Annotated in this window: 102 protein-coding genes, 1 tRNA gene, 1 other RNA gene and 3 pseudogenes (2 of these 107 only partly in view); 62 read left to right on the top strand and 45 right to left on the bottom strand. The window is 60.8% G+C overall.

Going from position 1 to position 114,631, the window contains the following annotated elements:
* Positions 1-76: the beginning of an electron transfer flavoprotein-ubiquinone oxidoreductase gene (locus PSH66_RS22235; RefSeq protein ID WP_003175578.1), read on the bottom strand. The gene continues 1,589 nt to the left of window position 1, outside the view; 76 of the gene's 1,665 nt are visible here — the first part of the coding sequence; the start codon lies at positions 74-76; the stop codon falls past the left edge of the window.
* A gap of 506 nt (positions 77-582) precedes the next feature.
* Between PSH66_RS22235 and PSH66_RS22230 the strand changes: the two genes are divergently transcribed.
* The 14 genes from PSH66_RS22230 to PSH66_RS22165 all read left to right on the top strand — a co-directional run bounded on the left by PSH66_RS22230 (position 583) and on the right by PSH66_RS22165 (position 12,075).
* Positions 583-1,332 (top strand): electron transfer flavoprotein subunit beta/FixA family protein, encoded by a 750-nt coding sequence (locus tag PSH66_RS22230; protein WP_003175577.1) that lies wholly within the window; start codon positions 583-585, stop codon positions 1,330-1,332.
* 16 nt (positions 1,333-1,348) lie between these two features.
* Positions 1,349-2,278, top strand: a complete 930-nt coding sequence (locus tag PSH66_RS22225) for an electron transfer flavoprotein subunit alpha/FixB family protein (protein ID WP_141063507.1) — start codon at positions 1,349-1,351, stop codon at positions 2,276-2,278.
* An 84-nt stretch (positions 2,279-2,362) separates the two neighbouring features.
* Positions 2,363-3,178, top strand: a complete 816-nt coding sequence (locus PSH66_RS22220) for an ABC transporter substrate-binding protein (protein ID WP_141063508.1) — start codon at positions 2,363-2,365, stop codon at positions 3,176-3,178.
* Between the two features lie 9 nt (positions 3,179-3,187).
* On the top strand, positions 3,188-3,550 hold the full coding sequence (locus PSH66_RS22215) for a DUF4398 domain-containing protein (protein ID WP_003175574.1): 363 nt from the start codon (positions 3,188-3,190) through the stop codon (positions 3,548-3,550).
* Complete coding sequence (locus tag PSH66_RS22210) at positions 3,547-4,362, top strand: OmpA family protein (protein ID WP_003175573.1); 816 nt, start codon at positions 3,547-3,549, stop codon at positions 4,360-4,362. Before PSH66_RS22215 ends, PSH66_RS22210 begins: the two co-directional genes overlap by 4 nt.
* Positions 4,363-4,564: 202 nt before the next feature.
* On the top strand, positions 4,565-6,004 hold the full coding sequence (locus PSH66_RS22205; protein ID WP_003175571.1) for a PLP-dependent aminotransferase family protein: 1,440 nt from the start codon (positions 4,565-4,567) through the stop codon (positions 6,002-6,004).
* Between the two features lie 103 nt (positions 6,005-6,107).
* Positions 6,108-6,593 (top strand): hypothetical protein, encoded by a 486-nt coding sequence (locus PSH66_RS22200; RefSeq protein ID WP_003175570.1) that lies wholly within the window; start codon positions 6,108-6,110, stop codon positions 6,591-6,593.
* A 161-nt stretch (positions 6,594-6,754) separates the two neighbouring features.
* Entirely contained in the window at positions 6,755-7,009 is a 255-nt protein-coding gene (locus PSH66_RS22195) for a YkgJ family cysteine cluster protein (RefSeq protein WP_003175569.1), read from the top strand.
* A gap of 41 nt (positions 7,010-7,050) precedes the next feature.
* The gene (locus PSH66_RS22190; RefSeq protein WP_003175568.1) at positions 7,051-7,656 is read left to right on the top strand and encodes an START domain-containing protein; all 606 of its coding nucleotides are present in this window, start codon (positions 7,051-7,053) and stop codon (positions 7,654-7,656) included.
* A gap of 104 nt (positions 7,657-7,760) precedes the next feature.
* The gene (locus tag PSH66_RS22185; RefSeq protein ID WP_042945146.1) at positions 7,761-7,997 is read left to right on the top strand and encodes a hypothetical protein; all 237 of its coding nucleotides are present in this window, start codon (positions 7,761-7,763) and stop codon (positions 7,995-7,997) included.
* A 210-nt stretch (positions 7,998-8,207) separates the two neighbouring features.
* Positions 8,208-8,549 (top strand): ribonuclease E inhibitor RraB, encoded by a 342-nt coding sequence (locus tag PSH66_RS22180; RefSeq protein ID WP_003175566.1) that lies wholly within the window; start codon positions 8,208-8,210, stop codon positions 8,547-8,549.
* Positions 8,550-8,910: 361 nt separating this feature from the next.
* Complete coding sequence (locus tag PSH66_RS22175) at positions 8,911-10,320, top strand: circularly permuted type 2 ATP-grasp protein (protein ID WP_003175565.1); 1,410 nt, start codon at positions 8,911-8,913, stop codon at positions 10,318-10,320.
* Positions 10,321-10,324: 4 nt separating this feature from the next.
* Complete coding sequence (locus PSH66_RS22170; RefSeq protein WP_003175564.1) at positions 10,325-11,275, top strand: alpha-E domain-containing protein; 951 nt, start codon at positions 10,325-10,327, stop codon at positions 11,273-11,275.
* The gene (locus PSH66_RS22165; RefSeq protein ID WP_305427666.1) at positions 11,272-12,075 is read left to right on the top strand and encodes a transglutaminase family protein; all 804 of its coding nucleotides are present in this window, start codon (positions 11,272-11,274) and stop codon (positions 12,073-12,075) included. The genes PSH66_RS22170 and PSH66_RS22165 overlap by 4 nt, the downstream gene beginning before the upstream one ends.
* Positions 12,076-12,120: 45 nt before the next feature.
* Here the strand turns inward: PSH66_RS22165 and PSH66_RS22160 are convergent, their stop codons facing one another.
* Positions 12,121-12,927: a cytochrome c gene (locus PSH66_RS22160; protein WP_305427665.1), complete on the bottom strand. Its 807-nt coding sequence runs from the start codon at positions 12,925-12,927 to the stop codon at positions 12,121-12,123.
* A gap of 641 nt (positions 12,928-13,568) precedes the next feature.
* Here PSH66_RS22160 and PSH66_RS22155 point away from each other — a divergent pair.
* The 3 genes from PSH66_RS22155 to PSH66_RS22145 all read left to right on the top strand — a co-directional run bounded on the left by PSH66_RS22155 (position 13,569) and on the right by PSH66_RS22145 (position 17,798).
* Positions 13,569-14,774: an acetyl-CoA C-acetyltransferase gene (locus tag PSH66_RS22155; RefSeq protein ID WP_078734305.1), complete on the top strand. Its 1,206-nt coding sequence runs from the start codon at positions 13,569-13,571 to the stop codon at positions 14,772-14,774.
* A 16-nt stretch (positions 14,775-14,790) separates the two neighbouring features.
* Positions 14,791-16,938: a 3-hydroxyacyl-CoA dehydrogenase NAD-binding domain-containing protein gene (locus tag PSH66_RS22150; protein ID WP_305427664.1), complete on the top strand. Its 2,148-nt coding sequence runs from the start codon at positions 14,791-14,793 to the stop codon at positions 16,936-16,938.
* A 116-nt stretch (positions 16,939-17,054) separates the two neighbouring features.
* Positions 17,055-17,798 carry an amidotransferase gene (locus tag PSH66_RS22145; RefSeq protein ID WP_305427663.1) on the top strand — a complete coding sequence of 248 codons (744 nt, stop codon included), beginning with the start codon at positions 17,055-17,057 and terminating at the stop codon, positions 17,796-17,798.
* On the opposite strand, the gene PSH66_RS22140 is transcribed toward PSH66_RS22145, so the two are convergent.
* The 3 genes from PSH66_RS22140 to PSH66_RS22130 all read right to left on the bottom strand — a co-directional run bounded on the left by PSH66_RS22140 (position 17,776) and on the right by PSH66_RS22130 (position 20,440).
* Positions 17,776-18,747 (bottom strand): magnesium and cobalt transport protein CorA, encoded by a 972-nt coding sequence (locus tag PSH66_RS22140; RefSeq protein WP_003175558.1) that lies wholly within the window; start codon positions 18,745-18,747, stop codon positions 17,776-17,778. The two genes, PSH66_RS22145 and PSH66_RS22140, sit on opposite strands and share 23 nt — an antisense overlap.
* Before the next feature lie 42 nt (positions 18,748-18,789).
* A complete protein-coding gene (locus PSH66_RS22135) occupies positions 18,790-19,536 on the bottom strand; it encodes a 1-acyl-sn-glycerol-3-phosphate acyltransferase (protein ID WP_141063512.1) in 747 nt (248 codons plus the stop codon).
* Between the two features lie 211 nt (positions 19,537-19,747).
* Entirely contained in the window at positions 19,748-20,440 is a 693-nt protein-coding gene (locus tag PSH66_RS22130; protein WP_078734301.1) for a crotonase/enoyl-CoA hydratase family protein, read from the bottom strand.
* Between the two features lie 319 nt (positions 20,441-20,759).
* Between PSH66_RS22130 and PSH66_RS22125 the strand changes: the two genes are divergently transcribed.
* Positions 20,760-20,849 (top strand) — tRNA-Ser (locus PSH66_RS22125).
* Between the two features lie 190 nt (positions 20,850-21,039).
* Here PSH66_RS22125 and PSH66_RS22120 read toward each other — a convergent pair.
* Entirely contained in the window at positions 21,040-22,536 is a 1,497-nt protein-coding gene (locus tag PSH66_RS22120) for a serine protease (protein WP_305427662.1), read from the bottom strand.
* A gap of 175 nt (positions 22,537-22,711) precedes the next feature.
* Between PSH66_RS22120 and PSH66_RS22115 the strand changes: the two genes are divergently transcribed.
* Positions 22,712-24,271 carry a diguanylate cyclase gene (locus tag PSH66_RS22115; RefSeq protein WP_141063513.1) on the top strand — a complete coding sequence of 520 codons (1,560 nt, stop codon included), beginning with the start codon at positions 22,712-22,714 and terminating at the stop codon, positions 24,269-24,271.
* Positions 24,272-24,305: 34 nt separating this feature from the next.
* Here PSH66_RS22115 and PSH66_RS22110 read toward each other — a convergent pair whose 3' ends face one another.
* From PSH66_RS22110 to PSH66_RS22100, 3 genes are all read right to left on the bottom strand, one after another.
* The gene (locus tag PSH66_RS22110; RefSeq protein WP_305427661.1) at positions 24,306-25,346 is read right to left on the bottom strand and encodes a DMT family transporter; all 1,041 of its coding nucleotides are present in this window, start codon (positions 25,344-25,346) and stop codon (positions 24,306-24,308) included.
* Between the two features lie 112 nt (positions 25,347-25,458).
* Entirely contained in the window at positions 25,459-26,037 is a 579-nt protein-coding gene (locus PSH66_RS22105) for a DUF4337 domain-containing protein (RefSeq protein WP_003175552.1), read from the bottom strand.
* A gap of 54 nt (positions 26,038-26,091) precedes the next feature.
* Positions 26,092-26,457: a DUF2784 domain-containing protein gene (locus PSH66_RS22100; protein WP_305427660.1), complete on the bottom strand. Its 366-nt coding sequence runs from the start codon at positions 26,455-26,457 to the stop codon at positions 26,092-26,094.
* Positions 26,458-26,564: 107 nt separating this feature from the next.
* Between PSH66_RS22100 and PSH66_RS22095 the strand changes: the two genes are divergently transcribed.
* Positions 26,565-27,251 carry an HAD-IA family hydrolase gene (locus tag PSH66_RS22095; RefSeq protein WP_305427659.1) on the top strand — a complete coding sequence of 229 codons (687 nt, stop codon included), beginning with the start codon at positions 26,565-26,567 and terminating at the stop codon, positions 27,249-27,251.
* Between the two features lie 72 nt (positions 27,252-27,323).
* Here PSH66_RS22095 and PSH66_RS22090 read toward each other — a convergent pair whose 3' ends face one another.
* Positions 27,324-28,070 carry a 3-oxoacyl-ACP reductase family protein gene (locus tag PSH66_RS22090; RefSeq protein WP_003175549.1) on the bottom strand — a complete coding sequence of 249 codons (747 nt, stop codon included), beginning with the start codon at positions 28,068-28,070 and terminating at the stop codon, positions 27,324-27,326.
* A 125-nt stretch (positions 28,071-28,195) separates the two neighbouring features.
* Between PSH66_RS22090 and PSH66_RS22085 the strand changes: the two genes are divergently transcribed.
* The gene (locus tag PSH66_RS22085) at positions 28,196-29,119 is read left to right on the top strand and encodes a LysR family transcriptional regulator (protein ID WP_003175548.1); all 924 of its coding nucleotides are present in this window, start codon (positions 28,196-28,198) and stop codon (positions 29,117-29,119) included.
* A 19-nt stretch (positions 29,120-29,138) separates the two neighbouring features.
* Here PSH66_RS22085 and PSH66_RS22080 read toward each other — a convergent pair whose 3' ends face one another.
* From PSH66_RS22080 to PSH66_RS22070, 3 genes are all read right to left on the bottom strand, one after another.
* The gene (locus tag PSH66_RS22080; RefSeq protein ID WP_003175547.1) at positions 29,139-29,867 is read right to left on the bottom strand and encodes an aspartate/glutamate racemase family protein; all 729 of its coding nucleotides are present in this window, start codon (positions 29,865-29,867) and stop codon (positions 29,139-29,141) included.
* Between the two features lie 13 nt (positions 29,868-29,880).
* Positions 29,881-31,410: an NCS1 family nucleobase:cation symporter-1 gene (locus tag PSH66_RS22075; protein ID WP_003175546.1), complete on the bottom strand. Its 1,530-nt coding sequence runs from the start codon at positions 31,408-31,410 to the stop codon at positions 29,881-29,883.
* Between the two features lie 420 nt (positions 31,411-31,830).
* Complete coding sequence (locus tag PSH66_RS22070; protein ID WP_078825724.1) at positions 31,831-32,565, bottom strand: phosphoadenylyl-sulfate reductase; 735 nt, start codon at positions 32,563-32,565, stop codon at positions 31,831-31,833.
* Positions 32,566-32,717: 152 nt separating this feature from the next.
* Here PSH66_RS22070 and thrH point away from each other — a divergent pair, with 152 nt between their 5' ends.
* The gene (gene thrH / locus PSH66_RS22065) at positions 32,718-33,335 is read left to right on the top strand and encodes a bifunctional phosphoserine phosphatase/homoserine phosphotransferase ThrH (protein ID WP_003175544.1); all 618 of its coding nucleotides are present in this window, start codon (positions 32,718-32,720) and stop codon (positions 33,333-33,335) included.
* Positions 33,336-33,437: 102 nt separating this feature from the next.
* Here thrH and PSH66_RS22060 read toward each other — a convergent pair whose 3' ends face one another.
* The 6 genes and pseudogenes from PSH66_RS22060 to PSH66_RS22035 form a co-directional block, all read right to left on the bottom strand.
* Positions 33,438-33,794: a type II toxin-antitoxin system HigA family antitoxin gene (locus tag PSH66_RS22060; protein WP_003175543.1), complete on the bottom strand. Its 357-nt coding sequence runs from the start codon at positions 33,792-33,794 to the stop codon at positions 33,438-33,440.
* Positions 33,794-34,095, bottom strand: a pseudogene (locus tag PSH66_RS22055) (type II toxin-antitoxin system HigB family toxin). The gene PSH66_RS22060 and the pseudogene PSH66_RS22055 overlap by 1 nt, the downstream one beginning before the upstream one ends.
* A 221-nt stretch (positions 34,096-34,316) precedes the next feature.
* The gene (gene pabB, locus PSH66_RS22050; RefSeq protein ID WP_305427658.1) at positions 34,317-35,660 is read right to left on the bottom strand and encodes an aminodeoxychorismate synthase component I; all 1,344 of its coding nucleotides are present in this window, start codon (positions 35,658-35,660) and stop codon (positions 34,317-34,319) included.
* 97 nt (positions 35,661-35,757) lie between these two features.
* Positions 35,758-36,744 (bottom strand): alpha-L-glutamate ligase-like protein, encoded by a 987-nt coding sequence (locus PSH66_RS22045; RefSeq protein ID WP_003175541.1) that lies wholly within the window; start codon positions 36,742-36,744, stop codon positions 35,758-35,760.
* The gene (locus PSH66_RS22040) at positions 36,744-38,276 is read right to left on the bottom strand and encodes an inactive transglutaminase family protein (protein WP_003175540.1); all 1,533 of its coding nucleotides are present in this window, start codon (positions 38,274-38,276) and stop codon (positions 36,744-36,746) included. Before PSH66_RS22040 ends, PSH66_RS22045 begins: the two co-directional genes overlap by 1 nt.
* Before the next feature lie 5 nt (positions 38,277-38,281).
* Entirely contained in the window at positions 38,282-38,815 is a 534-nt protein-coding gene (locus tag PSH66_RS22035; RefSeq protein ID WP_003175539.1) for an ATP-dependent zinc protease, read from the bottom strand.
* Between the two features lie 273 nt (positions 38,816-39,088).
* Between PSH66_RS22035 and PSH66_RS22030 the strand changes: the two genes are divergently transcribed.
* From PSH66_RS22030 to prpD, 6 genes are all read left to right on the top strand, one after another.
* Positions 39,089-39,787 (top strand): GntR family transcriptional regulator, encoded by a 699-nt coding sequence (locus PSH66_RS22030; RefSeq protein WP_003175538.1) that lies wholly within the window; start codon positions 39,089-39,091, stop codon positions 39,785-39,787.
* Between the two features lie 13 nt (positions 39,788-39,800).
* The gene (gene prpB, locus PSH66_RS22025) at positions 39,801-40,694 is read left to right on the top strand and encodes a methylisocitrate lyase (RefSeq protein WP_003175537.1); all 894 of its coding nucleotides are present in this window, start codon (positions 39,801-39,803) and stop codon (positions 40,692-40,694) included.
* 39 nt (positions 40,695-40,733) lie between these two features.
* Entirely contained in the window at positions 40,734-41,861 is a 1,128-nt protein-coding gene (gene prpC, locus PSH66_RS22020) for a 2-methylcitrate synthase (protein ID WP_003175536.1), read from the top strand.
* A 127-nt stretch (positions 41,862-41,988) separates the two neighbouring features.
* Entirely contained in the window at positions 41,989-44,583 is a 2,595-nt protein-coding gene (acnD, locus tag PSH66_RS22015; protein ID WP_305427657.1) for a Fe/S-dependent 2-methylisocitrate dehydratase AcnD, read from the top strand.
* Positions 44,584-44,594: 11 nt separating this feature from the next.
* Positions 44,595-45,785 carry a 2-methylaconitate cis-trans isomerase PrpF gene (prpF, locus tag PSH66_RS22010; RefSeq protein WP_305427656.1) on the top strand — a complete coding sequence of 397 codons (1,191 nt, stop codon included), beginning with the start codon at positions 44,595-44,597 and terminating at the stop codon, positions 45,783-45,785.
* A gap of 135 nt (positions 45,786-45,920) precedes the next feature.
* Positions 45,921-47,405 (top strand): 2-methylcitrate dehydratase, encoded by a 1,485-nt coding sequence (gene prpD / locus PSH66_RS22005; RefSeq protein WP_305427655.1) that lies wholly within the window; start codon positions 45,921-45,923, stop codon positions 47,403-47,405.
* A 57-nt stretch (positions 47,406-47,462) separates the two neighbouring features.
* Here the strand turns inward: prpD and PSH66_RS22000 are convergent, their stop codons facing one another.
* From PSH66_RS22000 to PSH66_RS21980, 5 genes are read right to left on the bottom strand one after another with little or no spacing between them, the layout of a single operon-like run.
* Positions 47,463-48,191 carry an alanyl-tRNA editing protein gene (locus tag PSH66_RS22000; protein ID WP_305427654.1) on the bottom strand — a complete coding sequence of 243 codons (729 nt, stop codon included), beginning with the start codon at positions 48,189-48,191 and terminating at the stop codon, positions 47,463-47,465.
* A gap of 2 nt (positions 48,192-48,193) precedes the next feature.
* The gene (locus PSH66_RS21995) at positions 48,194-49,186 is read right to left on the bottom strand and encodes a serine O-acetyltransferase (protein ID WP_078734246.1); all 993 of its coding nucleotides are present in this window, start codon (positions 49,184-49,186) and stop codon (positions 48,194-48,196) included.
* Positions 49,187-49,223: 37 nt separating this feature from the next.
* Positions 49,224-50,138, bottom strand: a complete 915-nt coding sequence (locus PSH66_RS21990) for a PLP-dependent cysteine synthase family protein (protein ID WP_003175529.1) — start codon at positions 50,136-50,138, stop codon at positions 49,224-49,226.
* A gap of 15 nt (positions 50,139-50,153) precedes the next feature.
* Positions 50,154-52,034 (bottom strand): molybdopterin-synthase adenylyltransferase MoeB, encoded by a 1,881-nt coding sequence (gene moeB / locus PSH66_RS21985; protein WP_141063521.1) that lies wholly within the window; start codon positions 52,032-52,034, stop codon positions 50,154-50,156.
* A 23-nt stretch (positions 52,035-52,057) separates the two neighbouring features.
* The gene (locus tag PSH66_RS21980; protein ID WP_176156662.1) at positions 52,058-52,951 is read right to left on the bottom strand and encodes a DMT family transporter; all 894 of its coding nucleotides are present in this window, start codon (positions 52,949-52,951) and stop codon (positions 52,058-52,060) included.
* Positions 52,952-53,111: 160 nt separating this feature from the next.
* Between PSH66_RS21980 and PSH66_RS21975 the strand changes: the two genes are divergently transcribed.
* Entirely contained in the window at positions 53,112-54,536 is a 1,425-nt protein-coding gene (locus tag PSH66_RS21975; RefSeq protein ID WP_305427653.1) for a PLP-dependent aminotransferase family protein, read from the top strand.
* A 66-nt stretch (positions 54,537-54,602) separates the two neighbouring features.
* On the opposite strand, the gene PSH66_RS21970 is transcribed toward PSH66_RS21975, so the two are convergent.
* Complete coding sequence (locus PSH66_RS21970) at positions 54,603-55,421, bottom strand: pyruvate, water dikinase regulatory protein (RefSeq protein ID WP_003175525.1); 819 nt, start codon at positions 55,419-55,421, stop codon at positions 54,603-54,605.
* A 178-nt stretch (positions 55,422-55,599) separates the two neighbouring features.
* Here PSH66_RS21970 and ppsA point away from each other — a divergent pair, with 178 nt between their 5' ends.
* The 8 genes from ppsA to PSH66_RS21930 all read left to right on the top strand — a co-directional run bounded on the left by ppsA (position 55,600) and on the right by PSH66_RS21930 (position 63,697).
* Entirely contained in the window at positions 55,600-57,975 is a 2,376-nt protein-coding gene (ppsA, locus tag PSH66_RS21965) for a phosphoenolpyruvate synthase (RefSeq protein ID WP_305427652.1), read from the top strand.
* 107 nt (positions 57,976-58,082) lie between these two features.
* Entirely contained in the window at positions 58,083-59,072 is a 990-nt protein-coding gene (locus tag PSH66_RS21960) for an alpha/beta fold hydrolase (RefSeq protein WP_141063523.1), read from the top strand.
* A 187-nt stretch (positions 59,073-59,259) separates the two neighbouring features.
* Positions 59,260-59,751: a ribonuclease E activity regulator RraA gene (gene rraA, locus PSH66_RS21955; protein WP_003175522.1), complete on the top strand. Its 492-nt coding sequence runs from the start codon at positions 59,260-59,262 to the stop codon at positions 59,749-59,751.
* Positions 59,752-59,776: 25 nt separating this feature from the next.
* Positions 59,777-60,772 (top strand): zinc transporter ZntB, encoded by a 996-nt coding sequence (locus tag PSH66_RS21950; protein ID WP_003175521.1) that lies wholly within the window; start codon positions 59,777-59,779, stop codon positions 60,770-60,772.
* An 86-nt stretch (positions 60,773-60,858) separates the two neighbouring features.
* Positions 60,859-61,104 (top strand): hypothetical protein, encoded by a 246-nt coding sequence (locus tag PSH66_RS21945; RefSeq protein ID WP_003175520.1) that lies wholly within the window; start codon positions 60,859-60,861, stop codon positions 61,102-61,104.
* Between the two features lie 2 nt (positions 61,105-61,106).
* A complete protein-coding gene (locus PSH66_RS21940) occupies positions 61,107-61,931 on the top strand; it encodes a mechanosensitive ion channel domain-containing protein (RefSeq protein ID WP_003175519.1) in 825 nt (274 codons plus the stop codon).
* A gap of 87 nt (positions 61,932-62,018) precedes the next feature.
* The gene (gene sigX / locus PSH66_RS21935) at positions 62,019-62,609 is read left to right on the top strand and encodes an RNA polymerase sigma factor SigX (protein WP_003175518.1); all 591 of its coding nucleotides are present in this window, start codon (positions 62,019-62,021) and stop codon (positions 62,607-62,609) included.
* Positions 62,610-62,716: 107 nt separating this feature from the next.
* On the top strand, positions 62,717-63,697 hold the full coding sequence (locus PSH66_RS21930) for an OmpA family protein (protein WP_003175517.1): 981 nt from the start codon (positions 62,717-62,719) through the stop codon (positions 63,695-63,697).
* Positions 63,698-63,757: 60 nt separating this feature from the next.
* Here PSH66_RS21930 and cobA read toward each other — a convergent pair whose 3' ends face one another.
* The 5 genes from cobA to PSH66_RS21905 all read right to left on the bottom strand — a co-directional run bounded on the left by cobA (position 63,758) and on the right by PSH66_RS21905 (position 69,432).
* Positions 63,758-64,498 (bottom strand): uroporphyrinogen-III C-methyltransferase, encoded by a 741-nt coding sequence (cobA, locus tag PSH66_RS21925; protein WP_003175515.1) that lies wholly within the window; start codon positions 64,496-64,498, stop codon positions 63,758-63,760.
* 26 nt (positions 64,499-64,524) lie between these two features.
* The gene (locus PSH66_RS21920) at positions 64,525-66,195 is read right to left on the bottom strand and encodes a bifunctional protein-serine/threonine kinase/phosphatase (protein WP_003175513.1); all 1,671 of its coding nucleotides are present in this window, start codon (positions 66,193-66,195) and stop codon (positions 64,525-64,527) included.
* Entirely contained in the window at positions 66,195-67,406 is a 1,212-nt protein-coding gene (locus tag PSH66_RS21915) for a NarK/NasA family nitrate transporter (RefSeq protein WP_003175512.1), read from the bottom strand. Before PSH66_RS21915 ends, PSH66_RS21920 begins: the two co-directional genes overlap by 1 nt.
* Positions 67,407-67,616: 210 nt before the next feature.
* Positions 67,617-68,192, bottom strand: a complete 576-nt coding sequence (locus PSH66_RS21910; protein WP_003175511.1) for an ANTAR domain-containing response regulator — start codon at positions 68,190-68,192, stop codon at positions 67,617-67,619.
* Between the two features lie 13 nt (positions 68,193-68,205).
* Positions 68,206-69,432 (bottom strand): CmpA/NrtA family ABC transporter substrate-binding protein, encoded by a 1,227-nt coding sequence (locus PSH66_RS21905; RefSeq protein WP_003175510.1) that lies wholly within the window; start codon positions 69,430-69,432, stop codon positions 68,206-68,208.
* Between the two features lie 272 nt (positions 69,433-69,704).
* On the opposite strand from PSH66_RS21905, the pseudogene sctC reads away from it, so the two are divergent.
* The 5 genes and pseudogenes from sctC to PSH66_RS21880 all read left to right on the top strand — a co-directional run.
* Positions 69,705-71,141, top strand: a pseudogene (sctC, locus tag PSH66_RS21900) (type III secretion system outer membrane ring subunit SctC); the annotation flags it as partial.
* A gap of 18 nt (positions 71,142-71,159) precedes the next feature.
* Positions 71,160-71,378, top strand: a complete 219-nt coding sequence (locus tag PSH66_RS21895) for a FliM/FliN family flagellar motor switch protein (RefSeq protein ID WP_042945925.1) — start codon at positions 71,160-71,162, stop codon at positions 71,376-71,378.
* A gap of 153 nt (positions 71,379-71,531) precedes the next feature.
* Positions 71,532-71,927 (top strand): winged helix-turn-helix domain-containing protein, encoded by a 396-nt coding sequence (locus PSH66_RS21890; RefSeq protein ID WP_305427651.1) that lies wholly within the window; start codon positions 71,532-71,534, stop codon positions 71,925-71,927.
* The gene (locus PSH66_RS21885; RefSeq protein ID WP_003175506.1) at positions 71,920-72,381 is read left to right on the top strand and encodes a transglycosylase SLT domain-containing protein; all 462 of its coding nucleotides are present in this window, start codon (positions 71,920-71,922) and stop codon (positions 72,379-72,381) included. Before PSH66_RS21890 ends, PSH66_RS21885 begins: the two co-directional genes overlap by 8 nt.
* Before the next feature lie 86 nt (positions 72,382-72,467).
* Positions 72,468-73,496 (top strand): quinone-dependent dihydroorotate dehydrogenase, encoded by a 1,029-nt coding sequence (locus PSH66_RS21880; RefSeq protein ID WP_003175505.1) that lies wholly within the window; start codon positions 72,468-72,470, stop codon positions 73,494-73,496.
* Positions 73,497-73,620: 124 nt separating this feature from the next.
* On the opposite strand, the gene rmf is transcribed toward PSH66_RS21880, so the two are convergent.
* Positions 73,621-73,836, bottom strand: coding sequence for a ribosome modulation factor (gene rmf, locus PSH66_RS21875; RefSeq protein WP_002553055.1), 216 nt, complete (start codon positions 73,834-73,836; stop codon positions 73,621-73,623).
* Positions 73,837-74,367: 531 nt separating this feature from the next.
* On the opposite strand from rmf, the gene rlmKL reads away from it, so the two are divergent.
* From rlmKL to PSH66_RS30245, 3 genes and pseudogenes are all read left to right on the top strand, one after another.
* Positions 74,368-76,632: a bifunctional 23S rRNA (guanine(2069)-N(7))-methyltransferase RlmK/23S rRNA (guanine(2445)-N(2))-methyltransferase RlmL gene (rlmKL, locus tag PSH66_RS21870; protein WP_042945135.1), complete on the top strand. Its 2,265-nt coding sequence runs from the start codon at positions 74,368-74,370 to the stop codon at positions 76,630-76,632.
* A gap of 142 nt (positions 76,633-76,774) precedes the next feature.
* Entirely contained in the window at positions 76,775-79,162 is a 2,388-nt protein-coding gene (locus PSH66_RS21865) for a GGDEF domain-containing protein (RefSeq protein ID WP_305427650.1), read from the top strand.
* A 54-nt stretch (positions 79,163-79,216) separates the two neighbouring features.
* A pseudogene (locus PSH66_RS30245) lies at positions 79,217-79,327 on the top strand (N-acetyltransferase); the annotation flags it as partial.
* Between the two features lie 84 nt (positions 79,328-79,411).
* Here the strand turns inward: PSH66_RS30245 and dacB are convergent.
* The gene (gene dacB / locus PSH66_RS21860; protein WP_042945130.1) at positions 79,412-80,872 is read right to left on the bottom strand and encodes a D-alanyl-D-alanine carboxypeptidase/D-alanyl-D-alanine-endopeptidase; all 1,461 of its coding nucleotides are present in this window, start codon (positions 80,870-80,872) and stop codon (positions 79,412-79,414) included.
* Positions 80,873-81,109: 237 nt separating this feature from the next.
* Here dacB and PSH66_RS21855 point away from each other — a divergent pair, with 237 nt between their 5' ends.
* On the top strand, positions 81,110-81,454 hold the full coding sequence (locus tag PSH66_RS21855) for a YggL family protein (protein WP_003175501.1): 345 nt from the start codon (positions 81,110-81,112) through the stop codon (positions 81,452-81,454).
* A 37-nt stretch (positions 81,455-81,491) separates the two neighbouring features.
* On the opposite strand, the gene PSH66_RS21850 is transcribed toward PSH66_RS21855, so the two are convergent.
* The gene (locus tag PSH66_RS21850; RefSeq protein ID WP_003175500.1) at positions 81,492-82,682 is read right to left on the bottom strand and encodes a benzoate/H(+) symporter BenE family transporter; all 1,191 of its coding nucleotides are present in this window, start codon (positions 82,680-82,682) and stop codon (positions 81,492-81,494) included.
* A gap of 235 nt (positions 82,683-82,917) precedes the next feature.
* On the opposite strand from PSH66_RS21850, the gene PSH66_RS21845 reads away from it, so the two are divergent.
* A complete protein-coding gene (locus PSH66_RS21845) occupies positions 82,918-83,682 on the top strand; it encodes a GntR family transcriptional regulator (RefSeq protein ID WP_003175499.1) in 765 nt (254 codons plus the stop codon).
* Between the two features lie 45 nt (positions 83,683-83,727).
* Here PSH66_RS21845 and guaD read toward each other — a convergent pair whose 3' ends face one another.
* The 4 genes from guaD to xdhA form a co-directional block, all read right to left on the bottom strand.
* Positions 83,728-85,032 (bottom strand): guanine deaminase, encoded by a 1,305-nt coding sequence (gene guaD / locus PSH66_RS21840; protein WP_003175498.1) that lies wholly within the window; start codon positions 85,030-85,032, stop codon positions 83,728-83,730.
* A gap of 7 nt (positions 85,033-85,039) precedes the next feature.
* Complete coding sequence (gene xdhC, locus PSH66_RS21835) at positions 85,040-85,882, bottom strand: xanthine dehydrogenase accessory protein XdhC (protein WP_003175497.1); 843 nt, start codon at positions 85,880-85,882, stop codon at positions 85,040-85,042.
* Between the two features lie 110 nt (positions 85,883-85,992).
* The gene (gene xdhB, locus PSH66_RS21830; protein ID WP_305427649.1) at positions 85,993-88,392 is read right to left on the bottom strand and encodes a xanthine dehydrogenase molybdopterin binding subunit; all 2,400 of its coding nucleotides are present in this window, start codon (positions 88,390-88,392) and stop codon (positions 85,993-85,995) included.
* The gene (gene xdhA, locus PSH66_RS21825; RefSeq protein WP_141063529.1) at positions 88,385-89,833 is read right to left on the bottom strand and encodes a xanthine dehydrogenase small subunit; all 1,449 of its coding nucleotides are present in this window, start codon (positions 89,831-89,833) and stop codon (positions 88,385-88,387) included. The genes xdhB and xdhA overlap by 8 nt, the downstream gene beginning before the upstream one ends.
* A gap of 280 nt (positions 89,834-90,113) precedes the next feature.
* Here xdhA and PSH66_RS21820 point away from each other — a divergent pair, with 280 nt between their 5' ends.
* The 6 genes from PSH66_RS21820 (at position 90,114) to ffs (ending at position 99,371) form a co-directional block, all read left to right on the top strand.
* Positions 90,114-90,773 carry a GntR family transcriptional regulator gene (locus PSH66_RS21820; protein ID WP_003175494.1) on the top strand — a complete coding sequence of 220 codons (660 nt, stop codon included), beginning with the start codon at positions 90,114-90,116 and terminating at the stop codon, positions 90,771-90,773.
* Between the two features lie 2 nt (positions 90,774-90,775).
* Positions 90,776-94,264, top strand: coding sequence for a chromosome segregation protein SMC (gene smc / locus PSH66_RS21815; protein WP_305427648.1), 3,489 nt, complete (start codon positions 90,776-90,778; stop codon positions 94,262-94,264).
* Between the two features lie 258 nt (positions 94,265-94,522).
* Positions 94,523-95,392 carry a cell division protein ZipA gene (gene zipA / locus PSH66_RS21810; RefSeq protein WP_042945128.1) on the top strand — a complete coding sequence of 290 codons (870 nt, stop codon included), beginning with the start codon at positions 94,523-94,525 and terminating at the stop codon, positions 95,390-95,392.
* Positions 95,393-95,478: 86 nt separating this feature from the next.
* On the top strand, positions 95,479-97,848 hold the full coding sequence (gene ligA, locus PSH66_RS21805) for an NAD-dependent DNA ligase LigA (RefSeq protein WP_305427647.1): 2,370 nt from the start codon (positions 95,479-95,481) through the stop codon (positions 97,846-97,848).
* Positions 97,849-97,961: 113 nt separating this feature from the next.
* Entirely contained in the window at positions 97,962-99,125 is a 1,164-nt protein-coding gene (locus PSH66_RS21800; RefSeq protein ID WP_305427646.1) for a putative zinc-binding metallopeptidase, read from the top strand.
* 149 nt (positions 99,126-99,274) lie between these two features.
* Positions 99,275-99,371, top strand: an RNA gene (ffs, locus tag PSH66_RS21795) — signal recognition particle sRNA small type.
* 108 nt (positions 99,372-99,479) lie between these two features.
* On the opposite strand, the gene PSH66_RS21790 is transcribed toward ffs, so the two are convergent.
* Positions 99,480-100,043: a hypothetical protein gene (locus tag PSH66_RS21790; protein WP_003175489.1), complete on the bottom strand. Its 564-nt coding sequence runs from the start codon at positions 100,041-100,043 to the stop codon at positions 99,480-99,482.
* Positions 100,044-100,303: 260 nt separating this feature from the next.
* Between PSH66_RS21790 and PSH66_RS21785 the strand changes: the two genes are divergently transcribed.
* From PSH66_RS21785 to PSH66_RS21775, 3 genes are all read left to right on the top strand, one after another.
* The gene (locus tag PSH66_RS21785) at positions 100,304-101,350 is read left to right on the top strand and encodes an N-acetylmuramidase family protein (RefSeq protein ID WP_003175488.1); all 1,047 of its coding nucleotides are present in this window, start codon (positions 100,304-100,306) and stop codon (positions 101,348-101,350) included.
* 1 nt (position 101,351) lies between these two features.
* Positions 101,352-101,942 carry a hypothetical protein gene (locus PSH66_RS21780; protein WP_141063532.1) on the top strand — a complete coding sequence of 197 codons (591 nt, stop codon included), beginning with the start codon at positions 101,352-101,354 and terminating at the stop codon, positions 101,940-101,942.
* A gap of 89 nt (positions 101,943-102,031) precedes the next feature.
* Positions 102,032-102,649, top strand: coding sequence for a hypothetical protein (locus PSH66_RS21775; RefSeq protein WP_141063533.1), 618 nt, complete (start codon positions 102,032-102,034; stop codon positions 102,647-102,649).
* A 56-nt stretch (positions 102,650-102,705) separates the two neighbouring features.
* Here the strand turns inward: PSH66_RS21775 and PSH66_RS21770 are convergent, their stop codons facing one another.
* Together PSH66_RS21770 and PSH66_RS21765 are read right to left on the bottom strand one after the other, a co-directional pair.
* Positions 102,706-103,611, bottom strand: a complete 906-nt coding sequence (locus PSH66_RS21770; RefSeq protein ID WP_003175486.1) for a DUF2167 domain-containing protein — start codon at positions 103,609-103,611, stop codon at positions 102,706-102,708.
* A gap of 61 nt (positions 103,612-103,672) precedes the next feature.
* Positions 103,673-104,536 carry a LysR family transcriptional regulator gene (locus PSH66_RS21765; RefSeq protein ID WP_003175485.1) on the bottom strand — a complete coding sequence of 288 codons (864 nt, stop codon included), beginning with the start codon at positions 104,534-104,536 and terminating at the stop codon, positions 103,673-103,675.
* 101 nt (positions 104,537-104,637) lie between these two features.
* Here PSH66_RS21765 and PSH66_RS21760 point away from each other — a divergent pair, with 101 nt between their 5' ends.
* A complete protein-coding gene (locus PSH66_RS21760; protein WP_305427645.1) occupies positions 104,638-105,597 on the top strand; it encodes a DMT family transporter in 960 nt (319 codons plus the stop codon).
* Here the strand turns inward: PSH66_RS21760 and PSH66_RS21755 are convergent.
* A complete protein-coding gene (locus tag PSH66_RS21755) occupies positions 105,511-105,882 on the bottom strand; it encodes a VOC family protein (RefSeq protein WP_305427644.1) in 372 nt (123 codons plus the stop codon). The two genes, PSH66_RS21760 and PSH66_RS21755, sit on opposite strands and share 87 nt — an antisense overlap.
* A 54-nt stretch (positions 105,883-105,936) precedes the next feature.
* Positions 105,937-106,698: an ABC transporter substrate-binding protein gene (locus tag PSH66_RS21750; RefSeq protein ID WP_305427643.1), complete on the bottom strand. Its 762-nt coding sequence runs from the start codon at positions 106,696-106,698 to the stop codon at positions 105,937-105,939.
* Positions 106,699-106,831: 133 nt separating this feature from the next.
* Between PSH66_RS21750 and dnaX the strand changes: the two genes are divergently transcribed.
* The 4 genes from dnaX to recR all read left to right on the top strand — a co-directional run bounded on the left by dnaX (position 106,832) and on the right by recR (position 111,132).
* Positions 106,832-108,886, top strand: coding sequence for a DNA polymerase III subunit gamma/tau (gene dnaX, locus PSH66_RS21745; protein ID WP_141063537.1), 2,055 nt, complete (start codon positions 106,832-106,834; stop codon positions 108,884-108,886).
* Between the two features lie 43 nt (positions 108,887-108,929).
* Complete coding sequence (locus tag PSH66_RS21740) at positions 108,930-109,268, top strand: YbaB/EbfC family nucleoid-associated protein (protein WP_003175481.1); 339 nt, start codon at positions 108,930-108,932, stop codon at positions 109,266-109,268.
* Positions 109,269-109,428: 160 nt separating this feature from the next.
* On the top strand, positions 109,429-110,463 hold the full coding sequence (locus PSH66_RS21735; RefSeq protein ID WP_003175480.1) for an NADP-dependent oxidoreductase: 1,035 nt from the start codon (positions 109,429-109,431) through the stop codon (positions 110,461-110,463).
* Between the two features lie 66 nt (positions 110,464-110,529).
* Positions 110,530-111,132: a recombination mediator RecR gene (gene recR, locus PSH66_RS21730; protein ID WP_042945124.1), complete on the top strand. Its 603-nt coding sequence runs from the start codon at positions 110,530-110,532 to the stop codon at positions 111,130-111,132.
* Positions 111,133-111,325: 193 nt separating this feature from the next.
* Here the strand turns inward: recR and PSH66_RS21725 are convergent, their stop codons facing one another.
* Together PSH66_RS21725 and fnr are read right to left on the bottom strand one after the other, a co-directional pair.
* Positions 111,326-111,874, bottom strand: a complete 549-nt coding sequence (locus tag PSH66_RS21725) for an adenine phosphoribosyltransferase (RefSeq protein ID WP_003175478.1) — start codon at positions 111,872-111,874, stop codon at positions 111,326-111,328.
* Positions 111,875-111,953: 79 nt separating this feature from the next.
* Entirely contained in the window at positions 111,954-112,688 is a 735-nt protein-coding gene (gene fnr / locus PSH66_RS21720; RefSeq protein ID WP_305427642.1) for a fumarate/nitrate reduction transcriptional regulator Fnr, read from the bottom strand.
* Positions 112,689-112,842: 154 nt separating this feature from the next.
* Between fnr and PSH66_RS21715 the strand changes: the two genes are divergently transcribed.
* A complete protein-coding gene (locus tag PSH66_RS21715; protein WP_003175476.1) occupies positions 112,843-113,307 on the top strand; it encodes a hypothetical protein in 465 nt (154 codons plus the stop codon).
* Between the two features lie 3 nt (positions 113,308-113,310).
* Here PSH66_RS21715 and hemN read toward each other — a convergent pair whose 3' ends face one another.
* A protein-coding gene (gene hemN, locus PSH66_RS21710; RefSeq protein ID WP_003175475.1) for an oxygen-independent coproporphyrinogen III oxidase crosses the window boundary here: on the bottom strand, positions 113,311-114,631 show its 3' portion. It continues 62 nt past the right edge of the window; only the last 1,321 of its 1,383 coding nucleotides appear in the window; its start codon lies off the right edge, out of view; its stop codon occupies positions 113,311-113,313.

Genomic DNA, 114,631 nt, shown 5'->3' with positions numbered 1-114,631 from the left:
GTCGGCAGGCGGCGGACAGGCCCGCCGGGCCAGCGCCGACGATGACCACGTCGAATTCCATGTATTCGCGTTCCACAGGCTATCTCCTACTCAAGGCTCAACAGGCTTTTTTTCTAATGGGTGGAGGTTCGGTGTCGTCCTGCGGCAACGGCAAGACCCACCTTTCTCTCTAGGTGGCGCATTATATATAGACCACTGTCAGCGTCCAATACAAACGTTTGTTTGAATTGCCCGCAGGCTAGGTAAATCAAAGCAACGCGGCTTATGACTGGCCATTTTGCCGTATTGACCAGAATAGGCGTTCCGGTCAATATACGGTCGGTTTTGCGCTTACCGTAGGCAGACAGCAGGTTTCAAGAGCACGTCCAAAAGCGAGACAGGTGACGCACGCTGAAACGATGGCGCGCAGTTTACACGCCGCGATAAAGAATGACCTCTCAGTCACCACTGACGAACGGTCATCATTTCCCGTGAGCAAGGTCACTTGCCCAGGTTTTTGGAGGTGCCCTTGTGTGCCGATGAGCATCAACCGCCAGGTTCGCCTAGGCGACTTTCTTTTCACCGGAGAGTAACGAGGAATCCATGAAGGTTCTTGTAGCTGTCAAACGCGTTGTCGATTACAACGTGAAAGTTCGCGTCAAGGCGGACAATTCCGGCGTCGACCTTGCTAACGTCAAGATGTCGATGAACCCATTCTGTGAAATCGCCGTGGAAGAAGCCGTACGCCTGAAAGAAAAAGGCGTCGCGACTGAAATCGTGGTGGTGTCCATCGGCCCGACCACTGCTCAAGAGCAGCTGCGTACCGCCCTGGCGCTGGGTGCCGACCGTGCCATCCTCGTCGAATCCGCTGAAGAACTGACCTCCCTGGCGGTTGCCAAGCTGCTCAAGGCGGTTGTCGACAAGGAACAGCCTTCGCTGGTGATCCTCGGCAAACAGGCCATCGACAGCGATAACAACCAGACCGGCCAGATGCTGGCGGCGCTGACCGGTTACGGCCAGGGCACCTTCGCGTCCAAAGTGGAAGTGAGCGGCGACAGCGTTGCCGTGACCCGCGAAATCGACGGCGGTGCACAGACGGTTTCGCTGAAACTGCCGGCCATCGTCACCACCGACCTGCGTTTGAACGAGCCGCGCTATGCGTCGCTGCCAAACATCATGAAAGCCAAGAAGAAGCCTCTCGAAGTGCTGACTCCGGACGCTTTGGGCGTTTCCACCGCCTCCACCAACAAGACCGTCAAAGTCGAAGCGCCGGCTGCACGCAGCGCGGGCATCAAGGTCAAGTCGGTGGCTGAACTGGTCGAGAAACTGAAAAACGAAGCGAAGGTGCTTTGAATTGGAGAGCCGGATCATGACTATCCTCGTAATCGCCGAACACGACAACAAAGTGCTGGCCCCGGCCACGCTGAACACCGTGGCTGCTGCTGCCAAAATCGGCGGCGACATCCACGTTCTGGTTGCAGGCCAAGGCGCTGGCGCCGTGGCTGAAGCCGCTGCGAAGATTGCTGGTGTGAGCAAAGTCCTGAACGCTGACAACGCCGCTTACGCGCATCAGCTGCCGGAGAATGTTGCGCCATTGGTTGCAGAGCTCGGCGCCGGCTACAGCCACATCCTGGCCGCCGCCACCTCCAACGGCAAAAACATCCTGCCACGCGTTGCCGCGCAGCTGGACGTTGACCAGATCTCCGAGATCATCTCGGTCGAAAGCGCCGACACCTTCAAGCGCCCGATCTACGCCGGTAACGCCATTGCCACCGTGCAATCGACCGCTGCCATCAAAGTCATCACCGTGCGCGCTACCGGTTTCGACCCGGTTGCCGCCGAAGGTGGTTCGGCTGCCGTTGAAGCGGTTGCTGCTGCCCACGACGCCGGTACTTCGAGCTTCGTTGGCGAAGAGCTGGCCAAGTCGGATCGTCCTGAGCTGACCGCTGCCAAGATCGTCGTTTCCGGCGGGCGTGGCATGCAGAACGGTGACAACTTCAAGCACCTGTACGCCCTGGCCGACAAGCTGGGCGCGGCCGTCGGCGCTTCCCGCGCGGCTGTCGACGCAGGCTTCGTGCCCAACGACATGCAGGTCGGCCAGACCGGCAAGATCGTCGCGCCACAGCTGTACATCGCGGTCGGTATCTCCGGCGCGATCCAGCACCTGGCCGGTATGAAAGACTCCAAAGTGATCGTTGCGATCAACAAGGACGAAGAAGCGCCGATCTTCCAGGTAGCCGATTACGGCCTGGTGGCTGACTTGTTCGAAGCCGTACCCGAGTTGGAGAAGCTGGTCTAATCCAGCCGCTTCACTTATAAAGAGCCCGGTCTTGTGACCGGGTTTTTTTTATCCGGCCTTTTGTGAATATCGGAGAAAACCGCCATGGAACTGCGCCCCTGGGTAGTCTTGCTGGGCCTTTCGCTGCTGCCAAGCCTGGCGCTGGCCGCCGGTAGATGTGAGCGCCTGGTGATCACCGGCAGCCCGGACGCACCGCCCTTGCTCTGGCGTGACCCCCAGGACCCCACTCACCTGATCGGTGCCACTGCCGATGTGTTGCAGCAGGTAGCGAAAGACCTGGGTGTGAAAATTGACCTGCTCTACGGTGGCAAGCGTTCAATGGCCCTGGACGAAGTACGCAGTGGGCGCATGGACATTTTTGCCGATGCACCGCTCAATCATGCCGAGCTGGACAACTTCGACTACATCCACCCGGCTCTGGTGCAGAGCGACTATCTGGTGTGGACGCGCAAGGATTCGGCGCTTGCCTATGCCACGGCGACCGATCTGCACGGTTTCAAGGGTGCGGTATCGGAACGGGCCCGTTTGAGCCGTGAATTCGACACCCTCGCCGAGCAGCACCTCACCCTGCAACGATTCCCGACCTTGACCCCGGCATTCCAGAAACTGCTGTTGGGCGAGGTGGACTATGTGCTCGCCGGGCGCTATTCCGGCATGGCCATGGCCCAGACGCTGGGCATGAGCAATGACTTGATTGCCCGCGATATGCCCATCGATCAACCCGGCCTGTACCTGGCGATTTCCCACAACTCGGTCTGCAATGATCCGTGGTTGCGCGGACAGCTCGCCAAAAAGATGACAGAATTGCCCGGGTCTGGTGTGACGGAAGCCGCGTTGCAGCGCAATCTGGAGCGTTGGAAAGCACAATTGCAACAACCCGTCGGCACCCCAACACAGTAGGGATTTTCAGTGACTCTTCGACCTTTTTTCGCGGCCCTCGCCGTTGTTGCCCTGGCGGGATGTGCAGCCGATCCTGCGCCGAATGAACAGATTCGCCTCACCCGGCAGGCCTTGGAACAAGCCAATGCGGTTGGCGCCAGCGCCGATGAATCACCCGAATTGAAACTGGCCGAGGACAAATTCGCCCAGGCCAAGGCCGACATGGCCGACCAATCCTATAAGGACGCGCGCATGCAGGCCGAACAGGCCGAGCTGGACGCACGCCTCGCAGAAGCGCGGGTACTGACCGGCAAAAGCCAGGAACAACTCAACGTGCTCAATACCCGCATCACGCGCCTGCGCAAGCAATTGCAGTTGGGAGAAGCCCAATGAGCCCGATGATGCGTGGTGTGAGCTGTGCCGTGCTGCTGGGCAGTGCGGTGTTGGGTGGTTGCGCGAGCCACCCCAATGGCGAGCAGGCGTTGCAACAGGCCGGCAGTGATTTCCAGAAGGTCAAGGAAGACGCGAATGTGCTGCGCATCGCGCCCAAGGACGTGATTCGCGCCGGTGAATCGCTGGCACGCGCCGATCGCTTGTCCAGCTACTGGGGCAGCGGCGCGGACGTGGTGCACTATGCCTACTTGAGCCAGCGCTACAGCGCCATCGCCCGCGAACACACCGAGCAGGCGCTTAACGAAGAACGCGCCGCCAAGCTCGAACTGGAACGCCAGCGCCTGCAGTTGGCCTTGCGTGAAAGCAAGCTGATCAGCGTGCAGCAACAGGGCAAATGGCTTGAGGAGCAGATCGCCAGCCTGACCACCACCCAGACCGACCGTGGCCTGGTGATGACCCTGGGCGATGTGCTGTTCGACACGGGCGAAGCAGAGCTGAAAAACTCGGCCAACCGCACCGTGTTGAAGATCGTGCAGTTCCTGCAACTGAACCCCAAGCGCGTGGTGCGCATCGAGGGTTACGCCGACAATACCGGTGGCCAGCAGGAAAACCTCAAACTATCCCGCGACCGCGCGCAATCGGTGGCTGATGTGCTGGTGGATTTGGGGATCGACGAAAAGCGCATCCAGGTCGAAGGCTACGGCGACCAGTACCCGGTGGAGGCCAACGCGTCCGAACGGGGCAGGGCGCAGAATCGTCGGGTGGAGATTGTGTTCTCCGACGAGAAGGGCCAGCTCGGCGCCGCCCGCTGAAGTCTGGTGTGGATCAATGTGGGAGGGAGCAAGCCCCCTCCCACATTGTTCGATGTACCTCCGAGAATCCATGTGCCCCCATAGTTTTTACTGTCACTCCCGCCCGCGCTCGACTATTGTGGCAACTGTGCCCGTACACTTCTAAACTGTGCCGGTATGTTTCACACAAAAATAAAATACCCGTGAAATCGAGTGCTGCGTCATGACCAATCTGTTGCTTTATCAACGTATCGCCCAGCAACTGGCCGAGGACATCCGGCGCGGAGTCTATCAACCGGGCGAACGTGTGCCTTCGGTGCGCAAGATGAGCTCCCAGCTCAACGTGAGCCATGCCACGGTATTGCAGGCCTACGCCAACCTGGAAGACCAGGGCCTGATCCGGGCGCGGCCGCAGTCCGGCTATTACGTGCACCAGACGCCGGCGCTGACCGCGCCGACACCGGATATCGCACGGGTCGAACGTCCTGGGTTGGTCACCCGCAGCAGCATCATTCAGCAGGTATTGGGCGAGTCGCGCCGCGAAGGCGTATTTCCGCTGGGCGCGGCCGTGCCGAGTGTCGATTACTTGCCGGTCCGCGCATTGCACCAGCAACTGGCCAAGGTTACGCGGTTCCAGAGCCCACGGGCGTTCAGCTACATGTTCAGCCCCGGTTTCGAGCCGCTGCGTCGCCAGGTGGCGATCCGGATGCGCGATGCCGGTGTGGTAGTGGACCCCTCCGAAGTGGTGATCACCCACGGCTGTGTCGAAGCGTTGCAGATGTCGCTGCGGGTGCTGACGCGCCCTGGCGACCTGATCGCAGCGGAATCGCCGACTTACTATGGCTTGCTGCAACTGGCCGATTTGCTCGGCCTCAAGGTCATTGAGATTCCCTGCGATCCCTCCACTGGCATGAGCCTGGAGGCCCTGCAATTGGCGGCCAACCAATGGTCGATCAAGGCGCTGGTGCTGACCACGCGCCTGAGCAATCCACTGGGCGGCACCATGCCCGAGGAGCGGCAGAAGCAGTTGCTGCGCCTGGCGTCGGATTTCGATATCCAGATCGTCGAAGATGATATCTACGGCGAACTGATGTTCGAACTGGGCCGCACCAAGGCCCTCAAGGCCTATGATCGCCTGGATCGGGTGATCTACTGCTCGAGCTTCTCCAAGACCTTGTCGCCGGGGGTGCGCATCGGCTGGATGATCGCCGGCAAGTATCAGCAGGAAATCCAGCGTCTGCAGATGTTCAGCACCCATTCGGCGTGCAGCGTGACCCAGATGGGGGTTGCGGCGTACCTGGAGAACGGTGGCTACGACCGGCACCTGCGTTACATCCGTCAGGAATACCGCAAGAACCTCAGCGCGTTTCAACTGGCGGTGCAGCAGTATTTCCCGGAGGGCACGCAGATGACCCGACCGACCGGCGGCTTTATCCTGTGGGTCAGTTTGCCGGGGCGGGTCAATACCCAGGAACTGCATGTGCGCGCCCTGCAACAGGGCATCAGCATTGCGCCGGGGTTGATCTTCAGTAACACCGAGCAGTTCAATCACTGTATTCGCCTTAACTGCGGCACGCCGTGGAACCGCGAGGCAGAGCGGGCGTTGATGACCCTGGGCATGCTGGCCAGCCAGTTATGCCAGGAAACGGCAGCGGGTTTTTGAGGCGCACACAGGGACAACTCCGATAGCAGGCGCATCACCGCGCTTGTCATGCCACGCACAACAAGCGAGCATATGGCCCTCTGCCGTTAATGCTGTAGGCGATATGACCTGTATTTTTCGCGCTGCTTTGGTGCTTGGCCTGTTAAGCCTGTGTAACGTCAGTCCGGTGCTGGCGGCAGCGCCCGTGACTGAAAACAAGCCCGCTGCCAGCAGCGAAAAGCCCACCGCAAAAAAATCCACGGCAACCCAGCAAGCCCCCGCCGCGAAGAAAAAAGCCGCTACGGCTAAAAAACGCGCCTCGGCGAAAAGGTCCAAATCATCCCAGGAAGTGGCAAAGACCCAACTGCCACCGGCACAGTTGGACCTCACCTTGCCGTCCGACATGGTCCGGCACCTGCAGCCACTTGGCACCATGCCCAAGCCCAAGAGCGTGCCGTTGCTGCCGCCGATGTTCGGCGAGAAACCCACGGATAACAGTGCCTTCCAGATCAACGGCCGCTTGCTCAGCAATGAGATGAAGCTGCAACTGCGTAATGAAGAGCGTCGGGAAGTCGAAGGCGCCGCGTTGGAATTCGAGTTCAAGCAGTAACTTTTCCCCTGAGCGTGACGCGGGCCATTGACCATCTGTCGCAGACTGGTCAGTCATATTTGTTTTATGCGAAAAACCCCTGTTAACCCATTTTAAAACGGCTGTTTAGGGGCGTACCCTAGCTGCGCCATCCCTGTTGAGCCGTTGAGGACCTGCCGTTCATGAATTGCCGCGAAGGCTGTGGCGCCTGCTGCATCGCCCCCTCCATCAGTTCGCCGTTGCCCGGAATGCCCAATGGCAAGCCGGCGGGCGAACGCTGTCTGCACCTGTCGGTCGAACAGTTATGCCAACTGTTCGGCCAGCCGGAACGGCCGGCGGTGTGCAGTGATTTCAAGGCGGATATCGAGGTGTGCGGCACCGACCAGGCCGATGCGATCCGGTTGATCGGCTGGTGGGAGCAGATGACGGCGGCTTGATGGGCTTTACTCTCGCAACTTCAACAATAAGGAATATAACAATGGGTTCGCTGAAACGACTGGCTGTGCTGTGCGGCTTTACGGTGTTGTTCGCTGCCACTGCGCAGGCTGAGGATTGGCAGGTCGCCAAGGACGAAGACGGTATCAAGGTGTCCCTGAGCGAAGTGGCCGGTTCCAAGTACAAAGCGTATCGCGGTGTCACGGTGATCAAGGCGCCAGTGGCCAAGATCGTTGCGTTGCAGGAAGACGTGGCGGGTGCCTGTAAGTGGATTCATGAATGCAAGCTGCAAAAGTTGCTGAAGCATGAGGGTGACGTCAGCTACACCTACACGCAATTCAACGCGCCGTTTCCGGTGAGTAATCGTGATTCAATCTTGAAAATCACCACCACCAAAGGGGCTGACGGCAGCGTGACGCGCAACTTGCTGGAGGTTCCGACCTATCAGCCCGAGGAAAAAGGCTTTGTTCGTGTCGCCCAGGTCGAGGGCTTCTGGAAACTGGTGCCAAAAGGCGATAACCAGACCGAAGTGACCTACCAGGTGCACACCGAACCAGGCGGTAGCGTGCCGTCGTGGCTGGCCAACAAGTTCGTGGTGGACGCGCCGTTCAACACACTGAAAGCCTTGAAAGACCACGCTGAAAAATAAGCGCGATTGATCCGGTGCCTCCGGCCTTTGAGTGGAACGTTTGCCACGCCCTCAAGGTCCAGATACCTGTGAGCCCACACGCGGGCTTTATCGAGGAGGCACCGATGCAAACGTGGCAAATTACCTTCGTTGATGATCACGGCGAGCAGTCCGTGGAGCAGTTCACCTGCGAACAAAAGCCCAGCCTTGAAGATGCTGCGCACATGATTCGCAGCAAGCTGGTGCCGGTAGCCGCCGAACTCGACCTCAACGACCTTGAAGGTCGCCAATCCGAGCCGACGGTCAAGATCCTCAAAGACCAGAACAGTATCCAGATCCTCGACATTTCTCTCGCTGCCTGAATATTCCCTTTATGCCTATCAAGCGCCTCTGGTGGAGGTGAAAGCTTCGCGCTACTCTGCAAGTGAGATCAGCGAATGAATCGCTAAGGTCTGGTCTTGTCAGCTACATGCTTGTTTTCCAGCGGTGATGTCATTGCCGTCCCCGCGCCAGCAGGGCGCGGGCTTCGGGAAGCACGGAAAGTCTATCCATCGGTTTGAGGAGGACGTTTCATGAGCACAGCCTATCAAGAAGACATCAGTACCCACGTTCTGCGCCGCATGAAAGAGGGCGGTTTCGACTTTTCACGTTTTCACCCCATCGAGTTCTACGCCATTTTTCCGGACGAGGAACGGGCGCGCAGGGCTGCGGGTGAGTTTCGCGGAGAGTCGCTGAACGCTCAGGTCAGTGCGCGCGACGATGGCGCCTGGTACCTGGAGTTGAGCAAAGTCATGTTTGCAACCTACGACGGCATAGGAGACTTCGAGCAGGACTTTGAAGCAGTGGTGGAACCCCTTGGCGGGATTATAGAAGGGTGGGGCGTCAAGCACCCGGTTCGCCCGTTACCCATGTAGTGGGTTGTCACGCGCAACACCGTGTATCGGCTGACCTCAGGGTCGGCCGATTTTGTTTGTGCAATAAAAAAAGGCCACCCGACGAGGGTGGCCCAAAGGGAAGAGCGGAGCGCCAAAGGATATTCAGCAGATGGCGCGATTATCCGCAGACTTGGCCGGGCAGTGAAATCAACTCTGGCTATGCTGTTGATAGTCAAAGCCTGCATTGCGATGAGGCGCACGACAACACACCGGGCATTCTGCGCACCAGGAAGGTGCGACAAGGTGCTCGTATTTATTTAACACACTGATTTTTAAGTGTTTATGCCGATGGCACGGGCCTTGCGATGGTTCTTGCGTCCCGAGTGACAAGGAGTACGGCATGATCCGCACTTATTACGATGAAATGTACGATGGGGCAGGGCAGGTGCGTCCTCACTATCGCGAGTTCGCCCGCTGGTTGGCCGAAACCCCGGCAGAGCTGCTGGCCCAGCGTCGGCGTGAAGCCGATTTGCTGTTCCACCGCGCCGGCATCACGTTCACGCTTTACGGGGACGAGCAGGGCACCGAGCGCCTGATACCTTTCGATACCATCCCGCGCAGTATTCCGGCCCGTGAATGGCAGATCGTCGAGCGTGGCTGCATCCAACGGGTCAAGGCGCTGAACATGTTTCTCGCCGACCTCTACCACGAGCAACGCATCATCAAGGCGGGCATCATCCCGGCTGAACAAGTGCTGGCCAACGAGCAATACCAGCTGGCCATGCAGGGCCTGAACTTGCATCGCGATCTGTATTCCCACATATCCGGGGTCGATCTCGTACGCGATGGCGATGGCACCTACTACGTGCTGGAGGACAACCTGCGTACACCCAGCGGTGTCAGCTACATGCTCGAAGACCGCAAGATGATGATGCGCCTGTTTCCGGAGCTGTTCGCCGCCCAGCGCATTGCGCCCATCGACCATTACCCCAACTTGCTGCTCGATACCCTGAAAAGCGCCAGCCCGCTGGATAACCCCAGCGTGGTGGTACTGACGCCGGGGCGCTTCAACAGCGCATTCTTTGAACACGCGTTCCTGGCTCGGGAAATGGGCGTGGAACTGGTGGAAGGCGCCGACCTGTTCGTGCGCGATGATCGCGTGTTCATGCGCACCACCGACGGCCCCAAGGCGGTGGACGTGATCTACCGTCGCCTCGACGATGCGTTTCTCGACCCGCTGGCGTTCAACCCGGACTCGATGCTCGGCGTGCCCGGCCTGCTCGCGGCCTACCGTTCGGGCAACGTGGTGCTGGCCAATGCGATTGGCACCGGGGTGGCGGATGACAAGTCGGTGTACCCCTTCGTCACCGAGATGATCCGTTTTTACCTGGATGAAGAACCGATTCTGAAGAATGTGCCGACCTTCCAGTGCCGCAAGCCCGATGAACTGTCCCACGTACTGGCTAACCTGCCGGACCTGGTGGTCAAGGAAACCCAGGGCTCCGGCGGCTACGGCATGTTGGTGGGGCCCGCGTCCACCGCGGCGGAAATCGAAGCCTTCCGCGCGCGCATCAAGGCCAAGCCCCACGCCTATATCGCTCAACCCACCCTGTGCTTATCCACCTGCCCGACGTTTGTCGAAAACGGTATTGCTCCACGGCATATCGACCTGCGCCCGTTTGTGCTGTCCGGCAAGGAAACCCGTGTGGTGCCCGGCGGCTTGACCCGTGTGGCGCTGCGCGAAGGCTCGCTGGTGGTCAACTCGTCCCAGGGCGGCGGCACCAAAGACACCTGGGTGGTGGAGGACTGATGCCATGCTGAGTCGAACCGCCTCGGATTTGTATTGGATGTCGCGCTATCTGGAACGCGCGGAAAACCTCGCGCGCATGCTCGATGTGAGCTATTCGCTGTCGCTGATGCCCCAGGACGGGCGCGGTGACGGTCTGCACGAACTGGCCATGCCATTGTTGATCACCGGCACCCTGGAGGATTACCGCGAGCGCCATGGGGAACTGCATGCCGAAAACCTGTTGCACTTCTTTGCCCTGGACGCGGCCAACCCTGCCAGCATCTACAGCTGCCTCGGCGCGGCGCGGGCCAGTGCCCATGCTGTGCGTGGGCGAATTACCGCCGACATGTGGGAAAACATCAATGCCACCTGGTTGGATATTCGCGACATCGCCCAGCAAGGGCTGAGCCGCTACGGCATGAGCCGGTTCTGTGAGTGGGTCAAGGAGCGCTCCCATCTGTTCCGGGGCGCCACCTACGGCACCATCATGCGCAACGATGCGTTCCGTTTCATTCGTCTGGGCACTTTTATCGAGCGTGCCGACAACACCCTGCGTTTGCTGGACGCGCGCTATGAAATGGCCGGCGACCGCGCCGACGCCGTCACCGACGGTACGGCTCACGCCTACTATCAATGGAGTGCTTTGTTGCGCGCGCTGTCGTCGTTCGAGGCCTATACCGAGATTTACCGCGACGCCCCCGGCGCCCGCCAAGTGGCGCAGCTGCTGCTATTGCGCGCCGACGTACCGCGCTCGCTACGGGCCTGCAGCGAAGAAATCGACCAGATTCTCGCCAGCCTGCCAGGCATCAACGGGCGACCGGCGCAACGCCTGGCCGCCGAGATGGACGCGCGCCTGCGCTTTACCGCCATCGATGAAATCCTCGAGGAAGGCCTGCACGCCTGGCTGACCGACTTTATCCCTTTGGTTCGCCAGTTGGGCGACGCCATCTACAGTTCCTACCTGGAGGCGGCATGAGACTTTCCATCAGCCACGAAACCACCTACCACTACGAAGACCAAGTGCGCGCCAGCATCCAATACTTGCGTGTGACCCCCCACGACAGCGAACGCCAGCAGGTACTCAGTTGGCAACTGGACCTGCCGCGCCCGGTGCGCGCCCAGGTCGACCCCTTCGGCAATATCCTGCATGTGCTAACCCTGGATGAACCGCATGACACCATCATCATCGGCGCCCGTGGCCAGGTGGACATCGACGAATTGCGCGAGGCCGAACACGAGAACCAATCGGCGCTGCCGTTCCTGCGCTGCACGCGTCTGACCGAGCCCGACGAGGCCTTGCGCCGTTTTGCCGAGCAGCATTGCCATCAACGTCGCGACCGCACCGCCTTGATCGACCTGATGCACGCGCTCAACCAGGTGATGGTCTATACGCCAGGGGCCACCGCCGTCGACACCTGCGCCGCTCAGGCCTTTGCCGGCGGGGCAGGTGTGTGTCAGGACCACACCCACGCGTTCCTGGCCTGCGCGCGCAGCCTGGGAATTGCGGCGCGCTATGTGTCAGGGTATTTGTACACCGAAGACAGCGCGCACCTGGCCAGCCATGCGTGGGCCGAAGCCTGGTTGGATGACGCCTGGTACAGCTTTGACGTGACCAACCAGTTGGCGCGGCCGGAGCGGCACCTGAAACTGGCCGTGGGCCTGGATTACCTGGACGCCTGCCCGGTGCGCGGCATGCGCCGTGGCGGTGGGCATGAGCAGATGCACGCCAAGGTGTTCGTGGCGCCGACGCCGGTGATCTCAGTGCAGCAGCAATGATGTTCAGGACGCAGCAGATTAAATGGGGGAGGGGGCTTGCCAGTCTCAAGGTTGTTGTTTGCGGCCGGCCATATGCTTCAAATACCCCACCAGCAAATCCAGCTCGCTGTCAGGCAATACGCTGACAGCGAACGCTGGCATCTTCGCCTGGGGCCAATGCCGCAGGCTTTGCGGATCGCGGATATAGCGTTTGAGAAACGCCTCGCCGAAATATTCGGTGGGGCTGTAGGGGATATTCAAGTCCGGTCCCACCTGGGCATCGCCCGCGCCGTTTAGACGATGGCAGGCCAGGCAATTCTTCTGGAACAACGCAAAGCCTTTATTGATCGGGTCACTTGCAGCCAGTGCCGGGTCAGGCAACAGCGCCGGAAAACGCTCGGCCACCGTCCGCAGTTGCTTGATTCTGGAGACTTGGAACGGCCACTGCTCAGGGCTGATATGCCCGGCTTGCGGGTCGGTCCACACCAGGTAGAACGGCCCGGCACTCGATTTGCCATCGCCCAATGCAGGCCATGGCTTGGCCGGGTCTTCCACCGCCAGCCAGGCACGGGCGCCATGGTTTTGCAGCAGTGGGGCGGCGGTGAGTTCGGCGGCGAAACCGTCGAGGGCCACGGCTTGCAGGTGAGTCCCAGGCTTGAGGCCCGCGAGAAGCACCGCCAATGGCACTGCGCGATAGGTCATGTTGCGTTTGTAGGAAACGTCATCGACGATCTGCACCGTCTGCGCATCCGGGTGCTTGAGCAGGTCGGCGGTTTGCCAGATCCTGCTGCTGTGGTCCAACTCGATGGTCAATTGCGCCGCATGCGCGGGCAGGGCAAGCAGTAGAGCGATAAATGCGAAAATCGGTTTCAAGGCGCAGGCCCCATGTTAAGTGGCAATGGGACTCACGATAGCGGAAAAACGCGCGTAAAAAGGCAGCGCCTGCAACAGGATCGCTATACACGAAGTCCCGGCAGGAGCTGCCAAAAAGCGGTAGTCCTGATGCAGCGAATGCGGCGGACGTGGGATCACCCAATGACCTTGGTCAAATTGGGCAAGATCAGAATCAGTGTGGTGGCGAAGAGAATAAGTCCCGCCTGACGTACTTTTGTATGCTTGAACATGGCTGGCTGCCTTTTGTTGTTATTCCTGAGCGTCAAATGCGTGCCGTTTTATTTCAGTATGCCGCGATGACGTGTCACTTTTCTTACGGCTGCTCCAGCAAAACCCGGCAGCAACTTCCTACTGATAGAACCTTAGAGCCCTCGTTCTACGAGGCTTAGATCCATTTCGTATCAGCTAATAAGAATTTCAGCCTAAAAAGGCATGAGGCATAACGCCATCTTGGCGCCAATGCCTTGGCTAGACAGCTAAAACGATTAACCCGGCGATTCACTTAGGAACCTACCGTTCGTCCGAGCGTGAGGGTCAAAAGCAATGAGCGCATCCGTCATTGAAACCGTGTCAATCGGGCCTAAGGTAGAGGCACTACGGCGCAATGGTTCGAGGATGTCATGACCCAGGCTTTGATCTTTGATGCGATACGCACCCCCCGAGGCAAGGGCAAGGCGGACGGCGCCCTGCACAGTGTCAAACCGGTCAACCTGGTGGCGGGCCTGCTCCGCGCGCTGGCGCAGCGCAGCGACCTCGACACACACCAGGTGGATGATATCGTGCTCGGCTGCGTGACCCCGGTGGGCGACCAGGGGGCCGACATCGCCAAGACCGCCGCCCTGGTGGCGGATTGGGCCATCAGCGTCGCCGGGCTACAGATCAACCGTTTCTGCGCCTCAGGCCTGGAAGCGGTGAACCTGGGCGCGATGAAAGTGCGTTCCGGCTTTGAAGACCTGGTGGTGGTCGGTGGTGTCGAGTCGATGTCCCGCGTGCCCATGGGCAGTGATGGTGGCGCCTGGGTGCTCGACCCGCAGACTAATATGCACAGCCACTTCACGCCCCAGGGCATCGGCGCGGACCTGATCGCCACCCTCGAAGGCTTCACGCGTGAAGACGTCGACACCTTTGCCCTACAGTCCCAGCAGAAAGCGGCCAGGGCCAGCGCCGACGGTTCCTTCAAGAAATCCCTGGTCCCGGTGCAGGACCAGAACGGCATTGTGCTTCTGGACCATGACGAATTTATCCGTGGCGACTCCACCCTCGACGGCCTGGGCAAGCTCAAGCCCAGCTTCGAGATGATGGGGCAGATGGGCTTCGATGCCACCGCGTTGCGGGTCTACAGCCATGTGGAACGTATCCACCATGTGCACACGCCGGGCAACAGTTCGGGCATTGTCGATGGCGCGGCGCTGATGCTGATCGGCTCGCAGGCCAAGGGCCGCGAGTTGGGCCTGCTGCCGCGGGCGCGTATTGTCGCCACGGCGGTGACCAGCACCGATCCCACCATCATGCTCACCGGCCCCGCGCCGGCCACCCGCAAAGCCCTGGCCAAGGCCGGCTTACGCGTGGAAGACATCGACCTGTTCGAAGTCAACGAAGCCTTTGCCTCGGTGGTACTCAAATTTATCAAGGACATGCGCATCGACGCTGCACGGGTCAACGTCAACGGCGGTTCCATTGCCATGGGCCATCCGCTGGGCGCCACCGGTTGCGCGATTCTCGGCACCTTGCTCGACGAACTCGAAGTGCGCCAGCAGCGCTATGGCCTGGCCACCCTGTGTGTCGGCGGTGGTATGGGGATCGCCACCATTATCGAACGCCTCTGAGCCCAAGGAATTTCTGATGAACGATGCCATTCGTTACGAAAAAGGCCAGGACCGGATCGTGGTGCTGACCCTCGACATGCCCGGCCAGAGCGCCAACACCATGAACAGTGTGTACCGCGAGGCGATGGCGGCCACTGTTCTGCGGCTTGAAGCGGAAAAGGACCACATTGCCGGTGTGATCATCACCTCGGCGAAGAAGACCTTTTTCGCCGGCGGCGACCTCAATGAACTGATCAAGGTCGACAAGGCCCACGCCAGAGACTTCTACGACGGCGTGCTGTTATTGAAGGCGCAGTTGCGTCGCCTGGAGACCCTCGGCAAACCGGTGGTGGCCGCGATCAATGGCGCGGCTCTGGGCGGTGGCTGGGAGATTTGCCTGGCATGCCATTACCGCATCGCGCTGGATGACCCGTCGGTGCAACTGGGGTTGCCGGAGGTGACCCTGGGCTTGCTGCCGGGCGGCGGTGGCGTGGTGCGCATGGTGCGCATGCTCGGCCTGGAAAAAGCCTTGCCTTATTTACTGGAAGGTAAAAAAGTGCGCCCGCAACAGGCGCTGCAAGCCGGTTTGATCAATGAGCTGGTGGTGGACCGCGACGCGCTGCTGGCCAAATCCCGCGCTTGGATTCTGGCCAATCCCGAGGCCAGACAAGCGTGGGACAACAAGGCGTATTCGATCCCCGGCGGCACGCCGTCGAGCCCGAAAGTCGCGCAGATGCTGGCGATTGCGCCGTCGATCCTGCGCAGCAAAACCAACGGGTGTTTTCCGGCTCCGGAGAACATTCTCTGCGCCGCCGTCGAAGGCGCCCAGGTGGATTTCGACACCGCGCATCTGATCGAAGCCCGCTACTTCACCGAACTGGTCACCGGACAGGTGGCAAAAAACATGATCGGCACCTTCTGGTTCCAGCTCAATGAGATCAAGGCCGGTCGCTCGCGGCCCCAGGGCTTTGCGCCGTATGTGACGCGCAAGGTCGGCGTGCTCGGCGCCGGTATGATGGGCGCGGGCATTGCGTATGTCAGCGCCTGCGCGGGGATCGACGTGGTGCTCAAGGACGTCACCCAGGCCGCCGCCGAGAAGGGCAAGGCGCACTCGGCGGCGTTGCTGGACAAGAAAGTCGGCCGTGGGCAATTGAGCGCCGAGCAGCGGGAAAGCACCTTGGCGCGGATTCATCCTACGGCCTCGGATACCGATCTGACCGGCTGCGACCTGATCATCGAAGCGGTGTTCGAAGACCGTGAGCTCAAGGCCAAGGTCTCGGCCGCCGCGCGGAATATAGTCGGCGCCGATGCGGTGATAGCTTCCAATACCTCCACTTTGCCCATCAGCGGCCTGGCCAAGGCAGTGCCGGACCCAGGCAAATTCATCGGCCTGCATTTTTTCAGCCCGGTGGACAAGATGCCCCTGGTGGAAATCATCAAGGGCGCACATACCTCGGACGAAACGCTGGCGAGAGGTTTCGATTTCGTCCTGCAAATCAAGAAAACTCCGATCGTGGTCAACGACAGTCGCGGCTTCTTCACCTCGCGGGTGTTCGGCACCTTCACCAACGAAGGCATCGCCATGCTCGGCGAGGGCGTGGCGGCGCCGATGATCGAGACCGAAGCGCGCAAGGCTGGCATGCCGGTGGGGCCGTTGGCGGTGTCCGATGAGGTGTCCCTGAGCCTGATGAGTCATATCCGACAGCAGGCGACCAAAGATCTGCAGGCCGAAGGCAAGAGCGTACCGGAGCATCCGGCGACGGCGGTCATCGATCTGTTGGTTAACGAATGCAAACGCCTGGGCAAGGCGGCAGGCGCCGGGTTTTATGAATACCCCAGCGGCGGGCAAAAGTACTTGTGGCCCGAACTCAAACGCCGCTTTGAACAACCGGCCCGACAGATCTCGGCGCAGGATGTGCGCGACCGCTTGCTGTTTATCCAGGCCATCGAAACCGTGCGCTGCGTGGAGGAGGGCGTATTGACGTCGACCGCCGATGCGAACCTGGGGTCGATTTTCGGCATTGGTTTTGCGGCGTGGAGCGGTGGGGCGTTGCAGTTTATCAACCAGTACGGCTTGAACGACTTCGTCGCCCGCGCGCGCTATTTGGCGGAGCAGTATGGCGAGCGGTTCTCGCCGCCGGCGTTGTTGCTCGATAAAGCCGCACGAGATGAACTGTTTCGGTGATCAACGTGTGGGAGGGGGCTTCCCCACAAAGAGCCCCTGCGGGGCTTGCCTTGGAGGGGTGTTTCAAGGCAGGCTCTGGGTGTTCGATATTCCCATCGCCGTGTCAGGTATTTTTTATGTCGCTACGCGTCTGCATCCTGGAAACCGATATCCTGCGTCCAGGCTTGATCGATCAGTACCAAGGTTATGGGCAGATGTTCAAGCGCCTGTTCGCCAAGCAACCGATTGGCGCCGAATTTGTGGTCTACAACGTGGTGCAGGGTCAATACCCTTCGGACGACGAGGTGTTTGATGCGTACCTGGTGACCGGCAGCAAGGCCGATTCCTTCGGCAGCGACCCCTGGATCCAGACCCTCAAGACCTACCTGCTCCAGCGCTATGAGCGTGGCGACAAATTGCTGGGTATCTGCTTCGGTCACCAGCTATTGGCGTTGCTGCTCGGCGGCAAGGCTGAGCGCGCGAGCAAAGGCTGGGGCATGGGCATCCATGATTACAAGCTCGATACCCAGGCACCCTGGATGAGCCCTGAGGTACCGGAGCTGACGCTTTTGATCAGCCATCAGGACCAAGTCACCACCTTGCCCGACAATGCCACGGTCATTGCCTCCAGCGATTTTTGCCCGTTTGCCGCGTACCACATCGGCGACCAGGTGCTGTGCTTCCAGGGGCACCCGGAGTTCATCCATGACTATTCCCGCGAGTTGCTGGAGATTCTTCAGACAACGCTGGGGGAAAAGGTCTACACCAATGGTGTTGCAAGCCTGGAGCGTGACCACCACGGAGCCACGGTGGCGGAATGGATGATGCGCTTTGTAGCGCATAAACCCGAGACGGGCGCTAAAGCCAACCAGAGCGCTTGAAGCTGGCCCACAAGCCGGTGCAACCTGTCGCAATCAACCCGAGCACCGCAAAATAGCCGTAGTGCCATTGCAGCTCGGGCATATTCTGAAAGTTCATCCCATAAATCCCTGCCACTGCGGTGGGGAATGCCAGGATCGCCGCCCAGGCGGCGAACTTGCGTTGTACCACGCTCTGGCGTGACGCCTCGAGCAACACACCGATCTCAATGGTCTGGCTGGCGATATCGCGCAGGGTGGTGAGGTCTTCCATCTGCCGTGTCACATGGATCTGCACGTCACGGAAATACGGGCGCATGTTCTTGTCGATAAACGGGAAGCTCAGCTTCTGCAGTTCCTGGCTGATCTCCACCATCGGCGCGACATAACGCTTGAGCCGCAGCACGTCGCGGCGCAGGCCGTGGATCTTCTGAATATCGCGCTCGCTGAGAGAACTGCACAGCACGTTGCGTTCCAGCTCATCGATCTCGGCGTGGATGGCCTCGCTCACTGGCTGGTAATTTTCGGTGACGAAATCCAGCAGCGCATACAGTACGAAATCTTCCCCGTGCTCCAGCAACAGTGGTCTTGCCTCACAGCGTTGGCGCACAAAGCCGTAGGACGCTGAGTGACCATTGCGTGCCGTGATGATATAGCCCTTGCCGGCGAAGATATGGGTCTCGATAAACTCCAGCTTGCCGTTCTCGCGCACCGGTGAGTAGGTGACGATGAACAGCGCATCGCCGAAGGTTTCCAGCTTGGGGCGGCTGTGTTTTTCCAGCGCGTCCTCGATGGCCAGCTCGTGCAGGTTGAACTGGCGTTGCAGGTTGCTGAGCTCCTGGGCGTTGGGCTCTTCCAGGCCGATCCACACAAAGTGCCCCGGTTTGGCGGCCCAGGCCGCGCCTTCATCAAGGGTGATATCCGTAACTTTCTTACCGGCGCTGTAGACGGCGGCCGCAACGACTCTACCCATGGTGCTGATCACTTCTTATCAGGGGGACTGGTGTTGGGCAGCTTAGCTGGACGGGAGTTCTATTGTCGGGGCACTTTGCAGTTCGCGGTCGATTGCGGCGATACATTCATCCATCTGCGCCTGGCAGGCCTGCATCAATGCCGGTACGTCTTCCGTCGTCAGCCCGGCGGTAGGAATCGGCGCCAACGAGCGTATGAGCACTTCACCGCTGTTCCAGCGATTGAGCTTCATATGCGTGACGTAATTGCTCACGCACACCTGCACGATCGGCACGCCCGCCGCGATTGCCATATGAAAGGCGCCTTTCTTGAATGGCAGCAGGCCTTTGCCGAAGTTGCGCGTGCCTTCCGGGAACACCCAGATCGACGTGTCTTCATGCTGCAGCGTGCGTGTGGTGGTGAGCATCGCGCGGCGCGCCTTGTGCGCATTGCCGCGATCGATCAGTACATTGCCCGCCAGCCAGAACAACTGGCCGAACAAGGGCACCCATTTCAGGCTCTTCTTGGCGATGCACACCGTACGGTGGGGCACCACGTTGCCCAACACAAACAAGTCATAGTTGGACTGGTGGTTGGCAATGACCACGCAGGTGCCGGGCTTGTCGCGCAGCGAATCGACATCGCTCGTCACCTTCAGCCCCAGAATCTTCATGGCGGGCCGCGCATACAGGCGAGCGCACAGACGGCTGTTATCCGGATTGAACGGCCGGCAAATACCGATCAACACGCCCAGCACACCGGCGAACATAAAATGCAGGCTCATCAACAGCATACGCAACAGAAAAAGCATCGACGCGGCCTATCGGAACAAAAGGTGGCGCAGTGTACGGATGTGCACTGTATTCGGCAATTGCCCCTGAATAGGTAGGAGATGGACGATGTTTAAGCGCATGTTTCAACATCCAGCGACAGGTCAGGCTAGAGCGGTTAAAGATGTTTCGGAGTCATCTGTAAGAAAAAGCCCGACGTGAAGTCGGGCTTTGGTGTTTAGCTTGTAAGGATCAGCTCAGAATATGACCCTGATCCTGAATGATCGCCTCGTCCAGGGCTTCCAGCAGCGCCTTGCGCACTTTCAACTTGGTGTGCTTGTGCGCGTTCATATTGAGCTTCTTCAACTGGCGCGCCGCTTCCAGCGCCGCAGCGTGCAGTTCCTCCGGTGCCACCACCTTATCGAGAAAGCCCGCTTGCAACGCACCCTGCGGGTCGAACATCTCGGCATTGATCACTGAGCGATGAAACGCCGACTTGCGCAGACGATCCCGCGCCAGCTCGATCCCCGCATGGTGCATGGTCATGCCGATGGCCACTTCATTCAGGCCGATGCTGAACGGGCCTTCCACACCAATCCGATAGTCCGCCGACAACAGCAGGAACGCGCCTTTGGCCACTGCATGCCCAGGGCACGCCACAATGACCGGGAACGGGTGCGACAACAACCGGCGCGCCAGGGTCGAGCCCGAGGTCACCAGGCTGATGGCTTCTTTCGGGCCGGCCGTCATTACCTTCAGGTCATAACCCCCTGACAGAATCCCCGGCGTCCCGGTGATCACCACCACTGCCCGATCTTTCTCGGCCTGGTCCAGCGCTTCATTAAACGCACTCACCACCGCCGGAGAAATGGCATTTACCTTGCCGTTGCTCAAGGTCAGGGTCGCGATACCGTCTTCGAGGTGGTAGGCAATCAGCTCACTCATGACGCGGTTCCTTGTAGGACTTGTTATAGAAGAATGCAGCAGACGTTACCCACCACGCCCGTCCCGGTAAAGCGCTGTGACTGACTGGCCAGTCAGACTTTTCCCGCTTCCATGCCCGCAATTGGCCTGCGGCAGGGTGCAGTGCCTCGCCTGGACCCTCATGAACCCTGCTCGAGATTGGCACAATCACCCCCAACGCCAGGCCGGTTCCGGCATAACGGTCTAACCGCATGAAAATTCTCAAAAAAACCTTTGCCATCAGAACCGCTTTCGACTACATTAGCGCGCCTCGACAGACTGAACTGGTTTGACGAGATACGGTGAAGTGTCCGAGTGGCTTAAGGAGCACGCCTGGAAAGTGTGTATACAAGAAATTGTATCGAGAGTTCGAATCTCTCCTTCACCGCCACATTCTTGAAGAAATCCCGCGAGTTAAACGCTCTGCGGGATTTTTTTTGCGTGCGATTTGAAAATGTCCCCCCGTTCCTGTTATTGCGGCAATACGGGGCATGTCCCAGGCATGTCGATACGCCATTGGCCCCTCGCCCTAATTGAACGGTTGCACCTTCATCAACAGTTGCTTGAAATCGCCGGCTGCCTCACCTGGCATGACGCTGCGAGCGAACCGTTGCACCTTTGATCACGTCGGCGCGAATGGCCGACGGTTGCCCAGCGCTGTTGCGTGCATAGCTGCATAACGTGATCGGCAGCTCTGCTATTTCAAGAAAAATGCCATCCAAGGCCAGGGTGTAGCGATCGTCGTCAATATCGCCGCAGGTGTTGCTGATCGCCGAGTTCACGCTGTAGTAGTAATGCTGGCTGAAACCGTTGTGCTGGTTTTCCCAGGCGATGTGATAGCGGTGTTTGAGCTGCGGTGCCGGTGCCGGGTTGGTCAGGAATACCGAATGGGTGAACACATTGCGCAGCAGCGCTTCGGTCAGCGGCTGGTCCGCTTGTTGCACCCCGAGTATGCACAGCACATGCGGCCCCAGCACGGGTCCAATGGCCTGGTTGATGTAGGCTTCGTCTGAGGTGATCGCCGCCTGATAGCCGAGCGTGCTTGAGCAATCGCTGACGTTATTCACGGCTTTGAATCGGTAGAACGGTTCCTGGATCGAGAACCTCAGGTTCCAGGTCGGCCGGGTAATCTGGTCGGTGGCGTCACGTTGTAAATGCACATAGGGTTTCAGGTTCCACGGCTCGTCCAGCGTGATTTCAACCGCCTTGAGCTGGCAGGTCGGGGTGTCGTTACGGAAAACACCGTCTACAAAGCAGTAGTGCAAGTCGTTGACGGGATAGCTGTAGTTGAATTTGGCCGCTTCGCACGCCGAGTTGTTCTGGCAGCTGTTGAGAATGTCTTTCTGAATGGCAAACGCGACCTTGCTGATGATGCTGGTGATTTCATTGGTGTTCCGGTCCAGCATCGGACTGCCGGAGCTGCCTGGGCGCAGGCCGTTGCAGCGGTTTCGCAAGGCGCTGGGGAACACGCCGGGGTGTTCGGCAAAACTGTTGATGGTCGATTCCACGCAGACACTCATGCGTAGGCCCTTTTTCAGAAAGCCGGTCGGGGCTCCCACGTTGATCACGCCTCGATCCGTTACCTGACGATGAGAGGCCAGCTTGAGTGGCATGATCGCGCTGGCCATCAGCACGGCCAGCGACGTATCCAGTTCGAGTACGGCCAGGTCGGTGCCTGCCATGCTGCTCCAATGTGCTGTCTTGACGGCATAGGTGACACGCCGTTCGGGGGTGTCATGAAAGTAATTGAAGGTGACATCGGCGGTGAACGCCTGGCGGATGCGCGCCGTACCGTAGCTGTAGAACACACAATGCCCGCTGGTCAGCACATAAGCCGGGCCGACGGCCTTACGCTGGCGATTGCGCGTGTCGAGCAAAACCGCATTGCAGGTCTGGCCTAAAGCGTTTTTCAGTGAACCGATGCCGGTCCATTGCGGGTAACGGAAGTTTTTATTTTCGAGTGCCACGGACGGTGACTGCTCGGTAAGGCCCTCGGTCAGGTCTCTGGCGTGGCTGGGCCAGGCGGTGCTGAGCAATAGGACATACAGAAAGACGCAAGCGGTGTGAGTCAGTGCCATAAGGGCCTCGGCAAGGAAGTCATTGATTGGCTGAAACTACCCAATCAGGTCGAGGCAGAAGGCATACATGGCTATTGCGTAACCCTTGACGGGTTGACGTTGAAGGTGTGAGTGACCTCGCATTGACTTTGCAGCGCCCGTTACCCATTTTGTATTTTTGATGTGGACTGCGTAGATGACCACCCGACCCAAGCCCAAGCTCAACCTTCGCATTCTGATTCTGATTTTTGTACTGCTCTCTGCGGTCGCGACCCTGGCCAACAGTTTCTGGGTAATGTTCAAGATTCGTAAGCAGGAACTGATCGAGAATGCGCTGCAAGTCAACAAAGCCTACGCTTTTCGGATCGCCACGAGTGTCGAGCAGGTGCTGCACTCCGACCTCGACAAATTGAAGTACGCTTCAGCCGTGGTTGGCAAAGCGTTTGACGACAGGCGCCATCTGGCCGAAGAAACCCAGCGTCTGCTTGGGCAGGACGCCAGTTTCAACTCGGTGATTGTCGCCGATGCCACCGGAACCATTATTGCGTCCGCCCCCGAGAGCCTTGCGCTCAATGGCCGCATCCTGCAGCACAAAGAACCGCTCAGTCTGCGCGCGCCGATAATCAGTAATGCGTTCGAGTCCATTGCTGGCAATCTAGTGGTGTTTATCTCCCAGCCCGTATTCGACGTGAGTGGAAAGTACCTGGGCGTTATAGGCGGCAGTGTGCGGCTTGAGCAGAGCAATACACTCCAGGCGCTGATGGACACGAATGTGCGCAAGGATGGCGCACATGTGTATTTAATCGACAGCGCCCGTCGCGTGCTTTATCACAACGATCCCGAGCAAATCGGCAACATCGTCGCAAAGTCTTCAATCGCCGACGCCGCACTCAGCCAGGACGCGGGCACTTTGCAGGCGGCGGATGAACATGGCGTGGAAATGCTCGCGGGGTTCGCCAAGGTGCCCAGCAGCGGTTGGGGGGTGATCTCGCAGCAGCCGTTCGACAACGTACACGCCCTCCTGCGGCAGACCATGGCCAAGGTTGCGCAAGGAATCGCGCCCCTTGCGCTGTTCGGAATTCTCTTGATCTGGTGGCTGGGGGCAAGGATCTCGGCGCCCCTGTCCAGGCTCGCCGACTGCGCCAAACGCCTCGACACGCCTGACAGCTACGAGCGGATCAGTGCAGTCCCTGCGCACTATTTCGAAAGCTGGCAGATTCGCAGGGCGCTGCTATTGGGTGCCACGTTGCTGCAGGAAAAAATCGGCAAGTTGAATCAGCAAGCGCAAACTGATGCGCTGACCGGGCTGGCCAACCGTCGAGCGATGCAGGACATCCTGTCGCGCTGGCAGGCCGCCGACAAAATGTTCGCGGTCGTTTCCTTGGACATCGATCACTTCAAGCGTGTGAATGACACGTTCGGCCATGCCGTGGGGGATGAAACACTGAGGGCCATCGCAGCATTGATACAGCAGAATTCACGGTCCAATGACCTGGCCTGCCGGGTGGGAGGAGAGGAGTTTGTGGTGTTATTGCCCAATAGTTCACTTCAGGCCGCCGCCGACGTTGCAGAGCGCCTGCGCCATTCGATTGCGGCGGCGACTATTGACACCGTCGGGCACGTCACCGTCTCGCTTGGCGTGGCGCTATGGCGCCCCGGCGGTGACTCGATTTCTGCCGTACTTGAGCGGGCTGATCAGTTGTTGTACCGGGCCAAGCAGGACGGTCGTAATCGTGTCGTGGTCGAGCAGGCCTGAAGGGGCTGTCCGGTGAGATCCACGCGCGCCAGCTTCAATGCCTATGGCGATGATGCACATCCGGAAAATGCGCATGACTATGCCGCATCGGACTGTGCACATGCACATGACTATGCGGCACCGCCGGGTCCCACTCAAAGTCGTGTGCGTGCTGATGATGTTCATCATGTACATGCCTGTGCCCGTGTTCCGTCGGTTCATGTTGATGTTCATGGGCATGCCGCTCCGTCAGGTGCAGCCACACGCCCACGGCCATCAGTGCCGAGGCAATCCAGAACGCCACAGTGACCGACTCGTCCAACATCATCAGCGCAATCGCGGCCCCCAGGAATGGTGCCGTCGAGAAGTAGGCGCCGGTGCGTGCACTGCCCAGTCCGCGCAGCGCGAGCACGAACATCACCAGGCTGATGCCATAGCCGAGGAACCCCACCAGCAGGATGGGCGCCAGTTGCGCCAGGTCAGGCAGCCGCGCCCCGAGGTACAGCGCCAGGCTGCAATTCACGACACCTGCAATCAGCCCCTTGGCCCCCGCGATGAACAGCGCGTCAGATGCCGACACCTTGCGTGTCAGGTTGTTGTCGATCCCCCAGCACACACAGGCGAGCGCAACCCCAAGTGGCCCCGTCCAATCAGCGTTCGCGCGGCCGCCTTCGGGCCATGACAGCGCCACGCCGCCCAGCACGATCGCGAGCATGCCGAGGACGATGCGGCGGTCGGCGTTTTCCCGGAAGACGAGCCAGGCGATCACGGCGGTCAGCACCGATTCCAGGTTCAGCATCAGCGAAGCGGTTGCGCCGGTGGTGCGGGTGAGGCCGAACATCAGCGCCACGGGGCCGAGGATGCCACCGAAGGCGATGGCCCCGAGCAGCCAGGGCCATTCAGTTCTGGTGAGCCCGGAAGGTCGCCAGCCGCGGTCGCGGATCAGGCGTACGCCGGCGAGGCCGACGCCACTGCCCAGGTAGAGCAGGCCGGCGAGCAGCACGGGCGAGAGGCCCAGGCCGAGGCTTTTGGCGAGTGGGGTGCTGGCGCCGAACAAGGCGGCAGCGGCGAGTGCGTATACGATGCTGAGGTTCATGGGCCATCCTCGAAAGTTGGGCCCATGATAAGTCTCTCGCTGGGCTCAGGCCCCAGGCATTTTTAACGTATTCACCTTGGCTGGGCGGTTTTTCACCCGCTCGGCCTCATGACTAAAGTTGCAACCACGCCAGGCTGCCCAGCACCACGGCAACCCCCGCCGCCGTATACGCCAGGCGTTTCAACCATTCCTTCCTGGTCAGCAAGGTAATGGCCGCCAGTGAAATCGCGATCTGAATCGCGGTCATCGCCTGGGCCCAGCGGTGATGCCGGTGCAGTGCCTGTTCCGACTTTTCATCCCATTCCCGGGAGGTCGCCTCCAGTTTTTCCGCCTGTTTGCGCACGTCTTCCTTCTGGTTTTTGTAACGCTCGATCTCGTCCTTGTAATGCGCCGCGTCCACGCCAGGAATGTGCGTGGCCAGTTCCGCGAGGTTTTGCCGGCTGGATTTGGCCTGGTAGTAGTTCCACTGGTTGGCGGCGTCGGTCTTGAAGATGGCGGCGTTGTTCTTGTCCATCGCCGCTTCGCTCTCGGTGGAGCCGGCCTGGTAGCTGAGCATGGCGCCGAGGGTGGCCATCAGCGCGGTCATCACCGCGATGCGGCTGGCGAAATTGTCCCCGCGGGCGTGGGCATGCTCGGTGGTGTGTTCGATGTGTTTTTCGTGGGGGCTGGGGACTTCAAAGGCTTCGGACATGGGGGCGTCTATGAAGGGACTGAGGGACTCTGATTCTTTACCACGGCACCTGTCTCAAGCCTGTCTGGAACGCCGGATCAGCCGGGTGTACACCGCGATATTGATCAACAGCACCACCGCGCCCAGCACCCACTGGATCTGTGGCGTCAGCCCGGCCGGATAGATCAGCGTGAGAATGTAGTGCTCGATAAACCCGCCGCCGTAGCCGTCCTGACCCGCCACATGGCGAAACAGGTTTTCCCAGCGTGTCAGCGGGCAGGGCAGGTGGAAGACCTCGACCGCCACCCCCCATGCGGCGGCGGGCAGGTGCAGCCAGATAAGCGGTCGCCACTTCAGGGCCAGCAGTCCGCCGAATAATACAAACAGGATGAAGCACAGGTGAAACAGCACCAGGCTGTCGGCAGCGAGACGGTAGAGCATGGCATGCACTTCAAAAAAAGAGACGCACAGTCTAAAGGGTTGCCCGCACGTCAGCGCGGCCGCTATTGTGCTGAATCCTTTTAGTCCTCCCCCAAGAGTCTGTTGTGATGAACGCACTGCGTAACGCTGCTCCGATCAAGGCTGTGATTTTCGATATGGACGGGTTGTTGCTGGACACTGAAGGCATCTACACCGAAGTCACGCAGATGATCGCTGAACGCTATGGCCGTACCTATGACTGGGGGATCAAGCAACACATCATCGGGCGCGGGGCGCAGGACTTGGCGGATTACGTGGTCAAGGCGCTGGACTTGCCGATCACACCGGCCCAATTCCTGGAAATTCGTGAGCCGCTGATGAGCGAGCGGTTCCCCAAGGCCCTGGGCATGCCCGGTGCCGAGGCACTGGTGCGGCATTTGAAGGCGCACAATATTCCGATTGCGGTGGGTACCAGTTCGTCGCGCCATTCGTTTGGTCACAAGACGACCTTGCACCGCGAGTGGTTTAGCCTGTTCGACACCATTGTCACCGCGGACGACCCCGAAGTCGGCGCCGCCAAACCCGCGCCGGACATCTTCCTGACCGCCGCTCGCCGCCTCGGCGTGGCGCCGCGGGATTGCCTGGTGTTCGAAGATTCACCGTTCGGCGTCACCGCCGCCAAGGCCGCCCATATGACCGCCATCGCCGTGCCTGATGAGGCCATGGCCGACAGCAAATACCAGCATGCCGACCAGATCATCCGCAAACTCGCGGACTTCGACCTGGCTGCCTACGGCCTGCCGCCTCTTCCCTGAATAAACACGGTAAAAAAATGTGGGAGGGGGGTTGCTCCCTCCCACCTTGGTTTTGCATTGAGCTTTAGAAAATCAGGCGCTGAACCCGCCATCAATGGTCAGGCTGGCCCCCGTGATGTACCCGGCTTCCGGTCCTGCAAGGTAAGCCACAAAACTGGCGATCTCCTCCACGTGCCCATACCGTCCCACCGCCATCAACCCAATCAAACTGTCAGCAAAATCACTGTTCGCCGGGTTCATGTCGGTGTCCACCGGCCCAGGCTGCACATTGTTGACGGTGATGCCCCGGGGCCCCAGGTCTCGCGCCAAGCCTTTGGTCAGGCCCACCAGCGCCGACTTGCTCATTGCATAGGTCGCCCCGCCGGCGAACGGCATGCGTTCGGCGTTGGTACTGCCGATATTGATCACCCGGCCACCTTCACCCATATGCCGTGCCGCTTCCTGGGTAGCGATAAACACGCTGCGCACGTTGATTGCCAGGGTCTGGTCGAAGTCTTCCAGCTTGAAGTCTTCCAGCGGGGCGATGGCCAGCACGCCGGCGTTGTTCACCAGGATGTCCAGGCGTCCGAAGGCTTCGACGGTGGCGTTGACCGCGTTGCGAATGGCCGTGGCGTCGGCACTGTCGGCGTGAATCGCCAGGGCTTTGCCGCCGGCGCTGATCACGCTGTCCTGCAGTGCTTGAGCCTTGGCGGCCGAGCTGACGTAGGTAAAGGCGACGGCCGCACCCTGCGCGGCGAGACGTTGGACGATGGCGGCGCCGATGCCGCGGGAACCGCCCTGAATCAAGGCGACTTTGCCGCTGAGGTTTGTTGTGGTCATGTCGATCTCCTGAAGGTTCAAGGCGGGAAGCCTTGGTGTGGAGCCGAGTATCGACCTCGCTCATCCGTACCGGTAGACCGTGATTGCTATAGTCTGTGTAAACCAAAAGTTTAGAGTGAGGCCAGATGGAGAGCTTTGGCAGTATCGAATGCTTTGTGCGCAGCGCCGAAGGCGGCAGCTTTGCCGAAGCCGCCCGTCACCTGAGCCTGACGCCTGCGGCGGTGGGTAAAAGCGTGGCCAAGCTGGAAGCGCGGCTGGGTGTGCGGTTGTTCCAACGCAGTACCCGCCGCCTCACACTGACTGAGGCCGGCAAGCTGTTCCTCGAAGAAGTCGGCGGCAGCCTTATCACCATCCAGAATGCCGTGGCCAACCTGGCCAGCGCCGAGGGTCGACCGGTGGGCACGCTCAAGGTCAGCATGGGCACGGTGTTTGGCAACCGCTATGTGGTACCTCTGCTGGGGGCGTTCATGGCACGTTTTCCGGATATCAGCCCGGACTGGCATTTCGATAACCGACAGGTCGATCTGATCGGCCAGGGCTTCGATGCCGCCATCGGCGGTGGTTTTGAACTGCCTCAGGGCGTGGTGGCACGCAAGCTGACGCCGGCGCATCGGGTGCTGGTGGCCTCGCCGGATTACCTGGCGAAGCGTCCGCCCGTGTTGGCGCCAGAGGGTTTGGCGCGCTGCAATGGCATCCTCATCCGTTCTCCGCAAACCGGCCGCGTACGCACCTGGCAATTGACCAGCATTGAGCGTGACCACAGCCCGCTGTCGCTCAAGCCTGGCATGACCATGAGCGACTCCGAAGCCGCCTGCTGCGCCAGCGCGCAGGGCCTGGGCATTGCGTTGGTCAGCATGCCCATGGCCGTGCCGTTTCTCGACAGCGGTGCGGTGGTGCGGGTGTTGCCCGACTGGTATGTCGACGACGGCAATATTTCCATCTACTACGCCGAGCACAAACTGCTGCCCGGCAAGACCCGGGCGTTTGTGGATTTCATCATCGAGCAGTTTGCCGAACGACAACTGGCTCAACGATTCAGCGCAATTTAAAGCCAGGCACATTTGGTTTTCAGTGGCCGAACTTAATCGGCCAACCCAAAACCTTTTTCGCCCTGGGTGTCGCGTAAGTCCGAATCTTCGACGTCGACAACCCCAACCGTACCAACGATTCGGCAATCGTCACCGCCGCCGTCACCCCATCCACCACCGGCACGCCGGTGCGCTGGCGAATCTGTTCATCCAGCCCGGCCATGCCGCCGCAGCCCAGGCAGATCACTTCGGCCTTGTCTTCTCGAATGGCCAACTCCGCCTGGCGCACGATGGCTTCCATGGCGGCCAGCGGGTCTTCTTCCAGCTCCAGCACCGCCATGCCACTGGCCCTTACCGAGGCGCAGCGCTGGTACAGACCGGCCAGTTTCAGGCGGTCTTCGATCAACGGCACGGTGCGGTCCAGGGTGGTGACCACCGAATAGGCGTGGCCAAGGAACATTGCCGTGCTGGCGGCGGCTTCGGTGATGTCCACCACGGGCACGTTGAGCAGTTCCTGCAAGCCTTCGCGGCCGTGTTCGCCGTAACCGGCCTGGATCACCGCGTCGAAGGGCTGGTCGTAGGCCATCACCCGGTCCATCACCGCGATGGCCGCCAGGTAGCTTTCAAAATTGCCCTCCACCGATTCGGCGCCGAAGTACGGGGTGAGCCCGACGATTTCGGTGCCCGGGGCAGCCACCGCCCGCGCTTGCTCGGCGATGGTTTCGGTAATGGATTCAGTGGTGTTGACGTTGACCACGAGGATACGCATGGAGTGTCCTTGATTAATGACTGACGTTATCGACTGCAATGCTTTCGCCGCTGACATCGGCGTAGAACGCCTGGCGCTTGGCGATCAGCAGGTACAGCAACCCTGCAATACCGGCGCCAAACAGCCAGGAAAACGGCGCGACACCGGCAAACCCCGGCAACAGTGCCAGCAGGATGGCGATCACCGCCGCAGGAACAAAAGCCGCCACCGCGCGCAGATTGACCCCGCGGCTGTAGTAATAAACGCCTTTGGGGTCTTCGCTGTACAACTGCGGCACATCCACCTGGCTTTTACGGATCAGCCAGTAGTCGACCATGATCACTCCATAGAGCGGCCCCAGCAGCGCGCCCAGGCCGGAGAGGAAGTACACAATCACCAGCGGGCTGTTGTAGAGGTTCCACGGCAGGATCAACACCGCCACAGTGGCGCTGATCAAGCCGGCCCGGCGGAAGTTCAGGTACCTGGGCGCGAGGTTGCTCAGCACAAAGGCCGGCGCGACGAAGTTGGCCATGATGTTCACCGCCACGGTGACAATCAGGAACGCCAGGCAGCCGAGCACCAGGAAGAAGGTGTTGGGGATCGCGGCGATGATTTCAGTGGGGCTTTCGATCACCCGGCCATTGAGTTGGAATTGCCCGCCGCACAGCAGCACGGTGATGGCGGCGAACACCAGAATGTTCACCGGCAAACCCCAGAAGTTGCCGACCTGGATGGTTCTGCGGCATGGCGAGGAACGGGCGAAGTCACAGAAGTTGAGGATCAGCGTGCCGTAGATCGCCAACCACAATGCGCCACCGGCAAAGATATTGCGCCACATCTCGCCACCGCTGAGCGGTTCGCGAATCGACCAGGCAATGTTGCCGCCTGCCTGGAAGTACATCCAGCCGGCCAGCGCAGCCATCGTCGCCAGAATCACCGGCCCGGCGAAGCCTTCATAGCGCCGCACCATCTCCATGCCGTAGGCCAGGATTACCAGTTGCACGAACCAGATCACGACAAAACAGGCCCAGCCCAGGGTGGATAAACCCAGGATCGCGTTGTGGTCATAGTCGGCAAACCCTGGATGAATCGCCGTCAGCAGCACGCGCAAGACCACCGAGGCCAGGTAGGTCTGGATACCAAACCAGGCAATTGCAATCACCGCGCGGATCAACGCCGGAATCTGCGCACCGTGAATGCCGAAGCTGATACGGCTGATCACTGGAAACGGCACCCCCGTCTTCTGGCCCATATACCCCGACAGGTTCATGAAGAAGTACACCAGCGCGGCGCCGATCCCCAATGACAGCACGATCTGCCAACCGCCCAGGCCCAGCGCATACAGGCCGATGGCGAACGAGTAATTGGCGATGTTGTGCACATCGTTGGTCCACAGCGCGAAGATGCTGTAGCGCCCCCAGCGCCGCCCTTCGGCCTTGGTCGGAGCCAGGTCCTTGTTGTGCAGGCGTGGACTGAGCACCAGCGGGCCGGGGCTGGCGGCTTCGGGGGTCAGGGTGGAGGAGGGCAGATCCAGTGCGAGGTCATTCGACAGGCTTGTACGCATTCCGGCAGGCTCCAGCACATCTGCTGGGAAACTGCAGATGGCAAAGTGTATGTAGGTTTTGTATTTATTGTATACAAAGCGTATTCCACCTTAAGCCACATGCGTGCCAGTTTTGGATCTATGAAAATCGCGGGTAATTTCGTTTTAATAGGTAGGTTAAATAACTGGCTGAATTTAAAGATTTATAAATTGACCGATTGAACAGGTATTTATTTTTCTGTTGAAAGCGGTGGATTCAGCAGCACAAACGACCATTGGGGTAGGTGTTACGTTATGGTGCGGCTGAATAAAAATTGCACACATAAATGGCACGAATGGTTACATGTGTGTGTACATCTCTAGCGTACAACACAAAAAAATGTGGGAGGGAGCAAGTCGAATCGTCGCACCGCCCCTCCCACATCTTTCCTGCGTCGGTCTTCAAGCCTTGCTGATGATGTTCCCGGCATGCAGCCCGCATTCCTTCTGCGTGGCCTCTTCCCACCACCAACGGCCTTCACGCTCATGCTGGTTCGGCAGCACCGGCCGGGTGCAGGGCTCGCAGCCAATGCTGATAAACCCGCGTTCATGCAGGCTGTTGTACGGCAGCTCCAGCATGCGGATATAACCCCAGACTTCTTCGCTGGTCATTTGCGACAACGGGTTGAACTTGTACAGGGTGCGCTCCGGGGTGGAGAAGGCTGTATCGATCTCCAGCGCCGCCACCTGGCTACGGGTGCCGGGGCTCTGGTCGCGGCGCTGGCCGGTGGCCCAGGCGCTCACGCCGGCAAGCTTGCGGCGCAGCGGTTCGATCTTGCGCACGCCGCAGCATTCGCCATGACCGTCCTTGTAGAAACTGAACAGGCCCTTTTCTTTGACGAATGGCTCCAGCTTGCTCTGGTCCGGTGAGATCAGTTCGATGTCGATCTTGTAGAAGTCGCGTACCTGCTCGATAAACCGATAGGTCTCCGGGTGCAGGCGACCGGTGTCGAGGCTGAACACCTTGACGTTCTTGTTCAGCTTCCAGGCCATGTCCACCAGCACCACGTCCTCGGCGCCGCTGAAGGAGATCCACAGGTCATCGCCGAACTGGCTGAACGCCAGCTTGAGAATGTCCTGGGCGGATTTGTTGGCATAGGTCGCGGCGAGTTCAACGACGTCGAAGGCTTGGTTCATCAGGACGGTTCCTACAGGTCAGTGGCGCTGAGCGCTCTATAGGGGAGCGATGGTATCAAAATCCGCTCTGCGTTGCGGCGGCGAGCTTGAATCGCTAGAGTTCGGCAGTCCTTTTGCCCGCTCAACCAACAACAGATAAATGGGAGTGTCTTGTGGAAATTGCCTGTCTTGACCTGGAAGGGGTGCTGGTTCCGGAAATCTGGATCGCCTTCGCCGAAAAAACCGGGATTGAATCCCTGCGGGCCACCACCCGGGACATTCCCGACTACGACGTGCTGATGCAGCAACGCCTGCGTATCCTCGACGAACACGGACTCAAGCTCGCCGATATCCAGGCCGTGATCGCCACGCTCAAGCCGCTGGACGGCGCCGTCGAGTTCGTCAACTGGCTGCGCGAGCGCTTCCAGGTGGTGATCCTGTCCGACACGTTCTACGAATTCTCCCAGCCGCTGATGCGCCAACTGGGCTTTCCGACCCTGCTGTGCCATCGCCTGATCACCGATGAAAACGACCGGGTGGTGAGCTACCAACTGCGCCAGAAAGACCCCAAGCGCCAGTCGGTGCTGGCGTTCAAGAGCCTGTACTACCGCGTGATCGCCGCTGGCGATTCCTACAATGACACCACCATGCTGGGCGAAGCCGACCGTGGGATTCTGTTTCACGCGCCAGAGAATGTGGTGCGTGAATTCCCGCAATTTCCGGCGGTGCATACGTTTGAGGATTTGAAGAACGAATTCATCAAGGCGTCGAATCGGACGTTGAGTCTTTAAGTCATCTACACAACTTCCGCTGAGCGAAAAATCCAGGGAGGATTTTCAGCTTTTAAAATTTGTGTGGCTACTAGCCCCCGATAGGGCCGGCCCTGCCATTGCTTATCCCTCTGTCAGCAACCGCTCATAAGGAATACTCAAACCTTCATGCAGGCGCTTGATCATTGACAGGCTCAGCTTGCGCTTGTGGTTCAGGACTTCGGAAACGCGACCACTGGTGCCGATAAAGGGCTCCAGGTCGCGGGCCGTCATGCCCAGTTGTTCCATGCGAAATCGAATGGCTTCCACGGGGTCGGAAGGTGGCATTGGATAATGTGCCGCCTCGTACTTTTCAATGAGTACAGCAAGGATTTCCAGTTCGTCGCCCTCGGGCGAGCCCTTCTGCGCGCCCCAAAGTTGCTCCACCCGCGCCAGCGCAGCGGTCAGGTCTTCCTGGGAATGTATAGGTTTGATGTCCATCACACGGTCTCCGCGTTGATCTGGTCGTACTGCGCGTGGGTCCCCCGAAACGTATGAACCCAAGCTGTCGTTGATAATCGATCGCCATGATCACTCGATATTTGTTGCCGCCCACATTGAAAACAACCCTGCCACTTTTGAGAACGCTCGCCGTTCTGAGCTCGGCCTTGAGCGCCTGCGGCGACGGGTATGAGGCCTGCTCCAGATGGCGGTACAGCTCGACCAACGGCGTTTTTGCATCAATGTACGCAGGGTGGCTGTCCCAAAATATTCTTAAGGTAGAGCGCGCGATTATCCGCATCGCCGACGCCTCCCATTTTGGGAGATGTTAGGGGTGGTTGGTTGGAAGTGCAATCCCTGAAATAAATTCTGACGAGTAGGCGGTCGCTTCATATGATCCTTCACAGATGGCGGATGGAGAGTCGGAGTGGGACGCTATCTCCCGGCTCGCGCCTCGTCCATAGCGGTTCTGATTCAGATTTTTTCGGTTTCCAGAGCCGGTGCCCGGAAGAGGGTCATGCGTTACAAACTTTCCAACGTTTGTAACAACACCTGCACCTTGGTCAGCGACTCCTGGTACTCCGCCTCCCACTGCGAGTCCGCGACAATCCCGCCGCCGCCCCAGCAGCACACCTGGCCATCCTTGACCAGCAAGCTGCGGATGGCGATGGAGCTGTCCATCTCGCCGCGCACGTCCAGGTACACCAGCGAGCCGCAGTACAGGCCGCGACGGGTCGGCTCCAGCTCGTCGATGATCTGCATCGCGCGAATCTTCGGTGCGCCGGTGATGGAGCCGCCGGGGAAGCTGCCGGCGATCAGGTCGAGGGCGTCCTTGCCGTCGGCCAGCTCGCCGATAACGCTGCTGACCAGGTGATGCACGTTGGGGTAGCTTTCCAGGCTGAACAGCTCCGGCACGCTCACCGAACCGGTACGACAGGTGCGGCCCAGGTCGTTGCGCAGCAGGTCGACGATCATCAGGTTCTCGGCGCGGTCCTTGGCGCTGGCCAGCAGTTCGGCGGCGTGCGCAGCGTCTTCTTCAGGCGTTACACCGCGTGGACGGGTGCCTTTGATCGGCCGGGTTTCAACATGACCTACGCTGATCCTGACGAAACGCTCCGGTGACAGGCTCAATACCGCGCCTTCATCCGGCAGGCTCTGGAAGCCGGAAAAGGGCGTCGGGCAGGCTTCGCGCAGTGCGCGGTAAGCGGCCCATGGATCACCGAGGCACGGTGCGCGAAAACGCTGGGCAAAGTTGACCTGATAGCAGTCGCCCGCCTGAATGTAATCCTGGATGCGCACGATGGCCTGGCGGTACGCTTCAGCCGTGAGGTCCGGTGCCATGGGCCCTTGCAGCGTGAACGTGGCGGTGCTGTCTGCCGTCGGTTGGCTGAATAACGCGACCAATCGTTGCCGTTCGCTGTCGGCCAGCGCCGGGTGGAACACCAATTGACTGGTCTGCGCCTGGTGATCACTGACCAGTGCCCAGGCGTACAGCCCGAAGCGCGCATCCGGCAGGTGCAAATCATCCACTGCCAAGTGCGGCATCTGCTCCAGGTGCCGGCCAAAGTCATAACTCAGGTAGCCGATCAAACCGCCGGCAAACGGCAATGTGTAGCCGTCGGGCAGGGTGGCGTTACCCAGCTGTGTCAGGTTTTTGCGCAAACGCTGCAGGAAATCGCTGCCGCTTTCATCAGGCGCTACCGTCAGGGTCGCCTCAGGCCAGGCGCTGAGCAGGTCATAACGCCCGCGTTCGGCCACCGGGCGGCCACTGTCGAGCAGCACCGCGCCCGGGGCATGGCGAATCGCCGCAAAATACTCGGTGGGGTTGGCCCGGTAGGGCAGCGGGTGTACGGAACAGGTCGACATGCGGGGTGGATCAGCCAAGGCGGGGGGAGGCGATTGTAGTCCCCTGTAGGATTTGCTCCTAGAGGGGATGTCGGGGATAGACAGTTCGACGACCGGATCAGCCCTCGACGGGCGGAATATGCCCAAACATTGCCTGTACGAACTTCACCCGTTCTTCCACGGTTTCGGTCACGCCGGCGGCTTTCAGCTCTTCCAGCCGGGCCTCCACCGCATGGGTGCGCAAGGTCAGCCCGCAGTCGTTGGCGATCTGGATATTCAGTCCTGGCCGCGCGTTCAGTTCCAGGATCAGCGGGCCTTTTTCCTGGTCCAGCACCATGTCCACGCCGATGTAGCCCAGCCCGCACAGCTCGTAGCAACCCGCGGCGAGCTTCATGAAACCGTCCCAGTTGGGCAACTGCACGCCATCCACCGCGTTGGTGGTGTCGGGGTGTTTGGTGATGATATTGTTCAGCCAGGTGCCACGCAGGGTCAGGCCGGTAGCCAGGTCGACGCCCACGCCAATCGCACCCTGGTGCAGGTTGGCCTTGCCGCCGGACTGGCGCGTGGGCAAGCGCAGCATGGCCATCACCGGGTAGCCCATCAGCACGATGATGCGGATATCCGGCACGCCTTCGTAGCTGATGCTCTTGAAGATCTGGTCGGGCACCACACGGTACTCGATCAACGCACGGTCACGGTGGCCGCCCAGGGAATACAGGCCGGTGAGGATGCTGGAGATCTGATGCTCGATCTCTTCATGGCTGATGATCTTGCCGGACACCGTGCGGTAGCGCCCTTCAAAGCGGTCCGCCACGACCAGGATGCCGTCGCCGCCAGCGCCCTGGGCCGGTTTGATCACGAAGTCGCTGCGCCCGGCGATGATTTCGTCGAGCTTGTCGATTTCCTTCTCGGTGGAGATCACCCCGTACATTTGCGGCACGTGGATACCGGCCGCAATCGCCCGTTCCTTGGTGATGATCTTGTCATCCACGATCGGGTACAGGCTGCGCTTGTTGTACTTGAGCACGTAGTCGGCGTTACGCCGGTTGATGCCCATGATCCCCCGCGCTTCGAGGGCCTTCCAGGTCTTCCAGAAGCCGAACATTACGAGTCAGCCTTGAGGAAGGCCTTGAAACGCACCAGCTCGGTCAGGCGGTAACCGCGATAACGCCCCATGGCCAGCATGAAGCCCACCAGGATCAGCAGGATCGCCGGGAAGGTGAACACGAAGTAGATCAACTCCGGCACGCTCATGATGATGTGCGCCAGGGAGGCGGCGAACAGCGTGCCGATCGCCACTTTCATGGCGTGGCCACCGCCGCGCTCTTCCCAGGTAATGGACAGGCGTTCGATGGTCATGGTCAGGATCACCATCGGGAACAGTGCCACCGACAGGCCGCGTTCCAGCCCGAGCTTGTGGCTGAACAGGCTGATGGCCGCGATCAGCACCACCACGAACGTCAGCACCACCGACAGCCTCGGCAGCATTTGCAGTTTCAAGTGTTCCAGGTACGACCTCAGGGACAGCCCGAGCGCAGTGATCACCGTAAACAGCATGATGCCGAAGCCCAACTGCGTTTCGCGAAAGGCCAGGGCTATCAGCACCGGCGTGAACGTGCCCAGGGTCTGCAGGCCGATCAGGTTGCGCAGGATCAGGATCACCAGCACGCCGATCGGGATCATCACCATGATCATGAAGGTTTGCTGGGTTTGCAGCGGCAGGCCATACAGCGAGTATTCGAGGAAGTTGGCGTCGGTGTTCTCGTCGGTCAGCTTGGCCAGGCGAATCGCGTTCATTTCGCTGTTGTTCAGGCTGAAGGTGACCATGGCTTTCTTGCCGCCATCGACGGTGATCAGGTTTTCATCGCCGGTCCACCACAGCAGCCGGTCGGCGGGCAGGCCCGGTTCGCCGGTTTCCGGGTTGAAATACAGCCAGTCATTGCCATTGAAGCTGCGCAGCCATAGTTCCGGGGTTTGCGGCTGGTCGGCGACCAGGCGGATGGTGTGGACCTTTTCCACCGGCACATGGGCGATGGACAGCAGCAGCTCGACGATCTTGGCCTTGTGCGGTGTCGACGGGTCGCCCGCCAGCAGCAGCTTCACATTGTCGTCATTGAGGTTGTTGGTGCGTTTGATCGCTTCGGTAATGAAGGTCTCGACGTCGGCCGAATGCTGGCGGATCGGCGCCAGCAGGGCTTCGGCTGCGATTTTTTCCGGGCCTTCCACGGCGATGCTGTCGCGGAAGGTCGGACCCTTGATCTTGGCTTTCTCGCCACTGTAACGCTTGGTCAGCACCAGTCGGTAATACAGGGTCTGGTTACCCTTGGCGCGGCGCGCCGACCAGGTGACTTTGCGGTTACCGTCGATGCGGTTGACGCTGACCCCGTAGTTGTTCGAGATAAAACTTTCGTTGAGGCTGACGAAGTCGCGGCTCAAGGGCGGCACGAACATCTGGATCTTGACCGGGTCTTTCGGGTTGGCGACGAACTCGACCTTGGCATCGATGTTCCACAAGTCGTCGGTGGCGTCCTCGGTGACGGGGATACCCAGCACGAAAATCTGATAGGCAGTGACCGAAATACCCAGCACCACCAGGATGGCGATCAGGATTTTCAGGTGCAGGGTAAGAGAGCGCATTCGGTTTACTCGGCGGTATGAGCGTCGGCGGCGCAGGCGGGTTTGCCTGCTGCGTATTTAAGACTGGGATCGACCAGCGCATCAAAGCGTTTCAGCGCTTCGGAGCCGATCAGCAGCGGGTATTGGAAAGCGCTGCGGTCAGTCAAGTTCACTTCGATGCTGCGCAGTGCGGTACCCATGCAGATATCCAGGGCAATCACTGGGCGCGCGGTGTAATTCTTGTCCTCATCGGGGTCGTAGTCGCCGGCGCGACGCTTGATCTTGCTGACGCGGGCCAGGGGACGTTCGATGGGGTGGGAATGGGCGGTGTCGATGGCCAGGTAGAAGCGCACCCAGGATTCGCCGTTGCGCTTGAAGCGCTTGATGTCACGGGCGCTGAGGGAGGCGGTCTTGGCACCGGTGTCCAGTTTGGCGGCCACCTCCAGGTCGATACCGGCCAGTTGGGCGTATTCGTTGAGGCCGTACACGGTCTTCTCGGCGGCAACGCCAAGGCTCGGTAGGCACACTAGGCAAAACAGGGGGAAGGGCTTGAGTCTCATAAATCCTGAGGCGGTGCAGTGCGATGTTCAATTCAAGGCGACTGGCATTGCTGCGCAAACTCCCTCGTGCGCCGTTTCATCCAGTGATGTCAGGCAAAAGCGGCGGGCATTCTAACATGATGCTTTTTTGGCGCCAGCGCTGGCAGGCGGCCATGCCTTGTGGGAATACACCAGGGCGCTATTAGACGATTGTCGACAATATGCATTTATTCTTTGACTGTATGGGTGTTATTGGCTAGTTTTTGCCTCATTGCTTTTAAAGGTGTCGACAATATGCTGGATCAACTGGAAACCCCAGTGATGACGCAAGACGATTCGCAGACCATGTCCGAGAACGTCTTCCGACGCATCCAGGCCGCCATCGTTAAAGGCGAGATCGCCCCCGGCAGCAAGATTTCCGAGCCGGAGCTGGCGCGCACCTATGGCATCAGCCGCGGGCCGCTGCGCGAGGCCATCCACCGTTTGGAAGGCCAGCGCCTGCTGGTACGCGTGCCCCACGTCGGCGCACGGGTGGTGTCCTTGAGCCATGCCGAACTGGTCGAGCTGTATGAAATCCGCGAATCCCTGGAAGGCATGGCCTGTCGCCTGGCGGCCGAGCGCATGACCGACGCGGAAATCGAAGAGTTGCGCCAGGTGTTGCACACCCATGAACGCGACGAAGCGTTCCAGGCCGGCCTGGGCTACTACCAGCAGGAAGGCGACTTCGATTTTCATTACCGGATAATTCAAGGCGCCGGCAACCGCACCTTGACCCAAATGCTCTGTGGCGAGCTGTACCAGTTGGTGCGCATGTACCGCATCCAGTTCTCCGCGACCCCGAATCGTCCACGCCAGGCTTTTGCCGAGCATCACCGCATCCTTGACGCGATTGCCGATCGCGACGGTGAATTGGCCGAGTTGTTGATGCGCCGCCACATCGGCGCTTCCAAACGCAATATTGCCCGTCACTTCCCGGACGGCACTCCCCAATAAATAGAGGTGAGTCATGAGCTCCAGCAACAACAGCACCCCAGGCCAGCGTTTCCGTGACGCGGTCGCCAGTGAACAGCCGTTGCAGGTGGTCGGCGCGATCAATGCCAACCACGCACTGTTGGCCAAGCGCGCCGGCTTCAAGGCGATTTATCTGTCGGGCGGCGGCGTGGCGGCCGGCTCCCTGGGCGTGCCGGACCTGGGTATTACCGGCCTCGACGACGTACTCACCGACGTGCGCCGCATCACCGATGTGTGCGACCTGCCGCTGCTGGTGGACGTGGACACCGGTTTCGGCTCCTCGGCATTCAACGTGGCGCGCACCGTCAAGTCGATGATCAAGTTCGGCGCCGCGGCCATCCACATCGAAGACCAGGTCGGCGCCAAGCGCTGCGGCCATCGTCCGAACAAAGAAATCGTGTCCCAGCAGGAAATGGTCGACCGCATCAAGGCCGCCGTGGATGCGCGCACCGATGACAGCTTCGTGATCATGGCGCGCACCGACGCCCTGGCGGTCGAAGGCCTGGAGTCCGCCCTGGAACGCGCCGCGGCCTGCATCGAAGCCGGCGCCGACATGGTGTTCCCGGAAGCCATCACTGAGCTTGAGATGTACAAGCTGTTCGCCGCCCGGGTCAAAGCGCCGATTCTGGCCAATATCACCGAGTTCGGTGCGACCCCGCTGTACACCACCGAACAGTTGAAATCTGCCGATGTTTCCCTGGTGCTGTACCCGCTCTCGGCTTTCCGCGCCATGAACAAGGCCGCCGAGAACGTCTACACCGCGATCCGTCGCGACGGCACCCAACAGAACGTGATCGACACCATGCAAACCCGCATGGAGCTTTACGATCGCATCGACTACCACACCTTCGAGCAGAAGCTCGACGCGCTGTTCGCCGCGAAAAAGTAACGAACGCGCCTCCCATAACTACAAAATTGGAGAACGAACATGGCTGAAGCAAAAGTATTGAGTGGTGCCGGCCTGCGTGGCCAGGTCGCCGGGCAGACCGCACTGTCCACCGTGGGCCAGGCGGGTGCCGGCCTGACCTACCGCGGCTACGATGTACGCGAACTGGCCGCCGACGCGCAGTTTGAAGAAGTCGCCTACCTGCTGTTGTACGGCGAATTGCCTACCCAGGCCGAACTGACGGACTACCGCAACAAACTGAGCAAGCTACGCGACCTGCCGCAGGCACTCAAAGAAGTGCTGGAACGCATTCCCGCCGACGCCCACCCGATGGACGTGATGCGCACCGGTTGCTCGTTCCTGGGCAATATCGAGCCCGAGCAAGACTTCAGCGTGCAGCGCGACGTGACCGACCGCCTGCTCGCCGCGTTCCCGGCGATCATGTGCTACTGGTACCGCTTCAGCCATGACGGCAAGCGCATCGACTGCGTGACCGACGAGCCCAGCATCGGCGCCCACTTCCTGCACCTGTTGCACGGCAAGAAGCCGAGCGAGTTGCATGAGAAGGTCATGAACGTGTCGCTGATTCTCTACGCCGAACACGAATTCAACGCGTCGACCTTCACCGCGCGCGTCTGTGCCTCGACCCTGTCGGACCTGTATTCCTGCGTCACCGCCGCCATCGGCTCACTGCGCGGCCCGCTGCACGGCGGCGCCAACGAAGCGGCGATGGAGATGATCGAGCGTTTCTCCTCGGCCGAAGACGCGGTGCAAGGCACCCTCGGCATGCTGGCGCGCAAAGATAAGATCATGGGCTTTGGCCACGCGATCTACAAAGACAACGACCCGCGCAATGAAGTGATCAAGGGCTGGTCGAAAAAACTCGCCGACGAAGTGGGTGACACGGTGTTGTTCCCGGTCTCCGAAGCCATCGACAAGACCATGTGGGAACAGAAAAAACTCTTCCCCAACGCCGATTTCTACCATGCCTCGGCGTACCACTTCATGGGCATCCCGACCAAGCTGTTCACACCGATCTTCGTCTGCTCGCGCCTGACCGGCTGGGCCGCGCATGTGTTTGAGCAGCGTGCCAACAACCGCATCATCCGTCCAAGCGCCGAGTACACCGGCGTCGAACAGCGCAAGTTCGTGCCAATCGAACGTCGCTGAAGACCGGCGATCCTGAAGTGGAAATCGAATCAAAGGTGGGAGGGGCTTGCCCCCTCCCACCTTTGAATCGCACTCCAGCCCCGGATCAGCCGGCTCCGTTTGCAACCACCGTGACCGAGTCCTGACGATGAACACTGAATTTCGCAAACCGCTCCCCGGCAGCCGCCTGGATTACTTCGACGCCCGCGCGGCCGTCGAAGCCATCACTCCCGGCGCCTACGCCACCTTGCCCTACACCTCCCGAGTGCTTGCCGAGAACCTGGTTCGCCGTTGCGACCCGGCCACGCTCAATGCGTCCTTGAGCCAACTGATCGAGCGCAAGCGCGACCTCGATTTCCCGTGGTTTCCGGCCCGTGTGGTGTGCCATGACATCCTCGGCCAGACCGCGCTGGTCGACCTCGCCGGCCTGCGCGATGCCATCGCCCTGCAAGGCGGCGACCCGGCGCAGGTCAACCCGGTAGTGCCGACCCAGTTGATTGTCGACCACTCCCTGGCCGTCGAAGCCGGTGGGTCCGACCCGGACGCGTTCGAGAAGAACCGCGCCATTGAAGACCGCCGCAACGAAGACCGTTTTCACTTTATCGAGTGGACCAAAAAAGCCTTCAAGAACGTCGACGTGATCCCGCCCGGCAACGGCATCATGCACCAGATCAACCTGGAAAAAATGTCTCCGGTGATCCAGGTGCGTGACGGTGTGGCGTTTCCCGACACTTGCGTCGGCACCGACAGCCACACCCCGCATGTCGACGCGCTGGGCGTGATCGCCATCGGCGTCGGCGGCCTGGAAGCCGAGAGTGTGATGTTGGGTCGCGCTTCGTGGATGCGCCTGCCGGAAAGCGTTGGCGTCGAGCTGACCGGTAAATTGCTGCCAGGGATCACGGCCACCGACATGGTGCTGGCCCTTACCGAATTCCTGCGTCAGCAGAAAGTCGTGGGTGCCTGGCTCGAGTTCTTCGGCGAAGGGGCCTCGGCACTGACGTTGGGCGACCGTGCCACCATCTCCAACATGGCCCCGGAGTACGGCGCCACGGCGGCGATGTTCTACATCGACCAGCAAACCATTGCCTACCTGAAACTCACCGGTCGCGAAGACGAACAAGTCGCTTTGGTCGAGCAATACGCGCGTCACACCGGGCTGTGGGCGGATGACCTCAAAGGCGCGCAATACGAGCGCGGCCTGACCTTCGACCTGTCCAGTGTAGTGCGCAACATGGCCGGCCCGAGCAACCCGCATGCCCGTGTCGCTACCCGCGATCTGGCCTCCAAAGGTATCTCGGGCCAGTGGGACGACGTGCCGGGGCAAATGCCTGACGGCGCGGTGATCATCGCCGCCATCACCAGTTGCACCAACACCAGCAACCCGCGCAACGTGATCGCCGCCGGCCTGCTGGCGCGCAACGCCAACAGGCTGGGGCTGACGCGCAAACCGTGGGTCAAGTCATCCCTGGCGCCCGGTTCGAAAACCGTGGCCATGTACCTGGAAGAGGCCGGCCTGGGCCATGAGCTGGAAAAGCTCGGTTTTGGCGTAGTGGCCTTCGCCTGCACCACCTGCAACGGCATGTCCGGCGCACTCGACCCGGTGATTCAGCAGGAGATCATCGACCGCGACCTGTATGCCACCGCCGTGCTTTCGGGCAACCGCAACTTCGACGGGCGGATTCACCCGTACGCCAAGCAAGCGTTCCTGGCGTCGCCGCCGCTGGTCGTGGCGTATGCGATTGCCGGCACCATCCGTTTCGACATCGAAAAGGACGTGCTTGGCCTTGATGCCGATGGCAAAGAAATCCGCCTGCTGGACATCTGGCCGAGCGACGAAGAGATCGACGCAGTGGTCAAGGTCTCGGTCAAGCCCGAGCAATTCCGCGCGGTGTACATTCCGATGTTCGCGATCCATGAAGACACCGGCCCCAAAGTCACGCCGCTGTACGACTGGCGCCCGCAAAGCACCTATATCCGCCGTCCGCCCTACTGGGAAGGCGCATTGGCCGGTGCGCGCCCGCTCAAGGGTATGCGCCCGCTGGCGGTGCTGCCGGACAACATCACGACCGACCACCTGTCGCCGTCCAACGCGATCATGCTGGACAGTGCCGCCGGCGAATACCTGGCGAAAATGGGCCTGCCGGAAGTCGACTTCAACTCCTACGCGACCCACCGTGGCGACCACCTGACCGCGCAACGCGCTACCTTCGCCAACCCGAAACTGTTCAACGAAATGGTGCAGGAAAACGGCAAGGTCAAGCAGGGTTCCCTGGCGCGCATCGAGCCCGACGGCAAGATTACGCGCATGTGGGAAGCCATCGAGACCTACATGGAACGCAAGCAACCGCTGATTATCATCGCCGGTGCCGACTACGGCCAAGGTTCGTCCCGCGACTGGGCCGCCAAGGGCGTACGCCTGGCCGGTGTGGAAGCGATTGCCGCCGAAGGGTTCGAGCGCATCCACCGCACCAACCTGGTGGGCATGGGCGTGTTGCCGCTGGAGTTCTTGCCGGGCACCGACCGTCACACCTTGCACATCGACGGCAGTGAAACCTATGACGTGGTCGGCGAACGCACCCCGCGTGCGCAGTTGACCCTGGTGATCAACCGCAAGAATGGCGAACGTATCGAGGTGCCGGTGACCTGCCGCCTGGACACCGCCGAAGAAGTGTCGATCTACGAGGCGGGCGGCGTGTTGCAACGCTTTGCCCAGGACTTCCTGGAATCGGCGGCGACCGCCTGAAGAGGTTAACCATGGCACATGTAGCGCAAATCAAGATCCCCGCCACTTATATGCGTGGCGGCACCAGTAAGGGCGTGTTCTTCAGCCTCCGGGACCTGCCCGCGTCGGCGCAGGTCCCGGGCGCCGCGCGCGATGCCTTGCTGCTGCGGGTGATCGGTAGCCCCGATCCCTATGACAAGCAAATCGACGGCATGGGCGGCGCCACGTCGAGCACCAGCAAAACCGTGATCCTCGTCAAAAGCACCCGCGCCGATCACGACGTGGACTACCTGTTTGGCCAGGTCTCCATCGACAAGCCCTTTGTCGACTGGAGTGGTAACTGCGGCAACCTGTCGGCGGCGGTGGGTTCGTTCGCCATCAGCGCCGGCCTGGTCGATCCGGCCCGCGTGCCCCGCAACGGCGTGGCCGTGGTGCGGGTGTGGCAGGCCAATATCGGCAAGACCATCATCGCCCACGTGCCGATCACCGATGGCGCGGTACAGGAAACCGGCGATTTCGAACTCGATGGCGTGACCTTCCCGGCCGCCGAAGTGCAGCTGGAATTCATGGACCCGGCGGCGGAAGAAGAGGGCGGCGGTGGCTCGATGTTCCCTACCGGTAACCTGGTCGACGACCTGGAAGTGCCCGGTGTCGGCACCTTCAAGGCCACACTGATCAATGCCGGTATCCCGACAATTTTCATCAACGCCGAAGACTTGGGTTATACCGGCACCGAGCTGCAAGGCGCGATCAACAGCGACCCCAAGGCCCTGGCGATGTTCGAGACCGTGCGTGCCCACGGTGCGTTGCGCATGGGCTTGATCAAGCACCTGGACGAAGCGGCCCAGCGCCAGCACACGCCGAAGGTCGCGTTTGTGGCCAAGCCTGCCGATTACGTGGCCTCCAGCGGCAAGGCGATCAAGGCCGGTGATGTGGACCTGCTGGTGCGCGCGCTGTCCATGGGCAAGCTGCACCACGCGATGATGGGCACGGCGGCGGTGGCGATTGGCACGGCGGCGGCGATTTCCGGCACGTTGGTCAACCTCGCGGCCGGCGGCGTGGAACGTAATGCGGTGCGCTTCGGGCATCCGTCCGGCACCTTGCGCGTGGGGGCTGAAGCCACCCAGGTGAACGGCGAATGGGTCGTGAAAAAAGCCATCATGAGCCGCAGTGCGCGGGTGTTGATGGAAGGCTTCGTGCGCGTTCCCGGCGACTCTTTCTAAAGCCCAACACCAATCTCTGTGGGAAGGGGTTTGCCCCCTCCCACATTGGATTTCTATTCCAAGGCAGGCACCCAAGACCTGCTTTCAGTAACCGTGAGCCCGAGGATTAACCCACCGCATTTTTGGAGCACTGCCATGAGCACCAACGTCGACCAGAACAATCGTCCCGACTACGACCAGGTCCTGCAGGACATCGCCGACTACGTCCTCAGCTACCGAATCGACTCCCCGCTCGCGCTGGACACCGCACGCAATTGCCTGATGGACACCCTCGGCTGCGGCCTGCTGGCCCTGCGTTTTCCCGAGTGCACCAAACACTTGGGGCCGCTGGTCGAAGGCACCGTGGTGCCGTTTGGCGCGCGGGTGCCGGGCACGTCGTTTCGGTTGGACCCGGTCAAGGCGGCCTGGGACATTGGCTGCCTCGTGCGTTGGCTCGACTACAACGACACCTGGCTCGCCGCCGAGTGGGGGCACCCGTCGGACAACCTGGGCGGCATCCTCGCGGTGGCGGATCACCTGTCGCAAAAATGCGTAGCCAATGGCGACGCTCCGCTGACCGTGCGCGCGGTGCTGGAAGCAATGATCATGGCCCATGAAATCCAGGGCGTGATTGCGCTGGAAAACTCATTCAACCGCGTCGGCCTCGATCATGTGCTGCTGGTGAAAGTCGCCTCTACCGCCGTCACCGCCAAGCTGATGGGCGCTGACCGTGAACAAATGCTTGCGGCCTTGTCCCACGCGTTTGTCGATGGGCAGGCGCTGCGCACTTACCGGCATGCGCCGAACGCCGGTTCGCGCAAATCCTGGGCGGCGGGGGATGCATCCAGCCGTGGCGTACGCCTGGCGGATATCGCATTGCGTGGCGAGATGGGCATCCCCGGTGTATTGAGTGCGCCGCAGTGGGGGTTCTATGACGTGCTGTTCAGCCACACCAACAAGGATTTGGCCCTCAAGCCCGAAGACAAGCGCAGGTTCAGCCTGTCCCAGACCTATGGCACCTATGTGATGGAAAACGTGCTGTTCAAGATCAGCTTCCCCGCCGAGTTCCATGCACAAACGGCTTGTGAAGCGGCAGTGACCTTGCACCCGCAAGTCAAACATCGCCTGCACGAAATCGAACGTATCGTGATCACCACCCATGAGTCGGCGATCCGCATCATCTCCAAGGTCGGCCCACTGGCCAATGCCGCCGACCGCGACCACTGCCTGCAGTACATGACTGCTGTGCCCCTGGCGTTCGGCAATCTGGTGGCCGAGCAATACGAGGATGAATTCCACGCCGCGCACCCGATCATCGACGAACTGCGCGACAAAATGGTCATCGTCGAAGAGCCGCGCTACAGCCGTGAATACCTGGAAGCCGATAAACGTTCCATCGCCAATGCGGTACAGGTGTTCTTCAAGGACGGCTCCAGCACCGAGCAAGTGGCGGTGGAATACCCGATCGGCCATCGCCGTCGTCGGGCGGACGGTATTCCTTTGCTGGAAGACAAGTTCAAGGCCAACCTGGCCACACGGTTTACTGCGCAGCGCAGCGCCGAGATTTTTGCGTTGTGCAAGGACCAGGCACGGCTTGAGGCCACGCCGGTGAATCGCTTCATGGACCTGTTCGTGATCTAAAAACCTGTGCAGGACTAAAGTGTGGGAGGGAGCCCCCTCCCACATTTATGATCACATTTACTCAAATCGCAGTATCACCCTGCGGTTGTGCTTGCTCTTCTTCTCGATCTTTTCGCAGAACACCCGGCCGATTTCCTCGGTGTTGATCACATGCGTGCCACCGCACGGCTGGATATCAATGCCGGCAATTTCAATCACCCGTACCGAACCCTGGATCACCGGCGGCGCCACCGCCTGAGTGCGGGTGATCTGCAGCAGGGTGGAATACTCCGTGGCGGCCATCGACAGGGTTTTTACCGGGTGAGCCTGTTCGATCAGCGCGTTGAGGTCGCGGGTGATGCTGTCTTTGTCGAGGGTCATTTCCGGCAGGTCGAAATCCAGGCGTCCCTTGTCGGCGCTGATGCTGCAACCGGTGACCGGTGCATCGATGATCGAGCACAACAGGTGCAGGCATGTGTGCATTTTCATGTGCTGGTAGCGCCGTTCCCAATCCAGGCCGGCGTCCACCTGCACACCGGCAATCAGCTGCTCGGGACACTGTTCCACCTGGTGCCAGATGATCGAACGCAACACCGGGTCGCGCACCGTTCCGGTCACGTCGAGCCGCGTACCGTCAGGCAGGGTCAAGTGGCCGGTGTCGCCCGGCTGTCCGCCGCCCGTGGGATAGAACAGCGTGTGTTCCAGGGCAATACCCTGTTCGCTGACGGCAATCACCCGTGCGCTGAAGGCGTTTTGATAGGGCGCGCTGTCGAACAGCGCCAGGGTTTCCATGGTATGCACGGACATGTTCAACCTCCGACGATCAGTGGGCTGGCTTGTAACAGGTGACGCACCATTGCACTCAAACCAGGGGGAGAGAGCAGGGTGATTTCAAATTCGGGGCCGCAGACTTTAAGGTTCAGCGGCAGGCGTGGCAGGTGTTCGCCAGACGCCACGCGGTGCAGGCGAAATTGCAGGTGGTGGCGTTCCTTGACCGTGGGTTCGAGCATTAACCCCGGCAAGGGATGGAAGTCGGCGTCCAGCACGGTGACCTTGTGGCTGGCATTGATCTCGCCGACCACATGCAGGCGCTCATCAAGGGCAAAGGCGCCGAGGTACTTGCTGTGGTCCGATTCATCATTTTTTTGCAGTTGGATCTGGTTGACCACCTTGACCTTGGTGCCGGCCGGCACATCCTGGGTGATCACGCAGGACGGGCTGATGAACACGTTGTCGCCGATCTGCACATAACCCAGCACCCGGGCGCCGGAACCGACTTCGACATTGTTGCCCAGGCGCGGGTGACGTTTGCCGTCGGGGTTGTTGGCGATACCGCGGGCACCCAGGGTCACGCCGCAGAGGATGTAGCAGTCATTGCCGATCTCGCAGGTTTCGCCGATCACCGTGCCGTAGCCGTGGTCCAGCACAAAGCGCCGGCCGATGCGCGCTGCCGGGTGAATCTCGGCCCCCGACAGAACCTTGCCCTGGTTGCTCAGCTTGAGGGCGATGCGCGAGAACACGCCGTTGGTCTGGTCGGGGAAATTCCACACCAGATGCGCGAGCCGGTAATACAGCACGGCCTTGAACGAGGCGTAGGACTCCAGGATCAGCTCACCCCGCCCACGGGACGCCGGGTCGCGATAGGCATAGGCGATCAGGTCCTCGGCCACCGCCTGGGCTGCGTTCTGGACCAGCGGCGCCAGGTGCGGTTCCAGCTGTTTCATCTGCACGGGTGTAAGGGTCTTGATGAGGTGGGTGAGCAACTCATCGTGCAGTTGTTGCATGTCGATAAAGCCGCCCATGAAGGCACCCCCGCAATCTGGATGGTAGGAAACCCGGTTATTCGAAGTGGGGCAGGTAGCTGTCGGCATTGTCGTAGACCATGGTCAACACCACTGTTTCGGGTGCAAGTTCCGGGGCGAGCCTGGCGATGGCCACCATGTTGGCGGCGGAGGACAGGCCCAGGCTGATGGCGTCGGTGCGCATGATGCGTTTGATCATGTCGAGGCAGTCCTGGTGCGAGACCTTGAGCATGCCGTCGATCACATCGAGGTTGAGGATGCTCGGGATCAGGCCGATCGACAGGCCCTGGATATGGTGCGGCGCGTGCTGGTTTTTCAGCAGGTCGCACTCCTCGGGTTCCACGCCCATTATCCGAAGTCCGGGCCAGGCGGCTTTGAGGGTTTCGCCGATACCGGTGATATGGCCGCCGGTGCCGATGCCGCTGACGAAGTAGTCCACGCGACGGTCGCCGAAGGCGCGCAGGATCTCCGGTGCGGTGGTGTCGCGGTGGGTCTGCGGGTTGGCGCCGTTGCGTTGTTGGTTGAGCATCACGTAGCTGGGGTTTTCCAACTGCAGCTCCATGCATTTTTCGCCGTGGGAATTGTTGCCCAGGCGGCTGTCCGACAGCACCACCTTGGCGCCGTACAGGCGCAGTAGCTTCTGCTTTTCGGGGCTGTAGTTGTCGGGAATCACCAGCACCACCTTGTAGCCGAGCACGTTGCCGGCCATGACCAGGCCAATGCCGGTGTTGCCGCCGCTGGGTTCGATGATGGTTTGCCCTGCATCGCGGATCAGCACGCCCCGGCGTTCGGCGTCGAGGATCATGCCCAGGGCAATGCGCGCCTTGTGGCTGCCGCCGGGGTTGAGGGATTCGAGCTTGGCATAGACCTCGATGCCGAGGTCTTCGGAAAACTGCGCCAGACGTACGATCGGCGTGTGGCCGATGACGTCGAGGATTGAGTGATGCAACATCGGTCAGTCCTCCGCTCAGTACAACGGCATGTCGGGTTCGACGTCGCGAACCCAGTGTTTCATGCCGCCTTGCAGGACCTTGGTGTTGGCAAAACCGGCGGCCAGCAGTGTGCTGGCGGCTTGCTCGGCGCGGGTGCCGGCGTAGCAGATCAGGTAGTGGGTGTTGTCGCGGCTGAGGCGGTCGAGTTGGCCGTCCAGCTCGGCCAGGGGGATATGCACCACGCCCGGCAACTTGCACACCTCCAGTTCGCTGGCGTCACGTACGTCCAGCAGCACGTCGGCGCTGCGTGGGTGTTCGAGCAGTTGCTTGAGTACCCGTGGCTTGATGTAGCGCTCTTCGGCCAGTGACGGTGCGCTGGGTACGGCGTCGGCGCATACGGCCGGGGCCATGTTTTCGCTATGACGCAGTGCCGAGCAGCAAGGGCAGTCGGCGCGACGTTTGAAGCGGATCTCGCTGAATTTCATCGCCAGCGCGTCAAAGCGCATCAGGCGCCCGGACAGAGGTTCGCCTATGCCGATCAGCAATTTGATTGCTTCTGTGGCCTGGATCATCCCGACCACGCCGGGCAGCACGCCGATCACGCCGCCGGCGCTGCAATTGGGTGCCAGTTCCGCCGGCGGGGCCTGGGGGAACAGGCAGCGATAGCACGGCCCGCCTTTGTAGTTGAGCACGCTGATCTGCCCGTCGAAACGGTAGATGGCGCCGTACACCAATGGCTTGCCCAATTGCACGCAAGCGTCGTTGACCAGGTAGCGCGTGTCGAAATTATCGGTGCCGTCGATCACCAGGTCGTAGGCGCCCACCAGTTCCAGGGCGTTGTCGGCATTCAGGGCGGTGTTATGCGCGTTGATCCGGATATGCCGGTTGAGGTCCTGCAAACGCTGTTTGGCGGACTCGACCTTGGGCATGCCCAGGGTGCTGTTGCCGTGGACGATCTGGCGTTGCAGGTTGCTGCTCTCCACCACGTCGAAATCCACCAGGCCCAGGGTGCCGATGCCGGCTGCCGCCAGGTACAAGCTGATGGGCGAGCCCAGGCCGCCGGTGCCGATGATCAGCACCTTGGCTTTTTTGAGGTTCAACTGGCCTTCGCGACCGACGCCCGGCAGGGTGATGTGGCGTACATAGCGCTGTACCTCTTCATTGCTCAGGGCTGCTTCATTGCTCGGGGCGTCGACGTCGATGCCGCCGGACGTCGCGAGCAACACTTCGATCCTGGCTTTTTCCGGCAGTGGTTCATCGGCTTCAATCAGCGCTTCCTCGGCGGTGAACAGGAAGTGCTCCTTGAGCTGGTTGTTCTTGTCGTGAAACAGGTGCTGGCGCAACTGCGGGTGGTGGGTGCAGAGGTTTTCAATGACTTCGCGCAATGTCGATCCGGAACCCTCAAGGGTCGATTCCGGCAGCTTGGCCACGCGAACCAGAATGTCGGGGAAAGAGACAGCGTTCATGGACAACTCCGTGTTCAGGTCGTTGAAAGGTTTAAGGGCGAACTGCTTGCCATCCCAGGCAAACAGCTTGGAACCCAGGGCCTGGCCCCGGCGAACGTCGACTACCAGGTAGCTCACGGGGTAGATCGGTTCGCCCATGAACAGGGCCTTGTCCTGGTCTTCATCGCTGAAATAGGCGCCGACGTCCGGGTGGGAGTGGTAGATCACCACCACCGGGTTGTCGCTGCGAAACGCCTTGTTCATCAACAGCGTGTCGGCCACCGAAAAGGTGTAGCCGTTGGCCGCGCTGCGCGGGTACATCTCGGGGTTCTTGCGGTGCAGCTCATTCTGGATATTGCTGCCCAGGTACACGCTGCCGTCGGCGAAGACGAAGCCACAGCATTCCTCGGGGTAGCTGCGGCTGGCGTGGGCGTAGATCTGTTCCAGGGCGGTGGGGCGGAGGACTTCCATGTTTCTCTCGCGTTGATGAAGGGTCAATTTTTCTTGGCCAGGAGTTTTTCAACGGGCAACTTGGTGATCGCAAAGCCGGCCAGCAGGATGGCCGAGTACAGCATCAGGTCGCGGGAAATCGCCACGCCTTCGTACCAGGCGCCGATGATCACCGCGAACACCGGGAAGATGATGAACACGAACGACAGGATGATCGGGCTCAAGCGCTTGAGCAGCATGAAGTACACGATAAACCCGCCCACCGAGGCCACCAGCCCCAGGTAGAACAGTGCGCTCCAGGAGCGCAGGGTGATGTTTTCGAAGGTGGGCGTCTCAAACCACAGGCCGGCCACGAACAGCATCAACCCGGCAATGCCGATGGGCAGGGTGTTGTAGGTGATGACGCTGATCGCACTGCCTTTTTGCTTGGTAATGACGTAGCACAAGGCGTGCATGATCGCGGCGCTCAGAATCGCCAGTACCCCCAGGAACTCGGCGTGGTCCAGGTGCAGGCCCTGGCTCCTGATGATCATGTAGAGGCTGCCGAAGCCGATGCCGATGCCGACCACCTGGGAAAAGTAGATACGCTCGCGCAGGAACAGCGCGGAAAAGATCAGGATGAAGACGGGCATGCAGCTGAACAGCAGGGCGGTGAGGCCGGACGATACGTGCATTTCGCCGTAGTTGAGCAGGTAGTAGGGAACGCTGAAGTAGGACAGGGTCACGAATACGAAGAACCAGCGGCTTTCCCGGGGAAACAGGATCGGCTCGCGGCGCACCATGGCAAAACACAGGAACAGCGGGAAGGCGATGAGGAAGCGCAGGCCGGCGGATGTCAGGGGCGGCACGCTTTCCACGGCAATCTTGATGCCCAGCCAGGTGGTGCCCCAACTCAGGCAAACGACCAGGAACATCACACTGGTTACCAGCCCGGCCAACCACTGTTTTTGCGTTTTGGTTTTGGCGGTGTTTTCGAGAACGGCGGACATTGGCATCGTTTATTGCTTCCCTGAGCCGGAATTGAACTCTATATTGAGCTTGTAATGAGTTGTAAAAATCGGCGATTGAACCCGTAAAAGCACACTATTAGGGCTAAAGATGGCTGTCAAAACAAATATTGACATGGTGTCAATTATGCGTGAGGGCTTGTCCAGCGGGCAGGGCGTGAAATACAAACGCCTGTCCGATGTCATGGAACGGGGCATCCTCGAAGGCTTGATTGAACCGGGAAGAAAGTTGCCGCCCCATCGAGTGCTTTCCGATAACCTGGGCGTGACCATCGGCACCATCAGCCGGGCCTACGGCGAGCTGGAGCGCCTTGGGTTGGTGGTGGCGCGAGTAGGTGACGGTACTTTCGTACGCAAGCGTGGGATGGAGCGCCAGCGTGATGAAGGTTTTCGCAACGTCAGCGAAGAGCCACGCCAGTACTTCGACATGAGTCGCAACATGCATATTCCGGGTCAGGAAACGGCCTTCCTGGCGCAGAGCCTGCAAAACCTGTCGATCAACGCCAAGTTTCTCCAGGACATCAGCGCCTACACCCCCGATGCCGGCCTGCCACGCTATCGCGAGGCGGGAGCACAGTGGCTGGTGCAGCGTGATTTCCATCCGATTCCCGAGCAGGTCATCTGCGTCAACGGCGGCCAGCACGGCCTGCTCTGCACGATGATGGCGCTGCTGCGGGCCGGTGATACGGTGGTCACCGAGCAACTCACTTACCCAGGCTTGATCACGGCGGCGCGGATGCTCGGCATACGCCTGATCGGCCTGGAGATGGATGAAGAAGGCCTGCTGCCAGGCGCGTTGGAGGAAGTCTGTCGCAACCACCGGATTTCGGCGTTGTACTGCACACCGACGATCCAGAACCCCACCACCGCAGTGCTTTCGGTGGCGCGCCGCGAAGCGTTGGCCAAGGTCTGCCGCGAACACAATCTGCTGATTCTTGAGGATGAAGCCCACGGTGTGCTGGTGGAAGACCGTCCGCCACCCCTCAGCTATTTCGCGCCTGAACGTACGATTTTGATCAGCAGCCTGAGCAAGGCGGTGTCCGCCGGGTTGCGCGTGGGTTACGTGCATGCGCCACCGGCGCTGGTCAGCCGTATTTCGGCAGCCCTGCGCTCAACCTGTTGGATGGCCACGCCGGTGACCCTGGAGCTGGCCACGCAGTGGATCGAGAACGGCACGGCGCAGTACCTGCTGCGCCAGCAGATCAACGAGATCAGCCGGCGCAAAGCGTTGGTGCGTGACCTGCTGGGCGGGCTGGCATACCGCACCCACCTCAATAGTCCGCACTTCTGGATTGAAGTACCGGAGCCCTGGCGCGCCTCGGAAATCGAGGCGGAGCTCAAGCAGCACAATTACCTGATCGCCACCGCCGAGGCGTTTGCTGTCGGGCAGACGGCAGTGCCGCAATTTATTCGGGCGAGTATTTGCAATACATCGGGCGATGATCAGTTGTTGCGGGCCGGGTTCGATGCGCTGGCGACGGCGCTGGGGCAGGGAGGCGGACGGTTCCATCTGTAGGTCTGAATGTACACAGACCCACATGTGGGAGGGGCAAGTCAATCGTCGCACCGCCCCTCCCACAGGTTATTTGAACCGCCGCTCGACACCCTTCTCCACCAGAATCTTCGCCGAAATTTCTTCCACCGAAAAATGCGTGGAATTGATGTGCGCAATATTCTCGCGCCGGAACAGATTTTCTACTTCGCGCACTTCGAACTCGCACTGGGCGTAGCTGGAATAGCGGCTATTGGGCTTGCGCTCGTTACGAATGGCCGTGAGGCGGTCCGGGTCGATAGTCAGGCCGAACAGCTTGTGCGAATGCGCACGCAGGGCGGCCGGTAGGGTCAGGTGCTCCATGTCGTCTTCGGTCAGCGGGTAGTTGGCCGCGCGAATGCCGAATTGCATGGCCATGTACAGACAAGTGGGCGTTTTGCCGCAGCGCGACACGCCGACCAGGATCAGGTCGGCCTTGTCGTAGTAGTGGGTGCGGGCGCCATCGTCGTTATCGAGGGCGAAGTTCACCGCCTCGATACGCTCCATATAATTGGAGTTGTGCCCAATGGAATGGGACTTTCCGACGGAGTAGGAGGAATGTTCGCTCAACTCCTGCTCAAGCGGCGCCAGGAAGGTGGAGAAGATGTCGATCATGAAACCATTCGACGTTGCGAGAATCTCACGGATGTCCTGGTTGACGATGGTGTCGAAAATGATCGGGCGAAAGCCGTCTTTTTCAGCCGCCAGATTGATTTGTTGTACCATGGCCCGCGCTTTATCCACGCTGTCGATGTAAGGCCGTGTGAATTTGGCGAAGGTAACGTTTTCGAACTGCGCCAGCAGGCTTTGGCCCAATGTTTCGGCTGTGATGCCGGTGCCGTCGGAAATAAAGAAAGCAGATCGTTTCATTTGAGCCCTGGGCCTTAAGCTGATGACGAATCTTGGATATGATAGGCGCGATTTTGCCGTCCCATGGTGGGCCGAATTCTCACTTATTTTCCAGGTCCAGGCCACAAACGGCGGTATTCGCTCCTACTGAGCAGCCGGCGTCCTGAGCTTTTCCAACACAGTTAGTGGAGAGATCACCTTGGTAGAGTACGTAGTTTCCCTCGATAAGCTCGGCGTCCATGATGTAGAGCATGTGGGGGGCAAGAACGCATCCCTCGGCGAGATGATCAGTAATCTTGCAGGCGCAGGTGTGTCGGTGCCCGGTGGTTTCGCCACCACGGCCCAGGCCTACCGTGATTTCCTCGAGCTGAGCGGCCTCAACGCTCAGATCCACGCCGCGCTGGATGCCCTGGACGTCGATGACGTCAACGCCCTGGCCCGGACCGGTGCCCAGATCCGTCAATGGATCATGGAAGCCGAGTTCCCCGAGAAGCTCAACGAAGAAATCCGTACCGCCTTCGCCGTACTGTCGGCCGGTAACCCGGACATGGCCGTTGCCGTGCGCTCCTCGGCCACCGCCGAAGACTTGCCGGACGCGTCCTTCGCCGGCCAGCAAGAGACCTTCCTGAACATCCGCGGCGTGGAAAACGTGATCCGTGCGGCCAAGGAAGTGTTTGCCTCCCTCTTTAACGACCGCGCCATTTCCTACCGCGTGCACCAGGGTTTCGACCACAAGCTGGTCGCCCTGTCTGCCGGCGTGCAGCGTATGGTGCGTTCGGAAACCGGCACCGCCGGCGTAATGTTCACCCTCGATACCGAATCGGGCTTCCGTGACGTGGTGTTTATCACCGGTGCCTACGGCCTGGGCGAAACCGTCGTACAAGGCGCGGTCAACCCGGACGAATTCTACGTTCACAAGCACACCCTTGAGGCCGGCCGCCCGGCCATCCTGCGCCGCAACCTGGGCAGCAAGGCCATCAAGATGATCTACGGCGACGAGGCCAAGGCCGGTCGTTCGGTAAAAACCGTTGAAGTCGACAAGGCCGAGCGCGCGCGTTTCTGCCTGACCGACGCTGAGGTCAGCGAACTGGCCAAGCAAGCGATGATCATCGAAGAGCACTACAAGTGCCCGATGGACATCGAGTGGGCCAAGGACGGTGACGACGGCAAGCTGTACATCGTGCAGGCCCGTCCGGAAACCGTGAAGAGCCGCACTTCGGCCAACGTCATGGAACGCTACCTGTTGAAAGAAACCGGCACCGTGCTGGTGGAAGGCCGTGCCATCGGCCAGCGCATCGGCGCCGGCAAGGTGCGGATCATCAAGGACGTGTCCGAGATGGACAAGGTCCAGCCCGGCGACGTACTGGTTTCCGACATGACCGACCCGGACTGGGAACCGGTCATGAAGCGCGCCAGCGCCATCGTTACCAACCGTGGCGGGCGTACCTGCCATGCGGCGATCATTGCTCGTGAACTCGGGATCCCGGCGGTAGTGGGCTGCGGCAACGCCACCCAACTGCTCAAGGATGGCCAGGGCGTAACCGTTTCCTGCGCCGAAGGCGACACCGGCTTCATCTTCGAAGGTGAGCTGGGCTTCGACATCAAGCAGAACTCCATCGACGCGATGCCGGACCTGCCGTTCAAGATCATGATGAACGTCGGCAACCCCGACCGTGCCTTCGATTTCGCGCAGTTGCCGAACGCCGGTGTGGGCCTGGCCCGCCTGGAGTTCATCATCAACCGCATGATCGGGGTGCACCCCAAGGCCCTGTTGAACTACGACGGCCTGCCGCTGGATATCAAGGACAGCGTCGACAAGCGCATCGCCGGCTACAACGACCCGGTGGGCTTCTACGTCGAGAAGCTGGTGGAAGGCATCAGCACCCTGGCTGCTGCGTTCTATCCGAAAAAGGTCATCGTGCGTCTGTCGGACTTCAAGTCCAACGAATACGCCAACCTGATCGGCGGCAAGCTCTACGAGCCGGAAGAAGAAAACCCGATGCTGGGCTTCCGTGGCGCCTCGCGTTACATCAGCGAAGCGTTCCGTGACTGTTTCGAGCTCGAATGCCGTGCCCTCAAGCGCGTGCGCAACGAGATGGGCCTGACCAACGTCGAGATCATGGTGCCGTTCGTGCGCACTCTGGGCGAAGCGAGCCAGGTGGTGGACCTGTTGGCTGAAAACGGCCTGTCCCGTGGTGAAAACGGCCTGCGCGTGATCATGATGTGCGAACTGCCATCCAACGCCATCCTGGCCGAAGAGTTCCTGGAGTTCTTCGACGGCTTCTCCATCGGCTCCAACGACCTGACCCAGCTGACCCTGGGCCTGGACCGCGACTCGGGGATCATCGCCCACCTGTTCGACGAGCGAAATCCTGCGGTCAAGAAGCTGCTGGCCAACGCCATCCAGGCCTGTAACAAGGCCGGCAAGTACATCGGCATCTGCGGCCAGGGCCCATCCGACCACCCTGACCTGGCCAAATGGCTGATGGAACAGGGCATCGAAAGCGTCTCGTTGAACCCCGATTCCGTGCTGGAAACCTGGTTCTTCCTGGCTGAAGGCCAAGCGTCCGCCTAAGGCCGCTACGTCAAAAAGTGCCGGTCACTCGTCGAGGGTGACCGGCATTCTTATCTGTACAGGGCGGGAATCCTTGTGGACGCCGCCCTTTTTTGTGCAAGAGCATTATGCAAAGCAGCAGCAACCTGTTTCCTGTCGCCCTGATCAGCGCTGAACGTCGTGGCGACCTGAGTGAAGATGTGTACCGCCTCAAGCCCGGCAACAGCCCCGACGGTACCGTCGAGCTGGCGGTGACGCGTTTGGGCCTGGCCGATGTTCCGGAAAACCGCGGCATTCCGGTTATTTTGTTGCATGGCAGTTTTTCCAATCGGCGCTTCTGGTATTCCCCCAAGGGCATCGGCCTGGGCGCCTATCTGGCACGCCAGGGCTTTGATGTGTGGATTCCGGAAATGCGCGGCCATGGCCTGTCCAAACGCAATCACGATTATGTGAGAAATCGGGTCGCCGACTATGCGCGCTACGACTTGCCGGCCATCGGTGCGTTTGTGCGCGAGCAAAGCACGCAGATCCCGCACTGGATCGGTCATTCCCTCGGCGGGATAACCCTGGCTGCCGCCTTGGGCGGGCAATACCTGGGGCCGCCGGCGGTGGCGTCGGTGGCGTTGTTTGGCAGCCAGGTGAGTCGCACGTATTGGCCGTTGAAAATCCCGCCAGTGGAGTGGGGCAGCCGCTTGGTGCTCAAACGCCTTGCCCAGTTGTCCGGGCCGCGATTCAAGCGCGGCCCCGAGGATGAGCCGGCCGGAGTGCTGATTGAGGCGATGCGCTGGAATGGCCTGTTCGGGCGGTTCGGCGAGCGCGAGCGTGATTGGTGGAAGGGCTTGGCGGACGTCGATGTGCCGCTGCTGGCTGTCAGCGCCGCGGGTGACCAGCAAGACCCGGACTGGGCCTGCCGCAAGTTGTTCGAACAAGTCGGCGCCGAGCATCGCCAGTACCTGTGCCTGGGCCGCCGGCAAGGTTTTACCGAAGATTTCGGACATGTACAGATGCTGGTCAGCAAGGCGGCCCAGGTGGAAGTGTGGCCGCTGGTGGTGCAATGGTTGAAAGACCCGCTTACACCGTTGCTTGGCGCACCGGCCGAGGCGCTGGCCACGGTATGACGCAGAGCGCTGCCAAGGGCGTTTCGCTCCTGCGAGGTTGCGGCTAAGATATGACGCGTTAAACGCTTCTGGTCATATTCAGTCGCTTCGTCGCTATTGCGTTGCGACGAAGCGAGTGGGATGTTGCGCACCGGCCTCGCTGGCGCTTCTTTCGAAAGACACTTCTTTGGCAGAAAGGAATTTTTCAATGAACCATTACGTGACCCCAGACCTGTGCGACGCCTACCCGGAGCTGGTGCAGGTGGTCGAGCCGATGTTCAGCAATTTCGGCGGCCGAGATTCCTTTGGTGGCGAAATCGTCACCATCAAGTGCTTCGAAGATAACTCGCTGGTCAAGGAACAAGCTGACCAGCCGGGAGCTGGCAAGGTGCTGGTGGTCGACGGCGGTGGTTCGCTGCGCCGCGCGTTGCTGGGCGACATCATTGCCGAAAAAGCCGCGAAAAACGGTTGGGAAGGGCTGGTGATCTACGGTTGCATCCGTGATGTCGATGTCATTGCCCAAACCGACCTGGGCGTTCAGGCCCTGGCCAGCCATCCGATGAAGACCGACAAGCGCGGCATCGGCGACCTGAACGTGGTGGTCACGTTTGCCGGTGTGACGTTCCGCCCGGGTGAGTACATCTACGCCGACAACAACGGTGTGATCGTCTCGCCCAGCCCGCTGCAAATGCCTGAATAAACCGCAATAGCCGATAGGGGGGAGGATGTTCGAGGAAGAAAACGCGCAATGGGGGCTGGTGCATGCCCTGGTGCTGGACGGTAAAGGCGGTGCGCGTTCGATTGCCCGGACTGAGCTCGACGAGTTGCAGCTGCAACCCCAGGAAAGCCTGTGGCTGCACTGGGATCGCAGCCATCCGCAAACCCAGACGTGGCTGCGCAAGTCCAGTGGGCTGAGCGAGTTCGCCTGTGACCTGCTTCTGGAGGAGAACACCCGTCCACGTCTGTTGCCGTTGCCGGATGCCGAACTGCTGCTGTTCCTGCGCGGGGTCAATCTCAACCCAGGAGCCGAGCCGGAAGACATGGTCTCGGTGCGTATTTTTGCCGCCGCCAGCCGGGTGATTTCCCTGCGCTTGCGTCCTTTGCGGGCCACTGACGAGCTGTTGGTGCAACTGTCGGAAGGCAAAGGGCCGAAAACGGCGTCGGAACTCATCCTTTATATGGCGCAGTACCTGACCAATAAAGTGCAGGATCTGGTCACCGACCTGTCCGAAATCGTCGATACCGAGGAAGAAAAGCTCGATACCGACGAACGGTATACCCCCGAGCACGGCAGCATTTTGCAAATTCGTCGACGAGCCGCTGGGCTCAAGCGATTCCTGGCGCCGCAGCGGGATATTTTTGCCCAACTGACGCGGATCAAATTGCCCTGGTTCTGTGACGACGATGCCGATTACTGGAACGAATTGAACAACAGCCTGACCCGTTACCTGGAAGAGCTCGAATTGACCCGGGAGCGCGTGGGGCTTGTACTTGAGGCCGAAGACCGCCGCCTGAGCGTACGCATGAACCGCACCATGTACCGCTTCGGGATCATCACCGGGATCTTCCTGCCGATGAGCTTTTTGACCGGCTTGCTGGGCATCAATGTGGGGGGCATACCCTTCTCGGCGAGCCCTTACGGATTCATGATCGCGTGCCTGTTGATGGTGTCGGTGGCACTCGGACAATGGTGGCTATTTCGACGATTGCGCTGGGTTTGAGCTGAATATGACCTGAACGTAGGAAGGGTCCCATGTGACCCAACGAATTTTACCCTCGTCTTTTAAAACACTTGCGAGAGGTCTTTATGCACGATCCGTTCGAACAGTCTTTGCGTGACATGCTCAATGCCTCGCCGTCCAACCGCGACGACGACGCCTGCCTGGGCCGCGTGTTGAAAACCGCCAACCGTCAGGTTGGGGCGGGTGATCTGTTCAGTCTGCTCGGTCGTTGGTTGCCGGCGTTGATGATGGCCCTGAACAATGGTTCGGCGCACGTCTCACCGGTTTCCCGTCGTAAACCTCTTGCTCGCACTGCTGATAAGGCTGATTGAATATGGAACTTGATCTCTGGACCCAGAGCCTGGTCACCGCGATGACCGCGTTGTGGACCAAGGTGGCGAACTTCATTCCCAACCTGTTTGGTGCCCTGGTCCTGGTGTTGCTGGGCTTTGTCGTGGCCAAGCTGCTCGACACCTTGCTGTCCAAGCTGCTCGCAAAACTGGGCCTTGACCGCCTGATGGCGGGTACCGGCCTGACCAAATTGCTGGGACGTGCAGGGCTGCAGGTGCCGATCTCCACGTTGATCGGCAAGATCGTCTATTGGTTTGTCCTGCTGATTTTTCTGGTTTCTGCGGCTCAGTCCCTTGGACTTGAGCGAGTTTCAGCTACGCTCGACATGCTGGCGCTGTATTTGCCTAAGGTTTTCGGCGGCGCGCTGGTATTGCTGGTGGGCGTTCTGCTGGCGCAACTGGCCAATGGGCTGGTGCGTGGCGCCGCGGAAGGCGTGGGGCTGGACTACGCGGCCGGCCTTGGGCGAATTGCCCAAGGCCTGGTGATCATCATCAGTATTTCGGTCGCGATCAGCCAGTTGGAGGTCAAGACTGACCTGCTCAACCACGTGATCGTGATTGTTTTGATTACCGTTGGTCTGGCCGTTGCGCTGGCCATGGGCTTGGGAAGCCGGGAAATTGCCGGCCAGATTCTTGCGGGAATCTATGTGCGTGAGTTGTATCAGGTGGGCCAACAGGTACGTGTGGGCGAGGTCGAAGGGCAAATCGAGGAGATCGGCACAGTCAAGACGACCGTGCTGACCGATGACGGCGACCTGGTGTCGTTGTCCAATCGGATTCTCCTGGAACAGCAGGTCAGTAGCCGCTAACCCGGCAAACCCTGCTAATGTACGCCGCCGCGAACCCGGCTGACCGGGCTGTGGCGGACATTGACCTGACTGTCGGCACGACTTGTTTTGAATAAAGCCCAAACGCTGTCCACGCGCTATGACCCCCGTGAGCTCTCTGATGAGGAGTTGGTCGCGCGCGCGCACACGGAGCTGTTTCACGTCACACGCGCGTACGAAGAATTGATGCGCAGATATCAACGCACTTTGTTCAACGTTTGTTCAAGGTATTTAGGGAACGATAGAGATGCGGATGATGTCTGTCAGGAAGTGATGCTCAAGGTGCTGTACGGCCTCAAGAACTTCGAGGGCAAATCGAAGTTCAAGACCTGGCTCTACAGCATCACGTACAACGAGTGCATCACGCAGTATCGTAAGGAACGGCGAAAGCGTCGCTTGATGGACGCTCTGAGTCTCGACCCCCTTGAGGAGGCGTCCGAAGAAAAGGCGCCGGCACCCGAGGAAAAGGGCGGACTTGATCGCTGGCTGGTGTATGTGAACCCGATTGACCGGGAAATTCTGGTGCTACGTTTTGTCGCAGAGCTGGAATTTCAGGAAATCGCCGACATCATGCACATGGGTTTGAGTGCTACAAAAATGCGTTACAAACGTGCTCTAGATAAATTACGTGAGAAATTTGCGGGCGAGACTGAAACTTAGTGCTTGGCAAATATCTCTTACGTGTAGGCAAGTTCTGTTAGACTTGTCGCCGAGTTGTCCCCCGGTTTGTGGGACTGCTTTACAATCACCAGATGGGGATTTAACGGATGAAACTGAAAAACACCTTGGGCTTGGCCATTGGTTCTCTTATTGCCGCTACTTCTTTCGGCGTTCTGGCACAAGGCCAAGGCGCAGTTGAAGGCGAGCTGTTCTACAAGAAGCAGTACAACGATAGCGTCAAGCACATCGAAGACGGCTTCAATCCTGGCGCTCGCATCGGTTACTTCCTGACCGACGACCTGTCCTTGAACCTGTCCTACGACAAGACCAACCACACCCGTTCGAACGACGGTACTGGCAACCAGAAGATCAAAGGTGATACCGGCAGCCTCGTTGCCCAATACCACTTCGGTCAAGCTGGCGTAGACAGCCTGCGTCCATACGTAGAAGGCGGTTTCGGCCACCAGAGCCGTACCAACGTTCAAGCTGACGGCCACAGCGGTCGCGACCAGACTACCTTCGCTACCGTTGGTACTGGCGTGAAGTACTACTTCACCAACAACCTGTACGCTCGTGCCGGTGTTGAAGCTGACTACGGTCTGGACAACGGCAAGTGGGACTACTCCGCACTGGTCGGCCTGGGCGTGAACTTCGGCGGTAACGCTGGCGCAGCAGCTCCAGCTCCTACCCCAGCACCAGCTCCAGAGCCAACTCCAGAGCCAGAAGCTCCAGTTGCTCAGGTTGTTCGTGTTGAGCTGGACGTGAAGTTCGACTTCGACAAGGCCGTTGTTAAGCCTAACAGCTACGGCGACGTGAAAAACCTGGCCGACTTCATGGCTCAGTACCCAGCTACCAACGTAGAAGTTGCTGGTCACACTGACTCCGTAGGTCCAGACGCTTACAACCAGAAGCTGTCCCAGCGTCGTGCTGACGCTGTTAAGCAAGTCCTGGTTAAAGACGGCGTGGCTCCTAGCCGTGTAACTGCTGTAGGTTACGGCGAATCCCGCCCAGTTGCTGACAACGCAACTGAAGCTGGTCGTGCTGTTAACCGTCGCGTAGAAGCGTCGGTTGAAGCTCAAGCTCAGTAATTACTGAGTGGTAGAAAAAAGCCCGGCTTAGGCCGGGCTTTTTTTCGCCTGAAATTTGCCTCAGGCACTGGCTGCTGCGAGGTATGCGGCCTGTTCGCTGCCGGCGACACGGCCGATCACCAGGATCGCCGGGCTCTTCAAGGCAAATGCCTGCGCGTCCTCATGCATGCGGGACAGCTCGCTGCGACACTCACGCTGCTGAGGCAGCGATGCGTTTTCGATCATCGCCACCGGCATATCCGCCGCCATCCCGCCGTCGAGCAATTGCCGACGAATCTCTTCCAGCTTCGCCACACCCATGTACACCACCAGCGTCGTCCCGCCTTCGGCCAGCGCGCGCCAATTGAGGCTGCTGTCGTCTTGCGTGTGCGCCGTGACCAGGGTCACACCTCGGCTCACACCCCGCAAGGTCAAAGGAATCGCGCAATGGGTGGCACCCGCCAAGCCGGCGGTAATTCCGTTGACCAACTCTACCTCGACGCCGCGTTCGCGCAGCCACACAGCCTCTTCGCCACCGCGTCCGAAAATGCATGGATCACCGCCCTTGAGCCGCACCACACACTTGCCCTGGCGCGCGTAACGCAGCATCAGGCGGTGGATAAAGTCCTGCGGGGTCGAGCGGCAGCCACCGCGTTTACCCACGGTGATCACTCGCGCCTCGGCGCAGTGCTCCAGTACCGCCGGGTTGACCAGGTCATCGATCAACACCACATCGGCTTCGTGCATGGCGCGTACCGCCTTGAGGGTCAACAACTCCGGGTCGCCGGGGCCTGCGCCCACCAGCCAGACTTTTGCATTCATGGGGGTTCCCTCGTGTAGAGATGACATCAGCCGTGAAAAAGTGAATACAGCAGCACCAGGTTGATCAGCAGAGACAGCAGTGCCAGGGTTCGCCAGACCTTCAAGGGTTCACGCTCCAGCAACGGCCTGGGACGAATGCTCAGCTCTTGGCGGTCTGCGTGTTCCAGGACCAGCAACCATTCTTCTGCGGTTTCGTAGCGTTGTGCCGGTTGTGCGGCCACCGCCCGTTCCAGGCTCAGTGGCAGCCAATCCGGCAGGTCGGGGCGATAACGACTCGCGTTGACCGGTTGGGCGAATTTGGGGCGTTGGAAGGCTTCGATTTCGCCGTAGGGGTAGTGCCCGGTGAGCAGGTAATACAGCGTGACGCCCACGCTGTATAAATCCTGCCGGGCCGTAGGCCGCTCGCCATTGAAAGCCTCGGGCGCGATAAAGCTTGGGGTGCCGGGCAGCATATGGGCGCGGTCTTCTGAAAGGCCTGGGCAATAGGCCAGGCCAAAATCCAGCACACGCAGTTCACCGTCGTCCCCCAGCAGCAGGTTTTCCGGCTTGATATCGCGGTGCAGGATCTGCCGCCGGTGCAGCATGCCCACGGCCCGCAGCAAACGCTCGGCCACGGCCTGCCATTGCGCCAGGGGCAATGGGCCCTGGCGCTGGAACAGTTCGGCCAGGGTTTGCCCGGAATATTCGCGCATGACGTAGTACAAATGCTGGCGTGCACTGGCCGCATGCACTTCAGGAAACGCTCGCCCGGCCACCCGCCGTAAAAACCATTCCTCCGACAGCAGTGCCTGGCCGGCGTCGTTGTCGTCGTCACGGGTCAGAGGCAGTGTTTTCAGGAGCCAGGATTGTTGTTGGGCATCGCGCACCCGGTACAGCAACGACTGTCGGCTGTGGGCCAGCACCGCATCTACCTGCCAACCTTCAAAGTGTTGGCCGGGTTTCAACGGCGGTGGCAGAGGCCATTGTTGTAATTGCACCAGGGCATCGCCCAGGGTGGCTTCGCCGAGGGTATCGATACGTACCAGCAAGGCGCTGGCATTGTCTTGGCTGCCGGCCAGGTGCGCAGCGTTGACCAGGGTGTTGACTGCCTGGTCCAGGTCAGCTTGTTCGCGCAGGATCGCACGGATGCTGTGATCGCCCAGGGTGGCCCACACGCCATCGCTGAGCAGCAGGAAACACTCGCCTTCGCGCAACTGGCCATCGAGAAAATCCACCACCAGGTGCTGATCCAGGCCAAGGGCGCGCTTGAGCACATGCTGCATGCCCGGCTGCTCCCATACGTGATCTTCGCTGATGCGCTGCAACTCGCCGTCCAGCCAGCGATAGGCCCGGCAGTCACCCACATGCGCCAGGGTAAAGCGCTGGCCGCGAAACACCAGGGCACTGAGGGTGGTCAGCAAGGGCTGCCCACCGCCATTGGCCTGCAGCCAGCGATTCTGTGCAAGCAGCAAGCGCTCCAGCGCCTGGGCCACGCCCCAGGTTTGCGGCGTGGCGTAGTAATCCAGGGCCAGGGCCTGCAAGGTTGAGCGTGCGGCCAGGCCGCCGTCGGCGCACTGGCTGACACCGTCGGCCATGGCACACAGGTAACCTTTGCTCGCGGCCAGTTCCGCCACGGGTGTCACCACCCGCAGCGCATCCTGGTTTTCGGCCCGTGGGCCGATGGCGCTGGCCTGGGCAACGCTCAGTTGCAGGCTCATCAGACGCGCGCGGCGGTCACGGCGGCCGAACCCCAGGTGGTTCTCCAGCGACGCTTGACGCCATGCAGGCCAAACCAGGCCAGCACGCCCAGGCTGGCGAACAGCCACAGGGCCAATTGATAGCTGCCGGTGCTCTGCTTGATCGCACCCATGCCCGCCGCGAGGGCGAAACCACCGATGCCGCCGGCCATGCCGATCAGGCCGGTCATTACGCCGATCTCACGACGAAAGCGCTGCGGCACCAGTTGGAATACCGCGCCATTGCCCGCGCCCAGGCCGAGCATGGTGCAGACGAACAGTGCCAGCGCCGCGTAGGAGCTGGGCAGGTTGAAACCCACCGCCGCGATGCAGATCGCCGCCACGCTGTACATGCCCAGCAGCGTACGAATCCCGCCGAAGCGATCGGCCAGGGCGCCGCCCAGGGGACGCATCAGGCTGCCACCGAACACGCAGGCAGCGGTGTAGTAGCCGGCGGTCACCGGGCTCAGACCGTACTGGTCGTTGAAGTAGCCGGGCAGGGCACTGGCCAGGCCGATAAAGCCGCCGAAGGTCACGCTGTAGAAGAACATGAACCACCAGCTATCGCGGTCGCCCAGGGCCTTGAAGTAGTCAGCCATGGATTTGGCTTTCGGGCGCTCAGGGGCATTTTGCGCGAGCCAGGCAAAGACGATCAGGGTCAGGATCAGCGGAATCAGCGCGAAACCGAACACGTTGCTCCAGCCAAATGCCGCCGCCAGTACCGGCGCCAGCAGGGCGGCGAATACAGTGCCCGAGTTACCGGCACCGGCGATGCCCATGGCCTTGCCTTGATGCTCGGCCGGGTACCACTGCGATGCCAGCGGCAGGGCCACGGCGAACGAGGCCCCGGCCATGCCGAGGAACAGCCCCAGCAGCAAGGCTTGCTCGTAGCTGTGGATCCCCAGTTTCCAGGCGCCGAACAAGGCAACGATCACAATCACCTGGCCGATCATCCCGGCGGTCTTGGGCGACAGCCTGTCCGCCAGCATGCCCATCAGGAAGCGCAGCACCGCGCCGGCCAGGATCGGCGTAGCCACCATCAGGCCGCGTTGCTGGGTGGTCAACTGCAAGTCCGCGGCGATCTGCACCGCCAGGGGGCCCAACAAATACCAGACCATGAAGCTCAGGTCGAAATACAGGAACGCGGCAAACAGGGTCGGGGTGTGCCCGGATTTCCAGAAGCTTGATTTCATCACGCACCTCAACGGTTGGGAGTCTTGTAAGAAGGCCTGTGATGGAGTCGCCGACGAAGGCCACCCCACCGGCCCCGTGCTGCCGGGGCCAAAACGAAAAAACGCCGCCACCGGGTTCGCGAGGGCAAACCGGATGTGCGACGTCTTTGTCGTGGAGGGGCAACCGCCGTTGGTTACCTGTAATGTTTGTTTAGCAAGAGATGAGCCAAATCAGCCGAGCAACTCACTCATGGCGATAATCTGCTCCGCCACCTGGATCAGTTTCTGCTGGCGGCTCATGGCCTGGCGGCGCATCAGGGTGTATGCCTGCTCCTCATTGCAGTCCTTCATTTTCATCAGCATGCCCTTGGCCAGCTCGATGCGCTTGCGCTCGGCCAGTTGCTGGTCACGGGCCTGCAGCTGGGCGCGCAAGGCCTGGTCGCTTTCGAAGCGGGCCATGGCCACGTCAAGGATCGGTTGCAGGCGCTGGGCCTGGATGCCTTCGACGATGTAGGCGCTGACGCCGGACTTGATCGCCTGGCGCATCACGTTCGGGTCGTGTTCGTCGGTAAACATCACAATCGGTCGCGGCTGGTCGCGGCTGACCAGCACCACTTGCTCCATCACATCACGGCCTGGTGACTCGGTATCGATCAGGATCACATCCGGGCGCACCGTTTCGACGCGCGCCGGCAAATCGATAATCAGGCCGGACTCATCGATCACCTCAAAACCGGCCTCGATCAGTGCGGTTCTGAGGCGCCCGACTTTGCGTGGGGTGTCATTGATCAACAGGATTCGCAGCATGGACGTGCTCCTGTCAGCGCGAGGCTTGGCGGTTGGCGGGTTCGGCCAGCGCGTGCAGGCGAAAGCTGCGGGCGTAGGCGGCCGGGTCGGAGCCGTCCCAGACTTTGCCGTCGATCAATTGGCTGCTGCGCATGTCCTGGTCCGCAGCGGTGATGCCCAGCGCCTCGGCGGCCTGGCGATACAGCGCCAGTTGCTGCACCTGGCGGGCAACGCCGAGGTAGTCGGGGTCGTCGCGCAGCAGGCCCCAGCGACGAAACTGGGTCATGAACCACATGCCGTCGCAGAGGTACGGCAGGTTTACCTCGCCACCGGCAAAAAAGCGCAGGGCGTGGGGGTCCTGCCATTGGTTGCCCAGGCCGTCGTCATAGGCGCCCAGCAGGCGCGGTTCGATGCAGTTGAGCGGGGTGTCGAGGTAATCGCGGCCGCTGAGCAACTGCGCGGTGGAGCGACGGTTTTCGCGGCTCTCTTCAATAAAACGGCTGGCTTCGAGGATGGCCATCACCAGCACGCGGGCGGTATTGGGGTATTGATCGACGAAAGCCTGGGTGCAGCCGAGGACCTTTTCCGGATGATTGGGCCAGATCGCTTGGCTGGTGGCCAGGGTAAAGCCCTGTTTTTGCACGACGGCGCTGGCGCTCCAGGGTTCGCCGACGCAGAAACCATCAATACGTCCGGCTTGCAGGTGCGCGACCATTTGCGGCGGCGGGACCACGACGCTGTCCACGTCCTGCAACGGATGAATACCCTGGCTCGCCAGCCAGTAATACAGCCACATGGCGTGGGTGCCTGTGGGAAAGGTCTGAGCGAAGGTCAGTTTTGTTCGGCTTTGGTGCACATGGCGGTCCAGTGCCTCAGGAGTGACCACTCCTTGCTGCTGCAATTCGTGGGACAGGTTGATGCTTTGACCGTTCTGGTTCAGGCCCATCAACACGGCCATGTCGGTGGGCACGACGCCGCCGATGCCCAGGTGTACGGCGTAGATCAGCCCGTACAGGCTGTGGGCCGCGTCCAGTTCGCCGCTGACCAGCTTGTCCCGCAGGTTGGCCCATGAGGACTGGCGCTTGAGGTTCAGGGTCAGGCCATAGGGTTGAGCGAAGCCCTGGGTGGCCGCGACCACCAGGGACGCACAATCGCTCAAGGCCATGAAGCCCAGGTCGAGGCTGCTCTTTTCCGGGGCATCACTGCCGTTGACCCATGCCAGCGGATCGTTCATCGGGCTGTTGCCAACCGAATCGTTCATCAACACCTACCTTTTCTTTCAAAAAAAAGCGTCGCTCCCTCGGATGGCGCTGCAAGCCATTGCGGGTAACGACGCCTTTGTCCGTAAGCCCGTTCCGCCGTTGGCGCGTGCTTTGATACAGAGTGCAAAGCAAGGCACATGCCACGGATCGATAGGTCAGCCGGCCGTCAACTTTCCATCAAGATTGAAACCGGGCGGCCTCGCAGTATGGCCGCTTCCCACTCCCGGTCCGCTTCAGGAAACCCAAGGTGTACGCTGACTTCACTGCATTGATGCTTCGCCTCGGGCTTTGCCGCTGGCTGCTGTTTGTCGCGCTGATGTTGGGAAACAGGCTGGTCGGTGGCGCGACCTATGAGGCACGGGACGAGAGTCTGCACAGTGTCTTCAGCGCCTTGTCGGTGCCCTTGGGCGTGCCGGTGGTCGTAAGCCGGGAGGTTGCGCGCAAGCGCTTCACCGGGATGCTGGAACTCGACGCGCCGCAGCAGGCCCTGGAGTCGCTGGCGCTGCAATATGGCTTGATCTGGTACGGCGACGGGCAAGCGCTTTACCTCTATGACGCCAGCGAGGCGAAAAGCTCGGCGGTGGCGTTGCGGCATCTTTCCATAGACCGTTTTCGCAACCTCATGCGGCGTTCGGGGCTCGATGAGACGCGCTATCCCCTGCGCGGGAGCGAGGGGCGGACATTCTATGTGTCCGGTCCGCCCAACTATGTCGACCAGGTGTTGCGCCTGGCTCAATTGATGGACCGCCAACGCGCCGACCTACGCATAGGCAGCCAGGCCTTTGGTGTGGTTCAAGTGCTCAACACCCATGTGGACGACCGCGAGTACGTCTTGGGCGACCAAAAGGTCAGGGTGCCGGGCATGGCATCGACGATTGAAGCCCTGCTGGTCAGTGAGCACAAGGGCCCATTGGCAGACTCAAGCCTAGGGGTGATTGCCTATACCGACACCAATAGCCTGCTGATCAAGGGCAAACCTGCGCAGGTGAAGTTTATCGAGCAACTGGTGGCGCAGTTGGATACGCCCAAACGGGCCATCGAGGTCTCGTTGTGGCTGGTGGATGTGAGCCGTGACGACATGAAGAAGCTGGACCTGGCCCGGAAGAAAAAAACCAGTGCTTCGAACGCACACATTCTGGAGCCGCTGGAGGACAAGCAATTGATGGAGCAGATCACCGCCCTGGAGCGCCGGCGCCGAGCCAGGGTGGTCACATTGCCGGTGATTCTCACCCAGGAGAATGTACCGGCCGTGTTCGAGGACAACCACACCTTCTACCTGCCGGCCTCGGATAACGACCCCGCCGACTGGAAACCTGTGCCTTATGGCGCGCAGGTGAGTGTGCTGCCGCGCATTGCCGAGGCGAATCAGATCGAAATGCTGATCAAGGTCGAGGATGGCCGCCAGGTCCGTGAAGTCGGACGACGCGGTAAACCCACCGCCGTCGGGCGCGTGAGTGTGAGCACCGTGGTGCGGGTACCTCAAGGCCGACGCCTGTGGCTCGGAGCGTTCAGGCGGGATGTGCGTGAGCAGGGGGAGGGTACGGCACGCAACGGCCTTGCCGAGGTTCGTCTGTTCGTGCTTCAGGCCCGGGTCGTCAGCAGCGAATGACAGGAGATGCCTGCAGGCTCGGCGCCAAGGCCGTTGACCGTGGCGCGCTACGACCGCGTGCAACCTGCGTGTGTGCGACCGGCTCGTGATCTCTCTCCATCAATAAGGCCTTCATCCATGCACCTGGAAATTCTTCTGCAGGAACAACTGGTAAGCCGCAAGCGCTTGGCCGCCTTTGCGCCTGGGAAAGTATTGCCGTTGGCTCCGACGGTCATCCACGGCGTCGAGGTACGGGTCAATGGCCAACTGTTTGCCCTGGGTGAACTGGTGCAGTTGGAAGATCGGCTGGGGGTTGAGTTGCACGAGGTTTATCAAGAGTGGGCGCCGGATGGATAAGGAAAGGTCCTACAGGGGCATTCCTGAAATCGCTGAATGTATGGCTTTTCTCTTAGCGTGGCTTGTGAGGCGGGTTCTTATAGTCATGACGTGGGCGCTAGCCAGTGCTGAAACTAAGGATTTCAATGTCAGTAGTCGGATGCCGAGGTCGTTATGACCGTCGTGAATGAAGGGGGGACGACTTCCCTGGTCTTCGCCCAGTGGACGCTGCACAGCGATGGGCGACTGACCGGCGAGAGTCTGGATGTTCAACTGCCGCCCAAAGAGGGTCAGGTGCTGCGGTTGCTGCTGACGTCCGGCGGTGTGCTGATGACCAAGGATCACTTGCTGGAGCAGGGGTGGCCCCAGGGCGAGGTTTCCGAGGAATCGCTGACACGCTGCATCTATTCGCTGCGCAAACACCTTGGCGTCGACAAACCGTTCATCAAGACGATCTATGGCCGAGGGTATCGCTTTATATGCCCGGTGCGGGTCGAGATGCGTGCGCCGGCCCCTGTCGAAGAAGCGGCAACGGTGTGCTCAGCCTGTGGGCACGTCTGCCATGGGTAGTTGCTGGCGCGCAGTGCTGTTGTTTGGGATTCTGATGAGCAGTCAGCAGGCATTGGCCTTTTGCTGGGAAGAAACTGCCCGTCGCTACAATATCGAACCGGAGTTGTTGCAGGCCATCGCTGCCGTGGAGTCGGGTTATCGTCCAGAAGCCATTAACCCCGCCAACCGTAATGGCACCCGGGATATCGGCCTGATGCAAATCAACAGCATCCACTTGCCCCGTCTGCTCCAGTCAGGCATTACCGAGCAGCGGCTATTGAATGAGCCCTGTCTGTCGGTGGAGGTGGGGGCGTCAATATTGGCCGAATTCATCCAGCGTTTTGGCTATAACTGGACGGCGGTGGGTGCCTATAACGCGGGCCCAGGCACTGGGCCGCAGCGTGAGGCACTGCGCAGGCGCTACGCAGAAAAAATCTGGGCGCATTACGAGGCCCTGGTGCAGCGGCGTTATTGACGATTGGACGGCACGCCTCGCGTGCATGGCGTGTCCCCGGCTATAATCGCCGCCACCTTTCGTCGCCATCCGAGTCTAGCCCGCCCATGTATACCCTGGCCCGCCAGCTGTTGTTCAAACTCTCCCCGGAAACCTCCCACGACCTGTCCCTGGACTTGATCGGTGCCGGTGGCCGCCTGGGGCTCAATGGTCTGGTATGCAAGGCGCCGGCAAAGATGCCGGTGTCGGTGATGGGCCTGGACTTCCCCAACCCGGTCGGGCTGGCGGCCGGTCTGGACAAGAACGGCGCGGCCATCGACGGTTTTGCGCAACTGGGGTTCGGCTTTGTCGAAATCGGCACTGTGACGCCGCGCCCGCAGCCGGGCAATCCCAAGCCACGCATCTTTCGCCTGCCGGAAGCCGAGGCGATCATCAACCGCATGGGCTTTAACAACCTGGGCGTCGATCACTTGCTGGCGCGGGTTCAGGCGGCGAAGTACAAGGGCATCCTGGGTATCAATATCGGCAAGAACTTCGACACGCCGGTGGAGCGTGCGGTGGATGACTACCTGATCTGCCTGGACAAGGTCTATGCCCACGCCAGCTATGTCACCGTCAACGTCAGCTCGCCTAATACCCCGGGCCTGCGCAGCCTGCAGTTCGGTGACTCGCTCAAGCAGTTGCTCGAAGCCTTGCGCCAGCGTCAGGAAGACCTCGCGGTGCGTCATGGCAAGCGCGTGCCGCTGGCCATCAAGATCGCCCCGGACATGAGTGACGAAGAAACCGTATTGGTCGCCCAAGCCCTGGTGGACTCTGGTATGGATGCGGTAATTGCCACCAATACCACCCTGAGCCGTGTCGGCGTCGAAGGCCTGGCCCATGGCGACGAAGCGGGCGGGCTGTCGGGTGCGCCGGTACGCGACCAGAGCACCCATATCGTCAAGGTGTTGGCTGCCGAGCTGGGCGGGCGCTTGCCGATCATCGCGGTCGGAGGCATCACCGAAGGCAAGCATGCGGCCGAGAAGATTGGCGCCGGTGCCAGCCTGGTGCAGTTGTACTCCGGGTTTATCTATAAAGGGCCTGCGCTGATTCGTCAGGCGGTGGATGCGATTGCCGCTTTGCCCAAACGCGCCTGATCGACGGCCATTAAAAAGGGCTCCATAAAGGAGCCCCCTGGGCCGAAGCCCGCCGCCCGGATAGGACGTGCGTGGTTAAGTCGTTACAGATTCAAAGGTGGTATGTCGGAATTAAGTGCCCTGATTAGCCGACGGCGTGAAGTTCGTTGAGTCTGTGGATGCCCGCAGTGCCTGTCATACCGTCCCAGTTGTCGCCGCGTCCTTCTCGCCAGCCGTTAATCCAGGCTTGGCGTACCGACGGTAGAGTAAATGGGCAAAGCTCACGGGATTTGCCATGAACGCCATATTGATATCCGCGTAAAAATGCTCTTTCCAACGGATCACGCTTAAGTCTTCTCATAGGGTGTTTCCCTCACTTGTTGACTGTCTAGATATCCTTCGGCCTCGTCTGGGGCCGGGCAGAGTTTTTCTGCCGTTGGTGGGCTCGCTGCCGGCGTGGCGAGCCGATGTGTCGGCGTCGTTACGGCGCCAACCTGTGTTGAGTTCTAACCAATAGGTCACATGGATTCAATGATCGTTTTGTCATAAGCACGTAACGATAACGATGCTATAGCCATAAGCTGGGATGGCTTTTCGCCCCATTTGTCGGGCAAAGCCAGCTATGATGCACCCTGCCAAGAAAAAAGATTCAAACCCTGGCTGAGAATGCCCGCCTGTTGCAGTCGGTTATTATTCGACGAAGGGTCGGAATATTTCTTTTTGTTGCTTCAAATTCTTCTTCTGCCCCGTCAATAAAGGCCCAAGGGCCCGTCAGACAGGGTGGAGCGGCACATTCGTGCCACGCGAGCACTCTTCAAGAAAAGTGCTTGATTGAAAACCGAGCCGGCGATGCGTCGCCCGTTCATCTATTGCTGAAAAGCCTGGAATGCCCATGTCGGACCGTTTTGAACTCTTCCTCACCTGCCCCAAGGGCCTCGAAGGCCTGCTGATCGAGGAAGCCGTCGGGCTTGGCCTTGAGGACGCCCGCGAGCACACCTCGGCCGTGCGCGGCATGGCCGACATGGAAACCGCCTACCGCCTGTGCCTCTGGTCGCGCTTGGCCAACCGTGTGCTGCTGGTGCTCAAGCGCTTTCCGATGAAGGATGCCGAGGACCTGTACCACGGCGTGCTGGATATCGAATGGGCCGACCACATGGTCCCCGACGGTACACTGGCGGTGGAATTCAGCGGCCACGGCTCGGGCATCGACAACACCCACTTCGGCGCGCTGAAGGTCAAGGATGCGATTGTCGATAAATTGCGCACCCCGACCGGCGAACGTCCGTCCATCGACAAAATCAACCCGGACCTGCGCATCCATCTGCGCCTGGACCGTGGCGAAGCCATCCTGTCCCTCGACCTCTCCGGCCACAGTCTGCACCAACGCGGTTATCGCTTGCAGCAAGGTGCGGCGCCGCTGAAGGAAAACCTGGCGGCCGCGATCCTGATCCGTTCCGGCTGGCCGCGTATCGCTGCCGAAGGCGGCGCGCTGACCGACCCGATGTGCGGCGTCGGCACCTTCCTGGTCGAAGGCGCGATGATCGCCGCCGACATGGCCCCCAACCTGAACCGCGAACTGTGGGGCTTCACCACTTGGCTTGGTCACGTCCCGGCACTGTGGAAAAAACTGCACACCGAGGCGGCCGAACGCGCGGCTGTCGGCATGAACAAAGCGCCGCTGTGGATTCGTGGCTATGAGGCCGACCCGCGCCTGATCCAGCCCGCGCGTAACAACATCGAGCGCGCAGGCCTGAGCCACTGGATCAAGGTGTATCAGGGCGAAGTGGGCACCTTCGAACCGCGCCCGGACCAGAACCAGAAAGGCCTGGTGATCTGCAACCCACCCTACGGCGAGCGCCTGGGGGATGAAGCCAGCCTGTTGTACCTCTACCAGAACCTTGGCGAGCGTCTGCGCCAGGCGTGCATGGGCTGGGAGGCGGCGGTGTTCACCGGCGCGCCGGACCTGGGCAAGCGCATGGGCATCCGCAGCCACAAACAGTATTCGTTCTGGAACGGCGCCTTGCCGTGCAAGTTGTTGCTGATCAAGGTCAACCCGGACCAGTTCGTCACCGGCGAGCGGCGTACCCCGGAGCAGCGCCAGGCCGAACGCGAGCAGGCCGCCTACGACCAGGCGCCGACCGAGCCGCTGGAACGCCAGTACAACAAGAACGGTAACCCGATCAAGCCCGCTCCGGCCCCGGTGGTCGAGCAGGCACGCTTGAGCGAAGGCGGGCAGATGTTCGCCAACCGCTTGCAGAAGAACCTCAAGTTGCTGGGCAAGTGGGCCAAGCGCGAAGGCGTGGATTGCTACCGCGTGTATGACGCCGATATGCCCGAATACTCCATGGCCATCGACCTGTACCACGATTGGGTCCATGTACAGGAATATGCCGCGCCCAAGTCCATCGACCCGGAAAAAGCCTCTGCACGCATGTTCGATGCGCTGGCGGCGATTCCCCAGGCGCTGAACATCGACAAGAACCGCGTGGTGGTCAAACGTCGCGAGCGTCAGAGCGGCACCAAGCAGTACGAGCGCCAGAGCGCCCAGGGCAAGTTCACCGAGGTCAGCGAAGGCGGCGTGAAGTTGCTGGTCAACCTCACCGATTACCTGGACACCGGTCTGTTCCTCGACCACCGCCCGATGCGCATGCGTATTCAGAAAGAAGCGGCCGGCAAGCGTTTCCTCAACCTGTATTGCTACACCGCCACCGCGAGTGTGCACGCCGCCAAGGGCGGGGCGCGCAGCACCACCAGCGTCGACCTGTCCAAGACCTACCTGGACTGGGCCCGTCGCAACTTCTCCCTCAACGGGTTCTCCGACAAGAACCGCCTGGAGCAGGGTGACGTGATGGCGTGGCTGGAGGCCAGCCGTGATGAGTTCGACCTGATCTTCATCGACCCGCCAACCTTCTCCAACTCCAAGCGCATGGAAGGCATCTTCGACGTGCAGCGTGACCATGTACAGTTGCTCGACCTGGCCATGGCCCGCCTCGCGCCGGGCGGCGTGCTGTACTTCTCGAACAACTTCCGCAAGTTCGCGCTCGAGGACAACCTCAGCGCCCGCTACGCGGTCGAGGAAATCAGCGACAAGACCATCGACCCGGATTTTGCGCGCAATGCCAAGATCCACCGGGCCTGGAAAATCACCGCTCGCTGATAAGGCGTAGCCAAAAAGCCGTAAGCCTGGTTTATTCCGCGCTTGCGGCTTTTTTGCGCTGGTCAAACCCTGGGGTGATAGCTATAACTTAAGGCCTAGCCAAAGTGACACCCCCCGCACGCTGGCGTTGTGAGTGTTGCTTATGTCGTTGCAAGCCGTCCGCCCGAAAATCCTAGGTTTTATCAGTGAACAGGCCTCGGCCTGGCTGGTGGCATTGGTGGTGTTTTTGGCAGGGTGTGCCTTGACGGTCATCGTTGCCTGGGCCGCCTCCGATCTCTACCAGCAACAGGTGCGCCAGCGCTTTCAGTTGCTGGTCAACGAGCGCTATACCCGCCTGCAGGAGCGCTTCGAAGATCAGGAGCAACGCTTGAACAGCCTGCGACGGTTCTTCGTCAACTCCAGCGATGTGTCCCGCGAAGAGTTCGATGGCTTCGCCCAGCCTTTATTGCTGCGTGCCCGCGCCTATGCCTGGGCCCCTCGGGTGTTTCGCGAGCAGCGCAGCCGGTTTGAGCAGGAGGAGTCACGCCTGCGCGGCGAGCCCTTTGCGATCCGTGAATTGAACTCCGCCGGTGAGTTGGCCCCTGCGCCTGCGCGCGATGAATACGTGCCAGTACTCTACATTCAGACACAAAGCCTGGTGGGCTCACCCCTGGGCTTTGACCTTATGGCCCAGCCCCTGCGACGCTCAGCTCTTGAGCGTGCGCAGACGAGCGGTGGTTTGGCGGTGTCCCAACCCATGCAGCTGGTGGGCGTGGAGCCCGCGTACGCCGCCGGAGTGCTGCTCGTAGCCCCGGTCGCCTCCGAACGGTCGGCGACTGAGGTGCGTGGCTACGTGATGGCGGTGATCAGCATGCGCCAACTGGTGGCCGACGGCTTGCCCAAGCCTGCGCGGGACAACCTGGTGATGCAGATCGTCGATACCTCCGATGTGCAAAAACGCGTGCTGTACGCTTCCAGCAATGCCCCGGCGGACAGTGAGCTGGTCGGCGCGCGCCGCCTCACCCTGGGTGACCACGTCTACGCCCTGACCCTGCGTCCGAGCCAGGTGTTCGCCCAGGCCAACCATTCCTCGCTGACGACTGTCCTGACCATGGGTGGGCTGCTCAGCCTGTTGTTCAGCGCCTTGCTCTACGTGTTGGTCAGCCAGCGCCAGCGCGCGCTCAAGCTGGTGGAGCAGCGCACCGCGCAGTTGCACCAGCGCGAACAGGAGTTGCGCGGCGCCCATGGTCAACTGCGCAGCGTGCTGAACGCCGCCACTCAGGTCGCGATCATTGCCACCGACCTGCGCGGTGTCATCAACACCTTCAATGCCGGTGCCGAGCAGATGCTCGGGTTCAGCGCCGAGCAGGTGGTGGGGCGGTTGACCCTGGAGAGCCTGCACCTGGCACCAGAACTGGAAGCGCGCTCCGCCAGCCTGAGTGTGACCCTGGGCAAACGTATTCCCGCGAACCAGGCGATGCTGGTCGAAAGCCCCGACTCCTTGCATGAAGCCCGTGAATGGACGTTGATACGCTTGGACGGCAGCCCGTTGACCGTGAACATGCTGGCCACCGTGTTGCTGGATGATCACGGCTTATGGGTCGGGCATTTGGCGATTTACCTCGACATCACCGAGCAGAAGCGCGCCTACGAAGCGTTGGCCGCGCGCGATCGCTTGCTCAAGAAACTCAGCGCCCACGTACCCGGCGGGATCTTTCAATTCACCCTGGAACCTCAGGAAAACTGGCGCTTTATCTACGCCAGTGATGGTATGCGCGACATTTACGAAATCGAGACAGGCGTGTTGCAGCAGGACGCGAAGAAGGCTTTCGAGCGTATTCACCCGCTGGACGTGGAGCGCGTGCGCGCGTCGATTCGTTTGTCGGCGTTGCAGTTGAGTCATTGGCGCGAAGAGTACCGCGTGCAGTTGCCACAACGCGGTTTACGCTGGATTCGTGGCGAAGCGACCCCCGAGGAATTACCGGGCGGCGGTACGCTGTGGCACGGTTACGTGTCGGATATCTCCGATCTCAAGCGTGTTGAAGAAGAACTGCGCGCGCTGTCCATCACCGATTCCCTGACCGGGATTCACAACCGTCGGTATTTCCAGGATCGTCTCAAGGCCGAGATGGTAAGGGTCAACCGTACGTCCGGGGCCTTGTCGGTGATCATGCTGGATATCGATCATTTCAAGCGCATCAACGATAAGTACGGGCACGCGGTCGGTGATGGGGTATTGCAGGAACTGTGCAAGCGCATCAGTCAACGTTTGCGCCGCACCGATGTGTTCTGCCGTTTGGGTGGTGAGGAGTTCATGGTGCTGTGTCCCGGCACCGATGGCGAACAGGCCTACAGCCTGGCGGAGGATTTGTGGCGGGTGCTGCGCAACGCGCCGATGGAGCCGGTGGGCATCGTGACCGCCAGCTTCGGCGTGGCCAGTTGGCGCGTCGATGAGGGCATCGACGGGTTGCTGTTGCGCGCCGACTCGGCGGTGTACGTGGCCAAGCAGGCGGGCAGGGATCGGGTGGAGGCAGAGAAAGTACAGGCGTGAAAATGGGGAAGGGGGCTTGCCCTGATGCCAGTCAGTTAAGGGACAACACTGTATTTGTGGCGAGGGAGCTTGCTCCCGTTGGGCCGCGAAGCGGCCCCGCTCTTGTTTACAAAGAATGGGACTGCTGCGCAGTCCAACGGGAGCAAGCTCCCTCGGCACAGATCACTTTTTACCCCTTCCTTAATTGACTGGCATTAGGGCAAGCCCCTTTCCACATTTGTCCGGCGTCGCTTCCCGGGGCGGTGTTTGTTAGAGCACTGGGGCAGCCGCTGCCAGTTTAGGCTGGCGATACAGGTCCAGCAGCACCTGATCCAGCACCGACGAAGCGCCCCACGGCTTTGGATCGTTGAGAATCGCCACCACCGCCCAGGTATTGCCGTTGTTATCGCGGCTGAACCCGGCGATGGCACGCACGGTGTTCAAGGTGCCGGTCTTGACGTGGGCTTCGCCGCGCATGGCAGTGGTCTTCAGGCGCTTGCGCATGGTGCCGTCGGTGCCGGCGATCGGCATCGAGCTGATGAACTCCGCCGCGTAGGGGCTTTTCCATGCTGCCTGCAGCATCGCCGCCATCTCGCGGGCACTGACCCGTTCGGCGCGGGACAGGCCGGAACCGTTTTCCATCACCAGGTGCGGTGCGGTGATGCCTTTTTTCGCCAGCCATTGGCGCACCACGCGTTGCGCAGCCTTGGCATCGTCGCCGTCGGCATCGTTGCGAAACTGCGCGCCCAGGCTCAGGAACAGCTGCTGGGCCATGGTGTTGTTACTGTATTTGTTGATGTCGCGGATGATTTCCGCCAGGTCCGGCGAAAACGCTCGGGCCAGCACTTTGGCGTCCTTGGGCACCGGCGCCTGGATATCACGGCCCTGGATGCTGCCGCCCAATTCCTTCCAGATCGCGCGTACGGCACCGGCCGTATAGGTGGCGTGGTCCAGCAGCGACAGGTAGGTTTGTGAGCTGCAGCCGTCGGCCAACTGGCCGCTGACGGTCACCGTCACGCTGCCATCGGCGGCCGTGACCGGGCTGTAGCGTACGTCGCCGGTGCATTGCTTGGCGTTGGAGACTTTTACCTGGTTGTCGATGCGAATGCTGGCAATCGGTGGCTCGACCGACACCAGCACCCGCCCGGCGTCATTGCGCGTCACAAAACGCAGGGCCTTGAGGTTGACCAGCAGTGCGTCCGGCTTGACCAGGAACGGTTTGTTCTCGTCATTGCCATCGTCGTTGAACTCGGGCAATTGCGGCGGGATGAAGAAACCGCGGTCCAGCACCAGGTCACCGGTGACTTGCTGCACGCCGTTGGCGCGCAGGTCGCGCATCAGCAGCCAGAGTTTTTCCATGTTCAGTTTGGGATCGCCGCCGCCCTTGAGGTACAGGTTGCCGTGCAGCACGCCACCGCTGAGGGTGCCGTCGGTGTAGAACTCGGTTTTCCACTGGTGGTTGGGGCCGAGCATTTCCAGGGCCGCGTAGGTGGTGATCAGCTTCATGGTGGACGCAGGGTTGACCGACACGTCGGCGTTGAAGACGGTGGCGGTGCCAGGGCCGTTCAGTGGGATCATCACCAGGGATAATGCGGTGTTTTGCAGTTTGGCTTTTGCCAGCGCCTGCTGGACATTGGGAGGCAAGGTGTTGTTGATCGGGGCGGCGGTAGCGCAGAAGGCCAGGGGCAGTAGAAAACCGGCAAGCAATAATGGACGCAAAGATTTGATCATAAGAAGTGAAACCCTGCTGCTGAAGGCGGGTGAAAAGGCGAGGGGTATGGATGAAAATCCCTCAATGGTCATGAAAGTGTCGGCATTATGCCCCAAGGCAGCGGCACTTGTGGCTGAACGATAGCTGCAAATCGGCGTTTTTTTTGCCGGCATTGTGCCGCCCGTCCCAGAGAGTCGGGCAATCGCCGCCTTAAACTGCTAGAGTGCCGGCCGTTATTACTTAAGAGGATTGTTCCAATGGCGACTAACCGTTCCCAGCGTCTGCGCAAAAAACTGTGCGTTGATGAATTTCAAGAGCTGGGTTTCGAACTGAACCTGGACTTCAAAGAAGGCCTGAGTGAAGAAGCTACCGATGCTTTCCTCGAAGCATTCATCAAAGAAGCCATGGAAGCCAACGGCCTGGGCTATGTCGGCGGCGATGACTTCGGTCTGGTTTGCCTGCAGAAGCGCGGCTCGGTCAACGAAGAACAGCGCGCAGCTGTTGAAGGCTGGCTCAAAGGCCGCAGCGAACTGAAAAGCGCTGAAGTCAGCCCGCTGCTGGACGTGTGGTATCCGGAAAAGCCGATCAACGCGGCTAAGTGATACTGAAAAAGACGGCGACCTCAGGGTCGCCGTTTTTTTATGCCTTGCGCCAATTCAGAATCAACAGCGTCAACACCCCCGCCACAATCCCCCAGAACGCCGAGCCGATGGAAAACAACGTCAAGCCGGACGCCGTGACCATAAAGGTGATCAGCGCCGCTTCCCGCTCCTTCGGTTCATTCATGGCGATGCTCAAGCCATTGATGATCGAGCCAAACAACGCCAGGGCCGCAATCGACAGCACCAGTTCCTTGGGCAGTGCGGCGAACAGTGCCGCCAAGGTGGCGCCGAACACCCCGGCAATCCCGTAGAACACCCCGCACCACACGGCCGCCGTGTAGCGCTTGTTACGGTCTTCATGGGCATGGGGCCCGGTGCAGATGGCCGCGCTGATTGCCGCCAGGTTGATGCCGTGGGAGCCGAACGGCGCCAGCACCAGCGAGGCCAGGCCGGTCGCGGTGATCAGCGGCGAGGCGGGCACGGTGTAGCCGTCAGCCCGCAATACGGCGACGCCCGGCATGTTTTGCGAGGTCATCGCCACCACGAACAGCGGGATGCCAATGCTGATGGTCGCGGCCAGCGAGAAGTGCGGGGTGGTCCAAACCGGTGTCGCCACTTCCAGGTGAAAACCGCTGAAGTCCAGCAGCCCCATCAGCCCCGACAGCAGGGTGCCGATGATCAGGGCCGCCAACACCGCATAGCGTGGCGACAGGCGCTTGATGATCAGGTAGGTGAAAAACATCCCCAGTACCAGCCCGGTGCGATGTTGCGCGGCGACGAAAATCTCGCTGCCGATCTTGAACAGGATCCCTGCCAGCAGCGCCGCCGCCAGCGACGCCGGAATACGCTTGACCAGCTTTTCAAAGCTGCCGGTCAACCCGCAGATCGTCACCAGCACCGCGCAGGTGATGTAGGCCCCGATGGCCTCGCCATAACTCACGCCACCCAGGCTGGTGATCAGCAGCGCTGCGCCGGGGGTGGACCAGGCGATGGTGATCGGTGTGCGATAGCGCAGGGACAAGCCGATGCTGCACACCGCCATGCCGATGGAAATCGCCCAGATCCATGAAGAAATCTGCGCCGTGGTCAAACCGGCGGCCTGACCGGCCTGGAACATCAGCACCAGGGAGCTGGTGTAGCCGGTCATCATGGCGATAAAGCCGGCAACGATCGCCGAGGGGGACGTGTCGGCCAGCGGGCGCAAGGGCGCTTGAGTGGCGTCGGTCATGGGGAGGTGTTCCTTTTACCGGAGAAATTGCGGATTCAAGCCTAAACTCAAACGTAACCCGTCATTGCAATACAGCCGAGGCCGCAAACAGCCGTACAGTGTGTTGGCGCATCGGGTTGTGTACAATGTGCCACGCTTTTAGGTGATACTTGCCAGCGACCCCATTGTTGCCGTATTACCTTACAAGTCACCGTATTACCGTTAATTCGCCGCCGTTCTCCCTACCCGAGTGCCCATGAACGAACAGTTGCAACCTCTCAAGAAACAACCGCGAGCCGGCAAGGCCGGTCGCAGCGGGACCCAGGACGATATCGTCTATGCACATATCTTCGAGGCCATCCTCGAACAACGCCTGGCGCCCGGAACCAAATTGAGCGAAGAGGCACTGGGCGAAATCTTCGGCGTGAGCCGCACCATCATTCGTCGCGCTCTGTCGCGCCTGGCCCATGAGGGCGTGGTGCTGCTGCGGCCCAATCGCGGTGCGGTGGTGGCCAGCCCCAGTGTCGAAGAAGCGCGCCAGGTGTTTCTCGCGCGGCGGCTGGTGGAGCGGGCGATAACCGAGTTGGCGGTGCAGCACGCCACCGCTGAACAACTGGCCGAGTTGCGCCAGATGGTCAACGACGAGCGCGACAGTTTTTCCCGTGGCGACCGCGGGGCGGGCATCCGCCTCTCCGGCGAATTCCACCTCAAGCTGGCCGAAGCGGCGAAGAACGCGCCGCTGATCAGCTTCCAGCGCAGCCTGGTGTCCCAGACCTCGTTGATTATCGCCCAGTACGAAAGTGGCAACCGCTCGCACTGTTCCTACGATGAGCACACCCAATTGATCGATGCGATCGAAGCCCGCGACGCGGCGCTGGCGGTGAACCTGATGATGCATCACATGGATCATATCGACAGCAAGCTCAACCTCGATGAAGAGAGCGCGTCGGATGATTTGCATGCGGTGTTCTCGCATCTGTTGCAGACCAAGAAGCCGGGGCGTTCTTCAGTCAAGCTGTAATTGCCCTGGCTCACCCTGCACAAAATGTGGGAGGGGCGGTTGAGATCAGCGTTGGTGCACGAGTTGCCCCGCCGCATACGTCTGCAACACCGCCCGATCATCCCCCAGCGTCATCAGCACGAACAACGTCTCGGCAATGTTATTGGCCTGCTTCAAGCGATAGCTCAGCAGCGGCGTGGCGTTGTAGTCCAGCACCAGAAAGTCTGCATCGGTACCCGGTTGCAACGTACCGATCTTGTCTTCCAAACGCAGCGCCCGCGCGCCACCCAGCGTCGCCAGGTACAGCGACTTGAACGGGCTCAACCGCGCGCCCTGCAACTGCATGACCTTGTAGGCTTCGTTCAGGGTTTGCAGCAGGGAGAAACTGGTACCACCGCCCACATCCGTGCCCAGACCTACGTTCAATTTGTGTTTCTCCGCCATCGGCAGGTTGAACAGGCCACTGCCGAGGAAGAAGTTCGACGTCGGGCAAAAGGCGATCGCCGAACCGGTCTCCGCCAGCCGCGCGCATTCGTCATCGCACAGATGTACACCGTGAGCGAGCACCGAACGCTCACCGAGCAGTTTGTAGTGGTCATACACATCCAGGTAGCCGTTGCGCTCGGGGAACAGCGCTTTCACCCATTCGACTTCCTGCTTGTTCTCACTGATGTGGGTCTGCATGTACAGGTCCGGGTACTCCCCCAGCAGTTGCCCGGCCAGCGTCAATTGCTCCGGTGTGCTGGTCGGCGCGAAACGCGGCGTGACCGCATAGTGCAGACGGCCCTTGCCATGCCAGCGCTCGATCAGTGCCTTGCTTTCCTGGTAGCCGGATTCGGCGGTGTCGGTGAGATAGTCCGGTGCGTTGCGGTCCATCATCACCTTGCCGGCGATCATACGCAGGTCGAGTTTCTCGGCTGCTTCAAAAAACGAATTCACCGACTGCGGGTGCACGCTGCCGAATACCAGCGCGGTGGTGGTGCCGTTGCGCAGCAGTTCCTTGATAAAGATGTCCGCCACTTCTTCGGCATGGGCCTTGTCGGCGAACTGGCTTTCACACGGAAACGTGTAGGTATTGAGCCAATCCAGCAACTGCTCGCCATAGGCACCGACCATGCCGGTTTGCGGCAGGTGGATATGCGTGTCGATCAGGCCAGGGGTGATCAGCGCGTCCTGGTAATGGGTAATGTCGATATCGGCCGGCAGGGTCGGCAGCAGCTCACTGGCGTGACCCAAGGCGCTGATCTGGCCGTTGTCGATCACCAGCAGGCCGTCTTCGAAGTATTCATAGGACGCCTCAATGCCCACTTCGGCGGGGTCGGCGAGGCTGTGCAGGATGGCGGCGCGGTAGGCTTTACGAGTCAAAGGCATGGTCATCTCAATGCGTGGCGTGGCTGCGGCGTGACACCGGCAGCAGTTTGGCAATAGGTTCGGCGCCTGCAGTGTGCTGGCCGAAATGGGCGTTATAGGTGGCGATGATTTCCCCGGCGATGGAGATGGCGATCTCCACCGGCAATTTGCCCTTCACCTCGGCGAGGCCCATGGGGCAGCGCATGCGTTGCAGTTGCGCGGCGTCGAAGCCGCGGTCACGCAGGCGGTGTTCGAACTTGACGCGTTTGGTCTTCGAACCGATCAGGCCGAAGTAGGCGAAGTCATTGCGCTTGAGCAGGGCGGCGGTGAGTTCCAGGTCCAGCGCGTGATTGTGGGTCATGACAATGCAGTAACTGCCCGCCGGCAGGTCGGCGATTTCATCGACCGGCTCTTCACTGACGATTTTACGTACGCCCTGAGGGATATGCTCCGGAAACTCCTGCTCACGCGAATCGATCCAGCGTACCCGGCATGGCAGGCTTGCCAGCAGCGGCACCAGCGCGCGGCCGACATGGCCGGCGCCGAACACCGCAATCTGCGCCTGCACCTGACCCATGGGTTCGAACAGCAGCACCGTCACGCCGCCGCAACACTGGCCCAGGCTCGCCCCCAGGCTGAAACGCTCCAGGTGAGTGTTCTGTTGGCCGCGCGCGAGCATGTCTCGGGCGATTTGCATGGCTTTGTATTCCAGATGTCCGCCACCGATGGTGTCGAAGGTCTGGGCGGCGCTGATCACCATTTTGGAACCGGCGTTGCGTGGGGTGGAGCCGAGTTCTTCGACGATGGTCACCAGTACGCAGGGTTCGCCTTGGTTTTGCAGGTCGGCGAGGGCACTGATCCAGTTGTTCATAGTCACCTCTTGTGGTGTCTGTCAGGCCGTCATCGGGGGCAAGCCCCCTCCCACATTTGGAATGCATTCCCATGTGGGAGGGGGCTTGCCCCCGATGGCAGCGCCTCGGTCTAAAGCGAAGCCAATTCGGTTTCAGTCTCTACAGGCACAACCGCCTGCAACCGCCGCATCTGCTCACACCCCCACAACACCCGCTCCGGTGTCGCCGGCGCATCGATCTGCGGCTGATGACGATAATTTCCCAGGCTCGCCACGGCATCCTTGATCGCGCACCACGAAGCAATCCCGAGCATGAACGGTGGTTCGCCCACGGCCTTGGAATGGAACACGGTGTCTTCCGGGTTCTTGCGGTTTTCCACCAGCTTCACGCGCAGGTCCAAGGGCATGTCCGCCACGGCCGGGATCTTGTAGCTGGCCGGGCCGCAGGTCATCAGCTTGCCCTTGTTGTTCCACACCAGCTCTTCCATGGTCAGCCAACCCATGCCCTGGATGAAACCGCCCTCCACCTGACCGATGTCGATGGCCGGGTTCAGCGAGGCGCCGACATCGTGGAGGATGTCGGTACGCAGCATCTTGTATTCGCCGGTCAGGGTGTCGACGAGCACTTCGCAGCAGGCCGCGCCAAAGGCGTAGTAATAGAACGGTCGCCCGCGTGACTGGCTGCGGTCGTAGAAGATTTTCGGGGTCTTGTAGAAACCCGTGCTCGACAGGGAGACTTGGGCGAAATACGCCTGCTGGATCAGTGCCTCAAAGGTCAGGATCTGCTCGCGCACACGCACGTGGCCGTTATGGAATTGCACATCCGCTTCGCTGACGTCGTACTTGCGGGCGGCAAATTCCACCAGGCGCTGTTTGATGGTTTCGGCGGCGTTCTGGGCGGCCTTGCCGTTCAGGTCGGCGCCGCTGGAGGCAGCGGTCGGCGAGGTGTTGGGTACCTTGTCGGTGTTGGTGGCGGTGATCTGCACCCGGTCGATGTCGACCTGAAACACTTCGGCCACTACCTGGGCGACCTTGGTGTTCAGGCCCTGGCCCATTTCGGTACCGCCGTGGTTAAGGTGGATGCTGCCGTCGGTGTAGATATGGATAAGCGCACCGGCCTGGTTGAGAAAGCTGGCGGTGAACGAAATACCGAATTTTACCGGGGTCAGTGCCAGGCCTTTCTTCAGGATCGGGCTGTGGGCGTTGTACCGGCGAACCGCTTCGCGGCGCTCGGCGTATTGGCTGCTGGCCTCAAGCTCGGCGGTCATTTCTTCGAGCATGTTGTGCTCGACAGTCTGGTAATAGTGGGTGACGTTACGATCGGTCTTGCCGTAGTAGTTGGCCTTGCGCACCGCCAGCGGGTCCAGCGCCAGGTGGCGGGCGATGGTGTCCATCACTTCCTCGATGGCGACCATGCCTTGCGGGCCGCCGAAACCACGGTAGGCGGTGTTCGACGCGGTGTTGGTCTTGCAGCGGTGGCCATTGACCGTGGCGTCGCCCAGGTAATACGCGTTATCGGCGTGGAACATCGCACGGTCGACAATCGAGTTGGACAGGTCCGGCGAGCAACCGCAGTTGCCCGCCAGTTCCAGGTTGATGCCCTGCAGGCGCCCGCTGTCGTCAAAACCTACGTCGTATTCAATGTAGAACGGATGGCGCTTGCCGGTCATCAACATGTCTTCCGCACGCGGCAGGCGCATCTTGGTCGGCTGGCCGGTGAGGCGCGCGACCACCGCACACAGGCACGCGGGGCTGGCGGCCTGGGTTTCCTTGCCGCCAAAACCACCGCCCATGCGGCGCATGTCGACGACGATCTTGTTCATCGACACGTCCAGCACCTCGGCCACCAGTTTCTGCACCTCGGTGGGGTTCTGCGTGGAGCAGTAGACGATCATGCCGCCGTCTTCGGTAGGCATCACCGAGGAGATCTGGGTTTCCAGGTAGAAGTGTTCCTGGCCGCCGATGTGCAGCGTGCCCTGGATACGGTTTTTCGCCGCTGCCAGTGCGCCGGCCGAATCCCCGCGCTGGTGGGTGTGGCTGTCGAGCACGAAGTGCTTGTTGCGGTAGGCCTCGACCACATCCAGCACCGGTTCCAGGTCTTCGTATTCGATCACCGCAGCCATGGCGGCCTTGCGTGCGGTGTCCAGGTCGCGGGCGGCCACGGCCAGCACCACCTGGCCGACGAACTGCACGGTGTCGATGGCCAGCAGCGGGTCGCCGGGCAGCAGTGGGCCGATGTCTTTGAGCCCCGGTACATCTTCGTGGGTAATGACGATACGCACGCCGTCGAAGGCGTAGCACGGCGCGGTGTCGATGCTGATGATGCGTGCATGGGCGCGGTCGGACAGGCGCGCATACAGGTGCAACTGGTTGGGGAATTCCAGGCGGTCGTCGATGTACTGCGCCTCGCCGCTGACGTGCTTGGCGGCGCTGTCGTGCCTGACGCTGCGACCGACCCCGGTGGTCAGGTCCTGGGCGAACAATTGGGCGAGTTCGGCCTGGGTTTTTTCCACGGCGTGATGATTAGACATAAGCGGTCACCCGAGTCTCGATGTGCGGCGTTTGCAGTTCGATGAAGTACTTGCGCAACAGGTTCTGAGCGCTGAGCAGGCGGTATTCCTTGCTGGCGCGGAAGTCCGACAGCGGGGTGAAATCCTCGGCCAGGGCGGCGCAGGCTTTTTCCACGGTGGCGGCGTTCCAGGTGGCGCCAATCAGTACGCTTTCGCAGTGTTTGGCGCGTTTTGGCGTGGCCGCCATGCCGCCGAACGCCACGCGGGCATCGCTGATCACGCCGTTGTCGAGCTTGAGGTTGAAGGCCGCGCACACCGCCGAAATATCATCGTCCAGGCGCTTGGACACCTTGTAGGCACGGAACAGTGAATGGCCCTTGGGCACGATGATTTTCTCGATGAATTCACTGTCCTGGCGGGCGGTGACGCGGTAGTCGATGAAGTAGTCTTCCAGCGCCAGCGTGCGGCGGGTCTCGCCCTTGCACAGCACGATCCGTGCGCCCAGGGCGATCAGCAGCGGCGGTGAATCGCCAATCGGCGAGGCGTTGCCGATATTGCCGCCCAGGGTGCCCTGGTTGCGGATTTGCAGGGACGCAAAACGCTGCAGCAGTTCGCCGAAGTCCGGGTATTCGCGGTTGAGCGCCGCGTAGCAATCGGACAGGGCGGTGGCGGCGCCGATTTCCAGGCGGTCGTCGAAGGTTTCGACGCGCTTCATCTCTTCAATATTGCCCACGTAGATCATCACCGGCAGCGTGCGGTGGAACTGCGTGACTTCCAGCGCCAGGTCGGTACCGCCGGCCAGCAGCCGCGCTTGTGGGTAGGCGTCATAGAGATCGGCCAGGTCGGCCACGGTGAGCGGCACCAGGCAACGCTTGTCGCCACTGTTGAGTTCGCCGGTTTGTGTGGGGGCGATGGCTTTAAGGCGGGCAATGGTCTCGGCCCGGCGGTTGTCGAATTGATCCTGCGGCTTGTTGCAGCAGGCCTGTTCGGCGGCGGCGAGGATCGGGCGGTAACCGGTGCAGCGGCACAAGTTGCCAGCCAGGGCTTCATGGGCTTTGGCGCTGTCGGGGGCGTCACTGTTCTTTTGCAGGGCAAACAACGACATCACAAAACCCGGAGTGCAAAAGCCGCATTGCGAGCCGTGGCACTCGACCATGGCCTGTTGCACGCTGTGCAGTTGGCCCTGGTGCTTGAGGTCTTCGACGCTGATCAGCTGCTTGCCGTGCAGGGACGAAACAAAAGTGAGGCACGAATTGAGGCTGCGATAACGAATCTGCTCGGCGCCTTGATCGTCCGTATGCAACTCGCCGATCACCACGGTGCACGCACCACAATCGCCGCTGGCGCAGCCTTCCTTGGTACCGGATTTGCCCAGGTGCTCACGCAAATAGTCGAGCACGGTCAGGTTGGGGTCCAGGGCGTGCTCGCTACGGAGTTCCTGGTTGAGTAAAAACTGGATCACGGAAGGCCTCGCAGACTCATTATTGTTGTTAACCGCTTTGCGCCGAATCTAGTCATGTCTGACTTTTCGGTCAATTGTTTTCTGACTTAAAGGTCAAGAAAATGCGCTCACAACACGTTCAATTATGGTTCAGTCTTCTGGAACCGGTGTTTTTGCGGGCTTGTACGCCTGAAACATTGCTTATTTCATGCCAAATTCGCCCCCGTGGGCGTAGCGCCATCAGCGGGCCAATGCGCTACACTGCCGCGCTTGTACCGATAGAAGATTTTGAAGGTAAAACATGACGTTCAAGGCGCCGGACAGTCTCGCCGAGCAAATCGCTCACCACCTCGCCGAACGCATCATTCGCGGCGATCTCAAGCCTGGGGAACGGATCCAGGAACAGAAAGTCACGTTGGCACTCAATGTCAGTCGTGGGTCCGTGCGCGAAGCCTTGCTGATCCTCGAACGCCGCCACCTCATCGCGATCCTGCCGCGCCGTGGCGCCCACGTCACCGAACTCACCGCGCATAAGGTGCAGAGCCTGTGCACGCTGATGAGTGAGCTGTACATCCTGCTCGGCAATGCGGTTGCCCTGGGTTGGCAGACCCAGGCCGACATGGCGCCGTTCGTGCAGATCCAGCAGCGGCTGGTGAGCAATTTCGAGCGCCAGGACATCCGCGCCTTTGTCGAAGAATGCTTCAATGTGATGCGCGCCGCGTACCCCTTCGCCAATAACCCGTATTTGCAGGAAACCGTCGAAAACCTGCAACCGGCGATGAACCGCGCCTATTACCTGGCGCTGGATCAGCGCAAGGCGTCCATGAGCGAGTACCTGGCGCTGTTCGAGCAACTGCTCGCCGCCGTGCTGGCGCGTGACCTGCCGCAGATCCGCCAGGTGCTGTCGGCTTATTGCCAGCGCAGCAGTTCATTGGTGATCGCAGCGTTGGCGGACGCCTAAGCGTGCGGCTCAAGTGCATCAAGTTGGCGGGGTTCAAATCCTTCGTCGACCCGACCACGGTGAACTTCCCCAGTAACATGGCGGCGGTGGTCGGACCCAATGGGTGCGGCAAGTCGAACATCATCGACGCCGTACGCTGGGTGATGGGCGAGAGCTCGGCGAAAAATCTGCGTGGCGAGTCGATGACCGACGTCATCTTCAACGGCTCCACCAGCCGCAAGCCGGTGAGCCAGGCCAGCATCGAACTGGTGTTCGACAACTCCGACGGCACCCTGATCGGCGAATACGCGGCTTACGCCGAGATTTCCATTCGCCGCAAAGTCACGCGCGACAGCCAGAACAGCTACTTCCTCAACGGCACCAAGTGCCGGCGACGCGACATCACCGATATCTTCCTTGGCACGGGTCTTGGGCCACGCAGCTACTCGATCATCGAGCAGGGCATGATCTCCAAGCTGATCGAAGCCAAGCCCGAAGACCTGCGCAACTTTATCGAAGAAGCGGCCGGCATTTCCAAGTACAAGGAACGCCGCCGCGAGACCGAAAACCGCATCCGCCGCACCCACGAAAACCTGGCCCGCCTGACCGACCTGCGCGAAGAGCTGGAGCGCCAGTTGGAGCGCCTGCACCGCCAGGCCCAGGCGGCCGAGAAGTACCAGGAATACAAGGGCGAGGAGCGCCAGCTCAAGGCACAACTGTCGGCCCTGCGCTGGCAGGCCTTGAACGATCAAGTGGGCCAGCGCGAAGCGATCATCGGCACCCAGGAAATCAGCTTCGAAGCGCTGGTGGCCGAGCAGCGCAATGCCGACGCCAGCATCGAACGCCTGCGTGACGGCCATCATGACCTGTCCGAGCGCTTCAATCTGGTGCAGGGCCGCTTCTATTCGGTGGGCGGCGATATCGCCCGCGTGGAGCAGAGCATCCAGCACGGTCAGCAGCGTTTGCGCCAGTTGCAGGACGATCTCAAGGAAGCCGAGCGTGCGCGCCTGGAGACCGAATCGCACCTGGGTCATGACCGCACCTTGCTGCTGACCCTCGGCGAAGAGCTGGACATGCTCACCCCCGAACAGGAAATCACCAGCGCCGCCGCCGAAGAAGCCGCCGCTGCCCTGGAAGAAGCCGAAACCACCATGCATGGCTGGCAGGAGCAGTGGGACACATTCAACCTGCAATCGGCCGAGCCGCGTCGCCAGGCCGAAGTGCAGCAGTCGCGCATCCAGCAACTGGAAACCAGCATGGAGCGCCTGGCCGAGCGCCAGCGGCGGCTGCAGGAAGAGCGCGTGTTGCTCGCCGCCGACCCGGAAGACGCAGCGATCATGGAGCTGAGCGAGCAACTCGCCGAAAGCGAAATGACCCTCGAGGAACTCGAAGCCAGCGAAGAACAGCAAGTGGAGCGCCTGGAGCAACTGCGTCAACAATTGCAACAGGCGACCCAGGCGCAGCAGCAGGCCCAGGGCGATTTGCAGCGCCTCAACGGTCGTTTGGCCTCCCTGGAAGCGTTGCAGCAAGCTGCGTTGGACCCCGGTACCGGCACCGCCGAATGGCTGCGCGACCAACAGTTGGCCGAGCGCCCGCGTCTGGCTGAAGGTTTGAAGGTCGAGGCCGGCTGGGAGCTGGCGGTGGAAACCGTGCTCGGCGCCGACCTGCAAGCTGTACTGGTCGACGACTTTGGCGGTTTTGACCTCGCCGGGTTTGCCCAGGGTGATCTGCGTTTGCTCAGCCCCGCCGCCGATGGTGCGCGGGTGCCGGGCAGCCTGCTGGACAAGGTCGAGGCGGCGATTGATCTGTCGCCGTGGCTGGGCCAGGTCAAACCGGTCGAATCACTTGAGCAGGCCCTGGCCCAGCGCGGCCAACTGGCGGCCGGTGAAAGCCTGATCAGCCGGGATGGTTACTGGGTCGGCCGCCACTTCCTGCGTGTGCGTCGCGCCAGTGAAGCAGAAAGCGGTGTGCTGGCCCGTGGCCAGGAAATCGTCAACCTGAGCGCCGAACGTGAAGAGCGCGAAGCCACCCTGCACAGCCTGGAAACCGAACTGCAAACCCTGCGCGCCACCCAGCGCCAGCAAGAGACCGGCCGCGAACACCTGCGCCGCCTGTTGCAGGACGAAGCGCGCCAGCAGGGCGAATTGAAAGCACAACTGTCGGCCAGCAAGGCCAAGGCCGAGCAACTGACCCTGCGCCGTACGCGTCTCGACGAAGAAGCGGCCGAGATGGGCGAGCAACGTGCCCTGGAGCATGAACAGATCGGCGAAGCGCGCCTGCACTTGCAGGAAGCCCTCGACAGCATGGCCCTGGACACCGAGCAGCGCGAACTGCTGCTGGCCCAGCGCGACAGCCTGCGTGAACGCCTCGACCGTGTGCGTCAGGAGGCGCGGCAACACAAGGACCACGCGCATCAATTGGCGGTGCGCCTCGGCTCGCTGCGCGCCCAGCACGACTCTACGCGCCAGGCCCTTGAACGCCTGGAGATGCAGTCCGAACGCCTCACCGAAAAGCGCGAGCAACTGAGCCTCAACCTGGAGGAGGGCGAAGCGCCGCTGGAAGAGCTGCGCCTCAAGCTCGAAGAATTGCTCGACAAGCGCATGACCGTCGACGAAGAACTCAAGACCGCGCAAATCGCCCTGGAAGACGCCGACCGCGAACTGCGCGATGCGGAAAAACGTCGGACCCAGGCCGAGCAGCAATCCCAGTTGATTCGCGGCCAGCTCGAACAACAGCGCATGGAATGGCAGGCCCTGACCGTGCGCCGCAAAACCCTGCAGGACCAGTTGCTCGAAGACGGCTACGACCTGCACGGCGTGCTCAACACGCTGACCGCCCAGGCCAACGAGAAAGACGCCGAAGAAGAACTAGAGCGCATTGCCGCGCGTATTCAACGCCTGGGCGCGATCAACCTCGCCGCCATCGACGAATACCAGCAGCAGTCCGAACGTAAACGGTATCTGGATGCCCAGGACGCCGACCTGGTCGAAGCCCTGGACACCCTCGAAAACGTGATCCGCAAGATCGACAAGGAAACCCGCAACCGCTTCAAAGATACCTTTGATCAGATTAATGGCGGTTTACAGGCGTTATTTCCAAAAGTTTTCGGCGGTGGCAGCGCTTACTTGGAACTGACGGGCGAAGATCTACTCGATACAGGGGTGACGATCATGGCGCGGCCTCCGGGCAAGAAGAACAGCACCATCCATTTGTTGTCCGGCGGCGAAAAAGCCCTGACCGCATTGGCCCTGGTATTTGCCATCTTCAAGTTGAACCCGGCGCCGTTCTGCATGCTCGACGAAGTGGATGCCCCGCTGGATGACGCGAACGTGGGACGCTATGCGCGACTGGTCAAAGAGATGTCCCAGACCGTGCAGTTCATCTATATCACCCACAACAAGATCGCCATGGAAATGGCTGATCAACTGATGGGCGTGACGATGCACGAACCGGGCTGTTCGCGTTTGGTGGCGGTGGATGTCGAAGAAGCGATGGCGATGGTGGAGTCCTGACCCGCGCCGAGAGAGAATTTTCTTGGCATGCTGTAGGACGATTTACCGGTCTGGCGAAAGTGGCAAATGGACATATTTGTTCAAGGCATTTTGACAGACGGTGTAAAGTTATCTTTGGTCGTGCTAGTTTAATGTCAATTTTTCGTGTGCGTGGGCAAAACGTCAGTCAGAACATAGAGTTGGCGCCACGTTTTAAAGCGGTTTGCACGGTGCTAAACCCCTTATTTTTCAGCATTTTTTATAGAGGCACGGGATTACATGGAAATCGGTCTGCGCGAGTGGCTGATCGTCATCGGCATTATTGTCATTGCCGGTATTCTTTTTGATGGCTGGCGCCGCATGCGCGGTGGCAAGGGCAAGCTCAAATTCCGTCTGGACCGCAACCTGTCCAACTTGCCCGACGACGACGGCAGCGCCGAGCTGCTGGGGCCACCCCGTGTGCTGGACACCCATAAAGAGCCGCAGCTGGACGAGCACGACTTGCCGTCGATGAGCGCGCCGGTGCGTGAAGCCCGTGAACCGTCCACCAAGCGCGGCAAGCGCGCCGCCGCCGGCGTGGCCGAGCCGCATCAGGGCGACCTGAACCTCGACGTCGACGACGGCCCGAGCTTCAGCAGCCGCGACGATGATTTCCCGGATGAAAATGTCGGCAAGGCCGCCAGCGCGTCGCGCCAATCGGTCAACGATCAGCCGGCCGCCGAAGAAGTGCTGGTGATCAGCGTGATCTGCCGCGACGCCGCCGGCTTCAAAGGTCCTGCACTGCTGCAGAACATCCTCGAGAGTGGCCTGCGTTTCGGCGAGATGGATATCTTCCACCGTCACGAAAGCATGGCCGGAAATGGCGAAGTGCTGTTTTCCATGGCCAATGCGGTCAAGCCGGGCACCTTCGACCTGGACGATATCGACCTGTTCAGCACCCCGGCGGTGAGCTTCTTCCTCGGCCTGCCAGGCCCGCGTCACCCGAAACAGGCGTTCGACGTGATGGTGGCCGCTGCCCGCAAGCTGTCCCAGGAACTCAACGGCGAACTCAAGGACGACCAACGCAGCGTCCTTACCGCCCAGACCATCGAACACTACCGTCAGCGCATCGTCGAATTCGAGCGTCGCGCCCTGACACAGAAACGCTGAGGTTTGGCCTCGAGCGTTGTCGATAGAATAAGCGCACCAACATTTGAGCAGCTTCGGCTGCTCTTTTGCTTTATGAGAGAACACCCATGACCGCCGCCCACACCCGCATCCTCGAACTGCGCGCTGAACTGGATCAGCACAACTACCGTTACCACGTGCTCGACGAGCCGAGCATTCCGGACGCCGAGTACGACCGCCTGTTCCACGAGCTCAAGGCCCTGGAGGCCGAGCATCCGGAGCTGGTGACGCGTGATTCGCCGACGCAGCGGGTCGGCAGTGCGGCGTTGTCGGCGTTCACCCAAGTGCGGCATGAGATCCCGATGCTCAGCCTGGGCAACGCCTTTGATGAAACCACCATGTTGGAGTTTGATCGCCGGGTCACCGAAGGCCTCGACCTGCCGGTGGGCGATCTGTTTGGTGGTGGCGCGGCGGTGGAATACAGCTGCGAGCCCAAGCTGGACGGCCTGGCGGTCAGCCTGCTGTACCAGGACGGCGAACTGGTGCGCGGCGCCACCCGTGGCGACGGCACCACCGGTGAAGACATCAGCGTCAACGTGCGCACCGTGCGCAATATCCCGTTGAAGCTGCACGGCACCGGTTGGCCGGCGACCCTGGAAGTACGCGGTGAAGTGTTCATGTCCAAGGCCGGTTTCGAGCGGCTTAACGCCTCGCAACTGGACGTGGGCGGCAAGACCTTCGCCAACCCGCGCAACGCCGCCGCCGGCAGCCTGCGCCAGTTGGACTCGAAGATCACTGCCAGCCGCCCGCTGGAGTTCTGCTGCTATGGCATCGGCCAGGTGACCGCCGATATCAGCGACACCCATATCGGCAACCTCAAGCAGTTGCAGCAGTGGGGCATGCCCATCAGCCACGAGTTGAAGCTGGCCAAGGGTATCCAGGAGTGCCTGGAGTACTACCGCGACATCGGCGAGCGGCGTAACAGCCTGCCCTATGAAATCGACGGTGTGGTGTTCAAGGTCAACAGCATCGCTTCCCAGCGCGAACTGGGTTTCCGCGCGCGTGAGCCGCGTTGGGCCATCGCGCATAAATTCCCGGCCATGGAAGAACTCACCGAGCTGCTCGACGTGGAATTCCAGGTCGGCCGCACCGGCGCCGTTACCCCGGTGGCGCGCTTGAAACCGGTCAAGGTCGCCGGGGTGACGGTGTCCAACGCCACCTTGCACAACATGGACGAAGTCGCGCGCCTGGGCCTGATGATCGGCGACACCGTGATCATCCGTCGTGCTGGCGATGTGATCCCGCAAGTCGTGTCGGTGGTCACCGAGCGCCGCCCGGAACACGCCCGCGCCGTGCAGATCCCCGAGAGCTGCCCGGTGTGCGGCTCTCACGTTGAGCGCACACAACTGGTCAAGCGCAGCAAAGGCAAGGAAACCGTCAGCGAAGGCGCGGTGTACAGGTGCGTCGGGCGCCTGGCCTGTGGTGCGCAACTCAAGCAGGCGATCATTCATTTTGTCTCGCGCCGGGCCATGGACATCGACGGCCTGGGCGACAAGACCATCGAGCAACTGGTGGATGAAAAGCTCATCGGCTCGCCGGCTGACCTCTACAAACTCAAATACGAGCAGATCATCGACCTGGAAGGCTTTGCCGACATTTCCAGCAAAAAGCTGATCACCGCTATCGAACACAGCAAGGCGCCGACCCTGGCGCGGTTTATCTACGCCCTGGGCATCCCCGATGTGGGCGAGGAAACCGCCAAGGTGCTGGCGCGCTCCCTGGCGTCCCTGGAGCGGGTGCGCAAGGCTTTGCCCGAAGTGCTGACGTACTTGCCTGACGTGGGCCTGGAAGTGGCGCACGAGATCCACAGTTTCTTTGAAGACAGCCATAACCAGCAGGTGATCGGCGCGCTGCTGTCGCCGGACGAATGCGCCCTGCAATTGCAGGACCAGGGCGAACTGAGCGCCGAGTTCGCCGCCAGCACCACCCTGGGCGGTCTGCTCGACAAACTGCACGTACCCAGCGTGGGCCCGGGCGCCGCGCAGAAACTCGCGGACAAGTTCACCAGCCTCGAAGGCGTGATCAAGGCCGACTGGCTCGACATGCGCCAGGCCCTGCCCGAGAAGCAGGCCAAGGCCGTACGCGAGTTTTTCGACAATGCCGACAACGCCAATCGCGCACTGGCCATCGAGCAGCAGCTCAAGGACTTCGGCATGCACTGGCAGAGCGAGAAGAAAGTCGTCGAAGGCCTGCCGGAAGCCGGCCACACCTGGGTACTCACCGGTTCCCTGGAACTGATGAGCCGCGACGTGGCCAAGGAAAAACTCGAAAGCCTGGGTGCCAAGGTGGCCGGCTCCGTGTCGGCGAAAACCCATTGCGTCGTGGCCGGGCCGGGTGCCGGTTCAAAACTGGCCAAGGCCAGCGAACTAGGCCTGAAAGTGCTGGATGAAGAGGCGTTCGTGGCCTTCCTGGCCAAGCACAACATCCCGATTGATTGATTTTGTGGTGAGCGGGCTTGCCCCGCGCCGGTCTGCAAAGCAGCCCCCCAAAGAAAGTGGAACGATCCCAACCCCCAAATGATCTAGTCTCAGTCACCCAGGGAGAGATCGCCATGTTCCGCTACTTCGAGCAACTCAGTTCGCGCATCGCCGCGCCGTTCATGGCCGACACCTCGCGTAACAGCAAGGTCTGGCACTGCCGTTGCGGGCAATCGCTGTTCTTTCGCAACAGCCAGTGCCTGGCCTGTCAGGCGCTGTTGGGCTACCAGCCGCAGCAAAGCCGTTTGTCTTCGCTGCAACCCGGCCCCGTCGAAGGTACCTGGCTGCCAGACGACAACCTCGACGCCGGCGCTTTCCGTCGCTGCGCCAACCTCGACACCCCAGCCGCCTGCAATTGGCTGATCCCCGCCCATAGCACCGCAGCGCTGTGTGTGGCCTGCAGCCTCAACCGCACCATCCCCGATCTGTCGATGCCGGAAAACCACGAGCGCTGGCTCAAGGTAGAAACCGCCAAGCGCCGGCTGGTGGCGCAACTGATCAGCCTGGGCCTGCAAGTGGTGCCCAAGCGCGTTGACGAAGACACTGGCCTGGCATTCGATTTCGTCGGCGTTGACCTTGAGGGCAACGCGCCCATGACCGGCCACGCCAATGGCCTGATCACTCTGGATATCAAGGAAGCCGACGACGCCCACCGTGAAAAGATCCGCGTGCAGATGCGCGAGCCTTACCGCACCTTGCTCGGCCATTTTCGCCATGAGGTCGGCCATTACTACTGGGACCGCTTGATCGCCAATAGCCACTGGCTGGAGCCTTTTCGCCAGTTATTCGGCGACGAACGCGCCAGTTACGCCGACGCCCTCGACCAGCACTACCAGAACGGCCCGCGCCCGGACTGGCAACACACCTGCGTCAGCGCCTACGCCACCATGCACCCCTGGGAGGATTGGGCGGAAACCTGGGCGCATTACCTGCACATGATGGACGCAGTCGACACCGCATTGGGCTTTGGCATGAGCGCCCGCGAGATGGACCTGGATTACCAGCCGTTTCCTCTCACCACGCTCTACGACCCCGAGCACCCAGGCGGCCCGGCGTTCCTGTCGTTCGTCAACGCCTGGATCGAACTGGCCGGCATGCTCAACGAACTGTCGCGCAGCATGGGCCAGCCGGATTTCTATCCCTTCGTGCTGCCACCGGCGGTGATCGCCAAGCTGCACTTTATTCACCTGGTGATCCAGGAAGAGGGCGGAAGGGCAGATGAGGTGTTGCAGGCTTAGTGATGCGCCAATGTGGGAGGGGAAGCCGATGGCCGTGGCAAGTGCTTGAGCCCCTTCATATTTTTAATCCGTCACCAACGGTTGTAACTTCCGATCAGATCGGTACAATGGCGCGGCTTGCCGAGAGGCCAGCGTCGTTATGGTGACCCCATCGGTCCCCCCGCAACGATTACCCGTGAACCTGGTCAGAGCCGGAAGGCAGCAGCCACAGCGGGAACATTGTGTGCCGGGGTGTGGCTGGTGGGGTTGCCTCCATAACGCTCTCCCTGATTCACCCCCTCCAATCCAAAATTTCATACACGCTTTGCTGGCAACGCTGCCCGCGAATGGATGTGTGCTGTGCGCTTAACCGCATTACGGGCGGTACAGCGGGAAGGCCTCTATCACCGGCACTATTTCGCGGCCTGTCTCTATGGCGATTTCAGACGGGTTGCTCGGTTTTGGAATATTGCGCGCGTAGTGAAAAATAATGGTTTGGCCGCTGGCAGTGTCCTTGTAGTACTTGAAATAACTGATTTCAGAGAACTGTCCGTCCTTACGCAGTGCCGTGGGGAAAAACATCATCGAATAATCGATTCCGGTTTTATTGTCCGTCAGCAGGATCGCCGGCATGTTCGGGTTCTCCTGCTGGTGCAGCGCGATGGCGCGCTTGGCCAGGTCCAGCGGCTTGAAACGGTTAAATTCCGGAGCAACGACGGTGAAGTCCACCATTTCACTCCAGGCATCGATACTTTCCCGCGCAGGGAAAAACTCCCAGAGACCCGCTTTGTGGAATTTCAAAACGAACGTCTTGCCGGCGAACTCTACCGATTGGGTTTGGGCAATCGAAGGGCGTGACAGGTCGGGGGGCACAGGGGCTGGCGATGTGCAGCCGCAGAGTAGAGCCAAGACAGACAGAACAAGCAGTGTGGCTTTCATTTCATTCCTTGAAAGTGGGGCGAAAGGGCATTTTGCGCGAGTGACAGTAGCCCAATGAGTGACTGAATACTGCGCCTGAATCAAAAAATCTGCCTTTCGCGCACCTACCCGTGAGGGTTCTTTCACAGGTTTTATATCTGCTTCTGGACAACGTGAAACCACCTTGTTAGTTTCCGCCAGCCACTTGTTTCAGCGTATGACAGGGGCGCCGATTTGATATTGAAGTGCTATCACTTCTTTAACTAACAAGGATGTCTGTGATGAAAAGCCTGCAAGGTTTACCCCGTCTTATCAGTGCTTCGGTAGGCGCGCCGGGTAAAGCCCGTAACTTGCCCGCCGATGTTCAGTGCATCCAGTATCTGTTCAATTTGATCATTCCCAAGATGGGTTTTCCGCTGGCCGAAAACGGCAAGTGTGATGGTCAGTTGGTGCAGTGCATCAGTCAGTACCAGTTCCGCCATCTGAAGTACGCGCACCCCGATGGTGTGATCGACCCCACCGGTCGCACGTTCAACAGCCTGATCGAAGAAGCGGTGAAAGTGCCGGTCAAGGCCTTCCCGACCCAGCGCATCCCGACCTTTCTCAACGCCTTCGGCAACAACAACGGCGATGCGGTACAGGCCACGGTCAATGTGTACCTGGACCGTATGCGCGCGATGATCGAGGCCGAACGGCGTAACCGGCAACTGATGCTCCAGGCCACGTGCGACGGGGGCATGACCCTCAGCGAAACCGACTATCAGAACGCCGCCACGCAACTGGGCAACGGTATCCCGGTGAATATCATCAAGGCCTTCGCCACCGTGGAATCCGGCGGACGCTCCGGTTTCGGACCGGCCAAGTTGCCGGTGATCGCGTTTGAAGGGCACTTGTTTCGCAAGTACACCAAGCACATCTACGACCAGGCGCACCCTCTGTTGTCTTACCCGTACGTGAAAAAGGCCGGGCCGCAGTGGCAGACCAACAACAAGGACCAGATCAAAGCCTGGGAAACCATGGCGACTGCGTTTGCCCTGGACCAGGAAGCGGCATTGATGTCGGCTTCGTGGGGCATGTTCCAGATCATGGGCTTCAACTTTTCATCGTGCGGTTACAAAACAGTGTTTGAATTTGCGGCGGCGCTGAAAGTGAATGCCGGCAACCAGCTAAAGGCATTCCTCGGCTTTTGCAGCAAGAGCCCGGCGTTGATGAAGGCCATGAAGGCCAAGGACTTTACCGGCATGGCGCGTAACTATAACGGTGAGGACTACGGCAACTACGACGTCCTGATGAAGAAAGCCTACGAAAAACTTGAAGGGAAAAAATAGGATGATCCGTTTTCTAGCGATAGGTGCGTTGTCGTTGTGCGCCGTGGCACCGGCCATGGCCGGTTCGTCGGCGTTGCATTCGGGCAAGTATGAAGGGCTGATGCTGGCGGTGACGCCGGACCATCAGGTCGAAGGGTTCTATTCAGAATCAATGGGCGAGGGCGTCAGCCGCGGTTGCACGTTCTACCTGCAAGGCAAGCCTGGCGCGCTCACCACTTGGCTCGACAGCACCTACCCCGGCAGCGTGGCGCCTGCGTCGGATGGCGTGACCCTGACCGTGCAGGAAGGGCGTCAGCATCCCGGTTGCCTCAACGTCCTGATGCCGGAGATTGCCACCGGCCTGGACCTGACCCAGACCGCCAACAAACAGTGGATCGGCCTGGTCACCGTGTCGGCCGACAAGGCGTACCTGCAGAAGACCCCAGGCGCCAAGGTCGCGAAACGACCGTACATCGTCAAAAATGACGTGGTGGGTGTGTTGGCGTTCAAGGATGGCTGGGCGCAGGTGGAATTCATCAACGCCGATGACCGTTCGTTCACTGGCTGGATCAGTCAGGATCAATACAGCCGCTTGGCTGCGCCGAAAAGCTGATCCGCAGTCCTTGTATCTACTCAATGTCGGCCGTGTTATCAACGGCCGCGTCGGGTGGCGTGTGCCCCCCGCAGACACGGATGTCCTTCATGCGTATTTATTCAATCTTTTTGTTATCCGCGCTGGCGCTTGGTTTGCCCGGTTGCGTGATGATTCCTTATGAAAGCCCCGAAGCACGGGCCAAGATTGAACATGACCTGGGCGTTGCGCCGGCCGATGTAATCGGGATTACCGAAACCAACTGGTGCCCTTACACCTATGGGGTTGCAGAGATCTGTCATGCCACGCAGGGCTTGGGTGTCCTGACCAAAAAAGGATTTATTCTCAGCCTCTACCAGAATAAGTCCTACATTCCGGTCAGAACGTTGCGGGTCGATGAGGTGACGTGCGCAAAAGTGACGGAGGGCCGCGACAAGCCTGAAATCTTCTACGTGTTCACTAAAGACGATGCCTTCATGCTGGCCCCCATCACGCCGGGTGGTCGAGTGAACATACCGATGAAACTCAAGATTTTCGATTACTTGCTGGGTAATCGGCAGAAGGTATTCAGCGGCGTCGAAGGCTCATTTGTGAAGTTCACTGGTGAGCGGGTCATGCGCTATGTGACCGTGCCTGGCTATAAACCGGGGTGGGCTATTGTCGACGAGTTTGCGATTGTAAACCCGTGCCCGAGTGCGACGCAGTCACAGCCAGCGGCGCAGAACTGAACAAAGCCTTTATGCCGCAAAGTGTCAGGCACCTTGCGGCATTTTTACAGGCGAACTCAGTCTTTGTTACGGCCGAACAACTTGCGCACCCCAGCGAGCAGCGCGACCACGCCAATCACCAGAAACTTCTTCGCCGCCAGCAGGAAGATGCCTATCTTGGCGAACAGCCCGGCTTTGGCGGCAATCCCGCCAGCTACCAGGGCTGCCAGGCCATAAGTGGCCAGCTTGTCGGTTTTCGGGTTGAAGTCGGTGTAGAGGTTGCCGTCGGTGAAGTTGGTAAAGGCCAGGACCTTGGGCAGTTCCTGCTTGATGGTCGGCAAATCGGCCATGGCCGCTACGGCGTTGAGCTCCAGCACGCCTTCACGACCCAGTACGCGGATGCTGTAGTTGAGCGTGTTCTGGTCGGCGTCGTCGGCTTTGAGCTCGCGCGCCCAGTACATCTTGTGGGAGGTGTCGTCATAGTGCGGCGGTTCGGCCCAGCCCAGCAGGTGCAGGCCGGCATAGCCTTGTTTCTTGCGTTCCTGGTTTTCGGCTTCGTCTTCTTCCTGCATTTGCTTGAGCAGGTCGGCGTAGTCGATTTTCGCGGCGTCTTCGTCGGAAATATGCCCGTCGGCCTTGTAGCTGACGATCACGCCCCAGCCGCGCTCGGACAACGGGCTGACCGCTTTGGGCACGATCATACCCAGGGTCTTGAAGCCCGGCGGGTTGCCCCAGCCATCGGTGAGCAGGCGTTCGGTGTCGGCGGGGTTGAGGTAGTAGAACTCATCGTTGAGCTTGAGCGTTGCAATGCCGCTGGGCAGGGTGACCGTGCCGGTCTGTTGCTTGAGTGACGCAAGAAAATGCTCGGCGGTCTCGGCGGGCGCACTGGCTTCAACCGGCGTAGCGGGGGCGGAAGCAGCAAAGGCGGGGGCGACAGTCAGGCTCAGCGCGGCTGCCGCCAGCAATAGGCGGAAGTAATTCATGGTAGTCCCTTACATTTTGAATTAATTTCGCGGGAGGATAACTGAAATAATCCGTTACAGGTTAGCCAAACGTCTCGCGCAACAGCCCGGCAAATGCATCCCGCGCCAGGTGGCGCTGGGTGTCCTTGTGCCAGAACAGCAGGTTGTCCACGGCCTGCAATTCGTCAAACCGGTACGACGCCAGCTGATCGGCCTGCTCATAGCGGGCCAGAATGCCTTCCGGCGCCAGCGCCACGCCAATCCCTGCACTCACGCAACCAATGATCGTGCCCCAGCTGGCATAGCTGGCGATGGCCGGCTTGAAGTCGTGGGGCTTGAGCCAGTTCTCCAGCGCCGCCCGGTAAGGGCAGCCCGGCGGCCACACCAGCAGGGTGCGGCCGGCGAGGTCTTCGGCACTGCGGATCGGTGCGCTGGAGGCGCTGGCGATCAGCACCAGGCGTTCGCTGTAGACCACACTGTGTTCGAGCTTGACGCGCTTGTTGCTGGCGGCCACCAGCGCGACATCCAGTCGATGATGCTGCAGGTCGTCGAGCAACTGGGCCCAGGCGCCAGTCACCAGCTCCAGGCTGACGTCGGGGTAACGTCGGTGATATTCCGCCAGCAGCGGCGGCAGGCGGCCGCTGGCGCTGGACTCCACCGCGCCGATGCGCAAGGTCCCACGGGGAATGGCGGTGGCGTCCACCGCGCGCTTGGATTCGTCCACCAGCGCGAGGATGCGCTCGCAGTACTCCAGGAAGATCTCTCCGGCCGCGCTGATCGCCAGCCCGCGACCGGCGCGAATAAACAGCGGCGTGCCCAGCTCGCTTTCCAGCTGCTTGATGCGCGTGGTGATGTTGGACGGTACGCAGTGCAGTTGCAGGGCGGCCTGGGCCACGCTGCCGGTTTGCGCCACGGCTCGCACCATTTTCAGTTGGGCCAGTTCCATTGCTCAGTTCCGCTGATTTCAGAAGTCAGAAACACTTAATTGTCCTACTGCCTGCCGGGGCCAAGACTGACGGCATTCCTTGTCAGTTTCGGACACCATCGATGAACACCCCGTCACCCGTGAAGCTTACGCTAGTCATCGCCAGCGTGATCCTCTGCTGGGCCTTTTCGCCGACTGGCGTGCACATGGGCCTGCACAGCTACAACCCCGGCCAACTGGCGTTGCTGCGGTTCCTGATCGCCTCGGTATTCATGGGCGGGGTGGCACTGGTGATGGGCATCGGTCGTCCGTGTCTGCGGGATACGCCGTGGTTATTGGTGCTGGGTTTTTTCGGCGTGTTCCTGCACCACATGAGCCTCAATGCCGGGCAGCAATGGGTAACGGCGGCGGCGTCCAGCGTATTGGCGCAGTCGGCGCCGCTGTTCAGTGTGCTGATCGCGTCTTTCTGCTTGAAGGAACGCGTCAGCGCCTGGCGCTGGAGTTGCGTGCTGGTGGGGTTGCTGGGGGTGCTGGTGGTGATGTGGGGCGACCAGGGCGTGGGCGATATCGACCCGCATGGCTTGCTGATCCTGCTGGCGGCGTTTTCGTGGAGCGTGTATTTCGCCGTCCAGAAGCACTACGCCCATCGCTACAGCCCACTGACGATGGCGTGCTACATGGTGTGGTCGGGCACCCTGATGCTTGGCGTCAACCTGCCGGGCCTGCCTGCCGCTGTGGCACAGGCGCCGTTGGCGGATAACCTGGCGGTGCTGGCGCTGGGGATTTTCCCGAGCGCCTTGGCGTACCTGGCCTGGGGCTATGTGCTCAAGCATGTCGAGGTCAGTCGCGCGACAGTGGCGATGTACCTGATCCCGCCAGTGGCAATGGTGATAGCCGCGACATTGCTGGGAGAGCACATTGCCCTGCAGGTGGTGCTCGGCGGGGTGATTGTGCTGGCCAGCGTGGCGGCCATCAGCCTGGAGCGGCGCTGGCGCTCAGTCGTTCAGGCTGAACGCACGCAAGCGGTGACCGTCGGGGTCCTGGGCGACGAAAGTGTAGCCAAAGTCCACAGCGGTCGGTGACTGCAGGATCGGCGCGCCGCGCTCAACCCATTGATCGTGCAGTGTCCGCACGGCGGCGGCGTCAGCCAGGGCAAAGCCCACTTCGCCCCCACCGCCGGTGGCCTCGGCGGCCGGCTGCACGGTGTGGCGCGACCACAGGCCCAGCTTCACGCCGTTGTCGAGCATGAACAGGGCAAAGGTCGGATTGAGCTCCACGGGTGGCTTGTCCAGCAGGCGGCTATAGAAGTTGGCACTGGTGGCCGGGCTGTCGACATACAGCAGGAAGTAATGGGCGACGGTGTTCATGCAGGCTCCTTGGGAACGGACGTTGAGTGGCGCCGAGTCTATAAGGCGGCCCTGTCAGTTCTTGTCAGGAGTGTGCAGCGGCACCGGATCCTCGCCGGTGTACAGTTTGATGATGTCGTCGATTTCTCCGGACCTCTTCATCTGCAGGAGCGTGCGCAGAATCTGTTGCACCGGCACGCTCGGGTCATTGCGCACGAGGCAGCCGAGGTCTTGCTCGTCAATCACGGCCACTTTGTGCAGCCGGTGGCCGACCGGCATTTTCTGGTTGAAGCGGTCGATGATCCATTCGTTGCTCGCCGCGTAGGTGTAACGCCCGGCCACCAATTTGTGCAGCACTTGTTCTTCGCTGCGCGCATCGTCCCGGCTCAACTGGCCGCTGGCGAACAGCGGATCGAGGATGGCATAGCGGTAGTTAAGCACCGTGCCGATCGCCTGGGGTGCCAGCTTGAGCACCTGTACCGGCCGGCTGTGGGCACTGACCAGCACGTTGCGCTGCACCATCAGCGGCACACTCCAGATGTAATCGCCCGACAGGTTATCGACCCATGACGGCGTGACATAACAGCGCACATCGATTTCGCCATGGGCCATGGCCGTAGCGATGCGTGCTCGTGCGAGCACATGGAATTGCGCCGGATGGCCCACGTGGGTGGCCAGGCTCGACATCACGTCATACAAAATACCTTGGATGGGCCGGCCATTATCCAACTGCACCATGGGCATCGCCCAACTGTCGGAAACCGAGAAACGCAGCGGCGCGGGCGCCGCGAAGCTTGCCGTGGTCATCATCCATAAAGCGCCCAGGACTACGCGCATACACTCTCCGGGTTCAGGCCCTTGCCGGGCCACTGCGCAGAGCTTAGTCAGATTAGACGAGCGTGCCGGATGCAATTTCCCCCTTGCTCCGCTAGCATTACCGGCTTCCGCTTCCCAGTTGCGACGGTTTTCGATGAGTTATCAGGTTCTTGCACGTAAATGGCGTCCGCGCTCGTTCCGCGAAATGGTCGGCCAGACCCATGTGCTCAAGGCTCTGATCAATGCCTTGGACAGCCAACGGCTGCACCACGCCTACCTGTTCACCGGTACGCGCGGGGTGGGCAAGACCACCATTGCGCGCATCATCGCCAAATGCCTGAATTGTGAAACCGGTATCACTTCGACGCCTTGCGGCACCTGTTCGGTGTGCCGGGAGATCGACGAAGGGCGTTTCGTCGACCTGATCGAGATCGACGCCGCGAGCCGCACCAAGGTCGAAGACACCCGCGAACTGCTCGACAACGTGCAGTACGCCCCCAGTCGCGGCCGCTTCAAGGTCTACCTGATCGACGAAGTGCACATGCTGTCCAGCCATTCCTTCAACGCCTTGTTGAAAACCCTGGAAGAGCCGCCGCCCTACGTCAAATTCATCCTGGCCACCACCGATCCGCAGAAGCTTCCTGCAACGATTTTGTCGCGGTGCCTGCAGTTCTCCCTGAAAAACATGACGCCCGAGCGCGTGGTCGAGCATTTGACCCACGTGCTGGGCGTCGAGAACGTACCGTTCGAAGACGACGCGCTGTGGTTGCTCGGCCGCGCCGCCGACGGCTCGATGCGTGACGCCATGAGCCTCACCGACCAGGCCATCGCCTTTGGTGAAGGCAAGGTCATGGCCGCCGATGTGCGTGCCATGCTCGGCACCCTCGACCACGGTCAGGTGTTCGACGTGCTGCACGCGCTGATCGAAGGTGACGCCAAGGCATTGCTCGAAGCCGTGCGCCACCTGTCGGAGCAGGGCCCGGACTGGAACGGCGTGCTCTCGGAAATCCTCAATGTGCTGCACCGCGTCGCCATCGCCCAGGCCCTGCCGGAAGGCGTCGACAACGGCCATGGCGACCGCGACCGCGTGTTGGCCCTGGCCCAGGCGTTGCCGGCCGAAGACGTGCAGTTCTATTACCAGATGGGCCTGATCGGCCGCCGCGACCTGCCGCTGGCGCCGGACCCGCGTGGCGGTTTCGAGATGGTGCTGTTGCGGATGCTGGCCTTCCGGCCTGCAGACACGGCCGATGCACCGAGGCAGCCGCTAAAGCCAGTGGGGATCAGCCAGGCCACAGTTGATTCCGCCAAACCAGTGGCTGGCGCGGCGGTGGTTGCGCCAGTGGTCGCTGCGCCTGCGCCTGCCCCGGAGCCTGCGCCTGTCGCAGCGGCGCCGGTGGCCGCGCCGGAACCGGTTATCGAGCCCGAGCCGGTCGTGGACCTGCCATGGAACGCCCCGGTGGAAGCCGAAGTCGAGCCCGAACCCGAGCTGCAACCCGTCGTGGAGCCCGTGCTGGAAACCATCGGCGAGCAGCCCGAGCTGACACCGATGCCTGCGCCCACCCCGGACAGTGTCGTGCCCGCCGCGCCGGAATGGGTATCCGCGCCGCTGCCCGAGCCGACCGTGGCCCAGGTAGACGCGGCCACGCCGGGCATCGATCTCGACGACGACGAGCCGCCGCTGGACGAAGACTACATCGAGCCGGACATGGATTCGGCCTACAGTTACCTGGACGAGTTGGCCAGCGAACACACCGCCGAGCCTGCGCCCGAGCCCGAGCCTGAACCCGCCGCGGCCCCGGCCACCGGTTTGGCGTTGCAGTGGCTGGAACTGTTCCCGAAACTGCCGATTTCCGGCATGACCGGCAGCATCGCCGCCAACTGCACGCTGATCTCCATCGAGGGCGACCATTGGTTGCTGCACCTGGACCCGGCCCATAGCGCCTTGTTCAACGCGACCCAGCAACGTCGCCTCAACGATGCCTTGAACCAATACCACGGGCGTACGTTGACCATCGCCATCGAGCTGATCAAGCCTGAGCAGGAAACCCCGGCCCAGGCCGCCACGCGCCGGCGTATCAACCGTCAGCGCGAGGCAGAGGATTCGATCCATGGCGATCCGCTCATCCAGCAAATGATGCAACAGTTCGGCGCGGTCGTGCGCCCGGATACAATTGAACCTGTCGAAGCCCCGGTGCCTCAGGCGTCCTGACACCGGGCTACTTACTTGATCCACGTACTTTGAGGTGATTCCCATGATGAAAGGTGGCATGGCCGGCCTGATGAAGCAGGCACAGCAGATGCAGGAAAAGATGGCCAAGATGCAGGAAGAACTGGCCAACGCTGAAGTTACCGGTAAGGCTGGTGGCGATATGGTCAGCGTGGTGATGACCGGTCGTCACGACATCAAGCGCGTGAGCATCGACCCAAGCGTGCTGCCAGGCGTGGGTGAAGATGATCTGGAAATGCTCGAGGCGCTGTTCGCCGCGGCCGTCAACGACGCCGTGCGCAAGATCGAAGCCAACAGCCAGGAAAAAATGGGCGGCGTGACCGCCGGCATGCAACTGCCGCCGGGGATGAAGCTGCCGTTCTGATCGAGCAGCGTCAGCTAGACTCCAATGCCAGGCCCAGCGCCTGGCATTTTTTTTATCACCGCTCCCCCCCGTAGCAGCTGCCAAGTCGAACCTGTGCGTCTTTGGCGGTGTCTGCACTTGAGGCTATTGAAATTTCGATCATTGTTAAAGGAGCCCCGTGATGCCTCAAGAATTGACCCTGAACCAACGCATCGTGCTGGTCTCACGCCCCCAGGGCGCCCCCACCCCGGAGAACTTCCGCCTGGAGCGCGTCACTCTGCCGGAACTGGCGGACGGCCAGGTGCTGCTCAAGACCCTTTACCTGTCTCTCGACCCCTACATGCGCGGACGCATGAGCGATGCACCGTCCTACGCGGCGCCGGTGGAAATCGGCGAGGTGATGACAGGTGGCGCTGTCAGCCGTATCGAACAATCGCGTAATCCGAAATTCGAAGTGGGCGACCTGGTGGTCGCGGCCACCGGCTGGCAGAGCCACAGCATTTCCGATGGCCGCAACCTGATGCCGGTGCCCCAGGGCCTGGCCAGTCCTTCCATGGCCCTGGGTGTGCTGGGCATGCCGGGCATGACCGCCTACATGGGCCTGACGGACATCGGTCAACCCAAGGCCGGCGAAACCCTGGTGGTCGCGGCGGCATCCGGCGCGGTGGGCTCGGTGGTAGGCCAGGTGGCCAAACTCAAGGGCTTGCGTGTAGTCGGGATCGCTGGCGGCGCCGAGAAGTGCCGCTATGTGGTGGAGGAGCTGGGCTTCGATGCCTGTATCGACCACAAGAGCGCCGAATTTGCCCATGAGCTGGCGCAGGCCTGCTTCAAGGGTGTGGACATCTACTTCGAGAACGTCGGTGGCAAGGTGTTCGACGCCGTCGTGCCATTGCTCAACCCCAAGGCGCGCGTCCCCCTGTGCGGGCTGATTGCCGGCTACAACGCCCATGAGGCGCCCAGCGGCCCTGATCGCTTGCCGGCGTTGCAACGCACCTTGCTGACCAAGCGTGTGCGCATCCAGGGCTTTATCGTGTTCGACGACTACGGTGATCGCCAACCCGAGTTTCTCAGCGCCATGGCGCCCTGGGTGCGCGAAGGCAAGATCAAGTTCCGCGAAGACGTGGTCGATGGCCTGGAGCAGGCCCCTGAAGCCTTTATCGGTTTGCTCGAAGGGCGCAACTTCGGCAAGTTGGTGGTACGGGTCGCGCAGGATTGAGCATTTGACGCTAATCCGAGGCGCGGGTATAAACCGCGTCTCGTTGTTTTGTCGGACCTTTCGCCCATGAGCTTCAGCCCCCTGATTCGTCAACTGATCGACGCCCTGCGCACGTTGCCGGGCGTCGGCCAGAAAACCGCCCAGCGCATGGCGCTGCAACTGCTGGAGCGTGATCGCAGCGGCGGCACCCGGTTGGCCCAGGCCCTGAGCCAGGCCATGGAAGGTGTCGGCCACTGCCGCCAGTGCCGCACCCTCACCGAAGAAGAACTCTGCCCGCAATGCGCCGACCCGCGCCGCGACGACACGCTGCTGTGCGTGGTCGAAGGACCGATGGACGTGTACGCGGTGGAGCAGACCGGTTATCGCGGGCGCTACTTCGTGCTCAAGGGCCACCTGTCGCCACTGGACGGCCTGGGCCCCGAAGCCATCGGCATACCGCAACTGGTGGCGCGGATTGAAGAGCAGGGCACCTTTAGCGAAGTGATCCTGGCCACCAACCCGACGGTGGAAGGTGAAGCCACTGCCCACTACATCGCCCAATTGCTGAGCAACAAGGGCTTGATCACCTCGCGTATCGCCCATGGCGTGCCGTTGGGGGGCGAGCTGGAGCTGGTGGACGGCGGCACCCTGGCGCACTCGTTCGCCGGTCGCAAGCCGATCGCACTCTAAAGAACACCGCAGTACCCAATGTGGGAGGGGCGGTGCGACGATTCGACTTGCCCTACTGCCAGTCAGTTAAGGGACAACACTGTATCTGTGGCGAGGGAGCAAGCTCCCTCGCCACAGGTCACTTTTTACCCCTTCAAAGCCTTGACTGACTGGCATTGGGGCTTGCCCGCGATGGCGTCAGTCAGGCCAAGCGTTAACGTTCAGTCAGCGCAAACTGCGTCAGGCAAAAAGTCGGAATACCCATATCTTCCAAGCGCTGCGAGCCGCCCAGTTCCGGCAGGTCGATAATCGCCGCCGCTTCAAAGACCTTGGCGCCCATGCGCCGCACCAGGTTCGCCGCCGCGATCAAGGTGCCGCCGGTGGCGATCAGGTCATCGAATATCAGCACCGAATCACCTTCACACAGGCTGTCGGCGTGCACTTCCAGGAAGGCTTCGCCGTATTCGGTCTGGTAACCCTCGGCCAGCACGTCGGCCGGCAGCTTGCCCTGCTTGCGGAACAGAATCAGCGGCTTGTTCAGTTGGTAGGCGATGATCGAGCCGATCAGGAAACCACGCGCATCCATGGCGCCGATATGGCTGAAATCGGCTTCGACGTAGCGCTGGGCAAAGCTGTCGGCCACCAGGCGCAGGGCCTTGGGCGATTGGAACAGCGGCGTGATGTCACGGAAGATCACCCCAGGCTTGGGGAAATCGATGACGGGGCGGATCAGGGATTTGATGTCGAACGAATCGAAGGTCATCGTCGAAGAGTCCTGGGAGGAAAACGGACCCGGAGTATACCTGCGGCCTCGCCGGTTGGCGCGGCCGCGGGCGTCTGCTTCAGCCTTCCAGAGAACCGCCGGCCAGCGCGCACAACTGGATCGGATCGAGGATATGCACTTCCTTGCCTTCGGCGGCCAGCAGTTCGTTCTGCTGGAAGCGCGTGAATACGCGGGAAACGGTTTCCACCGCCAGGCCCAGGTAGTTGCCGATTTCGTTGCGCGACATGCTCAGGCGGAACTGGTTGGCCGAGAAACCACGGGCACGGAAGCGCGCCGACAGGTTGACCAGGAAGGTGGCGATGCGCTCATCGGCAGTTTTCTTCGACAGCAGCAACATCATTTGCTGGTCGTCACGAATTTCGCGACTCATCACGCGCATCAACTGGCGACGCAGTTGCGGCAATTGCAGGGCCAGTTCATCCAGGCGTTCGAAGGGGATTTCGCACACCGACGTGGTCTCCAGCGCCTGGGCCGACACCGGGTGAATCTCGGTGTCCATGCCCGACAACCCGACCAGCTCGCTGGGCAGGTGGAAGCCGGTGATCTGTTCTTCGCCGCTGTCGCTCAGGCTGAAGGTCTTCAAGGCGCCTGAACGTACTGCATAGACGGAATCGAACGTGTCGCCCTGGCGAAACAGAAACTCGCCTTTCTTGAGCGGGCGACCGCGTTTAACGATGTCGTCCAGCGCATCCATGTCTTCCAGATTCAACGAAAGTGGCAAGCAGAGGGGAGCCAGGCTGCAATCCTTGCAGTGGGCCTGGCCGTGAGCGCGCAGTTTGGCTGGCTCGGACATTTCTTAAATCCTTGTGGGAAAACACACATAAGACGTAAGGGTACAGCACTCGGGGGCGGTGAGGCCAGCCTGTACAAAAAAGCCGACGCGGTATAAAGAAACCGAGAAAAGCGCCGATAGTCTGCTATCGACTCTCTATCATCAGGCATCGCTCATGCTCTCGTTAACCAGCAATCTGACGGCCAGTGTCAACATTCCCGCGGCGCAGGCGACCCAAGACAAGGCGGTGACGCCGAACGATGATGGCAGCGGTGTTGACGAAAAGGCCAAACCTGGCGTTTCGGTCACGATCTCCGGTGCCGCGATGCAAGCGCAGACGGCGCAAAAAACCTCCAACAGCGACATCGACGACAGTGGCCTCTCGGATAACGTCAAGCAACTGCTGAAGATGATTCGTGAGATTAAAAAACAGATCGCCGAGAAACAGGCTGAAATGGCTGCCGTGATGGCGGACCAGAGCCTCAGTCCTGAGCAGGCCAGGGCCAAGCTGTCCGGCCTGCAAGCGGCCTTGGGCGGGCTGCAGGCCGGCTTGATCACGGCTCAAACCTCCCTGGCCAAAGCCATGAAAGGCATGAGTGCCGGTGATGCGATCAAGGCGGCCGGCCTGGCAATGAAGTAACGCCTAGATCACCCGCGAGAACCGCTGCCGGTTCTGGTGCTCAAGGTAGGCGTCGAACACCATGCACACCGATCGCACCAGCAACCGCCCGGCAGGCAATACACGAATGCCCTTGGCGTCGAGCTCGATCAGGCCGTCGGTGGCCATCGCCTCCAGTTGCGGCCAGATGTCGTCGAAATACCCGCGAAAATCAATGTTGAAGGTCTGTTCGATCGGTTCGAAAGCCAGGTTGAAATTGCAGATCAACTGTTGAATCACTTCCCGCCGCAACCGATCGTCCGTGGTGCAGACCAGGCCACGGCTGGTGGCCAGTTGCGCGCCGGCCAGGGTGTTCTGGTAGCCATTGAGATCGCTGCTGTTCTGGCAGTAGAGGTCGCCGATCTGGCTGATCGCCGACACACCGAGCCCGATCAGGTCGCAGTGACCGTGCGTGGTGTAGCCCTGGAAATTGCGTTGCAGGGTGCCTTCTTCCTGGGCGATGGCCAGCTCGTCATCCGGCAGGGCGAAATGGTCCATGCCGATGTAGCGATAGCCGGCCTGGGTCAACTGCTCGATGGTGGTTTGCAGCATCAGCAGTTTTTCGGCCGGTGACGGCAGGTCGTCGGTGTTGATCCGCCGCTGGGGCATGAAGCGCTCCGGCAGGTGCGCGTAGTTGAACACCGACAGGCGGTCCGGTTGCAGCTTGATCACTTCTTCCACGGTGCGCGCGAAGTTGATCGGCGTTTGCTTGGGCAGACCGTAGATCAGGTCGATGTTGATCGAGCGAAATTGCAGGGTGCGCGCGGCGTCGATGACCGCGCGGGTTTCTTCCAGGCTCTGCAGGCGATTGACCGCCCGTTGCACCTCGGGGTCGAGGTCTTGCAGGCCCACGCTGACACGATTGAAACCCAGCTCGCGGAGCAGGCCCATGGTGGCCCAGTCGGCTTCGCGCGGGTCGATCTCGATGCCGTAGTCACCGGAATCATCGTCGAGCAAATTGAAGTGCTGGCGCAGGCAGGTCATGACCTGGCGCAGTTCGTCGTGGCTGAGAAACGTGGGCGTTCCGCCGCCGAAATGCAGTTGCTCCACCGGCTGTTTCGGGTCCAGGTGGCAGGCCACCAACTGGATCTCCTGCTCCAGGCGTTGCAGGTAGGCGTGGGCGCGGCCACGGTCCTTGGTGATCACCTTGTTGCAGGCGCAGTAGTAGCAAATGTTCGCGCAGAACGGCACATGCACATACAGCGACAACGGTCGCGCGGCCTTGCGGCTGTCGCGCAGGGCGTGAAGCAGGTCGAACGTGCCGACCTGGCTGTCGAATTGTACGGCGGTGGGGTAGGACGTGTAG

The organism is Pseudomonas sp. FP597 (assembly GCF_030687435.1).
GTDB classification, from domain to species: Bacteria; Pseudomonadota; Gammaproteobacteria; order Pseudomonadales; family Pseudomonadaceae; genus Aquipseudomonas; species Aquipseudomonas lactucae.
The sequence above is the reverse complement of the archived record's forward strand: the minus strand, read 5'-3'. Positions and strand labels throughout refer to the sequence as shown.

Coding starts and splice junctions, on each gene's coding strand:
- PSH66_RS22230 (WP_003175577.1), top strand. CDS start 583: ATGAAGGTTCTTGTAGCTGTCAAACGCGTTGTCGATTACAACGTGAAA.
- PSH66_RS22225 (WP_141063507.1), top strand. CDS start 1,349: ATGACTATCCTCGTAATCGCCGAACACGACAACAAAGTGCTGGCCCCG.
- PSH66_RS22220 (WP_141063508.1), top strand. CDS start 2,363: ATGGAACTGCGCCCCTGGGTAGTCTTGCTGGGCCTTTCGCTGCTGCCA.
- PSH66_RS22210 (WP_003175573.1), top strand. CDS start 3,547: ATGAGCCCGATGATGCGTGGTGTGAGCTGTGCCGTGCTGCTGGGCAGT.
- PSH66_RS22205 (WP_003175571.1), top strand. CDS start 4,565: ATGACCAATCTGTTGCTTTATCAACGTATCGCCCAGCAACTGGCCGAG.
- PSH66_RS22200 (WP_003175570.1), top strand. CDS start 6,108: ATGACCTGTATTTTTCGCGCTGCTTTGGTGCTTGGCCTGTTAAGCCTG.
- PSH66_RS22195 (WP_003175569.1), top strand. CDS start 6,755: ATGAATTGCCGCGAAGGCTGTGGCGCCTGCTGCATCGCCCCCTCCATC.
- PSH66_RS22190 (WP_003175568.1), top strand. CDS start 7,051: ATGGGTTCGCTGAAACGACTGGCTGTGCTGTGCGGCTTTACGGTGTTG.
- PSH66_RS22185 (WP_042945146.1), top strand. CDS start 7,761: ATGCAAACGTGGCAAATTACCTTCGTTGATGATCACGGCGAGCAGTCC.
- PSH66_RS22180 (WP_003175566.1), top strand. CDS start 8,208: ATGAGCACAGCCTATCAAGAAGACATCAGTACCCACGTTCTGCGCCGC.
- PSH66_RS22175 (WP_003175565.1), top strand. CDS start 8,911: ATGATCCGCACTTATTACGATGAAATGTACGATGGGGCAGGGCAGGTG.
- PSH66_RS22170 (WP_003175564.1), top strand. CDS start 10,325: ATGCTGAGTCGAACCGCCTCGGATTTGTATTGGATGTCGCGCTATCTG.
- PSH66_RS22165 (WP_305427666.1), top strand. CDS start 11,272: ATGAGACTTTCCATCAGCCACGAAACCACCTACCACTACGAAGACCAA.
- PSH66_RS22155 (WP_078734305.1), top strand. CDS start 13,569: ATGACCCAGGCTTTGATCTTTGATGCGATACGCACCCCCCGAGGCAAG.
- PSH66_RS22150 (WP_305427664.1), top strand. CDS start 14,791: ATGAACGATGCCATTCGTTACGAAAAAGGCCAGGACCGGATCGTGGTG.
- PSH66_RS22145 (WP_305427663.1), top strand. CDS start 17,055: ATGTCGCTACGCGTCTGCATCCTGGAAACCGATATCCTGCGTCCAGGC.
- PSH66_RS22140 (WP_003175558.1), bottom strand. CDS start 18,747: ATGGGTAGAGTCGTTGCGGCCGCCGTCTACAGCGCCGGTAAGAAAGTT.
- PSH66_RS22135 (WP_141063512.1), bottom strand. CDS start 19,536: ATGCTTTTTCTGTTGCGTATGCTGTTGATGAGCCTGCATTTTATGTTC.
- PSH66_RS22130 (WP_078734301.1), bottom strand. CDS start 20,440: ATGAGTGAGCTGATTGCCTACCACCTCGAAGACGGTATCGCGACCCTG.
- PSH66_RS22120 (WP_305427662.1), bottom strand. CDS start 22,536: ATGGCACTGACTCACACCGCTTGCGTCTTTCTGTATGTCCTATTGCTC.
- PSH66_RS22115 (WP_141063513.1), top strand. CDS start 22,712: ATGACCACCCGACCCAAGCCCAAGCTCAACCTTCGCATTCTGATTCTG.
- PSH66_RS22110 (WP_305427661.1), bottom strand. CDS start 25,346: ATGAACCTCAGCATCGTATACGCACTCGCCGCTGCCGCCTTGTTCGGC.
- PSH66_RS22105 (WP_003175552.1), bottom strand. CDS start 26,037: ATGTCCGAAGCCTTTGAAGTCCCCAGCCCCCACGAAAAACACATCGAA.
- PSH66_RS22100 (WP_305427660.1), bottom strand. CDS start 26,457: ATGCTCTACCGTCTCGCTGCCGACAGCCTGGTGCTGTTTCACCTGTGC.
- PSH66_RS22095 (WP_305427659.1), top strand. CDS start 26,565: ATGAACGCACTGCGTAACGCTGCTCCGATCAAGGCTGTGATTTTCGAT.
- PSH66_RS22090 (WP_003175549.1), bottom strand. CDS start 28,070: ATGACCACAACAAACCTCAGCGGCAAAGTCGCCTTGATTCAGGGCGGT.
- PSH66_RS22085 (WP_003175548.1), top strand. CDS start 28,196: ATGGAGAGCTTTGGCAGTATCGAATGCTTTGTGCGCAGCGCCGAAGGC.
- PSH66_RS22080 (WP_003175547.1), bottom strand. CDS start 29,867: ATGCGTATCCTCGTGGTCAACGTCAACACCACTGAATCCATTACCGAA.
- PSH66_RS22075 (WP_003175546.1), bottom strand. CDS start 31,410: ATGCGTACAAGCCTGTCGAATGACCTCGCACTGGATCTGCCCTCCTCC.
- PSH66_RS22070 (WP_078825724.1), bottom strand. CDS start 32,565: ATGAACCAAGCCTTCGACGTCGTTGAACTCGCCGCGACCTATGCCAAC.
- PSH66_RS22060 (WP_003175543.1), bottom strand. CDS start 33,794: ATGGACATCAAACCTATACATTCCCAGGAAGACCTGACCGCTGCGCTG.
- pabB (WP_305427658.1), bottom strand. CDS start 35,660: ATGTCGACCTGTTCCGTACACCCGCTGCCCTACCGGGCCAACCCCACC.
- PSH66_RS22045 (WP_003175541.1), bottom strand. CDS start 36,744: ATGTTCGGCTTCTGGAAGACCTGGAAGGCCCTCGAAGCGCGGGGGATC.
- PSH66_RS22040 (WP_003175540.1), bottom strand. CDS start 38,276: ATGCGCTCTCTTACCCTGCACCTGAAAATCCTGATCGCCATCCTGGTG.
- PSH66_RS22035 (WP_003175539.1), bottom strand. CDS start 38,815: ATGAGACTCAAGCCCTTCCCCCTGTTTTGCCTAGTGTGCCTACCGAGC.
- PSH66_RS22030 (WP_003175538.1), top strand. CDS start 39,089: ATGCTGGATCAACTGGAAACCCCAGTGATGACGCAAGACGATTCGCAG.
- prpB (WP_003175537.1), top strand. CDS start 39,801: ATGAGCTCCAGCAACAACAGCACCCCAGGCCAGCGTTTCCGTGACGCG.
- prpC (WP_003175536.1), top strand. CDS start 40,734: ATGGCTGAAGCAAAAGTATTGAGTGGTGCCGGCCTGCGTGGCCAGGTC.
- acnD (WP_305427657.1), top strand. CDS start 41,989: ATGAACACTGAATTTCGCAAACCGCTCCCCGGCAGCCGCCTGGATTAC.
- prpF (WP_305427656.1), top strand. CDS start 44,595: ATGGCACATGTAGCGCAAATCAAGATCCCCGCCACTTATATGCGTGGC.
- prpD (WP_305427655.1), top strand. CDS start 45,921: ATGAGCACCAACGTCGACCAGAACAATCGTCCCGACTACGACCAGGTC.
- PSH66_RS22000 (WP_305427654.1), bottom strand. CDS start 48,191: ATGTCCGTGCATACCATGGAAACCCTGGCGCTGTTCGACAGCGCGCCC.
- PSH66_RS21995 (WP_078734246.1), bottom strand. CDS start 49,186: ATGGGCGGCTTTATCGACATGCAACAACTGCACGATGAGTTGCTCACC.
- PSH66_RS21990 (WP_003175529.1), bottom strand. CDS start 50,138: ATGTTGCATCACTCAATCCTCGACGTCATCGGCCACACGCCGATCGTA.
- moeB (WP_141063521.1), bottom strand. CDS start 52,034: ATGGAAGTCCTCCGCCCCACCGCCCTGGAACAGATCTACGCCCACGCC.
- PSH66_RS21975 (WP_305427653.1), top strand. CDS start 53,112: ATGGCTGTCAAAACAAATATTGACATGGTGTCAATTATGCGTGAGGGC.
- PSH66_RS21970 (WP_003175525.1), bottom strand. CDS start 55,421: ATGAAACGATCTGCTTTCTTTATTTCCGACGGCACCGGCATCACAGCC.
- PSH66_RS21960 (WP_141063523.1), top strand. CDS start 58,083: ATGCAAAGCAGCAGCAACCTGTTTCCTGTCGCCCTGATCAGCGCTGAA.
- rraA (WP_003175522.1), top strand. CDS start 59,260: ATGAACCATTACGTGACCCCAGACCTGTGCGACGCCTACCCGGAGCTG.
- PSH66_RS21950 (WP_003175521.1), top strand. CDS start 59,777: ATGTTCGAGGAAGAAAACGCGCAATGGGGGCTGGTGCATGCCCTGGTG.
- PSH66_RS21945 (WP_003175520.1), top strand. CDS start 60,859: ATGCACGATCCGTTCGAACAGTCTTTGCGTGACATGCTCAATGCCTCG.
- PSH66_RS21940 (WP_003175519.1), top strand. CDS start 61,107: ATGGAACTTGATCTCTGGACCCAGAGCCTGGTCACCGCGATGACCGCG.
- PSH66_RS21930 (WP_003175517.1), top strand. CDS start 62,717: ATGAAACTGAAAAACACCTTGGGCTTGGCCATTGGTTCTCTTATTGCC.
- cobA (WP_003175515.1), bottom strand. CDS start 64,498: ATGAATGCAAAAGTCTGGCTGGTGGGCGCAGGCCCCGGCGACCCGGAG.
- PSH66_RS21920 (WP_003175513.1), bottom strand. CDS start 66,195: ATGAGCCTGCAACTGAGCGTTGCCCAGGCCAGCGCCATCGGCCCACGG.
- PSH66_RS21915 (WP_003175512.1), bottom strand. CDS start 67,406: ATGAAATCAAGCTTCTGGAAATCCGGGCACACCCCGACCCTGTTTGCC.
- PSH66_RS21910 (WP_003175511.1), bottom strand. CDS start 68,192: ATGCTGCGAATCCTGTTGATCAATGACACCCCACGCAAAGTCGGGCGC.
- PSH66_RS21905 (WP_003175510.1), bottom strand. CDS start 69,432: ATGAACGATTCGGTTGGCAACAGCCCGATGAACGATCCGCTGGCATGG.
- PSH66_RS21895 (WP_042945925.1), top strand. CDS start 71,160: ATGCACCTGGAAATTCTTCTGCAGGAACAACTGGTAAGCCGCAAGCGC.
- PSH66_RS21890 (WP_305427651.1), top strand. CDS start 71,532: ATGACCGTCGTGAATGAAGGGGGGACGACTTCCCTGGTCTTCGCCCAG.
- PSH66_RS21885 (WP_003175506.1), top strand. CDS start 71,920: ATGGGTAGTTGCTGGCGCGCAGTGCTGTTGTTTGGGATTCTGATGAGC.
- PSH66_RS21880 (WP_003175505.1), top strand. CDS start 72,468: ATGTATACCCTGGCCCGCCAGCTGTTGTTCAAACTCTCCCCGGAAACC.
- rmf (WP_002553055.1), bottom strand. CDS start 73,836: ATGAGAAGACTTAAGCGTGATCCGTTGGAAAGAGCATTTTTACGCGGA.
- rlmKL (WP_042945135.1), top strand. CDS start 74,368: ATGTCGGACCGTTTTGAACTCTTCCTCACCTGCCCCAAGGGCCTCGAA.
- PSH66_RS21865 (WP_305427650.1), top strand. CDS start 76,775: ATGTCGTTGCAAGCCGTCCGCCCGAAAATCCTAGGTTTTATCAGTGAA.
- dacB (WP_042945130.1), bottom strand. CDS start 80,872: ATGATCAAATCTTTGCGTCCATTATTGCTTGCCGGTTTTCTACTGCCC.
- PSH66_RS21855 (WP_003175501.1), top strand. CDS start 81,110: ATGGCGACTAACCGTTCCCAGCGTCTGCGCAAAAAACTGTGCGTTGAT.
- PSH66_RS21850 (WP_003175500.1), bottom strand. CDS start 82,682: ATGACCGACGCCACTCAAGCGCCCTTGCGCCCGCTGGCCGACACGTCC.
- PSH66_RS21845 (WP_003175499.1), top strand. CDS start 82,918: ATGAACGAACAGTTGCAACCTCTCAAGAAACAACCGCGAGCCGGCAAG.
- guaD (WP_003175498.1), bottom strand. CDS start 85,032: ATGCCTTTGACTCGTAAAGCCTACCGCGCCGCCATCCTGCACAGCCTC.
- xdhC (WP_003175497.1), bottom strand. CDS start 85,882: ATGAACAACTGGATCAGTGCCCTCGCCGACCTGCAAAACCAAGGCGAA.
- xdhB (WP_305427649.1), bottom strand. CDS start 88,392: ATGTCTAATCATCACGCCGTGGAAAAAACCCAGGCCGAACTCGCCCAA.
- PSH66_RS21820 (WP_003175494.1), top strand. CDS start 90,114: ATGACGTTCAAGGCGCCGGACAGTCTCGCCGAGCAAATCGCTCACCAC.
- zipA (WP_042945128.1), top strand. CDS start 94,523: ATGGAAATCGGTCTGCGCGAGTGGCTGATCGTCATCGGCATTATTGTC.
- ligA (WP_305427647.1), top strand. CDS start 95,479: ATGACCGCCGCCCACACCCGCATCCTCGAACTGCGCGCTGAACTGGAT.
- PSH66_RS21800 (WP_305427646.1), top strand. CDS start 97,962: ATGTTCCGCTACTTCGAGCAACTCAGTTCGCGCATCGCCGCGCCGTTC.
- PSH66_RS21790 (WP_003175489.1), bottom strand. CDS start 100,043: ATGAAAGCCACACTGCTTGTTCTGTCTGTCTTGGCTCTACTCTGCGGC.
- PSH66_RS21785 (WP_003175488.1), top strand. CDS start 100,304: ATGAAAAGCCTGCAAGGTTTACCCCGTCTTATCAGTGCTTCGGTAGGC.
- PSH66_RS21780 (WP_141063532.1), top strand. CDS start 101,352: ATGATCCGTTTTCTAGCGATAGGTGCGTTGTCGTTGTGCGCCGTGGCA.
- PSH66_RS21775 (WP_141063533.1), top strand. CDS start 102,032: ATGCGTATTTATTCAATCTTTTTGTTATCCGCGCTGGCGCTTGGTTTG.
- PSH66_RS21770 (WP_003175486.1), bottom strand. CDS start 103,611: ATGAATTACTTCCGCCTATTGCTGGCGGCAGCCGCGCTGAGCCTGACT.
- PSH66_RS21765 (WP_003175485.1), bottom strand. CDS start 104,536: ATGGAACTGGCCCAACTGAAAATGGTGCGAGCCGTGGCGCAAACCGGC.
- PSH66_RS21760 (WP_305427645.1), top strand. CDS start 104,638: ATGAACACCCCGTCACCCGTGAAGCTTACGCTAGTCATCGCCAGCGTG.
- PSH66_RS21755 (WP_305427644.1), bottom strand. CDS start 105,882: ATGAACACCGTCGCCCATTACTTCCTGCTGTATGTCGACAGCCCGGCC.
- PSH66_RS21750 (WP_305427643.1), bottom strand. CDS start 106,698: ATGCGCGTAGTCCTGGGCGCTTTATGGATGATGACCACGGCAAGCTTC.
- dnaX (WP_141063537.1), top strand. CDS start 106,832: ATGAGTTATCAGGTTCTTGCACGTAAATGGCGTCCGCGCTCGTTCCGC.
- PSH66_RS21740 (WP_003175481.1), top strand. CDS start 108,930: ATGATGAAAGGTGGCATGGCCGGCCTGATGAAGCAGGCACAGCAGATG.
- PSH66_RS21735 (WP_003175480.1), top strand. CDS start 109,429: ATGCCTCAAGAATTGACCCTGAACCAACGCATCGTGCTGGTCTCACGC.
- recR (WP_042945124.1), top strand. CDS start 110,530: ATGAGCTTCAGCCCCCTGATTCGTCAACTGATCGACGCCCTGCGCACG.
- PSH66_RS21725 (WP_003175478.1), bottom strand. CDS start 111,874: ATGACCTTCGATTCGTTCGACATCAAATCCCTGATCCGCCCCGTCATC.
- fnr (WP_305427642.1), bottom strand. CDS start 112,688: ATGTCCGAGCCAGCCAAACTGCGCGCTCACGGCCAGGCCCACTGCAAG.
- PSH66_RS21715 (WP_003175476.1), top strand. CDS start 112,843: ATGCTCTCGTTAACCAGCAATCTGACGGCCAGTGTCAACATTCCCGCG.